We start from the raw sequence: 115343 nt of genomic DNA on the forward strand, positions 1-115343 counted from the left end.
TGTCGCGGCTGCCGTCCCGGCTGCCGCCGGCGGTGCGGGCGCTGTCACGACCGCCGCTGGTGGCGCCGGCGTCGCGTCCGCCGGCGGTGCGGGCGCTGTCACGACCGCCGCTGGTGGCGCCGGCGTCGCGTCCGCCGGTGGTGCGGGTGCTGTCGCGTCCTCCGCTGCGGCCGCTGTCGCGACCGCCGGTGCTCTGTCCCGTGCGGGGAGCGTTCTTCTTGCCGGTCTCGCCCAGGTCCTCCAGGACCTCGGCGTCGACGCCGGCCAGCACACGCTTGTCACGGGGCAGCCTGCCCTTGGTGCCCGCGGGGATGTCGAGTTCCTCGAAAAGGTGCGGCGAGGAGGAGTACGTTTCCACGGGCTCCGGAACGCTCAGGCCCAGGGCCTTGTTGATCAGGCCCCAGCGGGGCATGTCGTCCCAGTCCACGAAGGTCACGGCCGTGCCCTTGTTGCCCGCACGGCCGGTGCGGCCGACGCGGTGCAGGTAGATCTTTTCGTCTTCAACGCACTGGTAGTTGATGACGTGGGTGACGTCGTCGACGTCGATGCCGCGGGCGGCAACGTCGGTGGCGACGAGGACGTCCACCTTGTTGTTGCGGAAGGCGCGGAGGGCCTGCTCGCGGGCGCCCTGGCCGAGGTCGCCGTGGATGGCGGCGGCGGCGAAGCCGCGGTCCACGAGTTCCTCGGCAACCTTGGCGGCGGTGCGCTTGGTCTTGGTGAAGATGATGGTGCGGCCGCGGCCGCGGGCCTGCAGGATGCGGGCGACGACCTCGATCTTGTCCATGCTGTGGGCACGGTAGATCAGCTGGCGGATGTCGCGCTTGGTGAGGCCCTCGTCGTCAGGGTCGGCCGCGCGGATGTGGGTCGGCTTGGTCATGTAGCGGCGCGCCATGGCGACGACCGGGCCGGGCATGGTGGCCGAGAACAGCAGGGTCTGGCGGACCGGCGGGGTGCCGGCGATGAGGGTCTCGACGTCCGGGAGGAAGCCGAGGTCCAGCATTTCGTCGGCCTCGTCAAGGATGACCATCTTGACGTTCTTCAGCACGAGGTGCTTCTGCTTGTAGAGGTCGATGAGGCGTCCGGGGGTACCGACGACAACCTCGACGCCCTTCTGCAGGGCCTCGACCTGCGGCTCGTAGGCGCGGCCGCCGTAGATCGTGGTGATGCGGGCGTTGCGCTTGCGGGCGGCGTTCTGCAGGTCATTGGCAACCTGGACGGCGAGCTCTCGGGTCGGCACGATCACGAGAGCCTGCGGGGCGCCGGGCGCGGCCAGCGAGTCATAGCCGGCGTCGTCCGGCCCGACGACGCGCTGCAGCGCCGGGATGCCGAAGCCGAGGGTCTTGCCGGTGCCGGTCTTGGCCTGGCCGATGATGTCGTGGCCGCTGAGGGCGACCGGCAGGGTCATGGCCTGGATCGGGAAGGGGTGCGTGATGCCGGCGTCGGCCAGCGACTCCACGATGTCGGCGCGGACGTTGTAGTCGGCGAAGGTTTTCTCGGCGATCTCGTGCGGCTTCTCGTCCGAGATGATGGTCTCTTCCGGTTCGAGCGTTTCCGTTCCGGATTCGTCGGTCAGAAGCTGGTGCGTGTGCAATTCACTCACTAGGGGAGTTTCCTTATTCATTTTGGGCTGCGCTGCTTGCTCAACGGGGCCGGCCGGGTGGCCGTTCCGGAGCACGCTCAGGCACGCAAGCAAATCCAGTGGAAGCCGATCGCGGGCTATCAATGCTGGCACTGGGGACCAGCGGGTCTGTCTCAAGATCGCGTAGGGGCGGGCTTGTTGAATTCTAAAATCAAGGAAATCAACGACCGGGCATCCATATCTACCCTTCCAGTCTAGCTGTACGCGGCCCGGATCATCGACTGGCACCGCAGGCGGCGCGCGGGAACACCACCGATTCCTTAACCCACCAGCTCCAGCCGGACCTCGCGGGTGGCAATGTCGGAGGACACAATCCGCACCCGGACCTGGGTGCCCGGTTCCAGTTCGCCGGGGCAGCGGGCGGTGACGGCCGGCACGGCGATCTGCACGATCCCGGAGGGTCCGTTGCCGTTCCCCGGCTTGGTGCCGCCGTTGCCGTTTCTGCCGTTCGCATTTTTCCCGTTCGTCGCTTTCCCGTTCCGGGCTATCTTGGAACCGGAGATCACGACAGCGTCGAACTCCTGGCCGATGTGGTTCACCAGGAGCGCGGCCTCGACGGTGTCGAGTGAGAGCCGCTCCAGTCTGGCAGCCAGCTGGTCCGAGGCCGCCATGATCGCCGGCAGGGAGGGAAGGGCCTCGCGGGCCCAGTCCGGGACAGCCGCGCCGTTACTGAGCGCCTCGCAGATCACCAGGACGAAGCGGTCGACCAGCCGGCGCAGCGGGGCGGTGGAGTGGGCGTAGGCAGCGCCGATGGCAGCCTGGGTGGCGGACCCGGGCACGGTTCCATCGAAGGGGGTGTAGCCGGCGCCGCGGAACAGCATGCCGGCCGAGTGCACGATCGCCAGCTGGCGCGGGTCTGTGGGATCCAGGGTGCGCAGGTATTCGCCGTAGCTCATTTCGCCGTCCCAGGGCCTGCCAAGGGCGTGGGTCTGGCGGTGGAAATGCGCCAGCGAGGCTTCATCCGGTGCCGGCATGGTGCGCAGGATGCCGACCCTGCCCGCCAGCATGATCTCCGCAGCGGCCATCCCCGTCATGAGGGAGATCTGGGCGTTCCAGTCCTCCACGGGCAGCGGCGGCGCAGCGGCAATCCGGTAGCCGCCGTCGGAGAGCTGTTCGATTTCCTGTTCCGGCATGTTCAGGCTGGCGCCGCCGCGGAGCCGTTCCAGCTCGACCCGCTTCATCCCGACTTCCTTGAGCAGCTGCAGCACGGGCGCGGCGGTGCCGGCGTCAAGCTCGGCCTGCACCCCCCGGTAGCTGAGCTTTGCCCGGCTGCGGACCGTCGCGCGGCGGACCAGTACCGTGGACACCTCGGCCGCCGCGTCCAGCTCGAATTCCCACACAAAGGCAGCGCAACGCTGGCCGGCGAGCAGGCTGCCGGCTTCTTCGCTGATGATTTCCGGATGCAGCGGAATCCGGCCGTCCGGGGTGTAGTAGGTCTGGCCGCGGCGGCGGGTTTCGGCGTCGAGCGCCCCGCCGGGGACAACAAAGGAGGGGACGTCGGCGATCGCGTAGAAGACCTTGTAGCCCTGACCGGAACGGTCGATGAAGAGGGCCTGGTCCAGGTCGGTGGAGGACGCCGGATCGATGGTCACAAAATCGATATGCGTGAAATCCAGCTCCGGCAGTTCGTGCCCGGCGACCGCCTCCTTGGCTTCCCGGAGCGCGTCCTCGGGGAAAGCGCCCGGCAGCTCCAGCGTCGTGCGCAGCGCGTTGAGCGCCTCGGCAAGACGGTTTCTCTGCTGGTGGACATTCGGGGTCAAGCGATGATGGGACACGAAAATCAGATTAGCTTCATTTGCGCCATTAGTCTTGGATCATGAGCACATCCCCGGCTGATCCTGCCCGTTACAACAGCTTCCTGATGGATCTGCTCGGCGTCATGGCCTACGGCGAGCTTTCCGCGTTCGAACGGCTCTCTTCCGACGCCCGGTATTCACCCACCCTGCACGACCGCGCGGTGCTGGGCCGGCTCGCCGTGACCGAGTTCCAGCACTACGAGCTCGTAAGCGCCAAACTCGACGCCATGGGCCTGGACGCGGAGGCCGCCATGCTGCCGTTCCAGCCGTCCGTGGACCACTTCCACGAACGCACCCGCCCGGCGGACTGGTACGAATCCCTGATGAAGGCGTACGTGATCGACACCGTCTCAGCCGACTTCTACCGGGCCATTTCACGCTACGTCGACGCCGGAACCCGGGCCCTGGTGGAGCAGATCCAGGCCGATGGGGGAGCCACGGAGGTGCTGCGGGAGCTGCTCAAGACAGCCCTCGCCGACGACCCCCGGCTGGCCTCGCGGCTGGCACTGTGGGCCAGGCGCCTGCTCGGGGAAGCACTGACCCAGGCGCAGCGGGTGAGTTTCGAGCACTCGTTCGTCGGGGGCCTGATCGGCGCGGACGAGGACCGGTCCAAGGAACTCGTCCGCGGGCTGATGGATGAACTGGCGGCGAACCACTCACGCCGGGTGACGCAGCTCGGCCTGGCCGGCTGAGCGGACGGCCTCGACGGCCCGGACCGGGATCGGGTCCCCGCGCGCTCGGTTCCCCACAGCTGCTCCTAGGCGTTAATGATCCGTGACCACGCACCCAAGTGGGTGGTGGTCACGGATGTGCAGGGAAACCGGCTGTGCCTGTGCCCTGAAGCAGGTCATGGAACCGGTATGCCGGAGGCCTGAGCCCCGGCAGCCGGCCCGCTCGCTGCCCAACAGGAGGGGAGCGGGCGCGCGGCTAGTAGCGCAGGATGGCAGTGAGCCGCGCGGTGTCACGGCTGGTGCGGGTCTTGCCCAGGTACAGCACAGTAGCCACGGAGGCGGCGGCGCCCAGGACCATGGGCAGCACCCACGGAATCCAGGTCAGCCCCGGCTGGTAGCCAAGCCCGGCGGCCATAAAGGCGATCCAGCTCAGCATCCCGACGGTCAGCGACACGCCGGCCGGTACGGCGATGCCGTACTTGGCGTGGCGTTTGTCGTTGGCCCACACCACAAAGCCCGCGGCCACGGTCACCAGGGCAACCACAATCAGGGAAAGCATGTTGGGACTCCTTGCGGATCGGGGTACCGGGCGGCAGCGGTGCTGCCGGAGCCCAGGTGTGTCGGGTGGCTAGAGCGCGCCGAAACCGACGCGGCGGACTTCCTCGGCACCGATTTCAACGTAGCCCAGGACGTTCGCGGGAATGATGATCTGGCGGCCCTTTTCGTCGGTCAGGCGCAGCTCCGTGCCCTTTGCGATGGCCTCGCCGACCACCTTCGCCACGGCGTCGGCCTCCTGCGACGATTCCAGGACAATTTCGCGGCCGATGTTCTGTATGCCGATCTTTACTTCCACAGCAAGGCCTCCCAGCCAATCAACGTTCTTTAAGGTGTTATCTCTATTTGTAGTCTAGGTTTCCTTGGGGAAGCGGGAGATTCCGCGCCAAGCTAAACGGTAGATCAGATCGCTGGCCACATCGAGGTCAAGATTGCCGTCCGTTTCCAGCCAGTACCGGGCGCTGACCTGCGCCATTCCGGCGAGCCCCCGGCCCAGCAGCTGGGACTCCAGTTCGGGCAGCTTGGTGTCCTCGGCGATGACCCGGGCGACGGCGTCGGCGAAGGTCTTGTTGAACGCTTCCAGCTTGGCGCTGACATCGGCGTCGTTGACGAGGTCGGATTCGAAGACGAGGCGGTGGGCCTGGTCGTCGCTGGCGATGAAACGGAAGTAGGCCCGCATGACCGCCTTGACGCGTTCATCGTTGTCCGTGGTTGAGTTCAGCGCGCCTAGCAGCAGCCGAATCAGTTTGCTCAGCTGGCTGTCCAGCAGGGCCAGGTACAGCTCGCGTTTGGAGGGGAAGTGCTGGTACAGCACGGGCTTGCTGACGTGGGCGGCCTCGGCGATTTCGTCCATCGCGGCCCCGTGGAAGCCGTTGGCAACAAACACTTCCTGGGCCGCCGCGAGCAACTGTGCCCGGCGCTCATCGCGGGGCAGCCGCGCCGATTTCTGTCCGCTGCGTGCCGGGACCTCCGGTGACTTTCCGGCATGACCCCGCTCAACCGGTGCCTTATGTACCACTGTCGGCCTTCTTTCGCTTGCTGTTACGTCCACTTTACGTGCCAGTAATATGACCTGGCGGCATCTTCGGGCATAGATTGAAGTATGGCTTCCAAGTTCACCCCCAGCCCAGCCCCCGCACCCCCGGAAACAGCGTCCGTGGCGACCGGGCCGCTGGTGGAACCGGCCGGCGGCCTGAGCCCGGAGGAAGTGGAACGCTACTCCCGGCACCTGATCATTCCGGAGATCGGATCCATCGGGCAGCGCCGCCTGAAAAACGCCAAGGTCCTCGTAATCGGCGCCGGCGGCCTGGGCTCTCCCGCGCTGCTGTACCTGGCCGCCGCAGGCGTGGGAACCCTGGGAATCGTCGACGACGACACCGTGGACCTGAGCAACCTCCAGCGCCAGGTGATCCACGGCGTGGCAGATGTGGGCCGGCCCAAGATCGAGTCGGCGCGCGACGCTATTGCCGCCCTGAACCCGCTCGTGGCGGTCAGGCTCCACAATGTCCGGCTGGACGCCTCCAACGCCCTGGAACTGTTTGCCGGCTACGACCTCATTCTTGACGGCGCCGACAACTTCGCCACCCGCTACCTCGTGAACGACGCCGCGGCGATCCTCGGCAAGCCCTACGTCTGGGGTTCGATCTTCCGCTTCGACGGGCAGGTCAGCGTCTTCTGGGAACAGTTCGGCCCCACCTACCGGGACCTGTACCCGGAGGCGCCCCCCGCCGGCTCCGTGCCATCCTGCGGGGAAGGCGGCGTGTTCGGGATGCTCTGCGCCGCCGTCGGTTCACTCATGGTGACGGAGGCCGTCAAGCTGATCACCGGCGTCGGGCGCTCCCTGCTGGGCCGGGTGGCGCTCTACGACGCCCTCGGCGGGACCTGGCGCGAAATCAAGGTCTCCCGGGATCCCGAGGCGGAGCGGATCACGGAACTGACCGATTACGAGGCTTTCTGCGGTATTCCCCCGGCTGCGGAGGCGGGCATCGAGCACACTGTGACCGCTGCGCAGCTGGCCACGATGCTGGCCGCCCGCACGGCCGGACTCAAGGAGTTCCATCTGGTCGATGTTCGCGAAACAGGGGAGTACGACATCGTCCGGATCGACGGGGCCGTGCTGATCCCGCAGGGCCGGATTCTGGCTGGCGAGGCATGGCACGAGCTGCCGCAGGACATGGACATCGTGTTCCACTGCAAGGCCGGGACACGCTCCGCGGCCGTCCTCGCGGCCGCCCGGGCTGCCGGCTATGAGCGCGTCAGCCACCTCGACGGCGGAATCCTGGCCTGGGTGCGGGACGTGGAGCCGGACAGGCCGGTCTACTGACCGTGTGACTGTCGGTGACCCGGCGGGGACCGGCAGTCGAGGTCCTTTCCGCTTCTCTGCGGTTGCTGAGGGAGTCGGTGACGCGTTCTCGCGTGATCTCGTGTTCCATTTGCGCGAGTGCGGCCATGATCGTGAACAGCATCGAGCCCAGGGGTGCGGCGGTGTCGACGTCGCCGCCGAGGTTGTGACGTGCAGGCCCGCGCCCTGACCCCCTTTGGTCACCGACGGCGAGCATGTATGGATATAGCGATGTGACTGTTAATAGCGTGGTGACTGTTAATTCAGAATGGCGGTTTTTCCACAGCTCGGTTTGGCGGTTCAGATGCCCTCAGGCGGAACCGACGGCGACTGGAAGGCCCACGCCCGCCAGGTAATTGGTGATGACGCTGTTGAACACTTCTTCTGGTCTCTCGGGGTCGTGTTGCCCGGTGAGTGCGCCCGCCAGCAACGGGTAATTCCCGGACTGGACTACATCGGAGAGGTACTGCAGGCGCGCGTTCGCCCCGTCGAGGCCTGAGTCACCTGGTCAGCCCCGCCGCGCCAGGGAAGAAGGCCACGGGCGCGGATCTGCGCAGGTACGTGCGCGAACTCGGTGACTACATGGACCTGGCCGCGACCGGCACCCTTGCCGCGGCCGAGGCCGGCACCGACGTGATCCTGGCCAATGCGATCGCCCCCTATGCCTACGATGTTGCTGAGGCCCTCGGTGTCCCCGTCATCGGTGCCCACCTGCAGCCGACCGAACCCAGCACTGCCTGTCCGCCCGTGGTTCTGGGGACCGCCCGCAGTCTGGGGCCGGTCGGAAACAAGCTGCTCGGTGCACTGATATCAGCGGGAAAAGCACCCTACGACGCCCCGAGCGCCCGCATCCGCCAGATGCTCGGCCTACCCAAAAAGGCCCGGTCCGCGTCCGACCGTACCCGAAGGAAAACCAGCGGTCCCGTTCTCCACGGCATCAGTCACACCGTGTTCCCGCGCCCGGCGGACTGGCGATCCGGGCTCACCATGACCGGCTACTGGTGGCCGGAAGTTGAGCCGGGCTGGCAGCCACCTGCGGAGCTGGTCGAATTCCTCGCGGACGGACCGCCCCCGGTGTTCATCGGCTTTGGTAGCAGTGCGGCCCTGGACGCAGAATTCATGCTCGACGCCGCGCACCGTGCGGGGGTTCGCGCGGTACTGCAGGGCGTGCAGGGTGCCTCCAGACCCGATACCATCAGCATCGGTGCTGTTCCGCACGAATGGCTGTTCCCGCAGATGGCCGCGGTCGTCCACCATGCCGGAGCGGGGACCACCGCGGCGGGGCTGCGCGCCGGTGTGCCGACGGTCAGCGTGCCGATATATCCGGACCAACCGTTCTGGGCCGCACGGATCACGTCCCTCGGCGCGGGCCCGCAACAGGTCCCCGACAAGGAGGAACTCACCACCGAACGGCTGGCCGACGCCATTACGCAGGCCACCACGACGCCGGCCTACGCCGCACGAGCACGCCAACTTGCAGCAATGCTCGCCAGGGAAGACGGAACCGCGCCCGTCGCGACAGCGCTGCGAACCGCTGCTAAGTAGATGTAGCGCGTTCCAAGAACGACCGTTTCCGCTACAAACCACCAGGCGCGTTCAAAAGATTCGGTGCACTTGTCAGTTTCCGAAATCGTCTGCATGGAAAGTCCACACTCGTCTGCACGACCCACTACGTGTCCGTATGGGGAACCCTCTACAGGACACATTCGCCGGATTTATGCCCACGGCTAGGATCAGGGCACGACGGGTTGCAGCCGGTCCAAAATTGGGGGAGATATGAGGATGGTCATTCTTGCTATAACCGCGTGGGTCCTGACTGGCTTGATCGCATTGCTGGGAGTGAGCGCCGGCTCCACCATATGGTTCTACATGGAGCCAGTAGTCGATACAGTGCCCGATCCGGCAAGCTACTATGTCGCCGCCGCAGCCGGATTCCTGGCCCTGTTCCTGAGCTTGGTAGTAAGCGTCGGCGTGACTGTCCACGCAGCCCGCTGCGACGCCAGCGGAAAAGCCTGATCCATCTGACTACCATCACAGCTGAGCCGTTCCAATCGGGAAACGTTGAGCGGGAGGTTCGCGCGACACTAAGCCAAATCCGGCCGTAAACACTAGGGCAGGTGATTGGCTGGGCTGCATGGAACAGAAGTTTGTGCGCTATGAGGCAAGCATGCCCAACGGCCGCGGACTCCACCCAGGCATCTTCGCTCTCGCCAACGGCGTGGCCAAGGACGGGAGACTCAGCGCCGAGGACTGGGCATCCTGGCGTAGCGCGAACGATCACTACGACGCCGCATACGCAGACCCCTCGACGGCGGACAGATCCGTCTACGACCGTGCAATCAACCCGGCAGCCCAGTCCTGGTTCAAGCGCACGGCTGCGCATCTAGTGACTGGGGTGGAGTTCTACACGGATCTTCTACACCGCTATGGCGTCGGCTGGCGGGTGCTTTATTCGAATGATCCAGGAAAGGTTCTCTACGAAGACGACGTCCAGATCGTTGTCGCACCTCATTAGGGTGTGACGACCCACTGGGCTGCTGGCAGCGCGACAGACTGGCACCATTCAGGGGTCACGTTGAGGGAAACCCTCTGCGGCACGGTCCACTAGGGGATCCTGCCCTGGGACGGCCCTGTGACCGGAGCTCGACCTCACGATCGGCCTAGTCAGCTGCGCCACGATTGGGGGCATGAGGCGGGCGGCACGGTCTTGCGCGTGAGCTGACCCGGCCCGGCTCGTCAGCTCACGCGGATGCCACTATCAGCGAGAAACTCGCGGGCACGGCCCATCTGGCGGTCGGCGGAGGGGCCCTGCGGGACGGCGGTCTTCCCGACGACCCTCGGGTCGGTCCATTGGCCCCCCTTAGATTGGCTGCCCGAGGTGCATAGGTGGCAACTACCGCGGCTCACCCAAAGAGGGCGGAACGATACGCCTGACTAGCGGTCGCCCACCGGTCTGCGGGTCTCCCGACCCGAGCGTGCCCGATTTCGCGCATTGTCGTGTCCGGATGAGGCGACCAACTTGCCCGACGAGGTACCTTATCTGCGCCATCGTAGGTGCCTCGAGTCCGAGGTGTGGGTCTCGTGCATCCGGTAGCCGGGGTATGGATGGAATGTTTGGCAGATGCAATCCGGCAGCACGGCGTCAATGCGAACGGCGAAAGGTCGCGAAGACGAAAAGCAGGCCGCCGACGAGTGCGGTCGAGATGCCTAGGGCCAGGATCTCCTCGGGTGAGGGCTTGGAAATGAGGCGCTCCAAATATCGGACGGCCAGGACCAGGACCAGGGTGCCCGCTATCCGCCCCTTTAGATGATCAAAGGAGGTGGTGGTCAGCGACGGCGGAAGATCGAGGTCATGCACGAACAGCTCCCAGACTCCAAAGCCGACGATGAGCAACACGGTCGCGATCAAGATGGAATCGATGCTCTCGAACAGTTTCACCAGGGCCGGATCAGAGGACAGGCCTTCTACGGCCAGGATGTGGACGAAAATCACTGCCTTGCCCAGAGCCCAAAGGTAGGTTACGGCCGAAAGGAACAGCGCAGTGGCTGCGCCGATGACGGCGACGTACCGGATGTGTTCGATAGCCAGGCGTCGGCGCCGGCGGCGGGATGTCGGGTCGTTTTCCGGTTGCGGCACTGAACCGTCCGTTCGGGGCTGCATCGTGTCCTCTCGGCTGAACCTTATGGCTTCCGTGCATTACTTGCGCGGACTGCGGCGTCCTGCCTGTCGCAGTAATCTGATCGTAACGGCCGCGGGCGGAACCCGCTCATCTTTTCGACAAAGGCGTCATCGTCCGCCTGGGGGTGCGGAGTCAACGCAAGTTTCCTTGATTCCTTGTTCCCAGATCAAGAGTGGCGGTCTTGCGCGGTGCGGTCCATTTTTGGGGAGGCATTTGGGAGCAGGTCTGGGACAAAGCACCACGTCCACGCGAGCACTGCTCCGACATCGTGACTTCCGGGTCAGGTGCGGGTCATAAGGAGCCAGATGAGATACCCGAGGTACAGGACGACGAAGAGCCCGCCTTCAAAACGGTGGACCCTCCGCCCGCTGAGGAATACGGGGATGCACAGCAGCACCGCCGCGGTCATCAGGGGCAGGTCCACCTGGACGAGCTGCTCGGAGACGGTGATTCCGCCCGGGGCGGTCAGCGTGGTCACCCCGAGGATGAACGCAATGTTGTAGACACTGGAGCCGATAAGGTTTCCGACCGCAACGTCACGGTCGTTTCGCACGGTGGCGACGAGAGTCGTCACCAGCTCCGGGGCAGAAGTGCCGATGGAGACGATAGTCAGCCCGATCAGGGCGTCGGATACACCCAGCTGCTGGGCGAGGTCCACGGAGCCGCCCACCAACCCGTGTGCACCCAGGACAACCACGGCGATCCCGGCCACGAGCAGAACAATATCCACGAACTTGCCCTTCGGGGAGGGCGGCGGGGCGTATTCGGCTTCATACTCCGCGCGGACGGACGCCAACTCCCGCCGGCTAACACGCAGGATCACGGCCGTGTAGATCAGTGCGATGGCCACCAGCAGCACGCCGTCGGTCCGGGAGAGCGTCCGATCCAGCGTCATCAGCAGCAAACTGATGGCTGCCAGCGCCATCATGGGTAGGTCGAAGCGGAGGATCTGACCGTGCAGTGTCAAGGGGCGCAGCAGAGCGCTGAGCCCCAGGATGAGGAGCAGGTTGACGAGATTGGTGCCGGCGATGTTGCCGACCGCCAGGTCCCCGGCACCGACCCACACTGCGTCGACGCCGACGGCCAGCTCCGGGGCGCTGGTGCCGATGGAGACCACGGTCAGCCCGATGACGAGGGGAGACACGCCCAGTCGGGCTGCCAATCGGGTGCCTGCACGGAGCACGAGCTCGGCTCCGGCGATCAAGGCGGCCAACCCAACCACGACCAGCATCCAGCTCCCCATGAGACCCTGAACCTCCCAAATCCGATGGATTCCGAAAATCGTCGCAAGACCTGATCATCTCAGGAGCTCCAATGGACCCCCAGGGTCTGAGAATCCCCGTGACGTGCGCGCACGTGGAGACAGTTCCGATTCTCCTGCGAAACGCCGCGCCATTGCTGCGGACCTGACGCCCCTGCACAGTCTGCTTGCCCCTTCCTCGAGCAACATCAACAACTCTCACGGCAGGCAACGCTACGGGCGAATTCCCCGCAGAACGAGCGGAGCCCTGACACACCACCCGAGCACAGCAAGCCTGGCGGAACAACGACCTCAGAGACACATGCGAACCTTGTTTCGCGAGTTATTCTGCCTTAGTCTGGCTGTATCAGTTTAGCCCCGCCAACGGCAGTGGCAAGAGGAGAGGAGTTCCTTTGTCGAACCTGATCCCGTGGTTTGCTCTGGCCCTGTGGTCCGCCGCCATCGCCCTACGGTTGCATCCGCGAACTCGCTGCTGGGCCCCGCGCGGCATCGTGGGCAGCGCGCGAACAAGGACCAACGGCCCTGTCCATATCCGTCGCCCAGGCGGGCCGGTACCTCGATGACCCGCCACGAGTGGCCGCAAGTTCGGATGAGTACCTCATGCCAGCTGATTGTCCACCGCATTCGTCTACCTCAAGGTCGGCCGTGCCCTGGTATTGATCCGGATGGCAAACAAGACGATGCTCAAGATGGACTCGAGTACACCCCCATCACCCTCTCTGACCGGATACCACACCAGACACCACGAGGAATGAACAGTAATGGCAATCAAGGACGACCAGTCATCCCAATTCCTCCCGGCGATTGGCGCGAAGGAAGCGCCTCTGCGGGATCCGCACCTGCAGATCGCGACCGCCGTGGCGGAGTCGCTGGGGGTCAATTCCGCGCAAGGACTCGGTGAGGCAGAGGTTGCCCGACGCCGGGAGCTGATCGGTGAGAACCGTTTGGTCGAGCGGCCGCGGCGGCCAGGTTGGCTGCGATTTCTCGATCAGTTCCGTAGCCTGCTGATCCTCATCCTGCTCGGTGCCGCGGTTCTCGCTGGCGTCGTCGGGGACCTCAAGGACACGATCGTCATCCTGATCGTGCTCCTGATCAATGCCGTGATCGGCTTCGTTCAGGAGAACAGGGCGGAGCGCAGCCTCGAGGCGCTGCGCGACATGCTGGTGCCCACCGCACGGGTCCGCAGGGACGGGTCGGTGCGGGTGATCGGAGCGGTCGAGCTTGTGCCGGGTGACCTGGTCCTGCTCGAGGCCGGAGACCGGGTGCCGGCCGACGGACGGTTGCTTGTGGCGGAGTCGGTGGAGATCGACGAGTCCGCACTGACCGGGGAGTCTCAGCCGGTAGCCAAGGACACCTTGCCGGTGGGCGCCGCTCCCGGTGAGAAAGTGCCGCTGGCCGACCGCACCGGCATGGGCTACATGAACACCGCGCTTACCCGCGGCCGGGCCGAACTCGTGGTCACGGCCACTGGCGCGCAGACCGAGGTCGGCGCCATCGCGGAACTGCTTGCGAGCGGTGAGGAGCCCAAGAGCCCGCTGCAGGTGCAGTTGGATTCACTGGGCAAGCGGATCGCCCTGATCGGCGGCATCGCCATCGCCATCTACGTGACCATCGCCCTCATGCGCGGCGAGCCTTTGGGCGAGCTGGCGCTCACGGCGGTGGCCCTCGCCGTGGCCACGGTGCCCGAAGGTTTACCGGCCGTCCTGGCCCTCACCCTCGCCCTCGGCGTCGGTCGAATGGCCCGGCGGGGAGCTATCGTCAAGCGGCTCGCGTCGGTGGAGACCCTGGGCTCGGCTACCGTCATCTGCAGCGACAAGACCGGAACGCTCACGCTGAACCAGATGACGGCCCGTGCGCTGGTCTTCGCAGGCCAGCGGATGCGCATCGACGGCGAGGGGTATTCCCCGACAGGGTCGATCATTGCCGAGACAGCCGGGCAGCGGACCGAGGATGCCGGGCGTCTGCTGGAACCATTCGTTCTGTGCAGCGACGCTGTGCTGGCTGCCCCGGGGGCGGGTGGCCGGGCTGGCATCGTCGGCGACCCCACCGAGGGCGCGCTGGTCGTTGCGGCCGTGAAGGCCGGGATCGACGCCCCGACGCTGCGTGCGGCGCACCCGCGGGTGGCCGAGTTGCCCTTCGATAGCGCCCGCAAGTTCATGGTGACCGCACACGAGGAGGACGGCCGCATCCGCGTCTACCTCAAGGGCGCTCCCGACGTACTCCTCGCGCGCAGCACGGCGTTACTCACTGCCGAGGGAGTTAGTGACCTAGACGCCGCCGGCCGGGACCAGCTGGTAAGCGAGGTCACAGCCCTCGCGTCGAGAGGTCTGCGGGTGCTGGCCGCCGCGACGACGCTGATGGACGACCTGCCCGCCGCCGGTGATCCGTCGAACGCCGACGCGCTCGAGCACCGGCTGACCGGCCTGACGCTGCTCGGCCTGGTCGGCATCGCTGACCCGCCCCGCCCGCAGGCCAAGGACGCCATCGCACTCGCCCACCGGGCCGGGGTCTCGGTCAAGATGATCACCGGCGACCACCGGGACACCGCGGCCGCCATCGCCCGGGAGCTCGGCATCCGCGGCGGAGTCGTCACCGGCACCGAGCTGGACCGGATGACCCCGGAGGAGCTGTCGGAACGCGTGGAGAGCATCGGGGTATTCGCCCGGGTCGCCCCGGAGCACAAAGTCGCCATCGTCGGGGCGCTGACGGCCCTGGGGCACGTGACGGCAATGACCGGCGACGGCGTCAACGACGCGGCAGCCCTGCGCGCGGCGCACATGGGCGTGGCGATGGGGATCACCGGCACCGAGGTGACCAAGGAAGCCGGCGACATGATTCTCACCGACGACGACTTCGCCACCATCGTCGCCTCGGTCCACGAGGGCCGATCGATCTATGACAACGTGGTGAAGTTCGTCCGCTTCCAACTGTCGACCAACATCGGCGCCATCCTGTCCTTCCTCGGCGCGACCGTGGCCGGGCTCCCGGCACCGCTAACCGCGATCCAGGTGTTGTGGGTCAACATCATCATGGACGGCCCCCCGGCGATGGCCCTGGGCGTTGACCCCGCCCGACCAGGGCTGATGGACGAACCGCCGCGCAGGGCCGATGATCGGATCCTGGACCGGACCCGGCTACTACGGATGTTGCGGGCCGGCGCAGTCATGGCGGCCGGTACCCTGTCGGTGCTCACCCTGGCCGAGGGGGCCTACGGCGCCGCCGTGGCGTCCACCATGGCATTCACCACGTTCGTCCTCTTCCAGTTCTTCAACGCGCTCAACGCTCGGTCCGAGCGGCAGACGGTGTTCACGCGGCATCTGTTTACCAACCGCTGGTTGTGGATCTCCTTCGCCGCGGTCCTGGTCCTGCAGGTCCTCGCCGTACAACTGGCCCCGCTCCAGGGCATCTTCGACACCACGTCGCTCTCCGCCACCCAGTGGCTGATCTGCCTTGCGGTGGCGTCCTGCGTCCTCGTGGTCGAGGAAACGATCAAGCTCGCACGTCGGGCGGGGAGGAAGCGCTGAAACGATTGCTGGCCGGGGGTGCTGCTGCGGCGAGGGCCAGGAAATCCCCCACCCGCACGTGCTCCTCCAGCGGGTGCCGAAAGCGGTTCTGCTGCACCACGGTGTACCTGTTCCGACGACCCACCCGCTCGCGGACGACATACCCGGCTTCCTCCAGGTCGCGAACGATCATTTGGACGGCACGTTCGGTGATGCCGACTTTGGCGGCCACATCCCGCATCCGCGACTGAGAATCACCCGCCAACGCGACGAGCACGTGCCCGTGGTTGGATAGGAAAGTCCAGGATGAAGAAGTCTGCATGCGAAACATGATACGTGTTTTTAGTTACGTATATCTATGGGAGTTGCCGCCCTTGGACATATCGGACCGGAGCGGTCCCGCGCGCTGCCCCTGCTCCGCAACGTCGTTCCCATGGCCGACCCCCGCAACGCCCGGCAGTTTTCGGATCAGAAGTTCTGGCCGGCTTCCGGTCAACCCGCTGACGCCGGTGCGGGTCGGGGCAGCCGACGTCGTGCTCGCGGTACTCGGTCCCAAAGCGATGTACTTCCTGCTGGCCGCGCTGGTAGACCGCCTCGCCCCCTCCACACCGGCCTATCCAGCAGCTCCCTTCCGCGGCCCCGTCCTCAGGACCTGGTCCCCCTCCCACAGCACGGACAAAGCACCCCCTTGGAACTTGAACCGAAAGGGAACGATGATGGACACACCCGCCCGCCCAACACCCCGCCCCCTTGCCGCGGTTATCACCGATGGTCGAGGCGACGGCAGTGTCCCGCCGTGCTGCGGCCCTCGCCTGCGCGCAACGACGGCCGGTCGTTCTGCTGGTGCCCCTCGTGCAACCGGCCTTCACCACCGACGCCGCCATCGCAGCCCGCCTGCACCGGGAAGCGCTACGGGAGGCCGAAACAGTCGCCGCACGGGTGCACCCCGCCCTGGACGCCACCGGTGTGTTGTTCCATTTGCAGTTGGTGCGATACCGCGCTTGCCCCTTCCGCCGCGCACCTCAGGCCCAAGCCATAGCCCTGGCCTTGGCCCGCGCCGCCCGCCGGGCAGGGGCGGCCGTGATCATCACCCCATCGGCGTTGCCGGTGCCCTCTCTGAAGCACGGGGCCGAGGTCCTGTTTGCATGAAAGTGCGCCGTCCGGACCGCTCGGAGATCGCCTCAGCGACCCTGCGCACAGCGGGGAGCTGCCCAGGAACCCGCCACCCGATCCCGCCCCGCCTTCTGCCTAGCCACAACCATGGGCCATGTGCCATGCGCCGCCCACGGCCATCGCGGGTCTGTTGACGCGGTGCCGTGCCACCACCTAGATCCCGAATCGCCGAGGCGGAGATACGCGGGAGGTGGCCACCACCATGAGCCGACCCACCCCCCCGCCTCTGGTCGGGTCGTGAGCCCTCTACTTCCGAAAGGACAAACCACGAAGTGCCTTCCACCTTCCTTCCCGGCGACGGGACTCCTCTGCTAGCGACGCACCATGCAGACAGTTCCGGGCCGCGGCCCCGGGATCAGTCCCAGCGGCGACAATGGACACTGCTCACCAAACACGCCCATGTACTGCTGGTCGTGGCCGGTTCCCCTGACGCACTGGTCAGCGAGATCGCCGGCAGTGTTGGGATCACCGGGCGTGCGACCCTGAGCATCCTTAAGGACCTCGAGACCGTCGGCTACCTCACCCGCCACAGGGTGGGACGACGCAGCCACTACACCGTGGATCCCCACCGGCGCTTCCACCACCCGGCAACCGCGACACACGAGATCGGCGAGTTGCTTGCCATCTTCGCTCCCGCTCCGTCCAACCCGGCACAGCGCAAGCTGCGAGACATGTAGGGAGCTGGATGCCCAACGTCCTTAAGCCATGGTGGGCGCCAACACTCCCTACCACCACGGCCCAGTGCCCCTGCCCTCTGAACGCCAGCCAAGTTCCCGGCCAACCCACAACTTGACCCACCGGCAATCGCAATCCCCGGCGGTAGGTGGGTGGGCTGTCGGAGCCAGCCTTCACTCACCTGCACGGATTGTTCAAAGTCGTCTGCACGGCGGCCGTGCCCACAAGGGGAACCCTCTGCGGGACAATGTCAAGCGCAATGTCAGTACTCGTGCGACGACTAGCCTGAATGGATGAAGGAGCTGGCTGTCGTCACGGGTGCCAATCGAGGACTGGGGCGTTCCTTGGTGCAAGAGTTCTCGGAGTCCGGTTGGAACGTCATTGCCATCACGCGCTCGCCCGAGGTCCTGAAAGCCAGGGCCGGGTCTACGGGCGTCGTAACGGTCCAGCAGGATGTGCGGTTCGAACCCGGCCCTGAGCTGGCTGAAGCTCTGAACGGCCGCCCAGTGGACTTGCTCATAAATAATGCCGCACAGGGAGCGCCCCATGCGGAGCTGGGAACTATCCGAGCTGACGGGGTCCTCAACGCCGTCGATGTAAACGTCGCTGGTCCGCTGCGCCTCGTGCAGTTCCTGCTGCCGAACCTGCTTGACCCACCTGATCCGATCATTATCAACGTGTCGTCGCGACTAGGATCTCTTGCTGCCCAGGCAAACCATGACTTCTCCGGTCTCTCGACGAGTTACGCCTACAAAATTTCGAAAGCCGCTCAGAACATGCTGACCGTCTCCCTAGCCCAGGACCTTCATGGGCGGATCCGCTGCTGGGCAGTCCACCCCGGCAAACTGGACACAGCTATGGGTTAAACTGACGCGTCCAAGGATCCGCGAACGGCTGCTCGCCAGATGCGCGAACTCGTTGACTCAGGTGATCGGACGTCCCCGCGCTTCTGTTCCCTCGGGGAGCAGGATCTCCACTGGTAGCAACGTAAGGAAGCGGTCCCTGATCAGCGTCCGCAGGAGGGGACTACCGGGTCATCGACATCTCCGGCCTCGGCGAGCTCGTCCGCCGCTGGAACCGCCCGCACTGGGAAGTCATGCCGAAGAAGCTGAGTGACCATACCGCCCTGACCGACCTCCGTGAAGGAGCCAAGGAGCTCCGCTATTACCGCGCCGGCCTGCACGTCATGAACGGGCTCTGACCGCACCACCGCCGCCGGCTCGCTCAGGCGGAATCCCGACGGCTGATAGCGCTGTCATGTGTGGGCAAAGCAAAGGGCCGGATTCTAGAACTCCTCGCACCGCTGACATGCCAGCTCCAGAGCGCCGCGTTTGGTCGCGGAGATGAGGTTCAAATCCTCTCAGCCGACACAGCACCAGTTATGTGAACGCGCCGTCGACATGAACAGGGTCGCACCGGTACGTTGGACGCAACGACACTAGATGAACATGCGAGCAGGTGCCCGATGAAACTTGAAACTGCGCTGCGCCCAGTTGACTGGCTGAGCGGGCTCGACCGCTCCGCGAAGGTCGAGGGCATCGTGCCAACTGGCTTTGAGTCATACCTGCGCATCCTTCACAAGGGACACCCCGCCGAGATAGATGGCCCCAACCACATCTCCTCCCCAGAGGTGAGCTGGGAAGTCGTAGCGTCGGCGCTCGGCCACCGGCTCTCGCCTGAAACCATATGGGCCGAACTCTCCGGGGCATATGGGGACCCGGCGTCCGTACCGGTTGTGGGCACCGTATACCCGCCTGAGGAAGGCCGCCTCGATGCCGCAGGGTTCCGTGCTCTAGCCCGCGTGCTGGTCAAGGCGACCGACGGCCCGTTCTTCGCAGCATTCTGGGCCGGGTGGGAGCCAGTCTTAGAGTACAGTGCGTCGGCGAGGGCAATCCGCCACGGTGACACCGTCTCCATTCAGGGCGAGCACTACGTGCTCTATAGCCTTGAAAGCCGTGAACTGGCCGACGCCAGCTGGATGCAGGCGCCGGCGTTCGGATGGGCCGAGGGGAACGGGCTCACGCCCAACTACCTGTGGCCCGCGGACGGCAGCTGGTGTCTTGGCACGAACATCGATCTTGACTCCAGCATCCTGGGCGGGCCAGCCTTTGTCCTGTCCGAAGTGGAGGCGCTCCCGGAGCTCGAAGCTCTTCACGTCACACCCTCCACCGACCTGACTTCGTCGATAACGAGGGCCCGCTGACACAACTGAGGGCGCCGCGTTTTCGACGCGGCGCCCTCAGTTCATTACCTGGGTGGGACTACTTGCCACAACCCAGGGGGGACTTCACCGTCGAGACTGACGAATAGTACGTCCGCCCGGCCTGCACACTGGTTCCGTTCGTCGTCTGCACGTACGTCGAGTTGTTCCTGTTCTTGCAGAACCATTCGAGCGAGGTCAGCGTCAAGCTGCGCGTGGAGTAGCCGGTCTGGCCTCTGCTCGCCATGGGAACCCAGGAAAGGCCTCCCCATTCCACCATGTACAGCACGCTGCTGTGGGTGATCTGGCTGGGCGTTGCTACCAGACATTTTGTATAGGGCTTGGCCCCGACGGAGCCGTAGCCGGACGATGACCGCAGGTGGACGACCGAGGGATAGAGGGTGCACACGTACGGGTCGAAGGCTTGAGTGGTGATCATCCCGCTCGTGGTTCCGCCTGAGACCTGCTGGTAGACGACCGGCTGGCCCGCGATCTTCTGCAGCTTCTGCAGCTCAGCGACTTCTTTTGGCGTCGCTTTGCGTTCAGCCGCCTTGCCGGTTCCATCCTTCGGTGCGGCGCTGGCGGCCGGCGCCGAAGTCAGGACGAGACCGGTGATCGCCAAGACGGCGAGCAGTCCGGAGAGCTTTCTGTGCATGTTTCCCCCTATTGTTTGCGGCTACCAGTGGCAGAACGTAGCCAGGTTTGTGTTCGCCAGCACGAGTGATTCCTCCTGGACGTCATTGGCGGCATCCGCGGCCCCTTGCGGGTCGTTGGCCACGAGATATGGGGCGTAGAAGTCGAACCCGCTCGTCCACGCGTCGAGGGTCGTTCGCAGGTCACCGTCAGTGCGGCCGGCCACTTCTTCAAAGCCTTCGAGAAGTAGGCTTGCTCTCTCCCGGGTCACCGGATTATTGGCTACCGGCCACGACAAGGGTGTCCTCAGCACGCCTCCGCTGCTCCGCATTCATGTTGCGATTCTTCCATGCGCGAAGTACGTGTCTGGTTGAGGAACCCTGAACGGACCGGTGGGCGTTCAGTAACCTCTTCTACAGATAGAGCCTCCCGCTCCCGTGTGTGGTTCATAATCGAGGCATGAGAGTGACTGGAATTCTCCCCGAGGACGCCCCCGACCCTCGTGTCGAGCAGGCTGAGGGCCTGAAACTCATGCCCATCCCCGTGATGGGACTCGTGTCCCAGCCCTCGCTGGAGGACACGGATACTGTCGGTCTGGCCTACGGTCAGGACGATCGTGGATACAGTGAAATGACAGTGAGCGTCACCTATACACTTTGGCGAAACCCGATTGACCGCCCAGACCCGATAAACCTCGCGGACCTCGACGAGCAGGCCCGGAGGGCGCTGGAGGCTGTTCCGCCATGGCCGCGCCCCGCGTGGCTGGTCGAGCAGGTGGAGCGAATGCGATACCCGCAGCTGTGGGAGGCCGTGCGAACTACCTGGAACCGTGACGCATCCGAGCGTTCGTCGGTCCGGAGCGTGCTGGTCGACCACGTCAACTACATCCTCATGAACCAGTACCGGCAGGAGCTCGGACTAAGCGACAATCCCTGGGACCAGCCTGCCCCGTAGTGACCGACCGGATGGTCAATGACCGGGTCAGTGTCCTTGTCAATGGAGTCGAAGTAGCCGGCGCGGAGCTCGATACGGACCCGTTCGTGTACGGCATCGGCGCAGAACTAGCAGGCGGTGGCGTCGTGACCGCCGTGCTTCCGCGCGTCGAGCTCAATCGCATCCAGGTCCAGTTCACGACCCGGAGCTAACGACCGCACCCGCGTCCGTAAGCCGGTCCGTTAGTGGAACCCTGAGCGGGCGGAAATTGGCTCTCTCCAGCGTGTGAGGACCGAGATCGGCGAGGAAAAGTGGGTCGTCAGGGGAATGCAGCCCTTACCGGGTCGAAAACTGTCTGAGTCAACGAACTCTCTGGATCCGGTTAGGTGCCTTGTCCGGACGATGTATTGACCTGCCCGTCCGTGCGATTGTTTTCCCTGAATCGGCGAGCCGCCACGCCGACTCCTTCACCTGCTCGCCGCGCAGCCAATCTAGGCGTTCCACCGGCCGCTGAAGTTGGCGTTGCAGCCAGCCGGCAGCGAGTGTTCCGTACGTCTCCGGTGCCTCTTCCAGGCCGAAGACTGTGAGGCCGTCTCCGTCGTAGACATGGTTGTCAAGGAGATGGCTATCGCCCCATTCACCTTCCAAGGCTCGGCCGTGGTGGCCGTCGTTCCAGTAGCCGATCTGGAGCGTGCAGGTGCCTTGTGGGACGTCGATTCCGGGAACGTTGAGAGTCACGACTATGGGTTTCATCCGGGCGACCACCGTGAACGAGCCGAGTTGGACATCAGGAAGGGACCACACGGATATTCTGCGGGTGATCCCGCTAAGGAAGTTCGCCTCTTCGGGCGTGCGGGGTAGATCTCCATCAAGCTGACCTTGGGCCATCATGTTGAGAGCCTAATCCAGTTGGATGGTCGAATATCTATGGGCCGTGAGAAGAAACGAGCCAGTGGCCGTACGAAGGACGAACCCTTTTCGGGACGGAAATGTGGCGTTCGCCCGCGTCGGAGCGAAAACGATGCGGCATGGGCGGCCCCAAGGAAGCGACCTTTAATGGGCGCCGGCGATCACGATCGACACGTTCGGCGGAATCGAAGGTAACGAAGAATAGTCTGCACCTCGATTTTCGGCCGTACGATCCAGCGGACGAGGTCGAGCGAATGGTCGCTCTAGGTGCCCGCAGGGTCGGTGTTGTCATTCTGGGAGCCCGAAAGAACGGCCAGTTCCGATAGTTGGGCGTTCGGACAGGCCACAGGAAGCGCCCGTCAGCGCATGGCCTCCCTCTACAGTCCGGAACTTTGGTACACCCCACCTACCCGAAGCATGACAATTAGGCTTGCCCAATGGGGTTCAGCCGAAGTGTCGCAATTCATCCCGCACAGCGGCGCTTTCGTCGAGCATCCGCCTTCTGTGGCTTGTCCGCGATCCTGCTCATCGCGTTGGGCTGGAGCGGGCTAATCCTTGTGGTCGGTGGATTGATCATTCCCCCATGGATCGTCGGCAGCGTTTTGTGCGGTATTTCGGTCGTGCTTGCGGCCATCAACCGGAGGATCCGCATTGGTCTAAAGGATCAGGAATTGCCCCAGGCACGCCGGTCGACGGGCTTCTTTTCGCGGGCGCTCATAACTCTGGGCATTGCCGGGTCAGTGATCGCCTTCTTGGGAGATGCCGCATACAGCACGACGTACACGCTTCTGAGGCCGGCTGGACCCGATGGGTGTCAGGCCGTGGCGCGAGAAGCCTCATTCTTTGTGGCAGGTCAAGGGCAGGTCTACGCAGTACTTCCCTGGGGCGTTGGCTGGCGCGCTGGTTCCTGGACGGCAGACGACGGCATTCGTCCGATCGAGGAAGGTCGATACAAGTTGTCCTGGAGCGTCCGCGGTGGATCGCTGATTGTGCAAGGTGACATCGGGAATCCTGTCTGGCCCGGCCTGCACGATGTCAGCTGTTTCTAAGCCCGATTTTCACTCTCCTTCACGCCCGATAAAAGGTTCGATGTCCTGTCCGCAAGGCGGTCCGGAAGCGGAACCCTGACGGGGCTGAAACTGGCTGACCGTCCCTCCTAGTCGGCACAAAGTAGCCAGTGGCACGAGGCGGCTATCATCGGTGACATGTATGAACCCTGGAGCAAGGGAACCGTGAAGACCTGGCACTGCGAAGAGGGGTGGGGATCCATCCAAGTTGAAGGTGTGGCCGCAGAATGTTTCGCCCATTTTTCTTGCATCGTCCAGAGGGCGAGTGAGTTTCTTGAGCTTGTCCCAGGCGAAGACGTAAGGCTCACCTGGCACGAGGCGCAGCAGGATGAATTCTCCATCGTTGCCGACCGTGTGGAGCGTTCGTAGCCGAAGCTTCGTCGGCACGGTCCGCTAGGGGATCCTTTAGCGGGGCGCGTATTGGCTCCGCCAGGGCGATGGTTTGACCAGCTTGCTGGCACGCAGTAGCGTTCTTCGGATGAATGAGGAAGCTGAAGAACTTGTAGGCGGAAACGCCTCAGAGAGTGTCGTTCGTGTTGGCGATACGGTCCGCAAACCGTGGCTGGAAAACTCTGCCACTGTCCAGAAGTATCTGAAAGCTCTCCAGATAGCCGGGAGTTGCGTCGGGGCAACTGACAAGCGTACCTGCCTGTCCGGGACAGCCTGAGGCTACTGGACAGGTTCCGCCTGCTTGACCTCTCTTTTCACTTCAGTTGGCCTAAGTATGGAGTCTGAATTGAGCGCAAGCACCCCCGAAAGCAGGGCTGCCAGGAGGATGGAGCCAAAGGCCATGAATGACGAGACGCCCATAAGAAACGTGGCAACTGCAAGGCTGAGGGGACTGGATACAGTTTCAAGAAACTGGACTGCCGTCATGGTCTTGCCCAGGTCAGTCGAGGGAATCTGTTGATGGATGAGGGATGTGCGTCCCACCGTCCATGCAATGCCACCCGTACAGACGACGAACAGGGCACCTGCCACAGCAATCCACGACGGGATGAAGAAGAGCAAAGCCCCTGCTGCCATAAGCCATGAGGACCGTTGCATCAGAATGTTTGGGCGCCAACCGGCGAGCAAGCCTGACAGAATCGAACCGCAGAAGAGGCCCGCAGCTGCCGCTGCGCCGACGATTCCTACTTCCGTGGTGGAACCCTTGAGGCCAACGGAGGTCTGGAAAATCGCCAATGTGGACAATGGGGCTGACAGGAAGCCGACGAGGACAACGGTCCCGGCAAAACGCCACCACCCATCGATTTGGGTAAGTCTCCGGTAACCGGCAGAAAGTTCCTTGAAGAAACCTGGCCGGTCCGGCAGGCTGCTCGGGCGCTCCGGCCACGGCAGGAAGTTCATGATCAAGGCAATAACCGTAAACGACACTGCGTCAACAGCCAACAACCACCACGGACCCCAGACAGCGCTCAGAGCTCCACCAATTGCCGGACCCGCGATGGAAGCTGAGGTCCATGCGGTGGAAACTGCGGCGTTGAACTTCGCTGTGCCGTCACCATACATTTTCGGGATGGCCACGAAGGTGGCTGTCCTGGCGAACATGTCGAGGCTGCCGCGCAGGAAGGCGCCAAGTACGAGGACCCAAAAGGGCGTGTGCCAAGGGCCTATCAGCAGCGCCATTGCAGCAACAACCAGTGCTTGACCCCAATAGCCGATGTGGGTCATGGCGCGGGGAGACATACGATCTGCGAGTCCGCCGATGAGCACTCCGGGGAAAGCCTTCGGAAGTTGTGATGCCACGGCGACAATGGACATCTGGGCAAGGCTGCCGCTTGTCTGCAGAACTATGAGCGGAAGTGCGATGTTGTACGCACCACCACCCAACGAATTCACCCACATTCCCGTGAGGTGGAGACGCCTCTGCCATGGCTTAGCTAATGACACTTCAGATACCTTTGGCTGTATGGAGAATGGTGACAAGGTCGGGCTGCTTTTCCACTGATGTCAGAAGCCATTGCATTACGGGAGCCTGCCAAAAGCTGATATTCCACGTGCGGGCAATGACCATGTGAAAGATGGTGGTGCAGCAGGGAACTACAATCCGCCACTTGCCGGGAAGAATGAGCGCAAGGGGGAGCGCGACTAATTCAAGAAAGGGAATTGCGCGGGTCAGGGCCCGAACAGGCAGACTATATCGTTCCTGGGCAAACGGGTAAGCATCCGAGGCCAACAGGTGCGAGTGATAAATATGGTTGGCATCGCCGCGCCTGACCCAAGCGTCATAGCCGTGAAGGAGTTTGGACAAGCCGGCCTGGGTGTAGGGCAGGTATAGCGCAACCCGTGAGACCGAAAGCGGCAGGCTCGGTGACTGGCCGCCGCTCGGCTTGGACATCTGACTGATGACGAGTACCGCTTCAATGAACGTGTCGTACGGCCAGCGGCCCGGTAGGGATCGGGCATCCAAAGCCCGTGTTCCTAAAAACAATCCCAGCGCTGCCCGCCGAATCCAAGAAGAGGGCTTTGCCCCGGGGTCTCCACAAACCTCGCTGGCCGCCGCGGCCGCCATCAGTAGTCCAGCTGCCGTGCGTCGGCTCTTCCAGGCCGTCCCGTCATCACGCCTGCGGTCCGCCGCTGACTCCTGTGAAGCAACTGCAGCTCGATAGTCCCGGACAGCAGACGGGCCGGGGCGGAGCGTCAGCGCCAGGGCGGCAACGACCCACACTGCCGCGTTGCGTACATGACGGAGCTGGACTGGTTTACTGCGAAGTTGTTGGAACATAGGTGTACACAATTTCCTTTTCCTCAGGCATTCCCCGAACAGTAGTTGCCACCAGGATGTCCATCCTCAAGGGAAGGTCGGGCAGGTGAGCGGGGGCGCGAACCTCGTCAAACGGTCTCCACGTGTTGCTGCGAAGCCTCCGGACGATTCTCTGGCAGAGGACGTTCTTTGGTTGCTCTTCCTCAGCCATGAAGATGCTGGCGAACACTGCTCCGGCCCGGAAGAACTGAGTTGGAAGGCAGTTTGCTGGACCGCAAGCAACGGTTGTTCCATCAGGCAGGTGGAATTCAACTGCGAATCTTGAGACGCGGTCCTTGAACTTGGCATTGAACATATTGTTTGACGCGATTGGCCAGAAATTTCTGTTGGCTACCGTTGCGGCGACCGAGGCGACTACGTAGGCCCCCGCCAAAGCAACGAGCGCCATGCCCTTGTTGCAGTCAGGCGCACGCAGCACAGTGGCCATTCCTGGCGAAATCCTCGAACTCCGACGCCAACTCCAGAGAGTCAAACACCAGTCTCCTACCGTCAAGGTTGGTGGATCCGGTAAGCAGGTAGCGGAACACTTCCATGGCGGCAATGGATGCCACGATGGAGTTCAGTGGCCCAAAGCTTGGAGCCTGGTACGAGCTATTGAGATTTGTGGTGGAGAGCGACGCCTTTGATTTGGTCCTGTCGTCGTTATCTGTTGCTGCGCATTGCAGGCAGGGGGTGATGCCTGGCCGTACTACCGGGCCTACCACTCCACGCGTATCCTGATACCCGGCGCAAGTGAAAGGTGTGCCGGTGGCGATGGACGCCTGGTTAGACCACTCGAGCACTTCCTGGGGCGTGTCGGCGGAGACCACAACGAAGTCTGAGTCCTGAAAAATAGGCAAGAGATCTTCCACTCCGGTGATCATGGAGGCGACTTCCACCGTGTTAAGGTCGGGGGCCCTCAGGTGAAGGTTTCTTGCAGCGGCTTGGATTTTGGGGGAACCGATATCTTGCGCAGTGAAGAGGTACTGCCGGGTCAGGTTGCTTTCTTCTACTGTGTCTCCGTCGACCAAGACAATGGAACCCACTCCGGCTGTGGCGAGTTGCATGGCAACGTTTGTTCCGATTCCTCCCACGCCGATCAGCGTGACCTTTCGGTTGCGCAGCCGATGGCTGGCTCCGGGGCCGGTGCCGTGTGCAAGTTCAAAGTACAGGTCATGACGGCTGTACCGGCCGGAGAGGTCGAACCTGTACGGCACCAGAATCTCGGCGTCGATAAGTTCCTCGACAATCGCTCCGGAGCCTTCACCCATCAGGAGTTCGGCCTTGCCGCCCAAATCGTCGAGTGTCCGTGGCTGTGAAGCGAAGCTGAGTAGTTCAGCCAGCCCGTCTGGAGCGTCCTCGATTTCGATTGCGTTGGGCGGTGCCAATCCGATCTGCACGGCCGTTTCCGTGGTGATGACCGGTAGCGACTGCTTGAGGGAGTAGGTTACGGCTGCCAATTCTTGCCTCCAATGATGAGTGGGGACCACGCGGTGCGTGGCCCCCACTATTTATTCTTGGTTTAGTTGAACACGAAGTTCAGCTTGGAACGGCGCTTGGCCAGTCGCTTGAGCTTAAGCACTTGAATCACCCCTTTGTGTTTATAGACTTATTTGACTGGATGAATCTATGACACTTGTCATGGATATGACAAGCGTGTCGATTACTTGTTCGCGTGTCACTTCGGCGCGTCCCCGTTAGGGCGTTTGCGGTATAGAGTCGAGGGCATGTTTGAACTCGTCCCGCCGAATGTTGCCTTCCACCAGTCATTCCTTGAGTCTCACCGTGAGTGGGCTGGCGTCCATCAGGACGGTGCCGCCGTCTTCATGGCGGACGACGTCACCAGCTCCGAGGGCTTCGCAGATTGGGTTGGCAAGTTGTTGGACGCTGAAAGCGCGCCCGAGAAGGATGGCATTGTTCCGTGCACGTACCTCTGGATCACGGAGGGCTCACGCTACGTAGGGGCGATTGCATACCGGCACCATCTGACGTCGGCTCTCCTGAATTCGGGCGGGCACATCGGCTATGGGATTCGCCCCTCGGATCGCAGGAGGGGGGCGGCAACCTGGGCTTTGCGGGAATTGCTGGTCCGTTTGGCCGCTCGGAGAGAGCCGGATTGTGTTCTGCTGACCTGTGATGACGACAATTCGGCGTCGATTAGAACCATCGAACGTTGCGACGGGCGGCTCGAAGATGTGCGGACGGGTGAAGATGGGCGGCTTTTCCGCCGGTACTGGATTGACCTGGGAACACCTGCAGCAAATTTTTGAACGATACCCGACGCGTCTACGAGCACAATCCTTGTGGATCCTGCCATGCATCGGGCAACGAAGACTACTCAGCCGCAACAATGCTCGTCAACGGTAACCAAACGGGCGCCAAGCCAGTGTGCCCGTAAGCCAGTGAGGATGCGGAACGTTGACCGGGACACGTCAGACGGGTTTGGACGCTCCGCTACCCGTCCCCGCCAATAGGTTCGATTATCTTCCGACCACCGCATGCATTCTCAAGAGGACCGTGTGCCGCGCTGCTAGCGTTTGGTGCGTGGTTACATCTACATGGCACGTCCCCGCTCCAGCAAACGGAGACAAGACTTGGACTCGACTTGCCACACTTGTCGCAACGAACGATTTCGTGCTGCACGGTTCACAGACGCCAGGTCTGTCGATGCTTGAGCCCAGGGCACCCATCGACTTCAGCCTTGACCAGTTCTCAAAAAGGACGGCTATCTACGCGACTGAAGACCCCACCTGGGCTATTGCATACGCGATCCGGTCATCGTCATGCCGGCGTTTTTTGAATGCCTGCTTCTATCCCGGCGCAGTTGCTGGGGAGTGGTCGGAACGGCGCATCTTTCTTTCATTCGCTTCGACCGAAGATGGCCAGGCTCCTACCAAGGCAGGGGCGGTGTACGTTCTTCCGAGCAGGAGTTTCACAAGGATGCCCAGCTATACGGACCCTGTTCTCGGCTTGATTACTGAGTGCCAGTTCATCAGCATGGAGCCTGTTCCTGTCTTGGCTGAGATCTCAGTGGAGCCCGAAAACTTGCCAATCACGCCGGTGTTCCACGACTTCGAAACCGTTTCTACTCGCGCGTCTGTCAACCCCTTGGGTTTTCCATGGTTCGACTGAATAGTTGTCCATCTTCAACGTGTCCGTAAGCCGAACCTTCTACGGGACAGTCGGGGGCTCGTAGGTCCGCAAGCGGGAGTGCACTGACTGACAAGGGCTTTGTATGAATCGTGTTGGCCCCATTGCAAGTTCGCGTCGCGCTTCGAATTATGATGCTGCTATGGGGGAAAACTTGAGCAGGAAAGACTCTGCTTCACGCAGGCCGATCTACGTTGAGGTCGGTATTCGGGCCCCCATAGAACGGGTATGGAAGCTAAGCCAGGACCCAGCCCTGCATCCCCGCTGGGATCTACGGTTCTCACGAATCATCCCCACCGAGCGAAACGATCAGAGACTCCTTCATTTCCGCTACGAATTCCGCCTTCCTTTCTACGTCATCCAAGGGACCGGAACATCCCTGGGGCACCGGTATCGATCCGATGGGCAAGCCACGTCGGTACTGAAATTCGACACCGCTGACCCGGTGTCGCCCATAGGGCAAGGATCCGGATACTGGCGCTACATCCCAACAGAGGATGGCCTTCGGTTCATCACGGGGTATAACTATCAGCCGGGAATGGGCTCTCTCGGAAAGGCCCTGGATTCCTGGGTGTTCCGCCCAGCTCTGGGGTGGGCGACTTCAATAAGCTTTGATCGCTTACGGTTGTGGGCGGAGTCGGACCTTGATCCTAAGGACTCCCGCAATCGGTGGTTTATTGACGCCACGGCCAGGGCAGGCGGCCTCCTGACCGCCTGCATCCTGCTCCGCCGAGCCGCGACAGGGCGAACCCCCGGCCCCGCCGCGCTGGGCCTCACAGCCGCTGTGGGCTCTTGGATTATCCCCGTCCACTGGACAGTACCCAGGGCAGGACGATGTCTGCGGCGGCCGCCGGACTCACGCTCCGGGAGTGCCCCATCCACTCTTGCCGGCCTGGGCGAATCTGCCTCACCGGTTTCTCAGCCGTCAACGCAGGGGCAGGAGTAATAGTGGCTTCGATTTTTGAAGTAGCGCTGGGGAGCGATTTCCAACGGCTCCACCCAATGCTGCAGAAGCGCTTCGGTGTGGACACTGCTGCAGGCTATGCGTGTGTCGGTCGGGGGATCTTTTCCGAAGTCCGTCGCGGGGCCTGGTGGACAGTCCCATTTCTGCAGTTGGGGGGTTACCGCAATATCCTCTTCCCAGACCAAGGAAAGGACATCCCATTCACGGTCGAGAACTACCCCTACATTGATGGGTTCGGCCGCCCTACAGTCACCTTCGTCAGGACCCTTGAACTACCCGGATCAAAGCGACGGCGCTTCGACGCCACCATGGTCCACAGCAAACAACATGGTGGAATCGTCGATTATCTCGGCACCCACCAGCACCTGGCTACTGACCTCGCCCTGGAGGTTCTGGCCGATGGATCGCTGCATCTTCAATCAGGGCCTCAACGTTTCTACGAAGGCTTCGCTGCATTCGAGTTTCCCTCGATCTTGACAGGCACGGCAGACCTATACGAGAACTTCGATGATGCCCGTGGCGTGTTCACCATCCAGATGCAGGTCCGGAACCCCATCCTCGGATTTCTTTTCGGATACCGGGGCGAGTTCACCTGCACGTTTCCGGCCCTGCACGACGAAGCAATCCCGGAGCATCTCAAACCCCTGAGGGAAGAAAGCCGCGAATAGAAGCCGCTGTTCACCGAAACCTAGCCAAACGGGCAACCCATGTGGCGGTCTAGCAGCACGTGGGCTGACCGCGTGTTCCGTTTGGGGATCGTTCAGTGGGCCTGCTTTTGGCCGGTGGAATGGTATCGGCGGATGAGCCGTCGAGTATGAAAGGCTGCCAGCAACCCGGAGACTGTGGCGAAGCCGGCTCCGAATCCTGCCAGCGCCAACCCGGTTGCTCCCAGTAAGCGGAAGGCGATGACGGTGTAAACGATCGTCACCGCGGCTGCTCCCAATCCAGCGGTGAGCGGGCGTGGCAGCACGACTGATAAGGAGTTACTGGCGTCAATCCAAAGCGCCGCTACCGAACCGGCACCCTCTGCCAGTCCGGCAACGGCTCCGACAACGAGCCCAAGTATGGCCATGAAGAATATCTGGCCGCCATTCATGCCCCAGAGCCCAAACTGCTCCGGATACAAGGCTGCCTGAACGGTCGAAGACACTGAGATGCCCCCGCTGATACACGCCCCCAGCAGGGCGCCGGTGAAAACAGCCCGGACCAGGAGAGGCAACGCTACTGTCTTTACATTTCGCACGGCTACCGGAAGCATATTCGACACCCTAGTGGACGGCATAGGCGAAGTAGCTCCACCTGCGCTGGCAACCGGCGTTGTTCCCGTTCTTTGGGTATGGACGCTGGCTGCGACTGCATCCGCTATACCGTCCTTCTCTCACCGGTTCGGTCTCGGACGGAATTTCTTGAGGACCTCGATGGTCACTCACAAGACACCTCCGAATCAGTAGCGCCGGTCCCGGCACGTAGTTCCGAAGCCCCAGCTCTAGTTGCGGTTCAAAGCCCCACCGGCCGGGACCGTCCCGAAAGGGGCATCCCGTATAGAGCTTTTGGACCATCCCGCAAGCCGGTCCCCTACAAGGAACTCACCACCGAACGGCTGGCCGACGCCATCACGCAGGCCACCACGACGCCGGCCTACGCCGCACGAGCACGCCAACTGGCAGCAATGCTCGCAACGGAAGACGGAACCGCGCCCGTCGCGACAGCGCTGCGGACCGCCGCGAAGCAGATGTAGCGCGTTCCAAAAACGACCGTTTCCGCTACAAACAACCAGGCGCGTTCAATAGTGTCGTTTTCAGAAGTCGTCTGCACCACTTCATGCGGAAGTATGGCCCCGGTGCACAGGACTGTTGACATCCGTTTGTCAGAAGTAATCGGCACTGCCGGCATTTCCATCAGAAGCCGCCTGCACTAGCCTGAATCATGGTCAAGAGTCGTCTGCACCGTCCGCGCTCGTCATGACATCGAATGACCCGCAGATCCTGGAGCGGGGTCTGTTGGGCATGTCGGATGAGGCTTGGGAGCGCCTGCGCCAGCAGGACGAGGTCATCGCCCCTTTGGCGGCGATGGCCACGGTCACCCACGGGGCGGCGGACAGCGCGGCCGAAGAATTGGGATTGTCGCGACGGCAGGTCTACACCCTCATCGGACGGCGTCGAAAGGGCGCCGGCCTGCTGACGGACCTGGCCCCGGGCCGCTCCGCCGGTGGCCGGGGAGGCAGGCGCCTGCCGGAGCCTGTGGAAGCCGTGATCCGGGAAGTCATCCGGAAGGCTTACCTGACGAAGCAAAAGCCGTCCCTCGCGGTCGTGCACCGCCAAATTGTGCGCGAATGCAAGACGCAGGGGTTGACCGCGCCGGCAAGGAATACTGTCGCCCTCCGGATCGAGGCGCTGCATCCCGTGGAAGTCAGGCGCAGGCGTGAGGGCAGCGACGCCGCCCGGTCCTTGCAGTCGGCCGGCGGGAAGGTGCCGGAGACCGTGGCCCCGTTGGACCAGGTCCAGATCGATCACACCGTGATTGACCTGATTGTCGTCGATGACAGGGACCGGCAGCCCATCGGCCGGCCCTACCTGACGGTTGCTATCGATGACTACAGCCGGTGCATTCTGGGAATGGTCGTGACCCTGGAGGCGCCGTCTGCGGTGTCGGTGGGCTTGTGCATCGCGCATATGACCTGCGACAAGCGGCCCTGGCTGGAATGCCTGGGCGTGGACGCGGCCTGGCCAATGAGCGGTAAGCCCAAGGCGTTGTTCCTGGACAACGCTTCGGAATTCAAGAGCGAGGCGTTGCGCCGCGGTTGCGAACAGCACGGCATCAAACTCAGTTACCGGCCACTCGGGCGACCGCACTACGGCGGCATCGTGGAGCGCATCATCGGCACGGTGATGCAGCGGGTCCATGAACTGCCCGGGACGACTTTCTCGAACCCGGGACAGCGGGGCGGTTACGATGCGGACAAAAGGTCCGCCCTGACCTTGACGGAGCTGGAACGCTGGCTGGCCTTAGCGGTCGCCGGCTACCACGGCAGCATCCACGGATCCCTGAACCAGACACCCGCCGGGCGCTGGGACGAGGGCGTGAGAGAGTTCGGTGCGCAGCCTGTCGTTGCACACCCCGCCGCGTTTCTCGTGGATTTCCTGCCGGTCATCCGGCGCCGAATCACCCGCACCGGTTTCGTCATCGACCACGTCCACTACTTCGCGAACGTGCTCAAACCCTGGATCGCACGGCGGGACCGGGAGGAAAAATTCATCATCCGGCGGGACCCGCGGGACATCAGCAGGGTTTGGGTGCTGGAACCGGAAGGAACGGCCTATGTGGAAGTCCCATACCGTACTGTTTCCCACCCCGCGGTCACCTTGTGGGAACACCGGCAGGCACTGGCGCGGCTCCGCCAGCAGGGACACGACCAGGTCAACGAGGAAGCACTGTTCCGCATGATCGATCAGATGCGCGAGATCACCGCCACGGCCCAACGGACAACCCGCAGATCACGCCGGGACCTGCAACGGAGGCGCCACCTCCAGGCCTCCGGAGCCGTGAAGAACCCGACGGCTCCACCTGATGAAATGCTCCCGCCCACGAATGACGAGGCGGCAGCCCGTCCTTTTGACGAGGTCGAGCAGTGGTGAACATCGATGACTACCCGCCGCCGGATCTGTCCCACCTCCAGCCCTGGGCCCAGGCCATGGCCCGCCTGCCGGCGGAGGAACGGATCCGGCGCATCCGGGCGGACCGCTGGATCGGCTACCCCCGGGCCGTCCAGACCCTCACCCGGCTCGAAACACTCTATGACTGGCCCGGCAAACAACGCATGCCCAACCTCCTGCTGATCGGACCGACCAACAACGGCAAGTCCATGATCATCGAACGGTTCCACCGCCAGCACCCGGCACACTCCACCGCAGATCAGGAACACATTCCGGTCCTGTGCGTCCAGATGCCCTCCGAACCGTCCATCCCGCGGTTCTATACGGCCGTCCTCGCAGCGCTCGGTGCGCCCACGGGACCGCGTCGGCGCGTAGCTGACCTGGAACAGCTCACCCTCGCCGTGCTGCGACGCGTCGGTGTGCGGATTCTGGTGATTGACGAACTGCACAATGTGCTGGCCGGCCGGGCCGATGTCCGGCGTGAATTCCTGAACCTGCTGCGCTTCCTGGGAAACGAGCTGCGGATCCCTCTGGTGGGGGTCGGGACCCGTGAGGCCTATCTCGCGATCCGTTCCGATGACCAGCTCGAAAACCGGTTTGAGCCCATGACGCTGCCCTTGTGGGAGGCCGATGCAGACCTGTTGTCCCTGCTGGCCAGCTTCGCATCCTCGTTCCCGCTGCGCACGCGCTCGAATCTGGCGGCCGATGACATGGCCCGCTACCTCCTCACCCGCAGCGAGGGCACCATCGGGGAGCTTACGTCGCTCCTGACCGAAGCCGCAGTAGCCGCCGTGGACAGCGGCGAAGAATCCATCAACCACCGGACGCTGACGCTGGCCGAATACGACGGTCCCAGCGTCCGGCGCCGGAAGTTCGAACGCGAACTCAGATGAGACCGCCGGAACGCTGGCCCCTGCACCCGGCACCTGTAGAAATGGAATCGTTGTCCTCCTGGCTGCGTCGGATCGCCGCCAGCTACGGCATGTATTCTTACGCGCTGCTCGAACACGGACTGGGCCAAAGGGAACTCAGCGACCCCGAGCTGGATCTGAACCCGCCGACGCACCTGCTCGAAGAGCTTGCCAAGCGCACCGGCCTTGACCAACAACGCGTGAACGCCATGACCATGGCCGGATGGGTACCGTGGCTCTTCGACAGCCTCGACCCCGCCCCCGGCACTTACGAAACCTATGTGCACCAGCTCTCGGTGCTCCTGCCACCGAATCGGCGCAATATCTATACTCCGCGGAAGTGGCTGCCATGGCTGCCGGAAACCGGGGCGCGGCGGGGATGCCCGGACTGCCTGGAATCCAGCCCGGCGCTCCTGCTCTTCTGGCAATTGCCCCTCATGGCCAGCTGCCTGGTGCACGGGCGCCGGCTCGAAACCTACGAAGGACACCCTCCGGATTACATCCTGTGGGCAACTCCCGCCCATGACCAGCGGCCGCTGCCGGAGTCGGTGTCCCTCATGGACCGGCGCACCTGGCAGGCAATAGCGACCGGTTCCGTGGACCTTCCCCGGCATCCGGTTCACGCCGGCATCTGGTTCCGGTTGCTGCGGACCCTCCTGGACGAACTCACCACCGCGCAGGGACGATATGGCCGGCAACTGGACGACGTTCGTCGTGTCTGGGAACACTGCGGTCACCCGTTTCGGGCTGGCCTGTATTCGTGGCAGCCGTTCGAGACCCTTCATTGGACTGCCCAGCAGCAGCTGCTCGAAGCAGCCGCCGCCGCGATGGAACTGATCGAAGCGGGCTCACTGACTGCTCTGGGTACCTCCGCGCACCTCCTGCGTCCCGAACCGAACCCCCGGATCAGCGACGGAACCCCGCGTGGAGCACTGACAGCAACCGTTCAGGAGAAGCCGACTCTCGATGAGCTCTGGAAGCAGACAACGGACGCACTGGAAGTCTGCATCGCAGCAGCCAAAGTAGACCCGCTCGTCGCGCAGCAGCTCTACGACTTCGCACGGTACGGATGCCGAAGTGAAGAATCCGTGGGCAGTCTCCGGCAAACCTTCGCCGAGCTTCACATACCCCTGGACTTTTTGTCACAAACAGAGAATCAATGACCCTTTGCCTGACTTAGAATACATAACGGGTTGAGTGACATATTTCGATTCCGGGCCGATCTGGAATCGGGCTGTCACTTAAACGAACGTATAAATGACGAAGGAGAACTGCCGTGCTGGTCGGATACATGCGGGTCTCCAAGGCGGACGGCTCCCAGACCACGGACCTGCAGCGGGACGCGCTCCTGGCCGCCGGCATCGGCGCGGAATCCCTCTATGAAGACCGTGCCTCCGGGAAAAAGGACGACCGGCCCCAGCTGGCTGCCTGCCTCAAAGCTCTACGGCGCGGCGACACCCTCATGGTCTGGAAGCTCGACCGGCTCGGCCGGGATCTGCGGCACCTGGTCAACATCGTCCACGACCTCACCGAACGCGGAATCGGGCTGAAAGTCCTCACCGGGCAGGGCGCCGCCATCGACACCACCACTGCCTCCGGAAAGCTCGTTTTCGGAATCTTCGCTGCCCTCGCCGAGTTCGAGCGCGAACTCATCTCCGAACGCACGACAGCAGGGCTCGCCGCCGCCCGCGCCCGCGGCCGCAACGGAGGACGCCCCTACAAGATGACCCCGGCGAAACTCCGGCTCGCTATGGCGTCCATGGGCAAGCCCGGAACCAAAATCGGCGACCTCTGCACCGAACTCGGCGTCACCCGCCAAACCCTCTACCGGCACGTCTCGCCGTCCGGGGAACTTCGTCCCGACGGCCAAAAGCTGCTGTCGCGCTAGCCCAAGAAGAATTACTGTGGACTGCCGATTCCTGACGGGCCGGTGCTGAGAGGCCTTACCGATTGCGATTCCGCGCGCAGCCCGGCTGGGGCGACCAGAATGGCAGGGGTTTTGGCCGGTCGGATAACACCGCCGAAGCGCACCGCCTCGGCCAGTATGGAAGTCAGTGGGCTAGAACCGCACGTGGATCTGGAGCTGCCCGTCGCGGTGGCTTGATGACCCGATGCACGTCTTTCGCAACGTCAAGAGGTTTATGGGCCCGCAACGTTCCGAGGTCACGCCAATCTCGGCTGCAAGTGCTTGTGCAGATTGTGGCGGTTTGGTTTCGATAGTCATGACCCTTGAGCAACCGCCTGAACCACATCGCGTGGAGATTTCCTGTATTTCATTGGGAGGCGGAACAGACGGGAAAGCAGAGTCAGATGGAACCGCCCCTTCATCTATCGCATTCCACGCGACCACCCCGATGATCCAAACCATATAGACCACCCCGAGTGCAATCATGGAACGGATAACTATGCGCTTGGGACTCATTTTGTAAGTTCTCATGGTTCTTCAATCTGTCTTTTTCTCTCACTGTCCGCGACGGCTCCGGCGCAGCCAGTACGCACCCAACAACAGCCCGTCGTCACTGGGGGCTCACGGCGCGGTGCCTGAGACAGAGGTTTCCACTGTCGTCCAGGTAGTCGCCGTTCCCGCCGGCATGGACCCCAGTGGTTCTGTGAGTACTTGGCGTTCTCCGATGGGCAGCCCGTTGTTGGGGTCAATGATGATGTCTTGACGGAAGTGCGAGGAGTCTTCGACCCGGCCGATGGCTATGCCTTTGCGGCCATCGAGGTTGGCTTGTTCATCGGTCACGGTCACTCCCGGTATCAGGGCCGCGGCCTTATACAGTGCTGCCCGGAGTTCGCCCGGAACGAGCCCCGTACGCAGGAGATCGGCGATGAAGGCCAACGCCTCGCCGTCAACCGACTGCCCCTGTCCGACGGTCTTTTGATAGATGTCGTCCAGGAGTAGGCGGGGGTCCCGCGGCAGGGCGTCCAGATAACTGGGCGAAGGGAATGAGGACTCTGTCCCGGGTCCGTAGAAGGCCCCGTTCTTCCCGCGCAACAGCTCGCCCGTGAAACCCGTGTGGGTGCGCTGGGCGTATTCTCTGGATGCTTCGTCAAAGAATGTCGTCGGGGTTCGCCCTGATCGCTGCCATACCCATTCGTCGTCGCGGTTGGCCGGAATGTACATTGTCATCTTTTCCGTATCCAGCCACTGATACTGACTGCCATCTTGTTCTGTCGAGAACGATCCCCAGAGGTTCGTGCTGTCAATCTTCAGGTACTGGCCAGGCTTTACAACTGGGTCAGCTGTCTGGATGGTCGTCTGGGCGGCGTCGTTGAGCACCTGGGCGGCCGTTGCCGCCGCCGGCCCTGGGCCCGGCCCTCCGGCCGGGGCCAAGATGTCCCCGGCAATAAGGGCACCCACGATGGCCACGGTTGCCGCCGATGCCAGAGTCAGCCTCATCGCCGTCCGACGCCGCGGCTTGGGCTGAGCCCTCACCAATGCCAGGTCGATGCGTTGCAACAGTTTCATCCGGCCTGCCTCGACCGCGGCGTCGCTGGCAACGGGGGTCTTAGCGCGCATTGCGTGCAGGAGCGATAACTCGTCCATGATCCATCTCCTTGTCATCCACGTGAAGTAGGCCGGCAGCATCACGAAGGATCCGCCGCGCCCTGTTGAGCCGAGACCGGACAGTACCTACAGGCACACCCGTTGCCATCGCTATCCCCTCATACGTCAGGTCCGCCCAGGCATAGAGCAGCAGACATTCCCTGTCGGCGGCCGAGAGTTTCCGCATCGCGGCGGAAAGGTTTGCCGTCGCCGCTGCGGCGTCCAGCCGTTCAGCAACCCGGTCCGCCCCGTCGTCATAACCGCCCCGGCCGGCAGCCTTAGCGAACGCCTTGAGTCTTCTGGCCTCGGTGCGATGGTGACGGCGAAGTAAATTCGTTGCTATGCCGAACAGCCAGGGCCTGGCGTCTTCCCACCGGTGGTCGAAAGACTCCCGGCTTTCAAAGGCAGCCAGGAAGGTCTGGGACATCACGTCATCGGCAATCGATTCACCCGCCCTGGTGGCCGCGTATCGGTGCACCGCACGGGAATATCTGTCATACAGCACAGCGAAGGCCTGAGGGTCCTCGCTCGAACTGCGAATTAACTCGCTATCGGTAGTCACAAGCTGTATTGCCCCTTCACCGGAAAAGAGTTCACGGCAGTCTAGGTTGTGAACGGCAAACTTTCTTAGTTCCAAGGAACCGGGACGCTTCGAGGGCAGTCATTCAGCGTGGAAGTGGGAGGCCGAGGGAGCACAGACGACTTCGGAAACCATCGATGCAATTCAAGAGGCCTGCCCGGGGCCCTGGTCCGTACAGGCAAATGGACTTGACCGCGTCTGGTTCTGGCGCATCGGCGGACGGAGACCGACACGGCACCCGCTTCCGATGCATCTAGGGTGGAGCCATGGGGGAAACAACGAGCCAGCGAATTTCCTATTGGACACCGGGCAGCCGCAGGAGGAATGTCCTCGCATGGGCGGCCGCGGCAGTGATCCTGGTCCTTGGTTGGGGGGCCTACGCCGGCACGCTTCTATCGATCGCCGGACTCGACGGCTGGGCCGGGATTGCTTGCGATGGCGAATACCGGTCGGCGTCCTGCGCCTCGACGTCGGGGTGGCAGCAGTTTGAAATGACTATCACCCTCGCCCAACTTGTCGCCCTGCCCATCCTGGTCTTCAACGGAGTCAGATTGGCTTCGGGGACCTGGTTCGACCGCGGCTGGATGCTTTGGCTCTCCGCGGTCCTGCTGGTCCTTATCGCAGTGGCACCTCTGAACAACCTACAGCTCAGCTACCTCCCGTAGCCTCCGCCGATTCCGCTCGGCTCCGTCGGCCTGGCGGGTACAGCCTCGTTATTCGGGCGATATTGACGGGTCGTCTGACCCGGACAGAGTCGCACGGGGGACGGCCGACCTGAAACCACTTAACCTGGGACCCTTTATGAGGTCCCTTCTCCACGGAGAGGCGGAACCGGAACGCTATCTGCTCCACAAGTGAGCAGGAGATCCGAGGTCCTGACTGCCAGCGTGCAGCTATCCGGATCAAAGACGTCCAATGCGGTGCTCCACCCACCACTCCTCTCATAGAGGAAGAACGATTCCTGCCCGTACACGTTGTAGTCTCTGCGGTCGAATCCCGAATGTTCGACGATGACGCTTTCACCGCTTTCAGCCGTGACCCTGATGTATGTTGCGGAAGCAGCATTCAGACCGATACCCACGAAGTACAGCAGCCACGGCACAGATGCGGCGGCCACTGCGATACCCACCAGGACACCAATCAACCGACGCAACCAGGTTCGGGATATTCCCTTGGTGAACGGCGGCACCAACGAGGCCAGCCCCACTACCGCAGCGGCACCGCTGATGAGATGCGCACAGAAGATGAGCGCCCAAGTCGGCAAGACGAAATAGACCAAACGGGCAGGACCAGCTTCAAGACTCCAGGCAGCGGACGCCAGAACGGTAACTCCCAAGAGCCCGGCCAAAAACGATGAAACGAGGCCACACGCGAAGCGCCGCCGGCCCATGGAAACCCTCCACGACGTCTGCGTGCTCATTGCCCTCCTCCTTGTCAGTGACGCTGGCTAATATGCCCCATCGGGGCTCAAGACTATCCATCTCCGTATTCCACGGCGGGCTTAGGATTGCGTGTTTGTCGGCTCCGCTCCGTCTCGGCGCGAAGGTGCAGTGATGCTCTGGTGGCCCTACGATGATCCGCCAAGCCCCCGGGTGATGGGGTCTGCCTTGGTGCAGACGGCTATGGACATTTCGTGCAGACGACTTCGAAAACTGACACCGGGACGCCCAAAGCGTTGGATCAGAACTCAGGGATCACCGACGTCGTGCACGCTCAGTTGTGCCATTCGATGCCATAGCAAAAGACGCAATCTGAGGTTGAGTTTGAGACGTACTTCTTCGTAGCGGCCGAGTGCAGACGTCTTCTGACATTCGGTGCAGACGACTTCTGAAAATGACACCGGTGTCGAGGCGTTCAACGTGGCCAACAGCAACTCGGGCAGCCGACCGGCCGCTCCGTTCCAGGCAATCTTCGTGTGGGCGGTGTGGTTCTTCCCGCTCACGGCCGTCGGGACATTCCTCACGCTGCTCGCTTACCTGCTCGTGCTCCCGATCTTCGCCCTCATCACCGTCCTTCTGATTCTCCAATGGCTGCCACACCTCTAGCACTAGTCGTGCTGGATCGTGTGGTGCGTGCGGGGCTGGGAACGTTCGTCTTGCGGGAAGCCTTGAGACCTTAGGCGCGCAGCTAGCTGCACCCTGCGGCCCGATTCACGTGAGATGCCTCGTAACCTCCCTGTGTCAAAACACATTCGTTGCAAGACAACTCAAAGCTCCGTTGAGCGACACCAGGCAATTACAGAACGCCGCCATGAATAGCTGAAGTCCACACCTCAGGGGGCGTTGGTCGGTGCCGGCATCGCACCGTCACGGCCAGTTCCATCAGGACTGTCGTAGCCTCCCGATATTCTGCGGGTATGGAAAGCACGGCCTGGAGTGTGGAGAGCAGGGAGGCCCTGGCGGCTGTCGCGGCGTCCGCTGCTGAGTTGGCGGCCTTCACCGGTGCTGACCACGCTGATTCACCCGGCGCCGATCCGTTGCGGGACGCCGAAACTGATCCGCCGTGGGCTGATCCGTTGCGGGATTTGGCGGGTGCTTGCCTGGATGGTCTCGCCGGGGTGGCGCGGCTGGAGGCCCGGACCGCGGCGCTGAAGGTGCGGCTCGCCGCCGAGTACGTGCAGGCAACCACGGCACTGGCGCCGCCGGCAGTCTCCGCGCAGGACCACACGGTCCAGGAGCTCGCCGTGACCGCGGAGGTCGCCTGTGTCCTGACCGTCAGCGAACGCACCGCCAGCGCCCTGCTGTGCGAGTGCCAGGCACTGACGACGTCGCTGCCGCTGACCCTGGCGGCCCTGCAGGCCGGGACGATCTCCTGGGCCCATGCCCGGATCATCGTGGACGAAACCGCCGGCCTGGATCCGGCCGGGGCGGCCGGACTCGAAGCGCACTTCCTGGACCCCGGCGCGCCCGACCCGGCCCGCGGGTGCCCGGCCGGGGACCTCGTCCCGGGACGGTTCCGCACCAAGGCACGTGTGTGGCGGGAGCGTCACCATCCGGTCAGAATCGAAACCCGCCACATCAAGGGCGCTGCGGACCGGCGGGTGGAGTTCGTTCCGGACCGGGACGGCATGGCCTGGCTCAACACCTACCTCCCGGCCGGCACCGCCGCGGGGATCTGGGAACGGAGCACCGCCGCCGCCCGTGCCCTTCAGGGCCCGGACGAGGCCAGGACCCTGTCCCAGCTCCGCGCGGATGTGGCCGCCACCTGGCTCCTCACCGGTGGGACCGGTACCGATGCAGATGGCGGCGGCGCGGCAGGGGGTGTGCCGTCGCCGCGGGCGCAGGTCCTGATCACCGTCCCGGTCCTGACCCTGCTGGGCGCCGGGGAGGAACCGGCGGTCCTGGACGGGCACGGGCCGATCCCGCCGTCCATGGCCCGGGCCCTGGTCGCCGGCGGCGCCGGGTCCTTTTACCGGGTCCTGACCGACCCCCGCGACGGGGCGCCGCTGGAAATCGGCCGGACCAGCTACCGCCTCACCACGGCCCAGCGACGCTGGCTGCACCTGCGCGACGGCCGATGTCCCTTCCCCGGGTGTAGCAACCACTCGTTGGACAACGACGCAGACCACCTCCTGGCCTGGGCCAACGGAGGCACCACCGGCATCTCCAACCTGGGCCAGCCGTGCCCGAAACACCACCGGCTCAAACACGGCTCGGCCTGGACACCGGCCGGGGCCAGCAAACACAAACCGCCGGGGTGGACCTCCCCGTCCGGGCGGCACTATCCCAGCGAACAGCAGGACTGGGAACCACCCGACGGGCTAGCCGACATCCCGGCCAGGGACACACTCCCGGACCCAGGCCTGTCCGCGGACGAAAAGCCGGGCCACGGCCTGCCCGCGGACGCGCCGCTCACCGGGTATCCCGGCCAGAACGCGGACTGGGATCCCGACCAGGGCCTGCCTCCGGACCCCGGCCGGGACCCCTACACCGACCTGCCGCCCGATCCATTCACGGACTGGCACCTATTCACCCCCGGGCATCCATGGCCCGCCGCAGACACCGACCGCCAAGGCTGGCCAGCGCCTCCCGACGACCCAAACCCGGAGTACTTCCTGTCCCACTCTGCCTGAATGACCAGTTGTACGCCGATAAAGCGCGATCACCAACCAAATCGCTGGCACTTAGGGCACCAGGGCCGGTCTCCTGATTAGTTCCTGACGGGTTGGCATGGTGAACGATGGCGCGGACTGGCGACGTCGCGGATGCCCAAGGGGAGCGGATCGAATCGTTGATGCCAAAGTCCGACGTGAAACCGTGGCCGCAGGGCCGCTTTCAGCGCCATCCAGCCGGCTGGCGCCGTCGGGCGGTTAAGTCCGGCGGTAAGCGCAGCTTAGGCGGTCTCCCGAACGCCGCCCGAGGCGGGACGGTCCTGGTGTTCCACCGGGCATTCGGCGGCGTTTTTGGCTACGGGCTGTTCGACCGCGATGCCGTACAGCGCCTCAAGGGCGGCCACGTAGTCTTCCTGCTGGCCGTTGGCGGCGAGCTCGCGGGCCCGGACCGTGGGGACGTGCAGCAGCTGCTTGACCATCCGGCGGAGGGCGAACTCAACTTCCTCAGCCGCGGCGGTGCAGCCGTGGCGGGCCCGGACCTTTTCCATTTCCGTGTCCAGCACGTTCATGGTGTGCCGGCGCAGGGCGACGATGGCCGAGTCCACCGAGCGGGCCTCGCGTTCCTGTTCGAACGCGCTGGCCGCGCCGGCCACGATGCTGCGGGCCTGGGCCAGCGATTCGGCCTGTTCCTGCGGGGCGGCCAGGCGGACCGATTCCAGCGTGAGCAGTTCGACGCCGTCGAGTCCGCCGACGGCGGGATCAAAATCGTGGGTGAGGGCCAGATCGATGGCGATCAGCGGCTGGGACGAGGACGCCCGGACCCTGGCCAGTTCCGGTGCTTCAACGCGGGCGTCGGCGCCGCTGCAGCCGATCATAACGTCGGCGGCGGCGACGGCGGCCGGAAGGCTGTCGCCGTCGAGCGCGGTCCCGCCGCGGGTGGCGACGAAACCGGCGGCACGGCCGGAGGAGGAGTACACGGACACGTCCGTGCAGCCGCGTTCACGCAGCAGGGACATGGTGGCGCCGGCGTAGGCGCCGGTGCCGAACACCACGACCTTTTTGGTGGACCAGTCGGGGACTTCGGACAGCTCGGTAGCGAGGTCCAGGGCCACGGAGACCACCGAGAGGCCGCGGGCGCCCAGGGCGGTCTGGGCTCCGACGTCCTTGGCAGTCTTCGACGCCGCCTGGAAGAGCCGGACCAGGCCGGCGCTGGCCGTGCCTTCGTGCTGGGCCGTAATCAGGGCGCGGCGGACCTGGCCGGCGATTTCACGTTCGCCGACGACGGCGGAGTCCAGCCCGGAGCTGACGGAGAACAGGTGCCGGGTGACGTCCGCGCCCGTGCGGGTGCTGAAGGAACGCGCCACGAGCTGTTCGTCCAGTCCGGTGGAGCCGCTGAGCTGGGCGATGAGGGCCAGGCGGGCGTCTTCGACGTCGTCCTGCCGGGGCGCCTCACCGTAGATTTCGAAGCGGTTGCAGGTGGCAAGCACAATGGCACCCGCCACGGCCGGCGATCCGGCGAGGGCGGATGTGGCGAGCTCGGAAGCGCCGGTGCTCAGTTGAGCAACGGTCTCGAGGTCGATGTCGGCGTGGGTCGCCACCAGAGAAAAAAGAACCACAACGTGACAATCATAGCTTTTTCGTTCCCGTGTAGAACAACAGCCCGGCGTGCCACTGCACACGCGGGGTTGTGATTAACGCCACGGCCGGGCCGCAGCCCGGGTCGCTGCCCATGTCGGTGACAGTCTGTCGTTATCTTTTGGGGCTGATTTTCGGCACAATCGAAGTCATGACTTCTCGCGCTGCGGCAACTCCCGAACTCTCCGGCCTTGACGCCGGGCACCCTCTGATGGACGGCCGCACCGCGGATTCCCCGCTGATCACCGCCTACCGCGGCGGCAAGCCCTCCCGCCGCCCGGTGTGGTTCATGCGCCAGGCCGGCCGCTCGCTGCCCGAATACCTCAAGCTGCGCGAGGGGGTCGCGATGCTGGACTCCTGCCTGCGCCCGGAGCTGGCCTCCGAGATCACCCTGCAGCCGGTCCGCCGCCACGACGTCGACGCCGCCATCTTCTTCTCTGACATCGTCATTCCGCTCAAGCTGGCCGGAGTCGGCGTGGACATCGTGCCCGGCGTCGGTCCCGTGCTGGAGAAGCCGGTCCGCACCGCGGCCGACGTCGCCGCCCTGCCCCAGCTGACCTGGGAAGCCCTCGAGCCCATCCGCGAGGCCGTCCGGCTCACCGTGGCCCAGCTGGGAAAGACCCCGCTGATCGGTTTCGCCGGCGCGCCGTTCACGCTCGCGGCCTACATGGTCGAAGGCAAGCCCTCCCGCGACCACCTCGGCCCGCGCACCATGATGCACGCAGACCCGGAGACCTGGACCGCGCTGGCCAACTGGGCCGCGGACGCCTCCGGCATGTTCCTGCGCGCCCAGCTGGAAGCCGGCGCTTCCGCCGGCCAGCTCTTCGACTCCTGGGCAGGATCCCTCGGCCTGGCCGACTACAAACGCTTCGTCGCCCCGGCCTCCTCCCGCGCCCTGGACCACGTGCGTGACCTCGGCGCCCCGCTGATCCACTTCGGCACCGGCACCTCGGAACTGCTCGTCGCCATGCGCGACGTCGGCGTCGACGTCGTCGGGGTGGACTACCGGCTGCCCCTGGACGAAGCCAACCGCCGGCTGGGCGGCACGGTGCCGCTGCAGGGCAACATCGACCCCGCCCTGCTGTCCGCGCCCTGGGAGGTCCTGGAAGCCCACGTCCGCGAGGTCATCGCCGCCGGCGCCGCAGCCCCCGGCCACGTGCTGAACCTCGGCCACGGCGTGCCGCCGGACACCGATCCCGACGTGCTCACGCGCGTCGTCACACTCATCCACTCGATCTCCCCGGAGTAGGCGCGTGGAGGCAGCCCGCGGCCCCGCCGGGGACACCGCAGCGACCGCCGTGGTGGTGGGCGGGGGGATCTCCGGCCTGCTGGCTGCGCGCGAACTGGCCCGCGCTGGCGTCCGCACCACGGTCCTGGAGGCCTCCGGTGCGTGGGGCGGCTGTGTCGGCAGCCATGTCGTGGCCGGCCTGACCCTGGACAGCGGCGCCGAGTCCTTCGCCACCCGCTCCTCCGCCGTCGCGGATCTCGCCGCCGAACTGGAGCTGGCCGGGAAGATCGTCGCCCCGCAGCGGGGCGGGGCCTGGGTCCAGTTGCCCGACGGCCCGCGCGAACTTCCCCGCACCGGCGTCCTTGGCATCCCGGCCAACCCCTGGGACCCGGAAGTCCGCCGGTCCCTCGGCCTCCTCGGGTCGCTCCGGGCCTCGCTGGACAAGCTGCTGCCCGCCTCGCTGGGGACCAGGGACGAGGCCACGAGCGTCTCGGCCCTGGTCCGCGCACGGATGGGGCGGCGCGTGCTCGAACGGCTCGTGGCGCCCGTCGTCGGCGGGGTCCACTCCGCTGACCCGGACGTCCTGGACATCGACATGGTGGCCCCCGGCCTGCGCGCCGGGATCCGGGAGCACGGCTCCCTCGCTGCCGCCGTCGGGGCACAACGCCGTGGAGCCCCAACGGGGGCAGGGCCTGTCCCCGGGACTCCGGCACCAGGGCTGCAGAAGGCGGGATCGGCCGTCGCAGGACTGCGCGGCGGCATGCACACCCTGATCCTGGCCCAGCTGGCCGAGCTGCGCCGCCAGGGCGTGACGCTGCTCGGCAGCACCCGGGCCGACTCCGTGGAGCGCACTGCCGCCGGCTGGCGGGTTTCCGCGGGAGGCACCGCCTACGACGCCGGGCTCCTGGTCGTCGCCGTGGAAGGACCGGCCGCCATCGAGCTGCTCGCCGGCGTCCTGCCTGAGCTGGCCGGCCACCGCCCCGAGCCCGGACCCGACGTCAGCCTGGTCACCCTCGTGGTGGACCTGCCCCAGCTCGATGCCCGTCCGCGCGGCACCGGAGTCCTGGTCGCGCCGCAGAGCCCCGGAATCCAGGCCAAGGCCCTCACTCACGCCACCGCCAAATGGGAGTGGCTGGCCGAACAAGCCGGCCCGGGCACCCACGTTGTCCGGCTGTCCTACGGCCGCGGTGACGCCCGGCACGGGGCAGCAGTCCGGCCAGAGCCCGGCACAGACACGGAGCTGTTTGCGGCAGCCTTGAAGGACGCCTCAGCACTGCTCTCCGTTCCGGTCACCGCCGGCGACGTCGTGGACTGGGACGTTGTGCGCTGGGGCGGTGCACTGCCGTTCGCCTCGCTCGGACACAAGCGCCGCGTCGCGGAGGTGCGCAGCATCTGCGCGGCGGACGGCACCCTGGCGGTGGTGGGCGGCTGGCTGTCCGGCAACGGCCTGGCCGCGATCGTAGCCGACACCCCGGGCCAGGTCCGGCAGCTGCTGCCCTGACCCGGGAACCTGCCGGAGCCGGCGCCGGAATCCCCTGTGATGTGAAATAAAGCACTTCTACGCGCTGTAGAAGTGCTTCATTTCGACTTCACTGAGGGGAAGGGGCAGACTGGTATCCATGAGCCACACTTCTGCCGAAACTGTCACTAAAACTGAATCAGCCAGCGAAGAATCAGCCGAGCAGTTCTTCACCCTCTGGACGGTTTTCAAGCGCTCCGCCGACGTGCTCCGCAGCGGCGATGCTGCCGGGGAATACGAGGCCCTCACCGCACGGCTGGCCGAGGCCGGCGTGGTCCACCGCGGCAGCTACGACGTTTCCGCGATGCGCGCAGATGCCGACATCATGGTCTGGCTGCACGGCCCCCAGCCGGAAGCCCTTCAGCGCGCGGTCCGCGACATCCGCCGCAGCAAGCTGTTCACCGGCACTGAGATCGCCTGGTCCGCCATGGGAGTGCACCGGGTGGCCGAGTTCGCCAAGAACCACACCCCCGCCTTCTCGCGCGGGGTGGAACCGGCAGAGTGGCTCTGCGTCTACCCCTTCGTCCGCTCCTACGAGTGGTACCTGCTGCCCGACGCCGAACGCGGCGCGATGCTCCGCGACCACGGCCTGCTGGGCCGGGACTTCCCCCAGGTCATCTCCAACACGGTGTCCTCCTTCGCCCTCGGCGACTGGGAATGGATCCTGGGTCTGGAAGCCCCCGAGCTGGTGGACCTCGTGGACCTGATGCGCCACCTGCGCGCCACCGAAGCCCGCCACCATGTCCGCGAAGAAATCCCCTTCTACACCGGCCGCCGGGTCAGCGCCGCCGAGATTGCCGAGGTCCTATCATGAGCCCGCTGGATCCCCAGAACGCCGTCACAGCCGACACCACCATCAACGAGGTGACCGAAGCCGGCAGAATGGCCCCGAAGGCCTATGACGCCGTGCTGCTCGCCTCCTTCGGCGGCCCGGAAGGCCAGGATGACGTCCTTCCGTTCCTGCGCAACGTCACCCGCGGCCGCGGCATCCCGGACGAGCGCCTCGAAGAGGTCTCGCACCACTACCGCGCCAACGGCGGCATCAGCCCCATCAACTCCCAGAACCGCGAACTCAAGGCCGGCATCGAGGCCGAACTCGCCACCCGCGGCATCGACCTGCCCGTCTTCTGGGGCAACCGGAACTGGGCCCCCTACATCCCGCAGACCCTCCAGGAGATCTACGACGCCGGGCACCGCAAGGTCCTGATGGTCACCACCAGCGCCTACTCCTGCTACTCCAGCTGCCGCCAGTACCGCGAAGACATCGGCATCGCGCTGACCGAAACCGGCCTCGCCGGACGGCTCGAAGTCGATAAGGTCCGCCAGTACTTCGACCACCCCGGTTTCGTCGAGCCGTTCGTTGAAGGCACCGCCGCCGGCCTCGCCGACGTCCGCGCCCAGCTGGCCGCGGCCGGCACCCCGGACGCGCCCGTCCACATCCTGTTCGCCACGCACTCCATCCCCACCCGCGACGCCGAAGCATCGGGCCGCTCCGACGCGGAACCGCGCCACTTCGAGGAAGACTCCGCCTACGTCGCGCAGCACCTTGCCTCCGGCACCGAGGTCATCCGCCGCGTTGAGGCCGCCACCGGCGACACCGCCCCCTGGTCCCTCGTGTACCAGTCCCGTTCCGGTGCCCCGCACGTGCCGTGGCTGGAACCGGATATCAACGACGCCATCGAGGAACTAGCCGGCCAGGGCGTCAAGGGCATCGTGATCGTGCCGCTCGGCTTCGTCAGCGACCACATGGAAGTCGTCTGGGACCTCGATACCGAGGCCCTGGAAACCTGCGCCAAGCTGGACCTCGCCGCAACGCGGGTCCCCACGCCCGGAACACACCGCAAGTTCGTTGGCGGACTCGTGGACCTGGTCTGCGAGCGGACCGCGGCCAACAACATCGCCGACCGCCCGCACCTGACCAAGCTCGGCCCCTGGTACGACGTCTGCCGTCCGGGCTGCTGCGCCAACTTCCGCGGCGAAAAGCCGACCATCGCGGGCGCCGACACCACCATCGGCACCGGCCACGACCCCTACCCGGCCGCCGCTGCCGAAGCCACACCCGCTCCGGCGGCGGATCAGGCCGCACAGTGACCGTCCGGATCGGAACCCGCGCCAGCAAGCTGGCCCTCACCCAGACGCAGCAGACCGCGGACCAGCTGGCCGCCGTCGGAGGTTTCCCGATCGAGCTGATCCACATCCGCACCGACGGCGACGTCCTCACCGGCTCGCTGTCCCAGATGGGCGGCACCGGCGTCTTCGTCGCTGCCCTGCGTGATGCCCTGCTGCAGGACCGCTGCGACGTCGCGGTCCACTCGCTCAAGGACCTCCCCACCGGGGCAGCCCTCGGGCTGACACTCGCGGCGACGCCGAAACGCGCCGACGTCCGCGATGTGCTCTGCGCCCGCGACGGGCTCAAACTCGCCGACCTGCCCACCGGCGCCACCGTTGGCACCGGCTCGCCGCGGCGCGCAGCCCAGCTGCGGGCCGCCCGCCCGGACCTGGACATCCGCGACATCCGCGGCAACGTGGACACCCGGCTGGGCCGCGTCCCCGGGCTGCCGGGCAACAGCACCGATGCCGTGGTGGAGGGCAAAAGCTGCGATCTCGACGCCGTCGTGCTCGCCGCCGCCGGACTGCACCGGATCGGCCGGCTCGACGCCGTCAGCGAGCACCTCGAGACCGAGGTGATGCTGCCCGCCGCAGGGCAGGGCTCCCTCGCGATCGAATGCCGTTCCGCTGATGCGCCGCGCAAGGCGGGATCCACCGAAGGCTCGCAGGGCGTGCTCGCGCAGGCCCTCGCCGCCCTCGACGACCCCGACACGCGCCTTGCCGTCACCGCCGAACGTGCGCTCCTGGCCCGCCTCGAAGCCGGCTGCGCCGCGCCGGTGGGCGCCCACGCCTTCCGCAAGGGCAGCATGCTGCACCTGGAGGCCGTGGTCTGCGCCGTCGACGGAACAGCCGCTGTCCGGGACAAAAGAGCCACCGACGGACTGACCGAGGTCGGGGCCACCCTGCTCGGGATTGAGCTCGCCGAAGTCCTGCTGGCCCGCGGCGCAGCTGACATCGCGGACCTGGCTGCCTCCTGAACGGCGGAAACCATCAGGTCATGGGACGGCACAGCGGCCGCGACGACACGGACGGGCACGCCGTGATGAGGGTGCCCGAGGGCGCCCGGGTACTCGTCGCGCGCAGCCCGGACCGCGCCGGGGACCTGGTCGCGGCCCTGCGCAAGGTGGGCGCCGATCCGCTGCTGCTGCCGCTCATTGATTTTGAGCTCGCCCGTGACCAGCACTCCCTGGACGTCGCCTTCGACGCCCTCGGCGCCGGTGCCTACGCGTGGCTCGTGGTCAGCAGCGTGACCACGGTCCAGGCGCTTGAGGTTAAGGCCGCCGAACGGGGAACGGCCCTCAGCAGCTGGCTGCCGGGCAGCCTCCTCGTGGCCACGATCGGGCCCGCGACACGCCGTTTCCTCGAATCCCGGGGAATTCCGGTCGATCTGGCGCCCACCGGGCAGCAGTCCGGGGCCGGGCTGATCGATATCTGGCCTGAGCACCAGGGCAGCGTGCTCCTGCCGCAGGCCGACATCGCCGACCCCCGGCTCCGCCGCGGACTGGAGGCCCGCGGTGCCTTTGTGCAGGCCGTGACCGCGTACCGCACCGTGGACTACCCGGCCGACCCGGGCCGGAGCCTCGCCGCGTGCCAGCCCGCCACTCCGCAGGGGCACAATGCAGCCGCCGTGCTCACCCCGGAGCAGGCGAAAACCGAGATCGGCGCAGGCCGGCTCGCCGCCGTCGTCGCCGCCTCCCCGAGCGCGGCCCGGCGCATCCACGAGGACCTCGCCCCGCTGGGCACCTGCCGCTTCGTCGCGATCGGACAGTCCACCGCCGCCGAGGCGGAGTTCCTCGGCCTCACCGTCGCCGCCGTTGCCGAGGAACCCACCGCCTCCGGCCTGGTCGCCGCCGTCGTGCGGTCCCTGGCCGGCCGGCCGTCCCCACCACCTCAGCCAGCAGCAGAGCCCACAACTAAGGACACCGTATGAGCTTCCCGACCCACCGCCCCCGCCGGCTCCGCACCACCCCGGCCATGCGCCGGCTGAGCGCCGAACACCGCCTCTCGGCCGCGGAGCTCATCCTGCCCGCCTTCATCCGCGAAGGCCTGAGCCAGCCGAACCCCATCGCCTCGATGCCCGGCGTGCAGCAGCACACGACGGACTCACTGAAGCGCGCCGCCAGTGAGGCCGTGGCGCTCGGCGTCGGGGGCATCATGCTCTTCGGCATCCCCGCCGTCCGCGACGCGGCCGGCACCGCCTCACTGGACCCCGACGGCGTGCTGAACAAGGCTATCCGGGACGTCCGCGCCGAGGTCGGGGACGACCTCGTCATCATGAGCGACGTTTGCCTGGACGAATTCACCGACCACGGGCACTGCGGTGTCCTGGACGCCCACGGCTACGTGGACAACGACGCCACGCTCGAAATTTACGGCCGGATGGCCGTGGCCCAGGCGGAGGCCGGCGCCCACGTGCTCGGGCCCTCCGGGATGATGGACGGCCAGATCGGTGTGATCCGGCAGGCCCTGGAGGATGCCGGCCACGTCAATACCGCGGTCGTCGCCTACGCCGCGAAATACGCCTCGGCGTTCTACGGACCGTTCCGCGAAGCCGTCGATTCCCAGCTCAAAGGCGACCGCCGCACTTACCAGATGGACGCCGCGAACCGCCGCGAGGCGATCCTCGAAGTGGAGCTGGACCTCGCAGAGGGCGCCGACATGGTCATGGTGAAGCCCGCCATGAGCTACCTCGATATCCTCGCCGACGTCGCCGCCATGAGTTCCGTGCCGGTTGCCGCCTACCAGATCTCCGGTGAGTACTCGATGATCGAGGCCGCCGCCGCCAACGGCTGGATCGACCGCCGGGCCGCGATCACCGAATCGGTGCTGGGCATCAAACGCGCCGGGGCCAACATGGTCCTGACGTACTGGGCGAGCGAACTTGCCGGCTGGCTGAAAGAGTCCTGATGAGCACGTCGACCGGCCCTGCCTCCGGGTCCAACCCCACGGCGCCGGTGGGACCGGGGCGCATCCTGCTGGGTTTGAACACGTTCGGCGACGTCGGGGTGTTCCCCGACGGGCACCCGGTCCCGCATGCCCAGGTGCTGCGCCAGCTGCTGGAACAGGCCGAACTCGCGGACGAAGTGGGACTTCATGCCTTCGGGGTGGGGGAGCACCACCGCCGGGACTTCGCCGTGTCCGCCCCAGAGGTGTTCCTCGCGGCGGCGGCCGCCCGGACCAAGAGAATCCGGCTCGGCTCGGCCGTCACCGTTTTGAGCTCCGATGATCCCATCCGCGTCTTCCAGCGCTTCTCCACCGTGGACGCCATCTCCAACGGCCGGGCCGAGGTCATGCTGGGCCGCGGCTCCTTCGTCGAGTCCTTCCCGCTCTTCGGCCTCGATCTGGCCGACTACGAGGTCCTGTTCGAGGAGAAGCTCGAGCTCTTCGACAAGGCCCGCGCCCAAAAGCCCATCCACTGGGAGGGCCGCACCCGCCCGGCCATCAACGGGCTCAGCGCCTACCCGCCGCTGGAACACCACTCGCTGCCCGCCTGGATCGGAGTCGGCGGGACGCCCGAATCGGTACTCCGCTGCGCCGAATACGGCTACCCGATCATCTTCGCGATCATCGGCGGAGCGCCGCGGTCCTTCGCCCCGCTGGCGAACCTCTACCGCGAAGCGATGGCGAAATACGGCCACCCGATGCAGCAGCTGGCCACGCATTCCCCCGGCCACGTTGCCGAGACCGACGAGGATGCGCGGGAGGCGTTCTTCCCGCACTGGCTCGGCCAGCGCAACCTGATCGGCGCCGAGCGCGGCTGGGGCCCGGGCAACCGGGCCGAGTTCGACGCCCTGTGCAGCCCCGAGGGCGCCCTCTACGTCGGCTCCCCGGACACCGTTGCCGCGAAGATCGTGCTGCTCAAGGAGAACCTGGCCGTGGACCGCTTCGACCTCAAGTACAGCAACGGCACCCTGCCGCACAAGGCCATGATGCGCTCGATCGAGCTGTTCGGCACCGAGGTGGCGCCCCGGGTGGCCACCCGGCTGGCCGCGGCCTCCCCGCAGAACTGAACTGAAAGAATAGGAACCATGACTTCCAGCCACCCTCGCAACGAGGAACTCTTCGACCGCGCCCGCCAACTGATGCCCGGCGGCGTCAACTCGCCCGTCCGCGCGTTCGGCTCGGTCGGCGGCACGCCACGTTTTATGGTCTCCGCCAAGGGCCCGTACCTGACCGACGCCGACGGCGACGAATACGTCGACCTGGTCTGCTCCTGGGGCCCGGCCCTGCTGGGACATGCCCACCCGGCGGTCCTCGCCGCTGTGCACGCCGCGGTGGACCGCGGGCTGTCGTTCGGGGCATCCACCCCGGACGAGGCCAACCTCGCGGCGATCGTCCAGGAACGCGTCCCCGCCGCCGAACGGGTCCGGATGGTCTCCACCGGCACCGAGGCGACCATGACCGCTGTCCGGCTGGCCCGCGGTTTCACCGGCCGTGAGCTCATCATCAAGTTTGCCGGCTGCTACCACGGCCACCTCGACGGGCTGCTCGCCGCGGCCGGCTCCGGCCTCGCCACCCTGGCGCTGCCGGGCTCCGCCGGGGTCACTGCCGCCACTGCCGCCGAGACCCTCGTGCTGCCCTACAACGACCTCGCCGCCGTCGAGGCCGCCTTCGCCAGGCACGGCGAGAACATCGCCGCCGTCATCACCGAGGCGGCCCCCGCCAACATGGGTGTTGTCACCCCGGGGGAGGGCTTCAACGCGGGACTGTCCCGCATCACCCGCGAACACGGCGCCCTGCTGATCCTCGACGAGGTCCTCACCGGCTTCCGTACCGGGTACTCCGGCTACTGGGGTCTCACCGGCGGCGCGGCCGGCGCTGCGCAGCCGTGGACCCCGGACCTGCTCACCTTCGGCAAGGTCATCGGCGGCGGAATGCCGGCGGCAGCCCTCGCCGGCCGCGCGGACGTCATGGACTACCTCGCTCCGCTCGGCCCGGTCTACCAGGCGGGCACGCTGTCCGGGAACCCGGTGGCGATGGCCGCCGGCGTCGCGACCCTGACGCACGCCACCCCGGAGGTCTACTCCTTCGTGGACGCCCGCTCACTGGAGCTCTCCGCGGCACTGTCTGCGGCCCTGGACACGGCAGGGGTGGACCACTCGATCCAGCGCGCCGGCAACCTGTTCTCGGTGGCCTTCGGCACCTCCGCCCGGGGAGTGCACAACTACGACGACGCCCAGGGCCAGGAAGTGTTCCGCTACGCCCCGTTCTTCCACTCCATGCTGGACTCCGGGGTGTACCTGCCGCCGTCGGTCTTCGAAGCCTGGTTCCTGTCCGCAGCGCACGACGACGCCGCCATGAACCGGATCTTCGACGCCCTGCCGGCCGCTGCCAAGGCCGCGGCCGCCGCGAGGGCCTGACGCCGACGGCTGCACAGCCACGGCCGCCAGAACCCGCCCGCCGGTTCCGGCGGCGTTGTTAAACACTTGGGGCACCCGCCGCGGCGGGTGCCCCAAGTGTTTAAGCTGCCGTTCTGCGCGCTAGAGGACGTCCGAAAGGAAGCCCCGGAGCCGTTCCGTCTGCGGGTTCGTGAAGAGCTGTTCCGGCGGACCGGACTCCACGACGACCCCGGCGTCCATGAAGGTGACGGTGTCCGAGACGTTGCGGCAGAAGCCCATCTCGTGCGTCACAACAACCATGGTCATGCCGCCCTTGGCGAGATCGGCCATCAGTGCCAGCACACCCTTGACGAGCTCCGGGTCGAGGGCCGAGGTGGCCTCGTCGAAGAACATCACTTCCGGCTTCATGGCCAGCGCCCGCGCGATCGCCACGCGCTGCTGCTGCCCGCCGGAGAGGTTTGCCGGGCGGGCATCCGCCTTGTGCTTGAGCCCGACGAGGTCGAGCTGCTCAAGGGCCTCGGCCCGTGCCTGCTCGGCCGGGAGCTTGCGGAGCTTGCGCAGCGCCAGGGAGACATTGTCCACGACGGTCTTGTGCGGGAACAGGTTGAACTGCTGGAACACCATGCCGATGCGCTGGCGCAGTTCATCCGGATTGTCCTTGAGCACCGACCGCCCGTCCAGCAGGATGTCGCCCCGGTCAGGTTCGATCAGGCGGTTCATCACCCGCAGGAGCGTGGATTTGCCGGAACCGGACGGGCCGATCACGGACGCGGTCGTGCCTTTTTCGACCTGGAGGTCGATGCCGCGGAGAACGTGATTGGATCCGAAAGACAGGTGCAGGTTCTTGCCGGTCAGCGAGCCGGAGGCGAAGTCGCTCATGGCTGTGCTCCCTTCCCAATCAGGGCCGCGGCGTCATCCGGCTGGGGCTTCTCCGGCCGGCCCGTGCGCAGGCGTTTGTCGATGTAATTGACCAGGTGTGTGAGGGGGACCGTCAGCACGAGGTACATCGCAGCGGCAGCGATCAGCGGGGAGAGGTTTCCCGTGTTGGCGGCAGCGTCGTTGCCGATGCGGAAGATTTCCCGCTGGCTCGCGAGCAGGCCGAGCAGGTAGATCAGGGACGAGTCCTTGATCAGCGAGATGAACTGGTTCACCAGGGCCGGAAGCACGCGGCGGACGCCCTGCGGGATCACCACAAGCTGCATCGAGGAGTTGTAACTGAACCCCAGAGCCCTGGACGCCTCGAGCTGGCCCTTTTCCACGCTCTGGATGCCTGAGCGGAAGATCTCACCGATGTAGGCCGAGGCCATCAGCGTCAGGGCCAGGATGCCGAGCGGGAACGGGTTCGTGGAACCGGTCAGTTCCCGGATCAAGGGTCCGAGCCCGATCCCGATGAGCAGGATGACCACGATCGCGGGCACGCCGCGGAAGATATCCGTGTAGATCCTGGACAGCAACCGGAGCGCGGTGTTGCGGGACGTGCCCATGATGGCCAGGACCATGCCCAGGATGCACCCGAGCACGCCCGAGGAAACCGCCAGGATCAGGGTGTTGGGCAGGCCGACCGTGAGCATGTTCGGTACAACAGCTGCCATCGCCTCCCAATCAAAGAAGGTCTTTGCGAGTTGATCGAGTGCATCCATGGACTAGGACTTCGGGACGGTGACAGCCTTGGAACCCGGGGACCACGTGGCCGGGGTTTCACGGTCCGGGTACCATTCCTTGGTCAGCGTGGACCAGGTGCCGTCGGCAATCACGGCGTCGAGACCGGAGTTGAGTGCATCAATGAGGGCCTGGTTGTCCGAGTTCACGGCGTAGGAGGTGAAGTTCTGGGTGTTCACCACGGACTCGGCGATGACCGTGCCGTCGCCTTCCTTGACCTGTCCGGTGGCCTGCTGGGACGGAGCGACCCAGGCGTCCACCTGGCCGTTCTTCAGGTTGGCGTAGGCGGTGTTGTAGTCCTCGAAGCGGACCGGCTCGATCTGCAGGGTGTTGGTGACGTAGTCATCCTGCACGGTGCCCTGGACGACCGCGATGCGGGTGTCCTTGGTCAGGTCCTTGAAGCCCTTGATCTTGTCGTCTTCCTTGGCGACAACGGCCATGTAGCCGAAGTCGTAGCCGTTGGTGAATCCGACGGTCTTTCGCCGGGCGTCCGTGGTGGAGATCGAGGAGGATCCGAGATCGAACTGCTTGTTCTGGACCTGGGAGAGCAGGGACGCGAAGCCGGTCGCCTTGAACTCGACCTCGAGGCCAAGCTTTGCGGCGACGGCGCGCAGCAGCTCGTTGTCGTAGCCGGTGAACTTGCCGGACTCGTCGATGAAGATGTTCGGCGGGGCGTCAGAGAGGGTTCCGACGGTGAGGGTTCCCTCGCTCAGCAGGCCGAGCTGGGACTTGTCGATCTGGTCCAGGGCAGTGACGTCCGCGGTCGTGTACTTGTCCAGGGAAGTCTGGTCGCTGCCGGCGAGGGCATCGGTGGGGGTTCCGCTCGGGGCGGCTGCTCCGCCGCCGCACGCGGCCAGCGAGACGGCAACGGCGATCGCTACAGGAACCGTTGTCAGCCACTTCATGGCTTTGTTTTTCATCACGCAATCACTTTCATCGGACGTTAAATGGGGATCGGGGCCGCGCAGCGACCCCGGCCCCGGCGCTTCGGCGCAGGCAGGGGCAGGCAGGCCTGCGAAATATAAGTGTTTCACCCGACACGGAGGCTGGTTCAATCCGAATTAGTGCGCGGTGGCTGCCCGCTGCGCCGAATCCACTTCACGCGTGAGTGCTATCACCAGCGATCTGGGCGACGCGGAACGGGCGGGGCGGAATGATTGCCGGTGGCAGCCCGGGCCGCCGGAAGGGCACGGTTGTGTGAGTTCCGTCGCAAATGCTGGATTTGCGGGCCACGGACGCCTATTTGCGGGGCCACCGTGCCCAAAGGTTTCCCTTTAAGAAGCCGCGGCCCCTAGAAGTCCCCGCGGCTGGCGTCCTCGGGCGGCAGCACCGGCCAGTCGCCTTCGATCACGGCAGCGGGCTTGGTCTTGCGCAGGTAGCTCTGGAAATCGGAGGCCTGGGCGGAGGCCCACTCGATCTGGAGCTGGTGCAGGTGGCTGGCCGGCATCTGAAGCTTGGGGAATTTCCCGGCCATGGCGTCGAGCATGCGCAGGGTGGCCAGGGCATCGGCTGCCGAGGTGTGGGCGTTGTCCAGGTTCACCCCGTACTCCTCGCAGAGCGCCGTGAGGGTGCGCTTGCCCTTGCGGTAGCGGTCAACCTGCTTGTTCATGATGTACGGATCCAGGACCGGGAAGCGGGTCAGCTGCGGCACACCGTAACGGGCCGACTCGGCGGCGAGCACGGTGAAGTCGTAGCTGGCGTTGAAGGCGATGACCGGCACGCCGGCGTCGAAGAGTTCCTGGAGCACCGCGGCGACCTCCCGCGTTACATCCGCGGCAGGGCGGCCCTCACTGCGGGCCCGCTCTGTCGTGACGCCATGGATGTCGCTGGCCTCCGTCGGAATGTCAACCCCGGGATCGGCGAGCCATTCGTGTTCCTTGATGATCCCGCCGCCGGCATCCACCACGGTGATGGACGCCGTGACGATCCGCGCGGAACGGGAGTTCCGCCCTGTGGTTTCAAGGTCGAAGGCTGCGCGGGGGAGGGTGTGCCAAGTGCTCATGCTTCAACGCTACCTGCTGCCACCGACAGAAATACGCCACCACCCCGCGCCCCGGTCCGCGTCACGGCGCCCCCACCACGGAATGCCCGCAGGCCGGTGGTGGTCCGCTCCGGCCGCCCGTTCCAGCGCCCCGGCCGTTAGGCTTGTTTTATGCGGATGGAGTATATGGAGGCGGTGCTGGACGTGGTGGCGCTGATCCCGGCAGGCGCCGTGGTGGCGTACGGTGACGTCGCCGAGCTCCTAGGATCCGGCGGCGCCCGGCAGATCGGCTCCGTCATGAGCCATCACGGCAGTTCCGTGCCCTGGTGGCGGGTCCTGAAGGCCAGCGGCGACGCGCCCCCGGGGCACGAACGTGAGGCCCTCGCCCTGTACACCCTGGAAGGAACCCCGCTGCTGGGACATTATGCGGAGTACCTCCGCACCGGCGAGGGACGCTGGCGCGTGGACCTGATGGCCGCCCGCTGGGCACCGGGCGACGGTGAGTTCGACCGGATCGACGCCGTGGCCGAGCGGCTGGAACGGTCCTTGCGCAAACTGTCGGTCCCGGATGATGAAATGACTGTGTGAGCATCCCCAGCAAGAGCCCCCAGCCCCCCCAGCCCACATCACCACAGCCCGCATCAACACAGCCCGCCACCAGCGGGCCCCCCAAGGCCCGCCAGCGTCCCGCCGGGCCGCGCGCCTCCGGCTCCGCACTTCGCCTGCTGCCGCCGCGCAAGCTGCACAACGCCGCCCCTGTGCTGACGGCGGACCAGCTCGCCGCCGTCGAGGTCCCGCACGGCTCCGGCCCGGTCCTGATCCCCGGAGCGCCGGGGACCGGCAAATCGACCGTGCTCGTCGAAGCAGCCGTCCGGCGCGCGCAAAGGGACGGCATCGATCCCGAACGGATGCTCATCCTCGCCCCCGGGCGCCTCGCCGCCGACACACTCCGGGACCGCTTCACCGCGCGGCTGGACCGCAGTTTGAGCACGACGCCGGCCCGCACCTGGGCGTCGTACGCCTTCGACCTGATCCGGCGCGCCAAGGCCGAAGGGATCCTGCCGTTGCCGCGCCCGCCGAAACTCCTGTCCGGCCCGGAACAGGACCTGATCATCAAGGAGCTCCTCGAAGGCCACGCGCAGCCCGGACTCGAGCTGCCCTGGCCGGCGGACCTGGGAGCTGCCCTGCAGACCCGCGGGTTCCGGCAGGAGGTCCGCCAACTCTTTGACCGGATCATCGAATCCGGGCGGACCGCCGAGGACCTGGTGGTCCTCGCCCGGCGCTGCCACCGGCCGGACTGGGTGGCCGCGGCCGCGCTGTACGCGGAGTACCGCGACGTGCTGGACCTGCGTATGCCCGAATCCTTCGACCCGGCCGGCATCATCACCGCAGCCCGGCAGATCTTCCAGGACGAACCGGACTTCCTCGCCGCCGAACGCGACCGGCTCCAGCTGGTGCTGGTGGACGACATGCAGGAAGCCAACCCTGCCGTGTTCGAACTGCTCGCGGATATCGCCGCGGGCAAGGAGGCCCTCATCACGTCATCGCCGGACACTGTGGTCCAGGGGTTCCGCGGCGCCCGCCCGGACCTGGTGGCCGAGCTTCCCCGGCTGCTCGCCCCGGCCGGCGGCACCGTCCTCGAACGGCCGCTCTGGACCGCGCACCGCCACGCCCCGGCGGTGGCGGACGCCTGGCTGTCCGTCGCCGGACGGATCTCCCTCCGCGCCGGCGGGCAGTCCGCGCGCCGGCTCGACCAGCCCCGGAATCCCGGCTCCGCCGGCGGCTCCGTCGAAGCGCACCTGCTGCCCTCGCCCGTGCATGAACTGCGCTATGTGGCGCAGCGGATCCTTCAGGCCCAGCTCACCGACGGCCGCGACCTCGGTGACATTGCCGTGATCGTTCGCAACGGCGGCCAGCTCAGCCAGCTGCAACGCTACCTCGCAGGCCAGGGCATCCCGGTGCGGATCCCGGTGGCCGAATCCGCCGTCCGCGACGAGGTCGCCGTCCGGCCGCTGCTGGATGCCTATGCCGTGGCGCTGGACCCGGCCGTGCTGACCCCCGAGTCGGCCGTGGCGCTGCTGACCTCACGGATCGGCGGATCCACCGCGATCGAGCTGCGGCGCCTGCGCCAGTCCCTGCGCCGGGAGGAACTCCTGGGCGGCGGCGGCCGCACCAGCGACGTGCTCCTCGTCGAGGCGCTGGACGAACCGGGCGCGCTGGCGACCCTGGGCATCGAGGGGCACTCCGCGCGCCGGATCGCCCGGATGATCCAGGCCGGCCGGGACGCTGCCCAGGCGCCCGGCGGCAACGCTGAAACGGTGCTCTGGGCGCTCTGGAACTCCACCGGCCTCGCCGCGCGCTGGACCGAGGCGGCGCTGGCCGGCGGATCGGCCGGTGCCCGGGCTGACCGGGACCTCGATGCCATGATGGCCCTCTTCCACACCGCCGAACGCTTTGTGGACCAGCTCCCCGGGTCCGGACCGGAGCAGTTCCTCGAGTACCTGCTCAGCCAGGAGCTCCCGATGGACACCCTCGCCGCGAGGGCCCAGCTGGAGGATGCGGTGGAACTGATGACCCCGGCCAGCGCCGCCGGCCGGGAATGGCCCGTGGTCATCGTCCCCGGCCTGCAGGAGGGCGTGTGGCCCAACACCAGGCTCCGCGGCGAACTGCTCGGCAGCACGCTGTTCGCGGACGCCGTCGAGCACGGCGTGGACTACGCCCTGCAGCTGGATCCGCTCAGCCGGCTGCGCGAAATCCGCTATGACGAACTGCGCAGCTTCTCCACCGCGGTGTCGCGGGCACAGCAGGTGCTGATCTGCACCGCCGTGTCCTCGGAGGACGAACAGCCGTCCTCGTTTTTGGACTACGTGGCGCCGCTGGACCCGGACCAGGACCGGCGCGGCTTCACCCCGGTGGAACGTCCGCTCACCCTGCGCGCCCTGGTCGCCGAATTGCGCCAGTACGCCCAGCTCGACGCCGGGACCCCCGAAGCCCAGGAGGCCAGCACCGTTCTCGGCGCCCTGGCCGCGGCCGAGCCGGCCGTACCCGGCGCGCACCCCGCCAGCTGGTGGGGCCTTGCGCCACTGTCCACCGAGGAGCCCGTCGTTCCGCCGGGCGGCACCGTCTACGTCTCGCCGTCGAAAGTGGAAACCGTGCAGAAATCGCCGCTGGACTGGTTTGTCCAGGCCGCCGGCGGGGAGGCCGCCACCGACTTCGCGCGCAGCCTGGGCACCCTGGTCCACGCGATCGCGCAGGATCTGCCGGATGCCTCCGGGACCGAATACGTGGCCGAACTTGTCCGCCGCTGGCCGGCGCTGGGGATGAAGGACAACTGGGAGGGCAAGCTGGACTTCCAGCGCGCCGAAACCATGGTCCGGAAGCTCGCCCAGTACGTGCTGGTGATGCGCAGCGAAGGCCGCTCCCTGGTCGGCGTCGAGCTGGACTTCGAAGTCAAACTCCCCGACATTGTGGACCCGGCCGGACGCACCGGCGCTGATGCCGGCGCTGGCGCGGATCGCGACGCCTGGCCGGCCCGCCCGGCCGTGCTGCGCGGCCAGGTCGACCGGCTGGAGATCGACGCCGAGGGCAGGCTCGTCGTCGTGGACCTCAAGACCGGCAAACGGCAGCCCGGCAAGGCCGACCTCGAGCGGCACCCGCAGCTGGGCGCCTACCAGGCCGCGGTGCTGGCCGGCGGCTTTGCCGGTCCTGACGACGGCCCGCCCCCCTTGCCCGGCGGGGCCGTCCTGGCCCAGCTCGGCACATCCACCAAGAGCCCGGGCATCCAGGCCCAGGCCCCGCTGGACCCGGCGGAGAACTGGGCCCTGGACATGGCCGGCGAGGCCGCCCGGGTGATGTCCGGGACCACCTTCGAGGCCCGCCACGATCCGTCCAAGGCCGGCCACGGCGGCCACGGCTGCCGCCTTCCCGAAGTCTGCCCGCTGTGCCTGCGGGGAAAGCAGGTTACCGAATGAGCCCCGAGACAACAACTGCTGCTGCCGCCGCGCCCGCAGCCCTTCCCGCAGCCCCTCCAACCGCCCTTCCAACCTCTCTTCCACTCGCTCCTCCACCCCCTCCTCCAACCCCGAGATTCACCCCCGAGGAGCTCTCCGCCCTGCTGGGCGAGAAGAACAGCCCCACGGCCGAGCAGTCGCACATCATTTCCTCCCCGCTCTCACCCCGGCTCGTCATCGCCGGTGCCGGCTCGGGCAAGACCGCCACCATGGCCGACCGCGTGGTGTGGCTCGTCGCCAACGGGTGGGTCCGGCCGGAGGAAGTGCTTGGCGTGACCTTCACCCGGAAGGCCGCCGGGGAGCTGGCCACCCGCATCCGCGCGAAGCTGGCCGCGCTGCAGCGCATCGCCGCGGAAGACACGCAGAACCGGGTGTTCCCCGCCGGGCTTCTCAGCACCGACGCGCTCGAACCCAAGGTCTCCACCTACCACTCGTACGCCAGCGGGATCGTGTCCGACTACGGGCTCCGGCTCGGCGTCGAGCGTGACGTCGTTCTCCTCGGCGGTGCCCAGTCCTTCCAGCTCGCCAGCGAGGTCGTGGAAGCCTTCGACGGCGAGTACGAGCACTTCCGCTCCGCCAAATCCACCCTGGTCAAAGCAGTCATCCAGCTCGCCGGCGAGTGCTCTGAGCACCTCCAGGACCCGGCCGGAGTCCGCAGCTGGCTGCTGGACCGGGTGTCCGAGTTCGAGGCGCTGCCCTACCTCGCCACTGCCAAAAAGAACCCCAGCCAGGCCGTGGGCGAACTCAGCGGGCTGCTGCGCACCCGGGCCAGCGTCGCGGAGATGGTGGGACGCTACACGGACGCCAAGCGCGCCCGCGGCGCCCTCGACTTCGGCGACCTGGTGGCCCTCGCCGCCCGCGTCGCCAACGAGATCCCGGTCGCCGCCCAAACCGAACGCCAGCGCTACAAGGTGGTGCTGCTGGACGAGTTCCAGGACACCTCACACGCCCAGCTCGTGCTCTTTTCCCGGTTGTTCGGCGACGGCCACGCCGTCACCGCGGTGGGGGATCCCAACCAGTCCATCTACGGCTTCCGCGGCGCCTCCGCCGGCCAGCTCTTCCACTTCGTCCGCGAATTCCCGGTGCGGCTTCCCTCCGAGGACTCCGGCGACGCCGCTGCGGGCACTGTCGGCGCCGACAACACTGCCGGCACTGCCGGCACCGACAACACTCCGGGCACTGGGGGCAGTGCCGCCACCGCGGGTCCGGCTCGCTTTGCCGTCGCCCCGACGTCGTACCTCACCACGGCGTGGCGCAACGGCCGGACCATCCTCTCCGCCGCCAACGTCATTTCGGCACCGCTCAGCAAAGCCGCAGCCCGGACCGGCCCGGCCGGCGAACGGGAAACCGCCGGGGGTGTCGAGGTTCCGCCGCTGCAGCCCAGCCCGGCCGCGGTCCAGGGCCGCGTGGTGATGGGCCGTTTTGGCACCGACGAGGACGAGGCCGCGGCCATCGCGGGCGACGTGCTGAAGTTCCGGGTGACCGACTTTGACGGGTCGGCAGCGGAGCCCGAGCCTCCCGCCATGGCGGTGCTGTGCCGCCGGCGCGCCCAGATGGAGTGCATCCGCCGGGAATTCGAGGTGCGCGGGATCCCGTACGAGATCGTCGGCCTCGGCGGTCTCCTGGACACGCCCGAGATCGTCGACCTCGTCGCGACCCTGCGGGTGCTGGCCGATCCGGGCCGGTCCGATTCGCTGATGCGCCTGCTCGCCGGGGCCCGCTGGCGGATCGGACCCGCGGACCTGATGGCCCTGCGGGACTGGTCCAGTTTCCTCGCCCGGCGCCGCGGACGCCCCGGTGCCCCAGGCGACGACGCCGACGCCAATGACGGCGCGGAGGCCGCAGCGATCGAGGGCGACCTCACGGACGCCGCCAGCCTGGTCGAGGCCCTCGACTGGCTGCCGCGCGAAGGCTGGACCTCCGCGCACGGCCGCCAGCTCAGCGCCGAGGGGATGGAGCGGCTGCAGCGGCTCTCGGCGGAACTCCGGCAACTGCGCGGCTACATGGGCGATGACCTCACCACCCTGCTCGGCGAGGTGGAGCGGGCCATGCTGCTGGACATCGAGGTATCCGCGCGGCCCGCGATCAGCATTCATCAGGCCCGCCGCAACCTGGATGCCTTCCAGGACGCCGCCGCCGGGTTCCTGCACACCTCCCACCGGGTCGACGTGCTCGCCTTCCTGGCCTGGCTGGAGGCCGCGGCCGTGGAAGAGAACGGCCTGGACGCCGCCGCGCCGGACGTGAACCACGAAGCGGTGCAACTGCTGACCGTGCACGCCTCCAAGGGCCTGGAATGGGATGTGGTGTTCGTGCCCGGGCTCAACGCCGGAGCCTTCCCCAGCAGCCGGGACTCACGCTGGAGCAGCGGCAGCGCCGCACTGCCGTGGCCGCTGCGCGGGGACCGCGCGGACCTGCCGCAGTGGGACCTTGACCACCCGGACCAAAAAGGCTGGCTCGACGCCGAGAAGGAGTTCAAGTCCGCCGTGCAGGTTCACGGCGCGGCCGAAGAGCGGCGGCTGGCCTACGTGGCCTACACCCGGGCGAAACACGTGCTGTGGGTATCCAGCGCCGCCTGGGTGGGCTCGCGTGCCGGGATGGCCGATATGTCGGACTTCCTGACCGAACTGGAGGTGCTGGTTGCCGACGGCGCCGCCGCGGTCCACCCGCAGTCCGTCAGTGAGGATTTCCTGCCGGAGGTGAGCCCGCTGACCTCGGAGCTGGAGGTCGCCGGCTGGCCATATGATCCGCTTGAGGGGCCCATCGATCCGCGCACCGGGTCCCGGCTGCGCCTGGTTCCCGGCCGCCGGGCGGCCATGGAGTCCGCGGCGGCCCGGGTGTTGGCGTCCCTGGACTCCGGCGTGCTGCAGGGTGCCGCCGCCGGGCCGTGCGCGCCCGGCCCGGACAAGCGCCGGCCGCTGCGCGGCCCCGCCGGCGGCTGGGCATCCGAGGCCGCGACCCTGCTGGAACGCCGGTCCCGCCGGACTGCCGTCCACGACGTTCACCTGCCGGGGCACATCTCCGCGTCCACCCTGGTGGATCTGGACGGCGACGCCGGCTCGGTCGTCGCCCGGCTCCGCCGCCCGGTCCCGCGGGAACCGGGGATGTCCGCCCGCAAGGGCACCGCCTTCCACGCCTGGGTGGAGGAGTACTTCGGCGCCGCCGGCATGCTTGACCTTGGCGAGGCGGCCGGCTCCGACGACCACATCGACGCAGCATACGGTCTGGACAGCATGGTGGAAACATTCCGCCAGTCCGAGTGGGCCAACCGCGCGCCCGCCCACGTTGAGGTGCCGGTGGAGACCCGGATCGGTGACGTCGTGGTCCGCGGCCGGATCGATGCCGTCTTCCGCGATGCCGACGGCGGCTGGGACCTCGTGGACTGGAAGACCGGCCGCCGGCCGTCCGCCGCGCAACTGAAGACCAAAGCGGTCCAGCTGGCCGTGTACCGGCTGGCCTGGGCCCGGCTCAAGGGCGTCCCGTTGGAGCAGGTCAGGGCGGCGTTCTACTACGTGGCGGACGACCAGGTGGTCCGGCCGCACGATCTCGGCTCAGCGGAACGGCTCGAACGGATCGTGGCCACGGCGCTGGGGACCGGCTAGCGGGACTTCGGCGGTACCACCGTGAGCGCGGTGGTCGAGGTGTCGTCCGCCGGGGCCTCGCGCGGACCCACGGTGCCGGCGCGGGCCTGCGCCTCGTCCCGGGCTTGCGCATCGTCCCGGGCTTGCGCATCGTCCTGGGCCGGCGCATCGGCCTGGACGATGGCGATCAACTGGGTTGAGGTGTCTTCCGCGGAGGCCTCTTCGGCGGCCTGCCCGTCGTCGGGAATCGCAGTGACGGAGACACCGGACGCCTTGTGGGGCGCCGGCTTCGAGCCCTCGGCGGCAGTGCCGTCGTCAGCTGCGCGGGCATCCCCGGTGCCGTCAGCCTCAACCGCGCTGTCAGCCTCAACCGCTGCGCCTTCTGCGCTCGCTGCGGCGGGGATGGGCGTGACCTGCACGGCAGGCCTCACGGCGCTGGAGGGAACGGCGGCAAGGCCGGAGACCGGGTCCGGGGCCGGCAGGGCCGCCTTGGTCACGGCAGGCACCGGCGCGTTGCCTGCAGCTGCCGTCTGTGGCGCCCGGTCAGGAGCAGGAGCAGGAGCAGGAGCCGGAGCAGGAGTGGGCTGGGGGAGTGGTTCCACGCTGATCGGCTGCCCGCCGTGTTCCGCAACGTCCTCGGCGAGCGCTGTGAGCATGGACTCGGCCTCGTCGATCATGTCCTGGTTCCCGGCCGCAATGCCCTTGACGAGGTACTGCGCCAGGGCGAATTCGGCGGAGAGCGCGGCACGCCGCAGCAGATGGGCGTCCGGCACGTCGCGCCGGGACGAGGTGTAGTGCGCCAGGACGGCGTCCACGAAGTCCTGGTCGTTGGAGGCGACCAGCCAGGCCATGTCATCGGCCGGGTCCCCGATCCTCAGATCGGTCCACCCCGTCACAGCCGTGACACGGTCGCCGTCGACCAGCAGGTGGTCCTCGTGAAGGTCCCCATGGACCACACACGGGTTGAAACGCCAGAGGGAGACGTCCTCGAGGGCGTGTTCCCAGCGGCGAAGCAGCAAGGACGGAATCTTGCCCGTAGTGGCGGCCTGGTCCAGTTCGTTGAGGCGGCGCTGGCGGAATTCGTTGGGGGTGTAGCTCGGCAGATCGGCATTGCTGACCAGCGAGTGGGGCAAATCATGGATGGCGGCGAGCGCTGCGCCGATTTCACTGGCCACCGCAGGGGATGCGGCGCCAAGTTCCTCGACCGACCGGGTCGAGCCGGCCAGGTGCGAGTAGACGAACGTGGTCAGCGGGCCCTGCCGCACGGTGCCGGCCACGGTGGGCATCAGGAAGGGAAGTTCGGCCCGGATGCCAGGGAGGAACGCACGCAGCACCAGGAACTCAATTTCCAGACGTGCGCTGGCCTCGGCATGGCGCGGCGAGCGCACGCGCCAGCGCTTGCCTTCCGAATCCAGGAGCAGTGCCGAGTCGAAGTCCGCCGGATCGTCGGGCGCAGAGCTGACGGCGGTCGGGGTCAGTCCGGGGACTGCCGCGGTTGCCACAGCTGCCAGTTCGATTGGTTTTCTTCTCACGCTTCCACGGTAGATTGAGCGGCGCCGAAGACGGCGATGCACCACGGCGAGTCTGAAAGATCAGGAATAAATTGCACACCGGGGACCGTTCCTGCGCCGTGCCCTGCTGCCACCGGCGGGGCACGTGCGGATGCCCACATACGCCCGCGGGAAATGTCATTTGTCCGCGGGAGTCAGTACGGTGGGTACATGAGTCTTGCGGAGTCACCGGCGTCCAATCACCAAGCCCAGGCAGGCACGTCAATCTCCCCGCATACCGGCCTGGCCGCCAACCATCTCCTGGACACCGTCCTTCCCGTGCGCCCGGCGCTGATTGACCGGGGCTCCGCGGCGCGGGTTAAGCCCGGGATGGTCGAGGAGCTCCTGGACTCCGGCGCCGCACGGGCCATGGTGCTGTCGGGCCGGCAGGCCCTCATCAATGGCGGCAGCCTGGTGCTGCTGGACGCAGCCGAACTCGCCCGGCACCTGCAGGACACGGCCTACGCCCCGGAACAGCTGATCTACCTGGGCTCCGCCCTGCCCGGCCCGGACCTTGCCGCGGGAACCGAACTGATCCTCTTCCTCCTGCCGCAGCAGTTCGAGGTCCAGGCCGAGGAATTCGAAGACCACATTGCCGGCATCCCCGAGGGCGCGCAGTGGGCGGGTTTCCGTGATGTCGCGGCCACGCTGAACCCCACCGACACCGCGATCTTCATCGAGGCCAGCGCCATCGCCAACTGGCACGCCACACACACCCACTGCCCGCGCTGCGGCACCGCCACGGCGCCGGAAGCCGGAGGCTGGGTCCGCCGTTGCCCCGCGGACGGCTCCGAGCACTACCCGCGAACCGATCCGGCCATCATCGTCACCGTGGTGGGCCCGGACGGCCGGCTGCTGCTCGGCGGCGGCGGCCCCCTTGATGCCCGGAACTATTCCACCCTCGCCGGGTTCGTTGAACCGGGGGAGTCGCTGGAACAAGCAGTGGTCCGGGAGATCGGCGAGGAAGTCGGCGTGCGGGTCACCGCCTGCCAGTACCTCGGTTCCCAGCCATGGCCCTTCCCGGCCTCCCTGATGCTCGGCTTCACAGCCTCGACCGCGGACACCGACGCCACGCCCGACGGCGTCGAGGTCACGCGGGCGCGCTGGTTCAGCCGGAGCGAACTGCAGGAGGCAGTACTCAGCGGCGAAATCGTCATCTCCAGCAGGCTCTCCATCGCCCGGGCCCTGATCGAGCACTGGTACGGCGGGGCCATCCGGGACCGCGCGGACCACCCGTGAGGCGCCCGTGAGAACACCCAGCGGCACCCCCGCGCCGCGGCTCGACCACCGCGGCGCATCCACCGCACACCCTCGAACGACTGAGCAGCAGAAGTGAACACAGATATCTTCCAGTCCGGCGCACTCCCGTCCGGCCCGTCCGGCCCATCCGACGAGGCTGCGCCGGACGCCGAAGCCCCGGCGCCGGACAACCGCTCCCTGGAGGAGCGCATTTTTGGCGGCCTTGACGCCGAACAGCGCGAAGTTGCCAGCACCCTGCAGGGACCCATGTGCGTGCTTGCCGGTGCCGGCACCGGCAAGACCCGCGCCATCACGCACCGGATCGCCTACGGGGTGCACTCCGGCGTGTACAACCCGCAGCGCCTCCTGGCCGTCACGTTCACGTCGAGGGCAGCGGCTGAAATGCGCAGCCGCCTCCGCGACCTCGGCGTCGGCAACGTCCAGGCCCGCACCTTCCACGCCGCAGCCCTGCGACAGCTCCAGTTCTTCTGGCCCCAGGCGGTCGGCGGCGTCCTGCCCAACCTGCTGGACCACAAGGCCCAGATGATTGCTGAGGCGGCCCGGCGGCTGCGCCTGAGCACTGACCGGGCCTCGATCCGCGATCTGGCCTCTGAAATCGAGTGGGCCAAGGTGTCGATGCTCACTCCGGCCAACTATCTGGAAAAAGCCCAGGGCCGCGGCGCCCCGGGCGGCTTTGACCTGACCGCCGTCGCCCGCGTCTTCCAGTCCTATGAGGACGTCAAGACGGACCGGAACGTGATCGACTTCGAGGACGTGCTGCTGATCACCGTGGGCATCCTGCAGGAGGACCCGAAGGTCGCCGCCACCGTCCGCGAGCAGTACCGCCACTTCGTCGTCGACGAGTACCAGGACGTCTCGCCGCTGCAGCAGCGGCTGCTGGAACTGTGGCTCGGCGGCCGCGACGAGCTCTGCGTTGTCGGCGACGCCAGCCAGACCATCTACTCCTTCACAGGCGCCTCGCCGAAGCACCTGCTCGGTTTCAAAGCCCAGTACCCCGAGGCCACCGTCGTCAAGCTGATCCGCGACTACCGCTCCACCCCGCAGGTGGTGAGGCTGGCCAACGACCTGCTGGCCGGCCGCCGCAGCGGCGGTCCCGTCGCCGACGCCGCCTGGGCGACGCCGCTGCAGCTTGTGGCGCAGCGCCCGCCCGGTCCGGTGCCGCAGTTCACCGAATGCTCCGATGACGAGGCCGAGGCCGCCACCGTGGCGGTCAAGGTGCGTGAGCTCCTCGATGCCGGCACGCCGGCCAGCCAGGTCGCTGTGCTGTTCCGCACCAACGGCCAGTCAGAGGCCTACGAGCAGGCCCTGGCCTCGGCGGGGATCGGCTACCAGCTGCGCGGCGGGGAACGGTTCTTTGCCCGCAAGGAAGTCCGGGACGCCATCCTGCAGCTGCGGGCCGCCACCCGGGCCGTCGCCGAAACCGCCAGCCCCGAGCCGCTGGGCCAGCTGGTCCGTGACATCGTCGCGTCGCTGGGCTACACGGACGCCGCCCCGCACAGCGGCGGCGCGCTCCGGGAACGCTGGGAATCCCTCGCAGCGCTTGTCGCGCTGGCCGACGAGCTCGTGATCAGCCGCGGCGCGCATTTCACCCTCGCGGACTTCGTCAACGAACTCCAGGAACGCTCCCTGGCCCAGCACGCCCCGACCGTCCAGGGCGTCACCCTGGCGTCGCTGCACGCCGCCAAGGGCCTCGAATGGGACGCCGTGTTCCTCGTCGGGCTCAGCGAGGGGCTGATGCCGATCTCCTTCGCCGACAGCCCCGAGTCCGTGGACGAGGAACGCCGCCTGCTGTACGTGGGGATCACCCGGGCCAGGGAACACCTGTTCCTGTCCTGGTCCACCGCACGGACCCCGGGCGGGCGGGCCAACCGGAAGCCCTCGCGCTTCCTGGACGGGCTGCGCCCCGACTCCGTGGCCAGCTCCTCCGTCCGCGGCAAGGGGGCGGCGCCGCGCCGCAAAGCCGCAGTGCCGGCCACCTGCAGGGTCTGCGGGACCATGCTCTCGTCCGGGGCCGAACGCAAGGTGGGCCGCTGCAACCAGTGCCCGCCCAGCTACGAGGAGCAGACCTTCGACGCGCTCCGGCAGTGGCGCAAGGACATTGCGCTCGAGGCCGACGTCCCCGCCTTCGTGGTCTTCACGGACGCCACACTGACCGCTATTGCCGAAGCCCGGCCCGAATCCCTCGAACAGCTTGCCAAACTACCCGGGGTGGGCCCGTCCAAACTGGAGAAATACGGCGAAGCAGTGCTGGCAGTGCTGGTCGAAAGCACCACCCTCTGATGGCCGGCAGCCAGGCGGCTCCGGCGGCAACGCCGCTGACCACTGCCGACGGCGCCCCGGTGGAAGTCCGGCGTTCCGCCCGGCGCCGCCGCACCGTGGCGGCGTTCTGGGAGAACGGCACCGCCGTCGTCGCCATTCCTGCCTCCTTCAGCCGCGCCCAGGAACACGAATGGGTGCACCGGATGCTCGAGAAGCTGCGGCGCCAGGGGGAACGCGGGACCCGCGGCGCCGGCCGGCGGCGCCCGCGCAGCGATGCCGCCCTCGCGGCGCACGCCGCCGGGCTGTCCGCGAAGTATTTCGGCGGCCGGGCCGTGCCGTCCTCAGTGCGCTGGGTGGGCAACCAGAACTCCCGCTGGGGGTCCGCGACGCCGTCGGAGGGGACCATCCGGCTCTCGGACAAGCTGCAGCCCATGCCGCAGTGGGTCATCGACTACGTGCTGCTGCATGAACTGGCGCACCTGCTGGTGGCCGGCCACGACGCCGCGTTTTGGCGTCTGCTCGAGGCCTACCCGGACACCGCCCGGGCGAAGGCCTTCCTTGAGGGCGTTTCCTTCGCCACCTCCCGCGGCCTTCCGCCGGGCGACGGCGACGGCGACGGCGTGAGCGACGGCGATGACGTGGACGGCGCCGGAGCGGACACCCTGGGCATCTGAGGATCCCTGCTCCGGGTTGGCGCTGTCCCGCTCGCGCAGCCGCAAGTCCCTGCGCCCCTGAACGCCGGCACGGAAAAGCCCCGGCCGGAACCGAAGTTCCAGCCGGGGCCAGCCGATCAGCTAGGGCTTGGGGTTCCCGCCGGTGCCGGGAGCGTCGTCCGTCCCGGTCCCGCCGGTATTGTCGCCGGGCTCCTCCCCGGATTCGCCGGGCTCCTGCCCGGATTCGGCGGATTCTTCCCCGGCCGCCGGGGTGTCCTCCTGCTCGTCGAAGCCGCCGCTGAGCAGCTTCTGCAGGGCGTCGTCAACCTCGGAATCGGTTGCCTCGGCCAGCTTCCGGCGTTCGCTGAACCCTTTGGGGTCTTCCAGGTCTTCGGCAGTGGGCAACAGATCGGGGTGCTGCCAGATCGCATCGCGACCGTCGGGACCGCGTTCGTCCTTCAGTGAGGCCCAGAGGGCGGCGGCCTCCCGGAGCCGGCGCGGGCGCAGTTCGAGCCCCACGAGGGAGGAGAAAGCGTGTTCGGCCGGTCCACCGGTGGCGCGGCGGCGCCGCACCGTCTCACGCAGCGCCGCGGCGGAGGGCAGCAGCTTCTCCGTGGCCGCCCAGCTCAGTTCATCGACCCAGCCCTCCACGAGAGCGAGCGCAGTCTCAAGTTTCTCCAGCGCCTGATCCTGCGCGGGGGTGCGCTGCGGCATAAAGACGCCCTGGGACAGGGCCTCCTGGATGCCCTCGGGGTTGCCCGGATCGAGTTCGCGGGCGAGTTCCTCGATCTTCGAGGTGTCGATGTGGATGCCGCGGGCGTACGCTTCAATGGCGCCGAGGAGGTGCCCCCGCAACCAGGGGACCTGCACGAACAGCCGGGCGTGGGCTGCTTCGCGGACGGCCAGGAACAGGCGGATGTCGTTCTCCGGCAGGCTCAGGCCTTCGCCGAACTTTGCCACGTTGGAGGGCAGCAGTGCCATTTCGAGGTCGGCAAGCGGGACGCCGATGTCGGTGGAACTGACCACCTCAGCCGACAGGGCGCCAATGGCCTGGCCCAGTTGCATGCCGAAGATCGCCCCGCCCATGTTCTGCAGCATTGAGGACGCGCCGCCCATCATGGACTTCATTTCCTCCGGCATCTGCTCGGTCATGGCAGCGGAGAGTGCATTCGCGATGCTGTTGGCAACCGGCTCGGTCAGGCGTTTCCAGGTGCCAAGCGTTTCCTCGACCCATTCGGCCCGTGACCAGGCGCGGCCGATCAGCCCCGTGGCCGGCAGGCCGGTGACCTGATCAAGCCACAGTTCGGCGAGCCGCAGGGCTTCATCGACCTCGCGGGACTGCTGCGCGGTGACGGACGGGTCGGAGCCGCTGGCGGCCACACGCCGGGCGTTTTCGTGCGCTAGCTCCCAGTTCACGGGTCCTTCCGAGGAGGCGCTCATCATGGCCTGCACCTGGGAGAACATCTGGGCGAGGAGGTTCGGGTCGTCCGGAAGGCCCGCAGCCTTCGCCAGTTCCGCGGGGTCGATGTTACCCATGCCCTGGCCACCCATCAGGTTCTTCAGCATTTCTGCCAGCGGATCCTTGGGTTCCTCGTCGCCATTGGACGGATTAAGTGGGTTGGAGCTCATGATCCCGCCGATCGTCGGTGTGGCTGCTTCTCACGTTCACGGTACCCCGCAGCCAGCGGGCTGTCTGCTGAAACCCCGCCACGTTCGCTGTAGGCAAAGAGACCAGCCGGCAGCCGAGCGCGTAGTGTTGGAAACTGGAATATTGGCAGGCAGCAGCCGCGGCTTAGAGCGCGGGCGCGGTGCGCTGATCAGGGGTCCGCACGGTCCCCGGGCGCCGGCACGGAGAGGTCCTTCATTGACGATTACGCAGGGCGGGCCGCCCGCCAGGGAGCCGGCGGCCGGCCAGACCCGGGGCCGCAGGGCCCTGGTGCCCGGATCAAGTTCCGGCCGGAAACGGGACAAACGCTCATCAGCCATGCTCGTCTCGGGACTGCTCGCACTGGCGCTGGGCGTTACCGCCCTGAGCCTGCCTGTCCCGTACGTCGTGGAATCACCCGGCCCCACCTTCAACACCCTGGGCAATGACAACGGCCAACCGGTCATCAGCGTCACAGGCCGCGAGACCTTTCCTGCCAAGGGCAACCTGGACCTGACCACGGTCTACGTCGACGGCGGACCCAACGGGCCGGTGACGGTCTTCGAGGCGTTCTCGGCCTGGCTCAACGGCGCCAAAGGCGTCTATCCGGAGGAACTCGTCTTCCCCACCGGCGTGACCAAGGAACAGTCCCAGCAGGAAAGCGCCGTCGCGATGACCACCTCGCAGGAGAACGCTGTGGCCTCAGCCCTGAAGGAACTGGGGATCGCGTTTGAGCAGAAAATGCAGATCGCTGGCATCCCGGAGGGTTCCGCCTCTGCCGGCAAGCTTCAGGAAAACGACGTGGTGCTGTCCGTCAACGGCAAGACGGCGACCGCGCTAAGCGTCGTCCAGGCTGAGCTGGCTGCCGGTAACGGTGCCCCGGTGGAGGTTGTCGTCGACCGCAACGGCAGCAATGTGGCCACCAGCATCACGCCATCCCGGACCGAGGCAGGGCGGTTCATCCTCGGGGTCCTGCTGCAGTACCAGTTCAAGTTCCCCTTCGACGTCAAGATCTCCCTGGAGAAGGTCGGTGGTCCCAGTGCCGGGATGATGTTCGCCCTGGGCATCGTGGACACGGTCACCCCCGGCGACCTGACCGGCGGCAAGCACGTCGCGGGCACGGGAACCATCACCCCCGACGGTATTGTCGGTCCGATTGGCGGCATCAGCCAGAAGATGCACGGCGCGCGATCCGGAGGCGCCACCCTGTTCCTGGCACCGGCCGCAAACTGCGGCGACGTCGTTGGTCATATTCCGGACGGTCTGCAGGTGGTTCGGGTCGAGAATCTGGCCGACGCACGGAAAGCGGTCGAACTGGCCGCATCCGGTGCCGACACATCCGGGCTTCCTGTTTGCTCCAGCCACTAGACTGGCGGCGGAACTAAGATCCACCGCCAATCGTGGCACTTACGACGGCTTCGCCGCCCTGTTGGGGCGGTGCCGGCGGTCGCTACAATGCAGAAACCTCACGTTCCCGCATCAAGGCACCGCACAGATAACTAAAAACCACTAACTGACGACCAGCTATGAGGTACCGAGTTTGTCCCGTCCAGCCAGCACTGTCCCGCCCGGAAGACCCCAGCAACGACGAAGCGCACTGACACCGACGTTGATTGTTGTGGCCTTGATTGTTGTGGGCTTCATCTTCTTCGCCAATGTCTGGACAGACGTCCTCTGGTACCAGCAGCTGGGCTTCTTCGAAGTCTTCCTGACCGAGAACCTGGCACGCATCGCCATCTTCCTGGCCGGCTTCGCCCTGATGTTCTCCGCCGTCTTTTTCGCGATCCGGATCGCCTACAACTCCCGCCCCGTGTACGCACCGGACTCGGACATCCGGGACAACCTGAACCGCTACCAGGTCCAGCTTGAACCCATCCGCCGCGTCGTGATGATCGGCCTGCCCGTCCTCTTCGGCCTGTTCGCCGGCAGCGCAGCGGCCAGCCAGTGGCAGAGGGTGCTTCTGTTCCTGAACCAGGAACCCTTTGGCCAGAACGATCCGCTGTTCGAGCTCGACATCAGCTTCTACCTGATGACCCTGCCGTTTCTGGGCTTCGTCACCGGCTTCCTGATCAGCGTCACCATCGTCGCCGGCGTCGCGGGCATCCTGACGCATTACCTGTACGGCAGCATCCGGATTATGGAACGCGGCATCTTCACCAGCCGCGCGGCGCAGATCCACCTCGCAGTCTCCGGCGCAGCCTTCCTGCTCCTGCTCGGCGCCAATTTCTGGCTGGACCGCTACGCCGCCGTGCAGAACAGTGGCGGCCGCTGGGCCGGCGCGCTGTATACGGACGTCAACGCCGTCATCCCCACCAAAGCCATCCTGGCCGTGGCCGCGGTCCTCGTCGCCGTGTTGTTCATCGTCGCTGCCGTGATCGGCAAATGGCGGCTGCCCGTCATCGGAACCGCGATGCTCGTTATCACCTCGATCCTGGCCGGCGGTGTCTACCCGTGGGTGATCCAGCAGTTCCAGGTCCGGCCCTCGGAGCAGACGTTGGAGAAGGAGTTCATCGAACGCAACATCAACCTGACCCGTTCGGCGTACGGCCTCGACAAGATCCAGGAAACCCGGTACAACGCCACCACCAACCCCACCACGGGCGCCCTGGCCCCCGACGCGCAGACCACGGCCAACATCCGGCTGCTGGACCCCAACCTGATCTCGGACGCGTTCTCCCAGCTCGAGCAGTACCGGCCCTACTACCAGTTCCCGAGCGCCCTGAACGTGGACCGCTATGAGATTGACGGGAAGATCCAGGACACCGTCATCGCCGTCCGCGAACTGAACCCGGACGGTCTGAGCGCCAACCAGCAGTCCTGGCTGAACCGTCACGTCGTCTACACCCACGGCTACGGCGTCGTCGCTGCCAAGGGCAACAAGTTCACCGTCGACGGCAAACCGGAATTCCTGCAGTCCGGAATCCCGTCCACCGGCGTGCTCGGCGATGACTCGACCTACCAGCCGCGGATCTACTTCGGCGAGAACTCGGCAGACTACTCGATCGTCGGCGCCCCCGAAGGCGCCCCGAACCGCGAGCAGGACCGGCCCGCCGCCAAGGAAGGCGACCGCGAAACCCAGTACACCTTCACCGGCGAAGGCGGCCCGAACGTGGGCAGCTTCTTCAACAAGGTCCTCTACGCGATCAAGTTCCAGTCCTCGGACCTGCTGCTCTCTGACGGTGTGAACGCCGAATCCCAGATCCTCTACGACCGCAGCCCCCGGGAACGTGTCCAAAAGGTTGCCCCGTACCTCACTGTGGACGGCAACGCCTACCCGGCCGTCGTCGACGGACGGGTGAAGTGGATCGTGGACGGCTACACCACGAGCCAGTACTACCCGTACTCCCAGCAGGAGCAGCTCTCGGAGGCCACCGCCGACTCGCAAACCACTGCGGGGCGGACGGCCTCCCTGCCGAACACCACCGTCAACTACATCCGCAACTCGGTCAAAGCCACAGTGGACGCCTACGACGGCAAGGTGACGCTCTACGCCTGGGACGACCAGGACCCGGTGCTGAAGTCCTGGCAGAACATCTTCCCGTCCTCGCTGAAGCCGTTCTCGGAAATGTCCGGGGAACTGATGAGCCACGTCCGCTACCCGGAGGACCTGTTCAAGGTCCAGCGTGAACTCCTTGGCCGCTACCACGTCACCCAGCCGGACAGCTTCTACACCAACAACGATGCCTGGAGCGTCCCGAACGATCCGACCGTCCAGGGCGACGTCAAGCAGCCGCCGTATTACATGTCCCTGAAAATGCCTGACCAGGACAACCCGGCCTTCCAGCTGACCTCCTCGTTCATCCCGCAGGTGGTCAACGGAAACGCCCGCAACGTGCTTTACGGCTTCCTGGCCGCCGACTCCGACGCCGGCAATGAGAAAGGCGTGAAGGCCGAAAGCTACGGCCAGCTCAGGCTCCTGCAAATCCCGCCGGAGTCCAACATCCCAGGCCCGGGCCAGGCGCAGAACAAGTTCAACTCGGACCCCACCGTCTCGCAGGCCCTGAACCTGCTGCGGCAGGGTGCGTCGGCGGTGCTCAACGGCAACCTGCTGACCCTGCCGGTTGGCGGCGGCATGGCCTACGTCCAGCCCGTCTATCTGCGGTCCACGGGTGAGACCTCCTACCCCACGCTCCAGCGCGTCCTCGTGGCGTTTGGTGACAAGATCGGTTTCGCGCCGACCCTGGATGAGGCCCTGAACCAGTTGTTCGGCGGTGAGTCGGGAGCCAGCGCCGGCGACTCGGCCAACAACGGGCAGGCGCCCGGAACGCCGGGCGAGACCCCGTCAGCTCCGGGCAGCACGGATGCGAAGGCAGAGCTGAAGGCGGCCCTGGAGGCGGCGAACGCCGCCATCAAGGCCGGCCAGGAGGCCCTAGCGAAGGGCGACTTCGCAGCCTATGGCGAGGAGCAGAGGAAACTCACCGCGGCCCTGCAGCGTGCCATCGACGCCGAAGCCAAGATCGCGGCGGAAACCCCGGTTCCTGCACCGGCGGCCAGCCCGGCGCCGGATGCCACCACGCCGGCGGCCACCCCGGCCCCGACGCCGAGCAGCTGACGCAGGCACTGATGCACAGCAACTGAGTCGCGGCTGAAGGCCGGGTTCCCGCTCCCGCCGGAGCGGGAACCCGGCCTTTCCGTTTCCCTCCAGGCGCGGGCGACCCCAGGCCCGGGGCCGGGAGACGCACATCACGACGCCTCGATTTGGCCTCAAGTTCACCGGCAGGTAGAGTTGATCTTGCGACGCGGGGTGGAGCAGTTCGGTAGCTCGCTGGGCTCATAACCCAGAGGTCACAGGTTCAAATCCTGTCCCCGCAACTGAAGAGAAGGTCCGGAACACTGGAAACAGTGTTCTGGACCTTCTGCTTTAAGCCGGCACCGCGTATAGCAGGGGCCCCGGCAAAAGCGGGCCCGGGCGGCGGCCCGGGAGCGGTAGGGGCAGTGGTCGGGGCGGCGTCAAAAGTAGGGTACTGTTGATCAAGCGACGCGGGGTGGAGCAGTTCGGTAGCTCGCTGGGCTCATAACCCAGAGGTCACAGGTTCAAATCCTGTCCCCGCAACTGAAGAAGAAAAGGAAGGCCCGGATCTGTTGATCCGGGCCTTTCTTGTTGCCCAAGAATCGGCAGCCCCAGTACCTGGCAGCCCCAGTACCTGGCAGCCCCAGTTGCCTGCCGGGTCCCTGCGGCCAGGCAGGCAACTGGGCCGGCGCTAGCCGTCCTTGAGCCGCTGGTAGGTCTCCAACGCCCGGGCACGGGACTCCGGCAGCCCGACGATCGGATCCGGGTAGCCCGCCGCCGAACCATTGGCCTTCCACGGTTCGTGGATCGCCTTCTCGTCCAGGCCGGAGAGCTCCGGGAGGTACGCGCGCAGGTAGCGGGCGCCGGCGTCGAACTTTTTGCTCTGGGTGACCGGGTTGAAGATCCGGAAGTACGGCGCGGCGTCGGCGCCGGATCCGGCCACCCACTGCCAGTTCGCCGGGTTGCTCGCGGCGTCGGCGTCGACCAGGGTGTCCCAGAACCAGGCCTCGCCGAGTCTCCAGTCGGCCAGCAGGTTCTTGACGAGGAAACTCGCGGCGGCCATCCTGACGCGGTTGTGCATCCAGCCGGTCTGCCATAGCTGGCGCATCCCGGCGTCGACCAGGGGGTACCCGGTACGGCCCTGCTGCCAGGCCTCGAGTTCGGCGTCGGAGGGTGTCTGCCAGGCGAAGCGGTCAAACTCGGGCCGGTAGTTCCGGGTTGCCAGCTGCGGGTTCTCGTAGAGCAACTGCCAGCAGAACTCCCGCCACCCGAGCTCGGAGCGGAAGATCCCGACGTCGGCCGGCGCCGCGGGTCCAAAGTGTTCGCGCAGCGCATGCCAGATGCGGAAAGGGCTGATCTCGCCGAACCGCAGATGCGCGGAGAGCCGGCTGGTTCCCTCGGTGCCGGGGATGTTCCGGCCGGTGCCGTACCCTTCTGCCGGACCGTCGAGGAAGTCCTCAAGCCGCTGGTGGGCCCCGGCTTCCCCGGGCTGCCAGGTACTGGCGAGGCCGGCACTCCAGTCCGGCCGGTGCGGAAGCAGCCCCCAGCTCTCAATCGGGTCGCCGGCCGGGACCCTGCCCTCGGCGTCCACAGCCGGGGCGGGGAGGCGCTCCGGGGCCTCCAGGGGGAGCCGGGGCTCCTCGCCGTCGAGGCAGGCCCGCCAGAAGGGCGTGAAGACCTTGTACGGCCCGTCGGCCCCGGTCCGCACCGTCCACGGCTCAAACATGAGGTTCGCCTGGAAGCTGGCAGCGGTGAGGCCCTGTTCCGCGGCCCAGGCTTTGACGCGGGCATCCACCTCGCGTTCGGGGCCGCCGTAACGGCGGTTCCAGAGCAGCGTCGAGGCGCCGGTCTCCCGGGCGAGGTCCCGGATGATGTCCGCGGCCGCGCCGCGGCGCAGCAGCAGGCGTGATCCCGTGGCCTCAAGTCCAGCGGCGAGATCGGCCAGCGAATGGTGCAGCCACCATTTCGTGGCGCCGCCGAGGGGACGCACCCCGGGGGAGGCCTCGTCGAGGACATAGACCACAGTCAGCGGCTGTCCCAGCGAAACCGCTTCGCTCAGGGCCGGGTTGTCGTCCAGCCGGAGGTCGTCGCGGAGCCAGACAAGGGTCGAAGACAGGGTTCCCGAAGACATGGCTCAACGGTACACGCGCAGCCGCGGCCGCGCCGCTCCTGCGCCGCACGGCTCACCACAGCCGCACCACCGCCGCACCACCGCCGCACCACCGCCGCACCACCGGACATCGGGCGGGACAGCGAAGGCCGGGCCCGGACCGTCGGTGAACGGTCCGGGCCCGGCCTCTGCAAAACCGGTGGCAGAACTTCCGGCGGCAACGCGCCGGGGATGTGCCTACAGCTTGTCGAAGTCCGCCTCTTCGACGGAGGAACCGGCGGCGCGGTGTTCACCGGCGCCAATGGCCGCGGGGGAGCCGCCGGACTTCAGCGCCGCAAGCCGCGCCTCAATCTCGGTCTGCTCGCCGAGGTCCTCCAGCGAGTTGAACTGTGCGTCCAGGCTGGAGGCGGCGAGTTCCTGCTGGCCCCGCACCTTGGCTTCCTCGCGGCGGATCTTCTCTTCGAAGCGGCCCACCTCGGACGTGGGATCCATAAAGTCGATGCTCTTCATGGCATCGTGCACCTGGGTCTGGGCGGCGGCGGTCTTGGAGCGGGCAACCAGCTCGTTGCGCTTGGCGGTGAGCTCGTTGAGCTTGCCCTTCATCTGCCCCAGGCCGTGCTTGAGCTTGTCCACGACCTCGGTCTGGGATGCGATGCTCGGCTCGGCGGACTTCGCCTCGTTTTCCGCGGACATCTGGCGCTGCAGGGCCACTTTGGCGAGGTTGTCGAACTTCTCGGCGTCAATGGTGTCGCCGTTGGCCCGGTACTCGTCCGCCTTGCGGGACGCCGCGAGGGCCTTTTTGCCCCAGTCCTGGGCGTTCTTGATGTCCTCGTTGTAATCATCCTGGAGCATACGCAGGTTGCCGATGGTCTGGGCAACGGCCGACTCCGCCTCGGCGATGTTGTTGGTGTAGTCCCGGACCATCTGGTCCAGCATCTTCTGCGGGTCCTCGGCCTGGTCCAGCAGGGAGTTGATGTTGGCCTTCGCCAGCTGCGCCATGCGGCCGAAAATGGACTGCTTCATGGTGTTACCTTTCGTCCTGCTCAGTGGTTCCCACTGAATTTCGGTGAACAGTGAAATGTACCGCTTCTATTCGCAGGCGGGAGCGTGCCCGCCGGCGCCTAGTCTGTGTGGGCCGGGCGTGTTGGCCGTGTTGGCCGGGCGCACCTGCCTAGAAGTCGCCGCCGCCGCCGAAGTCGCCGCCCCAGCCTCCGCCGGAGTCACCGCCGCCGCCCCAGCCCCCGCCTCCGCCGGAATCGCCGCCGCCGCCCCAGCCTCCGCCTCCACCGCCGCCGTGCAGGATGGAGTTGATCAGGATGCCGCCGAGGATGGCGCCGCCCAGGCCACCGCCTCCGCCGCCGCCGAACATCCCGCCGCGGCCGTAACCCTGGTCGGCGTAGCCGCCGAAGTGGTCGACGTCGGACTGCGCCAGCTGCGCCGCCTGCGCCGCCAGCGAGTGGGCCTGCTGGGCGTACTGCAAGGCAGTGACGGGGTCGGTGCGCGAGATGGACAAGGCGTAGTCGAGGTTCCGCTGGGCTTCCGCCAGGCGGGTTCTGGCCTCGGTGCCCACGCCGCCGCGCCGGGCGGTGATGTAGTCCGAGGTCGCGCTGATCTGCGCCTGCGCGGACATAATGCTCTGCTGCAGCGAGGCCTGTGCGCGGCGGGTTTGCTCCTGCTGGTCGCGGATGCCCGAGAGTGCCCCGTCCAGCGACTGGTGCGCCGTCTCGACCCGCACCAGGGTGGCGATCGGATCGATCTTGCCGCCCTGGATTTCGGCCTTGACCTGCGCCAGGGCGGTTTCCACCGCGGCGACCGGTCCGGCGAGTTCGGGGTGCGCCCCGGACTGGATCAGGGCCCTGGCCTGGGCCAGGTCCTGGGAAATGTCCACGACGGCGGACTCAAGGCCGCTGCGGGCCTCGTCGAGGCTTCCGGCGACCTTCGCGATGGCGCCGATCAGCACGTTTGTCTGATGCAGGCTTTCTTCCGCCGCGCGGACGGCGACGGCGGCCAGGCTCCCCTCGCCGGCACTGAGCTTCTCCTGGGCCGTGACGGAAGCGTTCTGCACGAAGGCGAGGCGTTCCTTGGCCTGGTTGATGTTGTCGCCAACCTGTACCAGGGCACTCTCGGCGTACTTGGCGCGCAGCTCGGCGAGGGAACGCTCGGCGCTGGCGATTTTGGCTTCCGCCTCACTCGCCCCGGCGCTGACCGCAGCCAGCGCCTGCGGGGCATTCTTTTCAAGCTCCCGCAGTGAATCGAAGTCGGCCTTCTGCTCCTGCAGGGAGGCCAGAGCGGCCTCGGAACGGCGGATGATCTCGCCGAGCCAGGTCCGCTGCTGCTCTTCGGTATCGGGGATGTGGTCATCGAGCTGCTGCTGCAGTTTGAAGGATTCCGACATGTGGCCCTTGGCGTCCTGCAACGCCTTCGTGAAGTTCCCGACGGCCGCGTCGCCGTATTGTGCCTGCGCGAAGCCAAGCTCCTGCTCGCTGGACTTGATGGCGTCGTCGGCCTCAATCAGGAGTGAGCCGCTCTTGCGGCGCAATTCCTCGACGGTGAGCCCGGCCAGCGGATCCAGCTCGGCGCCCTGCGGGCCGTAGCCTGTTTGCGCGCTGGCGGCAGCTTTCTTCCGGCGGTTGCGGAGGAGGAGGTAGGCGCCCGCACCGCCCGCGGCGACGACGCCCACGCCCACGAGCACGGCACTGCCGGCGCCGCCACCCTCGGACGGGACGGTGCCCTTGCCTCCGCTGGCGGCATCGCCGATGGCCGCGGCGCTGTCGATGGCGGCCTGGGCGTAGTTGCCGTCGCGCAGGTTGGGGTCGACCGCGCTGGTCACGATGGTGTCCCGCTGGGCGTCCGTGATCTTGCTGTTGGACGGCTTGCTCAACAGGTACTGGCGGGTGTCCGTGGCAACCGTCAGCAGCATGGCGTTGGCACCCAGGCTGGCCGTGTCCGCCACCTCCTTGGCCCAGGCATACCGGTCGGTGGGGTTCTCAAACTTCTTTACGTAGACGACATGGTAGGTCATGGCGTGGTCGGCGCCGAGCTGCTTGATGGCCTGTTCTACGTCGCCCCTCCGGTCGCCCAGGACACCGGCGGAGTCAACGACCTTAGTGACAGGGTCGAGGGTCACCGGATCTTCGGCGAAGGCCGTAGCGGCGGGAAGCGCCAGCAGTCCGACGACGCCGAGAACGGCGAGGAAACGTTTATAGGTAGACCGCATGCGCAACCCTTCAGCACTTCTGCGACCGGTTCGGGCCGAACCGGTCGTCACAGAATGCAGCAGCGCCCCCACGCAGATGTAAAGCCGCAGGTCGCTGTGGCAATTCCATTTGATTCTATGGTGCACCCATGAGGCCGTCCACAGGCGGGAATATGCCACCAGCGAAAAGCGCTGAACCGGTCACCGCCCGCTGGACGCCGTACCTCCCGGTGTCCAGCAATCTCCCAGCAAACGTGCGCTCTAGTATCAGTGAGATCGTCCATAGTTAATAGAGACGAGGATGAAAGGAAGTCTTATGACTGAGAACCCAGCGCAGGGCGCGTCACCAGAGAACCGGGAGCCGGCCACGCCGGATGAGGGCGCTCCGGGGCACCCGCAGGCTGCCCCCGCGCCGGACTCAGCACAGGAGAATCCGACGCTCCGGCTGGACCGGGCCGCGGACAACCCCCCGCAGCCGGTCTACCCGCAGCACCAGCCGTCCTACGGGCGTCCCCCCGCACAGGACACGCAGCAGTTTGGCGCCCCCCAGGAACACCTGCACCAGGGCCACACCCCGGGGCAGTCCACCCCGCAGCCCGCCCCGGTGTACGGCCAGCCGGCCGGCAACTCCGCCTTGGGCCAGCCCCAGCAACCGCGTGACCAGCACGGCTACCCGCAGTACGCCCAGGGGCCCTACGGACAGCCCCCGCAGGGCGGCTATGGAGGCAACCAGCCCGGGTCGCCGTATGCGTCCAACCCGGCCCACGCCCCGAAGCGCAAGGCTGCCTTCGGCGTCCCCACCCTCGTGGCCAGCATCCTCGCCGCAGGCCTGGTCGGCGGCGGTGTGGTCGCAGGGACCACGCAGATGCTGGGGGACCGGGCCAGCACGTCCACAGGACCCGGCTTCAGCAGCCAGGCCGGACCTGTGATCGTGAACAACCGGGAAGACGTGAACGCCATCACCGCCGCTGCCGTGAAGGCCACCCCCAGTGTCGTGACCATCAAGGCCTCGAGTGGCAGTGAGGGCGGCACGGGCTCCGGCATCATCCTGGACGGCGAAGGCCATGTTCTCACGAACACGCACGTCGTCACCCTCGACGGCACGGCGGCCGACGCCGCGGTCGAAGTCCGGATGAGTGACGGCAGAGTCTACAGTGCCAAAATCGTCGGCACGGATCCGCTGTCCGACCTCGCGGTGGTGAAGATCCAGAACGGCTCCGGGCTGGTCCCGGCAGTCCTGGGCGACTCCGGCAAGCTGAACGTCGGCGATACCGCCGTCGCGATCGGATCGCCCCTCGGCCTCACGGGAACCGTCACCGACGGTATCGTGTCGACCCTGAACCGCACCATCAGTGTTGCCTCCTCGGCCGCGCCCAAGGAAGGCGCGGACGACCCGCAGGGCGGCGACCAGGGCTTCCAGTTCGCCCCGCCGGACGGCGGGCAGGGCCAAAGCACCGCCAGCCAGGGCAGCATCTCGATCAACGTGATCCAGACCGATGCCGCCATCAACCCGGGCAACTCCGGCGGTGCCCTGGTCAACACCAAGGGTGAGATCATCGGCGTGAACGTCGCGATCGCCTCCGCCGGCGGCGACTCCGCCACCAGCGGCAACATCGGCGTTGGCTTCAGCATCCCGATCAACCACGCCAAGCGCGTCGCCCAGGAGATCATCAGCACGGGCAAGGCCACCCACGGCCAGTTCGGCGTGAGCGTGAAGCAGAAGACCGCGAACTCCTCGGCCTCCGGTTTCTCCATCGGGGCGGAGGTCGCCACGGTGGAGCCCGGCTCCGCTGCGGACAAGGCCGGCATCAGGGTCGGCGACGTCGTGACGAAGTTCCAGGACCTCGCGATCAGCGACCCGAACCAGTTGACGGCAGCCGTGCGCGAGCAGCCCGCCGGGGCTGCGGTCAAGGTCACTGTCCTCCGTGACGGCGGGGAACGGCAACTGGACGTGACCCTCGGCGCGGCCGCCGAGCAATAGGAGCAACACGCAGCGTTCCCATCCGAAGGCCGGGCAGCCCCGTCAGGGGCCGTCCGGCCTTCGCCGTGCCGTCCCCCTGACACAGGCCTTCACCCAGCCGTGCCCGCGCTCCCCGATGTGGTTAGCTAGAAGCAACCCGTCACGCCGGGCGCTCCGTGGCCACGACCCCACCCGGCTGGCTGTCCACCCGTATGGAAGGCTGCTGCAAACACAGTGGAAGAGACATTGAAGATCATCGTGCTGGTCAAGTACGTCCCTGACGCCCAGTTCGACCGGCACCTCAACGGCGAGGGACACACGACGGACCGCTCCGAGAGCATCCTGTCCGAACTGGATGAGTACGCCCTCGAAGCCGCACTCCAGCTGATCGAGGCCCGCGGCGGGGAAGCGGCCGGCAACAGGGTCATTGCCCTGAGCATGGGTCCGGCCGCTGCGGTCAACGCGGTGAAGAAGTCCCTGCAGATTGGCGCCACCGAAGGCGTCCTCCTCAGCGACGAGGCGCTGGCAGGGTCCGACGCCGCCGCCACCTCGCTGGCACTGGCCGCCGCCATCCGCCACCTCGGCGCTGATGCCCCCGCGGACCTCGTCATCACCGGCATGGCCTCCACCGACGGCGAAACGTCCCTGGTCCCGGCCCAGCTCGCGGAGCGCCTCGGCCTCCCGCAGGTCTCCTTCGCGTCCTCGCTGGAGCTCGACGGCGGCACACTCACCGCCCGCCGCGACGGTGACTCGCACACGGACACGGTCGAGGCCACCCTGCCCGCCCTCGTCTCGGTCACGGACCAGGCCAATGACCCCCGCTACCCAAACTTCAAGGGCATCATGGCGGCGAAAAAGAAGTCGATCACCACGTTGAGCCTTGCGGACATCGGCGTCGACGCCGCGCACGTCGGACGGTCCGGATCCTGGACCGACGTCGCATCAGCCGAGGCACGCCCGGCGCGCACCGCCGGCACCATCATCACCGACGAGGGCGACGCCGGCATCAAGCTGGTTGAGTTCCTGGCCACCCAGAAGCTGCTCTAAGGGATTCCCAGACATGGCAAAAGTGCTTGTATTCATTGACAACCCCGGCCAGGCCCTGAAGAAGGCCAGCCTTGAGCTGCTCACCATTGCCCGGTCCCTGGGCGAGCCGGCGGTCGCCCTCAATGGAGAGCTGCACGAGGACGTCGCGGCGACGCTGGCGGCCTACGGCGCCCAGACGCTGTACCGGCCCTCCGCAGCGGACCTCGACGACTACCTCGTCGGCCCCAAGGCCTCCTACCTGGCCGCCGCGGTGCAGACCGCCGGTGCCACCGTGGTGCTGACCGAGAACTCTGCGGAAGCCAGGGAAATCGCGGCGAGACTCGGCATCAAGCTCGGTGCCGGCGTCATCACCGACGTCGTCGCCGTGGACCCGGACGGAACCGCGCACAAGTCCGTGCTGGCCGGGTCCTACACCACCACCGCCAAGGCATCGACGCCGGTCGCGGTCCTGACCGTCAAATCCAACAGCATCACCCCCGAACCCGCCGTCACCGGCACGGCGCCGGGAACCGTCACCGTGGAGGTGCCGGAGACCGCCACCGCGGCGTCGGCCCGGATCACGGCCCGCAACGAGAAGGCCGCCAGCGGCCGCCCGGACCTCGCCGAGGCCCGGATCGTCGTGGCCGGGGGCCGCGGTGTCGACGGCAACTTCGGGCCCGTGGAAGACCTGGCCGATGCCCTCGGTGCCGCCATCGGCGCCTCCCGCGCCGCAACGGACGCCGGCTGGATCGGCCACGACGCGCAGATCGGCCAGACCGGCAAGACCGTCTCACCCCAGCTGTTCATCTCGGCGGGTATCTCCGGGGCAATCCAGCAGAAGGCCGGCATGCAGACCGCCAAGGTGATCGTGGCCGTGAACAAGGATGCCGAGTCGCCCGTCTTCGAGATCGCCGACTTCGGCATCGTCGGGGACCTCTTCCAGGTCCTGCCGCAGGCAACCGCAGAAATCAAGAAGCGCAAGGGCTGATTCCGTGGACACCTTCGCCACCCAGGCGCGCAGCCCGTTCGATCCGGAACACCACCGGATCCAGCGGGTGCTTTGTTTCACCGCGCACCCGGACGATATCGACTTCGGCGCTGCCGGAACGATCGCGGCCTGGACCGCAGCCGGGGTGCAGGTCAGCTACTGCATCATGACCGACGGGGACGCCGGCGGTTTTGAACCCGGCCCACGGGATGAGATAGTCCGGCTGCGGAACGAGGAACAACGCCGTGCCGCCGCCCTCGTCGGAGTGACCGACATCCACTACCTGCACGAGCGCGACGGCTACCTTGAGCCCTCGCACGCCGTGATCCGCGAAGTGGTGCGGCTGATCCGCCAGCTTCGCCCCGACGTCGTGCTGTCGATGCATCCGGAACGGAACTGGAACCGGATCCAGAAGAGCCACCCTGACCATCTGGCGGTGGGGGAGGCGGTGACCCGGGCGGTGTATCCGGCGCTGGAGAACCCGTTCGCTTATCCCGAGCTGGCCGAGGCGGGGCTGGAAGCCTACAAGCTGCCGTGGCTGTGGCTCCTCGCCGGGCCGGAGGAACGCGAAAACCACGTCGTCGACGTCACGGACCACGTCGAGGCCAAACTCGCCGCGATCCACATCCACGTCAGCCAGCACCCGGACGTCGAGGCCATGGACCGCACGGTCCGTGGGCTGATGCTCCGGACTGCGGAACGGGGCGGTCTCCCGGCCGGGCGCAGCGCGGAGGCGTTCCACGTTGTTCCAGTCAACGGAGCGGGAACCATCGCAGGGTTCTAGCCTTGCCCCGCACTGTCCTCTCCCATAAACCCGCCCCTGTTTAAAGCATATTTAACTGTGGAAGGCAGGCTGTGGTGGCGAGGACTGCGCAGCACCCCGTGCTCGTGATCATGGGTGTCTCGGGATCAGGAAAGTCAACCGTGGCCGGCCAGCTGGCCAGCCGGCTGGGCTGGGATTTCGCGGAAGGCGATGATCTTCACCCCGGATCGAACGTGGCGAAGATGCACGCCGGGCAGCCCCTGACCGACGCGGACCGCGGGCCCTGGCTGGAAAGCATCGCCGGGTGGATCCGGCAGCATACAGACTCCGGCATCCCCGGCGTCGTCACCTGCTCGGCGCTCAAGAAAAGCTACCGGGATGTCCTGCGCGGCGAAGGCGTGGTGTTCGTGTTCCTCGACGGGAGCAGGGACCGGATCACGGACCGGCTGGCGGCCCGGCACGGGCATTTCATGCCGCCGTCCCTGCTTGAGTCCCAGTTTGAGGCTCTCGAAGCCCCCACGGGAGATGAAAACTTCATCACCCTCAGCGTCAGTCCGGCGCCTGCGGACGAAGCACAGGAAATCATCGACCGGCTCGGCCTCGACGGCCCATCCGGCGCCGCGGGCAGGCCATAGCCGGACCAGCACCAAACCCGGACAGCACAAAGCCGGGCAGGCCGTGGACCCTCAGGGGGTCCGGGGCCTGCCCGGCCTCGTTCGTTCGTTTGTTGGTGCGTTGGTTGGGGCGGAGCCCCGACGCTAGGCTCCCAGCGGGGCGGCGGCCACTGTCGGGGTGGTCGGCGACGTCGAGCCACCGGTGGGTTCCACCGTGATGCCCAGGGATGCCGCACTGCTGATGCCCTTGACGACGGCCGGCTTGGACAACGCTTCCGCGTCCATCAGGCCCTGGGACACCGGGGCCGAGCCGTCCTTTGGAATCAGCCACATCTGGTACACCTTGCCGGCCGGCGGCGCCGGGACGTCGTTCATCTTCACGACGATCGCGTCCTTCGACGGCGAGACGGACACGGTCGCCGTGCCGCCGCCGGTGACGTTGACCGTCGCCTGCCGCACATCGCCGGCCTGCAGGACCTGGTTCAGCGGATCGTTCTGGTTCGCCAGGTAGGATCCGACGCCGACACCGCCCAGGGCGATGATGGCCGCGGCAGCGACGCCGACGAGCCAGTTGCGCATTCCCTGCGGCCGGCGCCGTTCCTCCCGGCGCTTGCGGGCGGCGCCGAGGTCGTCGGTGGCAGCGAGCTGGGAGGGCTCCCGGACGGGACGGGCGAGGACCGGCGGGACCGCCGGCTGCTCCTGGGACGTGTGGGCGCCCGGCGCTGCATCGCGTCCCTGGCCGGGCAGGGCCGCCAGAATCCGGTCCAGCAGTCCGGCGGGCGGTTCTTCCTCGGCGGCAAAGCTGGTCGCGAGGGTCTCCCGGGCCTGGCGGACGCGCTCGTCGAAGGCGGCGCGTTCGGCGTGCGGAGCCGAGAGGAGGTAACCCTCGATGGCGGCACGCTCGGCGTCGTCCACGGCGTCCAGAGCGTACACCTCGGCGAGGTCTGCCGCGCGTCCCGAGGCGAGGTCGGCGGCGATATCGGCTGCAAAGCCGCCGGGGACGCGGCCGTTGTTCCGTGCGTTAATATCGGTCATCTCAACTCACCCCCAGGCAGGTCTTCAGTCGGATCAGTCCGTCGCGGATGCGGGACTTGATGGTGGGCACCGCAGCGTTGAGCTTTTCTGCGACTTCCCGGTAGGTGAGGCCGCCGTAATAGGCCAGCCGCACGGACTCCTGTTGCGTCTCGGTCAGCGTCGCCAGGCAGCGGACCACAGCCTCGGCCTCAAGCCTGCTGCCGACCTCGTCAGAGACCGAATCGTGGTCGATGACCTGGCTGCTGGCGCCGTATTTGGCTTCCCGGTCGGTGGAGGACTGGGAGGAGCGGACCTTGTCCACGGCCCTGCGGTGCGAAATGGTCATGAGCCACGCGAGCGGGCTGCCGGCCTCGGGGTTGAACTTGGCGGCGTTCTGCCAGACCTGGAGGAAGACTTCCTGCGTGGCGTCCTCACTGAGTTCCGCATCGATCAGTACCCGCCGGGCCATGCCGAAGACGCGCCGTGACGTGAGTTCGTAGAACTTGGCGAAGGCTGTCTGGTCGCCGGCGGCAATCTGCTCCAGCAGTGCGCCGAGCCGGCGGTTCGTGTCGGCCGGCGTGCCAGGGGGAGCGGAAGCCTCGGGAATCGGGGCGTTGGGAGTGTCCATCACCGTCAAGCATAAGGTGCCCGCCGCCGATAGCGGGTCAGGACGGGCTGCTGCCGGGGCGTGGCCGCCGGCGGTACGCCGGGCCGGGCGCCTATCCACCTGCATGGTTCTCACCTGCCGCTCCTCGCTCCCTTCCCCGTTCCCTCCGCCCGTCGGTAGAACCGGACTTCAGCAGTGATTCGGGGCGGCCGGGCAAAAGGATTGCCCGGCCGCGGGAAAATTGCGGTGCCTACAGCCTGGCGCCGGCAAACCCGTTCTGGCGCCACGCCTCATAGACCGCGATCGAGGCTGCGTTCGCCAGGTTCAGTGAGCGCAGCGCGGGCAGCATCGGCAGCCGGACGCGGGACGTGACATGCGGGTCGTGTTTGAGTTCCTCGGGCAGGCCCACGGATTCCCGGCCGAACAGCAGCACGTCCCCGGGCCGGTAGCTGATGTCGGTGTAGGACGCCTCGCCGTCGGAGGTGAACGCAAAGACACGGTCCGGAGCGAGGGCGGCCCAGGCAGCGTCAATGTCCGGGTGGACGGTCACGACGGCGAGGTCGTGGTAGTCGAGGCCGGCCCGGCGCAGCTTCGCGTCGGAGAAATCGAAGCCCAGGGGCTCGACCAGGTGCAGCTCGGCTCCGGTAATGGCGGCCAGCCGGATGGCATTGCCGGTATTGCCGGGGATTTCAGGGGCGTGGAAGAGGATGCGGAACACGCATCCCATCCTAGCGAGGCTGCTAGTGCATCCCGCGCAGCAGCCGGGCCAGCACCGGAACGATGACGGTGTTGGGGGCCGGGCCGGAACCCAGGAACTGCTTGAGGCCCCGGGCCAGCCCGGCGGCGTTGACCACCTGCACGGTCTCGTGCGCCCCCGAACGGCGGTGCCGGTCGATCACCGGTTCGTGCAGGTTGCCGTCAGTGCTGTGGACCACGGTCCAGCCGGTGACGTTCAGTTCCGGGAAGATGTCCTGCATGCGGCGCACCACGTGGGCCAGCTGGGGCGGTGCAATGGACCGTCCGCCGTGGGTCAGGGCGGAGCCGTTCCAGGCATAGGCTCCCGGCGGCAGCAGCATCGAACCGATGATTGCCATGCGGTAGCCGGAGAGCACCACATGGTCGATGTGGCTGTTGTCCGCCGGGGACTGCAGCCCGTTAATGAGCCGTGCGGCCGGGATGGCGGGGAGGATCTGACGGCTGATGAGCTGCACCGTCCGCATCTCCCGCTGGATCCGGGCCTCGGCCCCGAAGATGCCGCGCTTCCGGGGCAGCCCGTGGACCTGTTGGCTGGCCAGGCTCTCCGGGATCAGCGGCACTTCGCCTGTCCCGGCATACTGCTCGAAGGGCGGGATGTAGACCGGGGCGTCGGAGGCCGTGTTCCGTGGCGTGTTCGGGCGCCGGACAGTGGCCGAGGCGCGGCTCCCGGCCGCCGGGGCATCGAAGTGGGCCCCTTCGTCGGGGGCCGGACCGGCGGAAGCGCCACGGCCGCCGCCGTAGGACCGGTCGTAGTCGGCCCGGCTCTTGGCATTGATCAGCGTCTCGTAGGCGAGCGTGACGCGCCGGAACGCGGCCGGGTCGCCACCGTGATCGGGGTGCGCGGTGCGGGCGGCCTTGCGGTAGGCCACCTTGATTTCCTTTTCCGTCGCCGTGACGGGGATCCGGAGGACCTGGTAATGCGAGCTGTTGCCCTGCGTCAAGCAAGAATCCTTTACATCGATGGTGCCAGCCCATCCTGGACGTCCGGCGTGGCCAGTTTAACCGGCAAGGGGAAGAACGAGCGTACCGGCGCGGAAGGTTCCCGGCCGCCGGCACCAGCCAGCGCCCGATGACCGCCGTCGCCGTCACCCGCGGGCCTCAGGCGGTGCTTTCGCGGCGAGAGTCTAGAATCGTGCGGGGGCCGGGCAGCAATGCGGAACCGGCATGGCGAATGGGGGCGGAGCGGGGCATGGGAAGCAAGCGGGAAACGTCCGGCACGGCACGGACTGGCATGAGCCCCGGTTCCCGTCGCGCCCTCCGCGCAAAGCGGGGGATCCGCGCGTTCCTGGCGCTCGCGGTCACGGCCGCGCTGGCCGGCTGCAGCGTCGGCGTTCCGGACCCCTCTGCACCCAAGGCGGCGCCGGCCACTCCGACGCTGGCCACGCCCACCATCACTCCCGGACACGACGCCGCTGCTGTCGCGGCGCAGGACATGCCCTTCGCTGCCGGCGGCACCCTGGCGGCCGGCGTGCCCGTCCGGCTTTCCGACGGGCTGCGTGAGCAGCCGGGGTGGAAGCCCGGCGCGGAAAACGTAGCCGGGACCAGCGAGTACGTCAGGTCGGACGGTTGTGTGGTCTCGGCAAAGGTACGGACCAACCAATCAGCCCTCGCCGTTTCCGGGGACGACAGGGCATCCACGGAAGCGCTCTTCCAGTACCTTGACGCCAGCATTCTTCCGGCCTACCTGAAATCGGAGACCCTGCGCTGGGGTGGAGAACCCGGCAAACCCGCTCCGCGCGTCGAGGTTCTTGTCTATGCGGGCGGGGGACGGGCCGGTGCCCGGGCCACGGCAATCTACGCGCGGCTGTTCGGCACCTCGGGATCGTCCGTGTACCTGTCCGCCTCGTGCCCGGACGCCGCGACTCTCGCCACTGCGCGGATCGAGGCCGAAGCGTGGATCGCCGTCGTTCCGCCGTCCGGCTGACCCGGCTGCCGGACCGGCAGTTTAAGGCCCCAGGAACCCAGGGCCTAGGCGGCCAGGCGTGACGTGGCTGCCGCCGCGGGTTTTGGCTGCCCGTTCCGGCCGGTCAGCAGCACGCCCGCCATCACCAGGATGCCGCCCACAATCTGGACGACGGTGAGCGGCGTCCCCAGTGCCACGGTGATGACCGCCGTAAACACAACGATCAGGTTAAGGTAGTTCCCGGCTGTCCCGGGCGGGGTGGTCTTCAGCGCGATGTTCCAGAACAGGTAGGCGCCCAGGGACGGGAAGACGACGATGTACGCCAGCGACCAGGCTTCGGACGGCGTCTGAGGAAGCCGCACATTCAGGGCGAGGGCGAAGGGGGCCAGTGTGAGAGTCGCGATCGCCACCTGCACGGCCGTGGCCGCAATGGGGGGGACCCCCAGCCTGCGGGCGATGATCGTGTAGAGGGCCCAGATGATGATCGCGCCGATCATCATGACTTCACCGCTATTGAGGGAAAAACCCAGTGCGCGCTGCGGCTCGCCCCGGGTCAGCACCAGCAGCACGCCGAGCAGGCCGAGGCAGATGCCGAGCCAGCCCAGGCGCGTGGTCCGCTCGCCGAGCAGAACGACGGCCATCACAACGATCAGGGCCGGGTTGGCCGCCGTGATCAGGGCAGCGTTCACGGCGGAGGTGTGGCCGAGTGCCCCGTACAGCAGGAGCGTGTAACCGCTCATCCCGAGCACGCTCAGGAGCAGCAGCGCCGGCCAGCGGCGCAGGACCGCCCGCCAATCGGGTTTCTCCACGAAGTGGGCCAGGAGAAGCAGCGGCACGGCGGCCAGCGCCCAGCGCCAGAACGTCAGGTCCAGGGCGGTCATCGAGGCGACGGCGGCCTGGCCGACGACGTAGTTGCCGGACCAGAACAGGGTGGCCAGGACCAGGTACAGGGACGCTTTCACCGCTCGAATCTACACCAGTACCGGAATCCGGCCGCAGGTAGAATTGCCCTGTGCCCGTCTACCTTGATCATGCTGCCACCACCACCCTCGCTCCGGAGGCCCTGGCTGCGCTGACCCGCGAACTGTCCCGGACCGGCAACCCGTCTTCTCTGCACGGATCCGGCCGCCGCGCCCGGCGCGCCGTCGAGGACGCCCGCGAGGTGCTGGCGGCCGCGGCCGGGTCGCACCCCTCAGAGGTCATCTTCACCTCGGGCGGGACCGAAGCCGACAACCTCGCCGTGAAGGGTCTGTACTGGGCCCGGCGCGCCGAAGATCCGGCCCGCACGCGGATCCTGTGCTCCGCCGTCGAGCACCACGCCGTGCTGGACACCGTCGAATGGCTCGCGCGGCACGAGGGTGCCGAGGTCTGCTGGCTGACGGTGGATGCGGACGGCGTCGTCGACCTGGCCGTGCTGGAGGCGGAGCTCGCCCGGGACCCGGCGTCGATCGCCCTGGTCACGGTGATGTGGGCCAACAACGAAGTCGGCACCATCCAGCCCATCCCGGAGATCGTCGACGTGGCGCACCGGGCCGGCGTCCCCGTTCACTCCGATGCGGTCCAGGCGTTCGGTTCGGTGCCCGTGGATTTCCGTACCAGCGGACTCGACGCCATGTCCATCTCCGGGCACAAGATCGGCGGCCCGGTCGGCGTCGGGGCGCTCCTGCTGGGCCGCGCCGTGAAACTGACTCCGGTCCAGCACGGCGGGGGACAGGAACGCGACGTCCGCTCCGGAACACTCGACACCGCCTCGATCGCAGCGTTCGCCGCGGCGGCCGAAGCCGTCACGGCCAACCTGCCGCAGGAAGCGGCGCGCATCGCCGCGCTCCGGGACCGGCTGGTCGACGGCGTCCGGGCAGCCGTTCCCGACGCCGTGCTGCGCGGGGCTCCCGGCGCGGGACGGCTTCCGGGCAACGCCCACTTCACCTTCCCCGGCTGCGAAGGCGACTCGCTGCTTTTCCTGCTGGATCTGGCCGGGGTCGAATCCTCCACCGGATCGGCCTGCACCGCGGGGGTTCCCCGGCCCTCCCATGTGCTGCTGGCGATGGGACTGGACGAGGACACCGCCCGGGGCGCCCAGCGCTTCAGCCTGGGGCATTCCTCCACCGGGGCCGACGTCGACGCGTTGCTGGCTGCCCTGCCCGGCGCCTTCGCCCGCGCGCGCCAGGCCGGCATGGCCGGGCACGAGTCCAGCATCCAGACCGCCGGAACCGTTGCCCGCCACGCCGCAGGCGGCACAAACTGACGACAGGCGGGGCGCCGTAAGGATCTAGGCGTCCGGCAGAAGCCGGTCCAGCGCGACGCCGGGGTCGGCGAGGGCATCAGGACCCACAGGGATTTTCGCTGAAATGAGCTGCTTGATGATCTTTTGGGGCCTGGCGGACCGGGGCCAGTTCACGTTCATGCCCGCGACCACCCGGCCGCCGCGCTGCCAGAAGGCGAGGAACTCCTTCTGCTCCAGCGAACCGCGGATGGTGGGCCGGCCGGTAACGAGTGTCGGGAAGCCGGAGTACTCCATGCTGACGTCGAACTGGTCGGTGTAAAAGTAGGGGACCGTGTCCAGCGCGGCGGCCAGGCCGAGCATTGCCCTGGCCGCCACCTTGCCGCCGTTGAGGGCATTCGACCAGTGCTCGCTGCGGTGGTGCTCGCCGGTGAAGGGATGCAGGGCGTTGGCGACGTCGCCGGCCGCAAAGATACCGGGCGCGGAGGTCTGAAGCGAGGCGTCCGTGAGGATGCCGTTGCGCACCGCGAGGCCCGCCGCCTCGGCCAGCGACACTGCGGGAACCACACCCACGGCGATGATCACCAGATCAGCGGGCAGGATCTCCCCTGCATCCGTGACCACGCCGGTGACCCGCCCCGACTCTCCGGTGATCCGGGCGGCCGAGGCAGGGAGCCGGAACCGGACGCCGTTCGCCTCGTGCAGCGAGCGGAAGAAGCCGCCCAGCTCGGGCCCGATCGCCGCGCCCAGCGGCACGTCCTCCAGCCCCAGCAGCGTGACGGAGTTTCCGTAGGCGCTCGCCGCCGCGGCCAGTTCCATGCCGATCCAGCCCGAACCGATCAGCACCACGTTCCGGCCGCCACCGGCCAGGCCGGCGCGCAGTTGAAGGCTGTCATCCACGGTACGGAACGTCCCGACTCCCGCCAGGCCGCTGCCGGGCAGCTGGAGGCGCCGCGGACGTGCCCCGGTGGCCAGCAGCAGCGAGGTGTAGTCCAGCGTCCGGCCGTCCCCGCACGCCACTGTGCGGGCGGCCGGATTGATCCCCGTGACGGGGACGCCCAGCCGCAGGTCGACCCCGTGCTCCGCGAACCAGCCGGCCGGAGCCACGGGCAGCGCCTCGTCGGCGGCCCTGCCCAGCAGGTATTCCTTGGACAATGGCGGGCGCAGGTACGGCTGGTGCCGCTCCTCTGCCAGCAGGATCACCCGCCCGTCATGCCCTTCGGCGCGGAGGGTCCTGGCGGCGGTGGCACCGGCGAGCCCTCCGCCCACGATCACGATGTTTTCGGTGGCCATTCTGCACCCGGCTCCCGGGGCCGCCGGCACAACCGGGGCGCCCCGTATCCTGGAAGTGAACCCAAAACCATTATTTTGACTTTAAAAGTGGCATGCCCGGGCCGTCAACGCCTTTTGGGTGGGAATTCGGCGTGGCGATAGACTGGTGTGGCGGGCACTGTGTTACTTCTGCGTCCAGCAGCAGCCGGTGCCGGCACCTACCCCCGAACCCCAAAGAAAGTCAGTATGCGAGTTCTTGCAGCCATGAGCGGCGGCGTCGATTCCGCCGTTGCCGCAGCCCGCGCCGTCGAGGCGGGTCACGACGTCGTCGGAGTCCACCTCGCGCTGTCCCGGATGCCGGGTACGCTGCGCACCGGCAGCCGAGGCTGCTGCACCATCGAGGACTCCCGCGACGCCTGGCGGGCCTGCGACGTGCTCGGGATTCCCTACTACGTCTGGGACTTCTCGGAGCGCTTCAAGGAGGATGTGGTCCAGGACTTCATCGACGAGTACGCCGCGGGACGCACCCCCAACCCCTGCATGCGCTGCAACGAACGGATCAAGTTCGCCGCGCTGCTGGAGAAGGCGATCGCCCTGGGGTTCGATGCCGTCTGCACGGGCCACTACGCGAAGGTGATCAACGACGCCGAGGGCAATCCTGAACTGCACCGGGCCGCGGACTGGGCCAAGGACCAGAGCTACGTTCTCGGCGTGCTCACGCACGAGCAGCTCAAGCACTCCATGTTCCCGCTTGCGGACACGCCGTCCAAGGCCGAGGTCCGCGCCGAAGCGGAACGCCGCGGGCTTTCGGTGGCCAACAAGCCGGACAGCCACGACATCTGCTTCATCCCGGACGGCGACACCGCCGGCTGGCTGGCCGAGAAGATCGACATGACCACCGGCGACATCGTGGACGAATCCGGTGCGAAGGTCGGAGAGCACCCCGGCGCCAACGCGTTCACGGTCGGCCAGCGCCGCGGGCTGAAGCTGGGCACCCCGGCCGCCGACGGCAAGCCCCGCTTCGTCCTGGAAATCCGGCCGAAGGAGAACAAGGTTGTCGTGGGCCCGGAGGCACTCCTGGCCATCGACGAGATCCGCGGCATCAAGGTCTCCTGGGCCGGCCTGCCGATCGCCGAAGCGGCCACCGGCGAAGAATTCGACTGCTATGCCCAGGTCCGCGCCCACGGCGACCCCGTGCCTGCCACGGCGCGGATGGAACGCCTGCCTGCCGGTGGCAGCGCCGGCGGACACGGCAACCTTGTGGTCACCCTGACGGAGCCGCTGCGCGGTGTGGCCCCGGGCCAGACCGTGGTGCTGTACCAGGGCAGCCGTGTCCTGGGCCAGGCCACCATCGACGCCGCGCGGTCGCTGCAGCGGGCCGCACTCTAGACCGCCCTGCATCAGGGACGACCCGGGACGGCGGCCGTCCCGGCGCCGCCGGAAAGCCGCACACCGCCGGTGTGCGGCTTTTTGCATCGGTATCCCGGCCCCTGCGCGCCGGGCACCCTGCACCCTGTACCCTGCCGAAGTTCAGCCGGGATTCCTGCAGATAATGATGAGTTCTGCGCGATCGTGTAAATTTTGTGTCTCATCTCACAGGATGTAACGATTCACCTGATGATCGTCTGGTTGAATCAGTCCATCAGGACAGTGTTCTGCCCCGGGTCATGACCAACATCTCTTCCGGGCAGCGCACTAGTACTCATCGAACAGAAAGTTCACAGATGGCAATGAACAAAAAGGCCCTGCAGAGCGCCATCGCGCTCGCCGGGGTATCAGCCTTCGCACTGACCGCCTGCACCGGCCCCTCCGGCGGCGGAACGGCGACCGGCAGCGCGGCCGGCGGAGGCACCATTACGTACGGCACGACCGACAAGGTCGTCACCCTCGACCCGGCCGGCTCCTACGACGCCGGCTCCTTCATGGTGATGAACCAGATCTACCCGTTCCTGCTCAACTCGAAGCCGGGCACCGCCGCCTCCACACCCGACATCGCCGAGTCTGCCTCCTTCACCAGCCCCACCGAATACACCGTCAAGCTCAAGCCCGGCCTGAAGTTCGCGAACGGCAACGCGCTGACGTCCTCCGACGTGAAGTTCTCCATCGACCGGGTCGTCAGCATCGCCGATGACAACGGCCCCGCGTCGCTCCTTGGCAACCTCGAATCGGTCACCGTCAAGGACGACACCACCGTGGTCTTCACGCTCAAGGCCGGCAACGACCAGGTCTTCCCGGGCGTCCTCGCCGCCAACGCGGGTCCGGTCATCGACGAAGAGGTCTTCCCGGCGGACAAGCTGATGACCGACGACGAAATCGTCAAGGGCAAGCCGTTCGCCGGTCCCTACACGATTGAGAGCTACAAGAAGAACGAACTTGTCAGCCTCAAGGCCAACCCGGACTACCAGGGCCTGCTCGGCAAGCCGGCCAACAGCGGCGCCACGATCAAGTACTACGCCGATTCGAACAACCTCAAGCTGGATGTCCAGCAGGGCAACATCGACGTCGCCGGCCGCAGCCTGACGGCGACCGACGCCGCTGACCTGGAAAAGGATTCCAAGGTCAAGGTCTACAAGGGCCCGGGTGGCGAGCTGCGCTACATCGTTTTCAACTTCGACACCATGCCGTTCGGCGCCAAGGCGGCCGACGCCGATCCCGCGAAGGCGCTTGCCGTCCGCCAGGCCGTGGCCAACGTCGTCGACCGCGACGCAATAGCCAGCCAGGTCTACAAGGACACCTACCTGCCGGTCTACTCGGTCGTTCCCGACGGCTTCGTCGGCGCCAGCCAGCCGCTGAAGGACATGTACGGCGACGGCAGCGGCAAGCCGAGCCTCGACAAGGCCAAGAAGGCCTTCGAAGACGCCGGCGTCACCGCTCCGGTCACCCTCAAGCTCCAGTACAACCCGGACCACTACGGCAAGTCCTCGGGTGACGAATACGCCATGATCAAGGAACAGCTCGAGAAGTCCGGCCTGTTCACGGTTGAACTGCAGTCCACCGAGTGGGTCACCTACTCCAAGGACCGCACGGCGGACGCCTACCCGGTCTACCAGCTCGGCTGGTTCCCGGACTACTCCGACGCCGACAACTACCTCACGCCGTTCTTCGTCCCCGGCAACTTCCTGAAGAACCACTACGAAAACCCCGCCGTCACGGAGCTCATCAACAAGCAGCTGACCACCGTTGACAAGGCGGAGCGCGAAAAGATCCTTGGCGAGGCCCAGACTGCCGTCGCCGAGGACCTGTCGACGCTGCCGCTGCTGCAGGGCGCCCAGCTGATGGTCGCCGGCAAGGACATCAAGGGTGTTGACCAGACCCTGGATGCTTCCTTCAAGACCCGCCTTGGTGTTATCTCCAAGTAGGTCGCATTCCCCATCCGGTTCTGACCAGCCAACGAGGCGGGGTGCCCACACGGCGCCCCGCCTTTGGTGCTGAGACAGGACAACCGCTTCCGCAGCCCACGAGGCTCCCGGAACACACATTTAGGTACCAATGACAACACTTATCGAGGCACCGCCGACCGACGGCGAAGGCCTTCTGCCGATAAAGAAGAAAACGTCCGGTGGGGGACTGGGCCGCTACATCCTGATCAGGTTCTTCCTGATCTTCCCGACCATCCTGATCCTGGTCACCATGGTGTTCTTCCTGATGCGGACCACCGGTGACCCCATTACCGCCGCCCTGGGAGGCCGGCTTCCGCCGGAACAGCTCCAGGAGCGGATCACCGCCGCCGGCTACGACCGGCCCATCTTTGTGCAGTACTTCGAGTACCTGGCCCAGCTCCTGACCGGCAACTTCGGCACCACCCTGTCCGACAACCGCCCGGTCGCGGAGATGCTCGCCACCTACGGCGCAGCCACCCTGGAACTGACCATCAACGCCCTGCTGGTAGCCCTGGTCGTGGGCATTCCGCTGGGCCTCGTCGCCGCGCACCGGCGCGACAAGGGCCCGGACGCCGGGCTGCGCGTCTTCGCGATCCTGTGCTACGCCACGCCGGTCTTCTTCTCCGGGCTGCTCTTCAAGCTGACGTTCTCCGTCTGGCTGGGCTGGCTCCCGGTCGCCGGACGGGCAAGACCCGCCAACGAGCTTGCCCTGACCGCGCTTGAGTCGCCGACCGGCATTTACTGGCTGGACGCCATCCGCAGCGGCAACATGGCCGCACTGGCTGACGTGATGGCACACGCCGTCCTGCCCGCCCTGGCCCTTGGCCTGCTGACCGCCGGGATCTTCCTGCGCCTGGTCCGGACCAACGTGATCGGCACCCTCGGCAAGGACTACGTCGAGGCCGGCCGCTCACGCGGTGTCAGCGAATACCGCCTCGTCACCAAGCACGCCTACAAGCCGGCCCTCATTCCCATCATCACCGTCATGGGTCTGCAGATCGCCGTGCTGCTGGGCGGCGCGGTCCTGACCGAAACCACTTTCGAATGGAAGGGCCTGGGCTTCCAGCTCGCGACCTACCTGACAGCCCGCGACTTCGTGGCTGTCCAGGGCATCGTGGTCCTCCTCGCAGTGATCGTGGCCGTGACCAACTTCTTCGTGGACATTCTCGCCGCGCTGATCGACCCCCGCGTGAGGTACTGATATGAGCACCACAGCCGTTATCGAACCCATCAAAGACCCGCGGGGACCGTGGTTCCGGCGCCTGCCGGTCATATCGCACTTCAACAAGAGCGTCGGCCTGCAGCGGGGCATGCTCGTGGCGGGACTCGTCCTCACCGCAGCCTTCCTGCTGACCGCGATTTTCGCGCCCCTGATCGCACCCTTCGGCTTCTCCCAGATTTCCGACGCCGACGGCGGCTTCCCGGCGCAGGAAGCGCCCGGCGGAAAGCACCTGATGGGAACCACTGTCGGCGGCTACGATGTCTTCTCCCGCGTCGTCTGGGGGGCGCGGACCGCCGTCCTGGTGATTATTGTGGCCGTGATCATGTCGATCTTCATCGGCGTGATCCTGGGCCTGGTCAGCGGTTACATCGGCGGCTGGCTGGACCGGACCCTCGTGGTGATTGCCGACGCGATCTACGCCTTCCCGCCGCTGCTCGTGGCCATCGTCATGGCGATCGCCATCAGCGGCGGCAGGTCCAGCCTCTGGGGCGGCATCCTCGCGGCGGCGATTTCCATCACTGTCGTCTTCATCCCGCAGTACTTCCGCGTTATCCGGGCCGAGACCATCCGGCTCAAGGCGGAACCGTTCGTGGAATCGGCCAAGGTCGTGGGCGCCTCCAACATCCGGATCATGCGCCTCCACGTTTTCAAGAACGCCACCCGCACCCTGCCCCTGATCTTCACGCTCAACGCCTCCGAGGCCATCCTGACCCTCGCCGGCCTGGGCTTCCTGGGCTTCGGCATTGAGCCGACGTCGGCTGCGGAGTGGGGCTTCGACCTCAACAAGGCCCTGGCGGACACCACGTCCGGCATCTGGTGGACAGGCGTGTACCCGGGCCTGGCGATCGTCCTCACCGTCCTGGGCCTGACGCTCGTCGGCGAGAGCATCAACGACCTCAACGACCCCCGCCTGCGGGGCCGCAAGAAAGCGGTCTCCGGCAAGGGCGGCCCGGATTCCACCACCGGCGGCCAGGCTGCACCCGAAGCAGAAGTGAGAAGTTCATGACCACCAACATCGACCAGCACGGCACGGGCGCCGGCCCGGTCCTCGACATCGACCACCTCAAGGTCACTTTCGCCACCGACGCCGGCGACGTGTACGCCGTCAAGGATGTCAGCCTCCAGGTCAACCCCGGCGAGGTCGTGGCCATCGTGGGCGAATCGGGCTCCGGCAAGACCGTCACCGCGAAGACCATCCTTGGCCTGCTGCCGGAGACCGCGATCAGCTCCGGGGCGGTGCTGATCAACGGCAACAACGTCATCAGCGTCAGCCCGGCGAAGCTGCGGGAGATCCGGGGCCGCGACGTGGCCATGGTCTTCCAGGAACCGTCCACGGCCCTTAACCCTGTTTTCACGGTCGGCTGGCAGATTGCCGAGGGCATCCGCTCCCATGCCGGCCACGGGGGAGGTGCACGGGTCAGCGCCAAGGAAGCCAAAACCCGAGCCATTGAGGCGCTCCGCAAGGTGGGTATCCCGGACCCGGAAACACGGGTCAACTTCTACCCGCACCAGTTCTCCGGCGGTCAGAAACAGCGTGTGGTCATCGCCGCCGCGCTGGCCCTGAACCCGGGGCTCATCGTCGCCGACGAGCCCACCACCGCGCTGGATGTCACCGTGCAGGCGGAAATCCTTGAGCTCCTCCGGGATCTCCGGGACCAGTACGGCACCTCGATCGTGCTCATCACCCACAACATGGGGGTGGTGGCGGACCTCGCCGACCGCGTCGTCGTGATGTACCAGGGCGACGTCGTGGAGGAGGCGCCCTCGCGGGTGCTCTTTGCGGAGCCGAAACAGGACTACACCAAGAAACTCCTGGCCGCGGTCCCGCACCTGGGCAGGAACTCCGCCTCCGAAGGAATGACCCAGCGGGCGCACCAGGGCGGCAAGGTGCTCGTCGAGGCCAAGAACCTGACCATCGAGTACCCCGGCCGGCTGGGAACCCCCGCCTTCAAGGCGGTGGACGGGGTCAGCTTCACCCTGTCCGAGGGCGAGGTCTTCGGCCTCGTGGGGGAGTCCGGGTCGGGCAAGACCACGATCGGGCGGGCCATCGCGGGCCTGAACCGCACCACCGGCGGCAGCCTGAAGGTGCTGGACTACGAAATGCTCAACCTGAAGGAGCGCACCTTCAAACCGCTGCGCAAGGAGATCGGGTTCGTGTTCCAGGACCCGGCCGCGTCCTTCAATCCGCAGCTGACCATCGGGGACTGCATCGCCGAACCCCTGATCATCCACACCAAACCGACCCGGGCCCAGGCCAGGCAACGGACCCGGGAGCTGCTGGAAGCCGTGCAGCTGCCGGCCGCCTACGCCGACCGGTTCCCGCATGAGCTCTCCGGCGGCCAGCGGCAGCGGGCCTCCCTGGCGCGGGCGCTGATCCTGAACCCGAAGCTGCTGATCGCAGACGAGCCCACATCGGCCCTGGACGTGTCGGTGCAGGCCGTGGTGCTGGACCTGTTCAAGGACCTCCAGGCCGAGTTCGGCTTTGCCGCCCTGTTCATCAGCCACGACCTCGCCGTGGTGGACATCCTCTCCCACTGGGTGGGCGTACTCTACAAGGGCAAGATGGTGGAGCAGGGGTTCGGGAACCAGGTCATGGGCAATCCGCAGCACGCCTACACGAAGAAGCTCATCGCCTCCTTGCCGGTTCCGGACCCGGATGAGCAGGCCCGGCGCCGGGAGGAATTCCGCGCCGTGCTTCAAGGCTAAGCCGCACCGGCAGCAGCACCCGGGGACATGCCCTCCGCCCGCCGTGCGCGGTGGGCATGTCCCTTTGTGTACCCACGGACGAGGCCTTCGACGGCGCACAGCAAGCTTAGGGAGCGGTCCGTGCCGCCGGCGCTTAACAGCAGAAGTGATTAGCGCCGGTGCCCCTAGACTGGGTCAATGACCGAGCAGAACCAGACCCATCCCGACGCCGATTCCTATGACCCCGGGGCCAGCTCGCTGGCCGGTCAGGTGGATCCCGGCGTAATGGCGGAGCTGTTGTCGATCCGCTCCAGCATCGACAACATCGATGCAACCCTCGTCTACCTTCTCGCCGAGCGTTTTAAGGCCACACAGAAGGTCGGATTCCTCAAGGCAACCCACAAGCTTCCCGCCGGAGACCCCGGCCGGGAGATGGCGCAGATCGCGCGGCTGCGGCGCCTCGCTGCGGAGGCCCGCCTGGATCCGGCGTTCGCCGAGAAATTCCTCAACTTCATCATCGGCGAGGTCATCCGGCACCACGAGGCCATTGCCGAGAACCACGAGGCCTCGCTGGCCGCCGACACCCGGGACGCGGAAGCCGGGCGCTCCGGGTCCGCCGGCCACGTCCCCGGGGCGGCCGGCGCGGCCGTCTCCGCCACCGCCTAGCCGTGGCCGCACCATTGGCCGCGGAGCCGGAACAGGTCACCGCCACCGCCCTGGGCCCGTGGCCCGGCGAAGACCCGGTCGAAGCCGCGCGGATCATCCGCGGCGAGCTTGGCAGCCCGCATTTGCCCTTCCTGGCCGAGCTTCCCGACCGGGGCGTCGGTTCCGACGCTCTCGGCCGGACAGCCTCCCTGCTGGTGGACCTGTCCGTGGACGTCCAGCCCTACGGCTGGCGGATCGTGGACCGGCCCGGCAAGGACTTCAGGCGGGCGCGTTCTGCCCTGTCCACCGACATCAACATCCTCGCCGACGTGATCGGCGCGGAGGACACCCCGGCGCAGGACATCAAGGTCCAGCTCCGCGGTCCGCTCAGCCTCGCCGCGGGACTGCACCTGCACAACGGGGAACGTGCCCTGATCGACCACGGCGCCCGTCGGGATCTTGCGGCCTCACTGGCGGCCGGTGCCGGCAGCTACCTCAGCCGGGTGGCCGCGGCGGCCCCCGGAGCACGGATCGTCGTGCAGATCGACGAGCCGGAGATCGCGTCGGTGCTGGCCGGCACCATTCCCACGTCCAGCGGCTACCGGACACTGCGCTCCGTGCCGGGCAGGGAAGCCACCGACGCCTGGCAGCTGGTCATCGATGCCCTGCGGGCGGCCGGCGCCGTCGAGGTCGTCGTCTGCGTCCCGGAAGTCGAGGCGCCCTTCGACCGGATCCTGGCCGCCGGGGCCGACGGGATTGCCGTGCCGCTGCGGGCCCTGACGTCCCGCCAGTGGGAGCAGCTCGCCGGCGCGGTGGAGGCGGGCAAACGGCTGTGGGCCGGTGCCCTGGACGTCTCCAACCCCGCCGCAGCGCTGCCCCGCGTGGCCGACGTCGTGGAGACCGTCTGGCGGCCGTGGCGCCAGCTGGGACTGCCGGCGTCGACCCTGGGTGCCTTGCGGGTAACACCCTCGGACGGGCAGGCCCGGTATTCGCCGTCGGCCGCGACGGCTGTGCTGACCCGGCTGACCCAGGTGGCCGACGGCCTCAACCAGCTCGCGCTCGGCTAGCACCGGGACGCGGCGCCGCACGCAGCACCGTCAGCTTCGGCCTTCCCAACGGTCCGGCCTGGCGTGGTCCGGAAGGTAGCCCGGGGCCGTCACGCCGCCGGGGTACGGTTCCAGCCGGTAGTCGAAATGCCCGGCGTAGACCAGGACCAGCCCGAGCTGCGGCTGGATCACCTTCACCTGGATCCGGTGCTTCCCGGCCGTGCCCTCCTCCGGCGCCCACCACTGTTCGGCGTAGGCCTTGGCATCGAGGGCGGCGGGCAGGGGAATCCGCAGTGGCCCGAGGAACAGCCGTGATGCCTCCGAAACCCCGCGCAGCCGTCCCCCGGCGGTGACGCTGGGGAAAAGGTCCGTGACGAGCCGCCGGTACCGCCCCACGTAATCCACCAGCCCGCCCCGGCTGCCCGAATCATCGAAGCTCGTGGTGTCGTGGAACACGCGGGTGGTGCCCGGGAAAAAGATCTCGCGCCGGGCCGTGAGGCTGGAACGGCCGAACGGGTCCAGATGGGCGTGGTTCTCGATCCGGAACCGGATGCCCTCCCCGTATTCCGGGAAAAAGGACTCCTCCCCGCTGGCGAGGCGCAGCAGGGGACGGAGCCACTTCTGCCGGCAGCCGACCACCTCAAACACACCGTCGCCGACGCCGTAGTGGCCGGAACCGGGTGCGAGCGAGAAGTACTCCTGCAGCTCCGGCTGCAGCCGGGCATAGTCAGCGCCGAGGGCGCGCTGGTAGATCGGGGTGCTCACAGAATCCTCCTGGGGTTCCTGGCCGGTTAATGTGTTCCTGTCCACAGCATGCGGGACGGACCGGCTTTTGTCACAGTCTGCAGGCCGCCGTGCTGCAGCGCGGATCTGCGGCCCGGCTGAGATCGGCGCCATGCCGGGGCACCGCTGAATACGACAAAGCCATTTCAATAGGGGAATATATACATATGAAGGCACGCATTCTGGTAGTGGACGATGACGAGGCGCTGGCCGAGATGATCGGTATTGTGCTGCGCAATGACGGGTTTGAACCCGTCTTCTGCGCTGACGGCGGGCAGGCGCTGGAGATTTTCCGCTCCGCCAAGCCGGACCTCGTGCTGCTCGACCTCATGCTCCCGGGCATTGACGGCATTGAAGTCTGCCGCCAGATCCGGGCCGAGTCCGACGTGCCGATCGTGATGCTGACCGCCAAGGCGGACACCTCGGACGTGGTCCGCGGACTTGAGTCCGGGGCCGACGACTACGTTCCCAAGCCCTTCAAACCGGCCGAACTCGTCGCCCGCGTCCGGGCCCGGCTCCGGCCCGGCGACCAGAAGGCGCCGGAGACGCTGCGCATCGCCGACGTCACGATCGACGTGGCCGGACACCTCGTCAGCCGCGGCACCGAGCGCATCTCGCTGACGCCCCTGGAATTCGACCTGCTGGTCGCGCTGGCACGCAAACCCTGGCAGGTCTTCACCCGGGAACTGCTCCTGGAGCAGGTCTGGGGATACCGGCACGCCGCCGACACGCGGCTGGTCAACGTCCACGTCCAGCGGCTGAGGTCCAAGATCGAACGCGACCCGGAAGCCCCCGAAGTTGTATTGACGGTCCGTGGTGTCGGCTACAAAGCAGGTTCCTGAACCGTCGGACGGCCGCCCCGGAGCCGGTCCGTTGACCGCCGCCCCGGACACCGGCAGCGCCCCGGCGGGCCCGTCCGAGCCGGCCGGCGCCGGACCCGGCACCGCCGGACCCGTCACGCCGCCCGCCGCCCCCCACCCCGCCGGCTGGCAGGCCTTGTGCTTCCGCACCAGGATCTGGGCTAAACGCGCGCGGATCGTCAGCGTCCGGGTGGCGCGGCTGGTCAGCACCGGGGCTTCGCGCCTGCTTCCGGGCATCCGCTACCTGCTGCGGTCCCTGCACCTCAAGTGGCGGCGGTCCCTGCAGTTCCGGACCGTGCTGACGACCCTGATGCTTGCGATCGCGTCCTTCGCCGTCGTCGGCGCGTACCTGTCCAACCAGATCGCCAACAACCTCTTCCAGGAACGGCTCGTCCAGGCCGAGTCGGAGACGCGTTACAACGTCAAACAGGTCCAGGACACGTTCGACGGCGCCCAGGTCACCGACCAGTCCAGCGTCATCACGCTCGTTTATGACACCCTGAACGCCGTCGAGGGCCGCGGCTCCGTGATCCAGCGGCGGTACGTCTTTGAGGCGATGCCCGAGCAAACCAGGCCCCGCAACCGCTGGGTCGAGTCGCGGGCGTCGGACCAGCTGACCATCAGTGTCATTCCGCCCCAGCTGCGCAAGGCCGTGCAGGAGTCCGGCAAGGAGCAGTTCTGGGCCTCCACGGAGTTCCCGGTGGGCACCGAGGACCGCCCCGGAATTGCCGTCGGCAACAAGGTCACCTTCAACGGCACGGTCTATGAGCTGTACCTGATCTACGATCTCAACACGGCGCAAAAGACCCTCGACGAGATCCAGAACGTGCTCCTGGCCGGCGGCGCGGTGCTGGCGCTCCTGATTGGCGCCGTGGCCTGGTACGTGACCCGCAACGTCGTCAGCCCCGTCAGCCATGCCGCGCTCGTCTCCGAGAAGCTCGCCGCGGGACAGCTGCAGGAGCGCATGGTCGTCAAGGGCGAAGACGAGGTGGCCCGGCTCGGAGCCTCCTTCAACCACATGGCGGCCAGCCTCCAGGAGCAGATCACCCAGCTCGCCACCCTGTCCCAGATGCAGCAGCGGTTCGTCTCCGACGTCTCGCACGAACTGCGCACCCCGCTCACCACCGTGCGGATGGCCGCCGAAGTGCTCTACGACGCGCGCGAGGACTTCGACCCCATCAACAAGCGCTCGGCAGAGCTGCTGTACCACCAGGTGGAGCGTTTCCAGTCCCTGCTGGCCGACCTGCTGGAGATCTCCCGCTTCGACGCGGGCGTGGCCACGCTCGACGCCGAACCGGGAGACATCGTCCAGCTCGTGTCCCATGTGATGGAAGGCGTGGCCCTGGTGGCCGCCGAGTACGGCTCCGCGGTCACCCTCAACGCACCCGCGGGCAGCATCGTCGTGGACATGGATGACCGACGGATCGACCGGATCCTGCGCAACCTCGTCCTGAACGCCCTGGAACACGGCGAGGGACGCCCGGTGAACATTTCCGTGGCCGCCAACGACAACGCCGTCGCCGTGGCCGTCCGCGACCACGGCATCGGCATGACCCCCGCGGAAGCGGCCCGCGTGTTCGACCGGTTCTGGCGTGCCGATCCGGCAAGGGCGCGCACCACGGGAGGCAGCGGCCTTGGCCTGTCCATCGCCGCCGAGGACACGAAACTTCACAACGGCTGGCTCCAGGCCTGGGGGAGGAAGGGCGCCGGCGCCAACTTCCGCCTCACCCTCGCGCTGCGCCAGGGCGAGGCCATCACAAAGTCCCCCCTCCAGCTGGAGCCGGTCGACGTCGGACTTCAGGAGCCGGGCAGCGACCGGACCATGCTGCTGCTGGACCACTCCCCGGCGCCGCGCGCCGACAACGAGGCCGCCGGGAGCGGGTCCGACGCCGGGAGAGGGTCCAACGCCGGGACGCGTGATGCCCGCGCAGCCGCTACAGGAGCCACAGTCCCCGGAACAGTGGGAACCGGAACAGCGGAAACCGGAACAGCGGAAACCGGAATGAAGGACAGGTCATGAACGATTCCACCCGGACGGCCACCCGCGCGGCGGCCGCGCTGCTGGCGGTCCTGCTGTTCCTGCTGACGTCGTGCGCCCAGATCCCCCGATCGGGTCCGGTGGGAAAAAGCACTGATGAGAGCGCCGGGAACCCCAAGAATGCCCCCGTATTCTTCCCGTCCGCGCCCCGCAAGGGCGCCGCGCCGGAAGCCGTGATCGAGGACTTCTACCTCGCCGGCAGCGGCTACGAGGACGACTACGCGGTGGCACGCCAGTACCTGACCCAGGCGTCGTCGGTCACCTGGAAGCCTGACCAGCGGGTGCTCGTCTTCCGTGCCGCGCGAGTGGTGCCGACCGGCGTCGAAAACGTCTTCAACTATGAACTGGATGTGTCCTACTCCGTCGACGCGGACGGTGTGGCGACCCGGCTGCCGGAGGGCACAAAGGAGAACATCCCCGCTACCGTGACCCAGGTGGACGGGGAATGGCGGATTGCGCAGCTGCCGGACGGCACGGCGATCCCGGAAGAGACGTTCAAGGTCATCTACGGCGCCTATCCGATCTATTTCTATGACCCGACGTTCACCTACGCGGTCCCCGATGTCCGGTGGTTCATCAAGAAGAAGACCGTCAAGGCCATGACCAGCGCCCTCCTCGGCGGCCCGGCCCCGTACCTCAAGGGTGCCGTCGTCAGCGCCTTCCCCTCCGGCATCAAGCTGGCCCGCGAGTCTGTCCCGGTTGTCTCCGGTGCCGCGCAGGTGGACCTCACGGCGAAGGACCTCGTGGAGGCGTCCAACGAGGACCGGCTGCGGATGCAGACCCAGCTTGCCCTGACTTTCCGCAGCCAGCCCGATGTCATCAACGTTGAGCTCCGGGCCGACAAGGATCTGGTGCGCGTGGAGGACAACGGGTCGGTTCTCCCGCCGATCCGGGACAAGAACGTCCCGGCCCATCAGATCGCCGTCAGCGACAACGGCCTGGTCCGGTATGAGAACAACCGGATCTCGCCGCTTCCGGACATCCAGCCTGTCTCGGCCCTGGCGCCCCGGGCCCCGGCGGAGTCTCCCGTCTCACAGTCCGCGGCCTTCCTCAACGCCGGCCGCGGCACGCTGTACTCCGTGGTGCCCGGGCAGCCCGCCAGGGCGCTGACCACCCGCTCCACGCTGACCGGCCCGTCCTTCGACCGGTACGACTGGGTCTGGACGGCGGGGCCAGGGGCCGACGGCGGCACGGAGATCATCGCGCACCGGCCCATCGGCGTGGCGGAAAGCTCAGGCGTCCCCGCGGTCACCCTGTCCCCGGCCTGGCTCGCCGGACGGTCCGTCAAGGAGCTCCGGGTCTCACGCGAGGGCACCCGCGCCCTCGTCCTCACGGAGCAGAACGGCAAGACGAAAGTCCAGATCGCTGGCATTGTCCGTGCCGCGGACGGCACGCCCAAAGACCTCACCGTGCCAATGACCCTGCTGGCGATGAAAGATCCGGACCAGGGCGTGTGGGTGGATGACTCCACAATCGCCGTGATGAAGGGATCGCCGAGTGAATCCGTCACACCTGAACTGCTGTCCCTCACCTCGTCCCAGCCGCAGCAGCTTGCGCCGTGGCCGGGACTCACCACGCTCAGCGCCGGCAACGGCGGGGAGGAGATCTACGCCCAGTCCACGGAAGGGATCTTCCAGTGGCTCGGCAACGGCTGGTCGCCGCAGCTCAAGGGGCCGATTGACCCGTCCTATCCGGGGTAGGGATCAAAGACCTCCGGGATCCGGGGGCGACTTTTCCACATGGTGTGCCACGGCCCTGCCGCGACATGCCGGGCGGGCGGAACCTTGTTGCTGTGGGGACCTCCAGAGAACTCCGTGACCGCGACCGCCACTCCAGTGCCTTCACCGACACCGCGTCCGGCCCGGACGAGCGCCCCGATGCAAACCACGCCGACGGGGTCGGGCGAACCCGCGCCGGAACCCGCGCGGCTCGCCGGACCCGGACGGCGGTGGACCCTGATCTGGCTCCGGCGGCTACGGCCGCGGCGAGACACCGCGGGGACTACCGCCGGCCACTGGCGCGGCTGGCGGACGGGGCGGCGGATGCCGCGGCCGAAGTGCTGGCGCTCGCGGCGCCGGTGGACTGCGTCTGCTGCGGTGCCGAGGATCTGGCGCTGTGCGGCGGCTGCGAACGGCAAGTCCGGCTGTTGATGCGCCGGCCGTTCCGGGCAGAGGCCCAGGCGCCCGCCCTGATGGACGTGGACGGCTCCGTCCTCCTCCCGGTCGTGGCCGCCGGCGCGTACCGCGCGGAGTTGGCGCAGGCCGTCCTGTCCTTCAAGAGCCATGGCCAGGGACAGCTCGCGGAGGTGTTGTCGACAGGCCTGTCCCGGGCCATTCGGGCCGCAGCAGGGGAGCACCAGGGGCTGCTGCTCGTCCCCGTGCCAACCAGCAGCAGTGCCTACCGGAAACGCGGCTTCAGCCCGGTGCATGTGCTGCTGGGCAGGATACGGCCGAGCCGGGTCCCGGGATGCAGCCCGTCCTCCGGGTTCACCGCCGTCCATGCCCTCCGGAAGATCGGTCTGCGGGCCGCTGCCACGAAGACCGGACGGGGAGCAGGAGAGCTGGTGCCCGGGGCCCCTTACCAGCTCCCGGGAATCCGGGGAACATCCGGCGGACAGAAGGGGCTGGGCCGCGGGGACCGCGCCCAGCGGGTGCGCGGATCCATGCGCGTCCGCCGCGGGCTGTTCGCACCGGAGCTGAACGGCCGGCCGTGCATCATCGTTGACGACGTGCTCACAACCGGGGCCACCGTGGCCGAGGCTGCCCGGGCGTTGCGTGCGGCCGGCGCCGTGGTGAGGGGCGCCGTCGTCGTCGCTGCGACACGCCCGCCCGTTCCGCCCGACTACGGCGCCGCGGACCGCACGGTGGCAGGGGAACTGCCCGTTAAGGAAAAAAATAAACCAAAAAAGGATGAATAAGAGGGGGCTATGAACTAACGTCGAAGATGGGTACCAAGAACAGATGTACCTGTCGATAGCGGCTCGGAAAGGGGCTCGACTGTCAGTCAGATCAGCCTCAGGAAGTGCCGCTGTCGTGTCACCGAAGTCATTTGGAGGGCACCATGGAGTTCATGATCAGCGGACGCAATTTGACGGTCTCCGACCGGTTCCGCGAGTACGCCGACGAGAAGATCTCGAAGATCGAGTCGCTGGGGGACAAGGTCCAGAGAGTGGACGCGAAGGTTTCCAAGGAGACCAAGGCCCGGCAGACCGACGAGATGCTCACGGTTGAGCTGACCGTCCTGGGACGGGGTCCCGTGATTCGTGCCGAAGCCAGCGCAGCGGACAAGTTCGCCGCGTTCGACCTCGCCTACAACAAGCTTCTTGAACGCCTGCGCCGGGCGAAGGACCGCAGAAAGGTCCACCACGGCAGGCACACCCCCAAGTCCGTCACCGAGGCGACGGCCACCCTCGAGCCAGCGAGCACCAGCGAGCCCATCTACGTCGAGGCGAACCACTGGGGGGAGCCCAAAGAGACTCCCGCCGAGAAGTCGCCGTACGAGGTCGAGAACGATATCCCGGCCGGAGACTCGCCCGTGCTCATCCGCCGGAAGGTCTTCCCCGCAGCATCCCTGACACTCGACGACGCAGTCGACAACATGGAACTCGTCGGTCACGACTTCTACCTCTTCGTCGACAAGGAGACCAAAGCACCGTCGGTCGTCTACCGCCGCGAGGGGTGGACGTACGGAGTTATTTCCCTCGACCAGACCTGCGAGCCGGTTGCGGCTCCGCTGGACGAGAAGATCCTCGCCTACCGTTCCGAGGATGAGCCTGCCAGCGCCTAAGCTGGTGCTGGCCATCCAACGACGTGACTGACGTGCCGGAATCGCTGAGCCTTCAGCAGGCACGGCGGATCGCACTGGCAGCCCAGGGATTGGACAAGGTACGGCCCGCCGGACCCGTGACGTCACGGGCGGTGGGCCGTACGTTTGCCAGGCTCCAACTGGTCCAGATCGACGCCGTCAATGTGTTGTCCCGGAGCCACTACCTGCCGTTCTTTTCCCGCCTGGGGAACTATGACCGCACCATCGTGGACCGGATGGCGGAGCGCCACCCGCGCCGCATGATGGAGTACTGGGCACATGAAGCCAGCTTCATCCGTCCCGACCATTTCCAGGACCTGCGCCTGTGGCAGAGCCGCACATGGGTGGGGGCCCACTCCATGGATCCCGAGCTGCGGAGCGGTGTCGCCGCCCGGGTGCTTGAAACGCTCGCCGCCGGCCGGCCAATGACCGCTGCCGAACTCACCGCCCGGCTGGGCCATGTGGAGGACCGCCAGCAGGACAACTGGGGCTGGAACTGGAACGCCGTGAAGCGGGTGCTGGAGCACCTCTTCGAAGCAGGACTCATCTCGGCCGCCTCCCGCACGGACTCCTTTGAACGGCGCTACACGCCCACCGCCAAGGTCCTGCCCGGCCGGCCGGATGTGAATCCCGACGCCGCAGCCTCCCCGGACACTGTGCCGGACCAGGCGGCCGCGCTGGTCCGGCTGATCGATGCCGCCGCCCGGGCCCACGGTATCCGCACGCTGCGGTGCTTTGCTGATTACTTCCGGACGCCCCTGCGTGCCTCCGCCATCGCCGTCGAACACCTCACCGAAACCGGCAGGCTGCTGCCCGTCACAGTGTCCGGCTGGAACAAACCCGTCTACCGGCACATCGAGGCGGGACTCCCGCGCGCGGCCACCGGCCGGGCGCTGCTGAGCCCCTTCGACTCGCTGGTCTTTGAGCGGCGGCGCCTTGAGGCCCTGTTCGGTTTCCATTACCGCCTCGAGATCTACACCCCGGAGCCGAAGCGCCGCTTTGGCTATTACGTGCTGCCGTTCCTGCTGCGCGAGCGGATCGTGGCCCGCGTCGACCTGAAAGCCGACCGCACCAGCGGCCTCCTGCTGGCCAGGGCTGCCCACGCGGAGCCCGGAGCTTCCGCCGACACCGCCGTCGAACTCGCTGCGGAACTGCAGCTCATGGCAGAGTGGTTGGAACTGGACCGGGTTATTGTCTCCCCCAGAGGGGACCTGGCGCCGGCGCTCGCGGACGCTGTGTCCGGGGCAGGAAGCGGCGTATCCGCTCAGAGGGAACAGGCGTAACCGCCTGCGTCTCTCCCGTAGACTAATCACGCCAGAATTCGGCAGCTTGAGACTGGGAGCAACTTCACGTGGCATCACTTATCGAAAAACTTCTCCGCACGGGTGACAAGAAGACCCTGCGGCAACTGCGGAACTATGCCGATTCCATTAATGCCCTGGAAAGCTCCTTCCAGACCTTCACTGACGCCGAACTGCGCGAGGAGACCGACCGTCTCCGCGCACGCCACGTGGACGGCGAGAAGCTCGATGACCTCCTGCCCGAGGCGTTCGCCGCCGTCCGCGAAGCCTCCTCCCGCACCCTTGGGATGCGGCACTTCGACGTCCAGCTGATGGGCGGCGCCGCCCTGCACCTTGGCAATATCGCCGAAATGAAGACCGGTGAAGGAAAGACCCTCGTGGCGACCGCTCCGGCGTACCTCAACGCCCTGGCCGGCGGGGGTGTGCACGTGATCACCGTGAACGACTACCTGGCCGAATACCAGTCGGACCTCATGGGCCGTGTGTACCGGTTCCTCGGCCTGAGCAGCGGCTGCATCCTGTCGAACCAGGACCCCGCCTTCCGCCGCGAGCAGTATGCCGCGGATATCACCTATGGCACCAACAACGAATTCGGCTTCGACTACCTGCGCGACAACATGGCGTGGGACAAGTCCGAACTCGTTCAGCGCGGCCACCACTTCGCCATTGTCGATGAGGTGGACTCCATCCTCATCGACGAGGCACGGACCCCGCTCATCATCTCCGGCCCCGCCCAGGGCGACACAAACCGCTGGTACAGCGAGTTCGCCAAGGTCGTCACCCGGCTCAAGCCCGAGGACGACTACGAGGTCGACGAAAAGAAGCGTACCGTCGGTGTGCTGGAAGGCGGCATCGAAAAGGTCGAGGACTACCTCGGCATCCACAATCTCTACGAGTCCGCCAACACCCCCCTGATCGGCTTCCTCAACAACGCCATCAAGGCCAAGGAACTCTTCAAGCGGGACAAGGACTACGTCATCCTCGACGGCGAGGTGCTGATCGTTGACGAGCACACCGGCCGTATCCTCGCGGGCCGGCGCTACAACGAAGGCATGCACCAGGCGATTGAGGCGAAGGAGGGCGTCGAGATCAAGGCCGAGAACCAGACGCTCGCCACCGTCACGCTGCAGAACTACTTCCGCATGTACGACAAGCTCGCTGGCATGACCGGTACCGCGGAGACCGAAGCCGCCGAATTCATGAGCACCTACAAGCTCGGCGTCGTTGCCATCCCCACCAACCGCGATATGACGCGGATCGACCAGGCCGACCTCGTCTACAAGAACGAGGCCGTCAAGTTCGACGCCGTCGTCCAGGACATCGCCGAACGGCACGCCAAGGGCCAGCCGATCCTGGTCGGCACCACCAGCGTCGAAAAGAGTGAATACCTCTCCGGGCTGCTGGGCAAGGAAGGCGTCCGGCACGAGGTCCTGAATGCCAAGAACCACGCCCGTGAGGCCGCGATCGTGGCTCAGGCTGGCCGCAAGAGTGCCGTGACGGTGGCGACCAACATGGCGGGCCGCGGTACCGACATCATGCTCGGCGGCAACGCCGAGTTCACCGCCGTCGCCGA

Annotated in this window: 99 protein-coding genes, 2 tRNA genes and 1 pseudogene (1 of these 102 running past the window's edge); 65 read left to right on the forward strand and 37 right to left on the reverse strand. The window is 66.9% G+C overall.

What is annotated here, in order from left to right; all coding sequences use genetic code 11:
• Positions 1–1600: DEAD/DEAH box helicase (locus ACZYX4_RS12145; protein WP_463876179.1), on the reverse strand; the 1600-nt coding region annotated here is incomplete at its 3' end.
• Between the two features lie 299 nt (positions 1601–1899).
• Positions 1900–3414: an RNB domain-containing ribonuclease gene (locus ACZYX4_RS12150; protein WP_463876181.1), complete on the reverse strand. Its 1515-nt coding sequence runs from the start codon at positions 3412–3414 to the stop codon at positions 1900–1902.
• A gap of 41 nt (positions 3415–3455) precedes the next feature.
• Between ACZYX4_RS12150 and ACZYX4_RS12155 the strand changes: the two genes are divergently transcribed.
• Positions 3456–4127, forward strand: coding sequence for a ferritin-like fold-containing protein (locus ACZYX4_RS12155; RefSeq protein WP_463876183.1), 672 nt, complete (start codon positions 3456–3458; stop codon positions 4125–4127).
• Positions 4128–4362: 235 nt separating this feature from the next.
• Here the strand turns inward: ACZYX4_RS12155 and ACZYX4_RS12160 are convergent, their stop codons facing one another.
• The 3 genes from ACZYX4_RS12160 to ACZYX4_RS12170 form a co-directional block, all read right to left on the reverse strand.
• Complete coding sequence (locus ACZYX4_RS12160; RefSeq protein WP_463876185.1) at positions 4363–4665, reverse strand: hypothetical protein; 303 nt, start codon at positions 4663–4665, stop codon at positions 4363–4365.
• Positions 4666–4734: 69 nt separating this feature from the next.
• Positions 4735–4959, reverse strand: a complete 225-nt coding sequence (locus ACZYX4_RS12165) for a DUF3107 domain-containing protein (protein WP_024367741.1) — start codon at positions 4957–4959, stop codon at positions 4735–4737.
• Between the two features lie 54 nt (positions 4960–5013).
• Positions 5014–5679 carry a TetR/AcrR family transcriptional regulator gene (locus ACZYX4_RS12170; RefSeq protein ID WP_463876187.1) on the reverse strand — a complete coding sequence of 222 codons (666 nt, stop codon included), beginning with the start codon at positions 5677–5679 and terminating at the stop codon, positions 5014–5016.
• 84 nt (positions 5680–5763) lie between these two features.
• Between ACZYX4_RS12170 and moeB the strand changes: the two genes are divergently transcribed.
• Positions 5764–6984 carry a molybdopterin-synthase adenylyltransferase MoeB gene (gene moeB / locus ACZYX4_RS12175; RefSeq protein WP_463876189.1) on the forward strand — a complete coding sequence of 407 codons (1221 nt, stop codon included), beginning with the start codon at positions 5764–5766 and terminating at the stop codon, positions 6982–6984.
• Here the strand turns inward: moeB and ACZYX4_RS12180 are convergent.
• The gene (locus tag ACZYX4_RS12180) at positions 6917–7219 is read right to left on the reverse strand and encodes a recombinase family protein (protein ID WP_463876190.1); all 303 of its coding nucleotides are present in this window, start codon (positions 7217–7219) and stop codon (positions 6917–6919) included. The two genes, moeB and ACZYX4_RS12180, sit on opposite strands and share 68 nt — an antisense overlap.
• Positions 7220–7563: 344 nt before the next feature.
• On the opposite strand from ACZYX4_RS12180, the gene ACZYX4_RS12185 reads away from it, so the two are divergent.
• The 3 genes from ACZYX4_RS12185 to ACZYX4_RS12195 all read left to right on the forward strand — a co-directional run bounded on the left by ACZYX4_RS12185 (position 7564) and on the right by ACZYX4_RS12195 (position 9517).
• Positions 7564–8547: a glycosyltransferase gene (locus ACZYX4_RS12185; protein ID WP_463876192.1), complete on the forward strand. Its 984-nt coding sequence runs from the start codon at positions 7564–7566 to the stop codon at positions 8545–8547.
• A gap of 276 nt (positions 8548–8823) precedes the next feature.
• Positions 8824–9018 (forward strand): hypothetical protein, encoded by a 195-nt coding sequence (locus ACZYX4_RS12190; protein WP_463876194.1) that lies wholly within the window; start codon positions 8824–8826, stop codon positions 9016–9018.
• A gap of 118 nt (positions 9019–9136) precedes the next feature.
• Entirely contained in the window at positions 9137–9517 is a 381-nt protein-coding gene (locus tag ACZYX4_RS12195) for a hypothetical protein (RefSeq protein ID WP_463876196.1), read from the forward strand.
• A 627-nt stretch (positions 9518–10144) separates the two neighbouring features.
• On the opposite strand, the gene ACZYX4_RS12200 is transcribed toward ACZYX4_RS12195, so the two are convergent.
• Positions 10145–10639 carry a YqhA family protein gene (locus tag ACZYX4_RS12200; protein ID WP_463876198.1) on the reverse strand — a complete coding sequence of 165 codons (495 nt, stop codon included), beginning with the start codon at positions 10637–10639 and terminating at the stop codon, positions 10145–10147.
• Positions 10640–10962: 323 nt separating this feature from the next.
• Complete coding sequence (locus tag ACZYX4_RS12205) at positions 10963–11913, reverse strand: calcium/sodium antiporter (RefSeq protein ID WP_463876200.1); 951 nt, start codon at positions 11911–11913, stop codon at positions 10963–10965.
• Positions 11914–12704: 791 nt separating this feature from the next.
• On the opposite strand from ACZYX4_RS12205, the gene ACZYX4_RS12210 reads away from it, so the two are divergent.
• Positions 12705–15467 carry a cation-translocating P-type ATPase gene (locus ACZYX4_RS12210; protein ID WP_463876202.1) on the forward strand — a complete coding sequence of 921 codons (2763 nt, stop codon included), beginning with the start codon at positions 12705–12707 and terminating at the stop codon, positions 15465–15467.
• Here ACZYX4_RS12210 and ACZYX4_RS12215 read toward each other — a convergent pair.
• The gene (locus ACZYX4_RS12215) at positions 15433–15768 is read right to left on the reverse strand and encodes a helix-turn-helix transcriptional regulator (protein ID WP_463876204.1); all 336 of its coding nucleotides are present in this window, start codon (positions 15766–15768) and stop codon (positions 15433–15435) included. The two genes, ACZYX4_RS12210 and ACZYX4_RS12215, sit on opposite strands and share 35 nt — an antisense overlap.
• A gap of 464 nt (positions 15769–16232) precedes the next feature.
• Between ACZYX4_RS12215 and ACZYX4_RS12220 the strand changes: the two genes are divergently transcribed.
• The 4 genes from ACZYX4_RS12220 to ACZYX4_RS12235 all read left to right on the forward strand — a co-directional run bounded on the left by ACZYX4_RS12220 (position 16233) and on the right by ACZYX4_RS12235 (position 19497).
• A complete protein-coding gene (locus ACZYX4_RS12220; protein ID WP_463876206.1) occupies positions 16233–16595 on the forward strand; it encodes a hypothetical protein in 363 nt (120 codons plus the stop codon).
• 296 nt (positions 16596–16891) lie between these two features.
• Complete coding sequence (locus ACZYX4_RS12225; RefSeq protein ID WP_463876208.1) at positions 16892–17296, forward strand: helix-turn-helix transcriptional regulator; 405 nt, start codon at positions 16892–16894, stop codon at positions 17294–17296.
• Positions 17297–17587: 291 nt separating this feature from the next.
• Positions 17588–18160, forward strand: a complete 573-nt coding sequence (locus ACZYX4_RS12230) for an SDR family NAD(P)-dependent oxidoreductase (protein WP_463876210.1) — start codon at positions 17588–17590, stop codon at positions 18158–18160.
• A 599-nt stretch (positions 18161–18759) separates the two neighbouring features.
• Positions 18760–19497, forward strand: a complete 738-nt coding sequence (locus tag ACZYX4_RS12235) for a hypothetical protein (protein ID WP_463876213.1) — start codon at positions 18760–18762, stop codon at positions 19495–19497.
• Positions 19498–19555: 58 nt separating this feature from the next.
• Here ACZYX4_RS12235 and ACZYX4_RS12240 read toward each other — a convergent pair whose 3' ends face one another.
• Positions 19556–20149 (reverse strand): hypothetical protein, encoded by a 594-nt coding sequence (locus ACZYX4_RS12240; RefSeq protein ID WP_463876215.1) that lies wholly within the window; start codon positions 20147–20149, stop codon positions 19556–19558.
• 21 nt (positions 20150–20170) lie between these two features.
• A complete protein-coding gene (locus tag ACZYX4_RS12245; RefSeq protein WP_463876217.1) occupies positions 20171–20398 on the reverse strand; it encodes a hypothetical protein in 228 nt (75 codons plus the stop codon).
• A 188-nt stretch (positions 20399–20586) separates the two neighbouring features.
• On the opposite strand from ACZYX4_RS12245, the gene ACZYX4_RS12250 reads away from it, so the two are divergent.
• Positions 20587–21081 (forward strand): hypothetical protein, encoded by a 495-nt coding sequence (locus ACZYX4_RS12250; RefSeq protein ID WP_463876219.1) that lies wholly within the window; start codon positions 20587–20589, stop codon positions 21079–21081.
• Complete coding sequence (locus ACZYX4_RS12255; RefSeq protein WP_463876221.1) at positions 21081–21272, forward strand: hypothetical protein; 192 nt, start codon at positions 21081–21083, stop codon at positions 21270–21272. The genes ACZYX4_RS12250 and ACZYX4_RS12255 overlap by 1 nt, the downstream gene beginning before the upstream one ends.
• A gap of 148 nt (positions 21273–21420) precedes the next feature.
• Here ACZYX4_RS12255 and ACZYX4_RS12260 read toward each other — a convergent pair whose 3' ends face one another.
• Positions 21421–21951, reverse strand: coding sequence for a hypothetical protein (locus ACZYX4_RS12260; RefSeq protein WP_463876223.1), 531 nt, complete (start codon positions 21949–21951; stop codon positions 21421–21423).
• Positions 21952–22088: 137 nt separating this feature from the next.
• On the opposite strand from ACZYX4_RS12260, the gene ACZYX4_RS12265 reads away from it, so the two are divergent.
• From ACZYX4_RS12265 to ACZYX4_RS12275, 3 genes are all read left to right on the forward strand, one after another.
• Positions 22089–22295: a VOC family protein gene (locus ACZYX4_RS12265; RefSeq protein WP_463876225.1), complete on the forward strand. Its 207-nt coding sequence runs from the start codon at positions 22089–22091 to the stop codon at positions 22293–22295.
• 111 nt (positions 22296–22406) lie between these two features.
• Entirely contained in the window at positions 22407–23018 is a 612-nt protein-coding gene (locus ACZYX4_RS12270) for a hypothetical protein (protein WP_463876227.1), read from the forward strand.
• A gap of 156 nt (positions 23019–23174) precedes the next feature.
• The gene (locus ACZYX4_RS12275; protein WP_463876229.1) at positions 23175–23405 is read left to right on the forward strand and encodes a cold-shock protein; all 231 of its coding nucleotides are present in this window, start codon (positions 23175–23177) and stop codon (positions 23403–23405) included.
• A 300-nt stretch (positions 23406–23705) separates the two neighbouring features.
• On the opposite strand, the gene ACZYX4_RS12280 is transcribed toward ACZYX4_RS12275, so the two are convergent.
• The 4 genes from ACZYX4_RS12280 to ACZYX4_RS12295 all read right to left on the reverse strand — a co-directional run bounded on the left by ACZYX4_RS12280 (position 23706) and on the right by ACZYX4_RS12295 (position 27242).
• Positions 23706–24884 (reverse strand): MFS transporter, encoded by a 1179-nt coding sequence (locus ACZYX4_RS12280; RefSeq protein WP_463876411.1) that lies wholly within the window; start codon positions 24882–24884, stop codon positions 23706–23708.
• 46 nt (positions 24885–24930) lie between these two features.
• Positions 24931–25551 (reverse strand): hypothetical protein, encoded by a 621-nt coding sequence (locus ACZYX4_RS12285; protein WP_463876231.1) that lies wholly within the window; start codon positions 25549–25551, stop codon positions 24931–24933.
• Positions 25552–25741: 190 nt separating this feature from the next.
• Positions 25742–26230 (reverse strand): hypothetical protein, encoded by a 489-nt coding sequence (locus ACZYX4_RS12290; protein ID WP_463876233.1) that lies wholly within the window; start codon positions 26228–26230, stop codon positions 25742–25744.
• Positions 26205–27242 carry a TOMM precursor leader peptide-binding protein gene (locus tag ACZYX4_RS12295; protein ID WP_463876235.1) on the reverse strand — a complete coding sequence of 346 codons (1038 nt, stop codon included), beginning with the start codon at positions 27240–27242 and terminating at the stop codon, positions 26205–26207. Before ACZYX4_RS12295 ends, ACZYX4_RS12290 begins: the two co-directional genes overlap by 26 nt.
• Positions 27243–27509: 267 nt before the next feature.
• On the opposite strand from ACZYX4_RS12295, the gene ACZYX4_RS12300 reads away from it, so the two are divergent.
• The 3 genes from ACZYX4_RS12300 (at position 27510) to ACZYX4_RS12310 (ending at position 30564) form a co-directional block, all read left to right on the forward strand.
• Complete coding sequence (locus tag ACZYX4_RS12300; RefSeq protein ID WP_463876237.1) at positions 27510–28052, forward strand: GNAT family N-acetyltransferase; 543 nt, start codon at positions 27510–27512, stop codon at positions 28050–28052.
• Positions 28053–28416: 364 nt separating this feature from the next.
• On the forward strand, positions 28417–28914 hold the full coding sequence (locus ACZYX4_RS12305; protein ID WP_463876239.1) for a hypothetical protein: 498 nt from the start codon (positions 28417–28419) through the stop codon (positions 28912–28914).
• 966 nt (positions 28915–29880) lie between these two features.
• Positions 29881–30564 (forward strand): DUF4166 domain-containing protein, encoded by a 684-nt coding sequence (locus ACZYX4_RS12310; RefSeq protein ID WP_463876241.1) that lies wholly within the window; start codon positions 29881–29883, stop codon positions 30562–30564.
• Between the two features lie 92 nt (positions 30565–30656).
• Here ACZYX4_RS12310 and ACZYX4_RS12315 read toward each other — a convergent pair whose 3' ends face one another.
• Positions 30657–31046, reverse strand: coding sequence for a hypothetical protein (locus tag ACZYX4_RS12315; protein ID WP_463876243.1), 390 nt, complete (start codon positions 31044–31046; stop codon positions 30657–30659).
• Positions 31047–31857: 811 nt separating this feature from the next.
• Between ACZYX4_RS12315 and ACZYX4_RS12320 the strand changes: the two genes are divergently transcribed.
• The 4 genes from ACZYX4_RS12320 (at position 31858) to ACZYX4_RS12335 (ending at position 36348) form a co-directional block, all read left to right on the forward strand.
• Positions 31858–33531, forward strand: coding sequence for a Mu transposase C-terminal domain-containing protein (locus ACZYX4_RS12320; protein ID WP_463876245.1), 1674 nt, complete (start codon positions 31858–31860; stop codon positions 33529–33531).
• Positions 33525–34442 (forward strand): TniB family NTP-binding protein, encoded by a 918-nt coding sequence (locus tag ACZYX4_RS12325; RefSeq protein ID WP_463876247.1) that lies wholly within the window; start codon positions 33525–33527, stop codon positions 34440–34442. Before ACZYX4_RS12320 ends, ACZYX4_RS12325 begins: the two co-directional genes overlap by 7 nt.
• Positions 34439–35623: a TniQ family protein gene (locus tag ACZYX4_RS12330; RefSeq protein WP_463876249.1), complete on the forward strand. Its 1185-nt coding sequence runs from the start codon at positions 34439–34441 to the stop codon at positions 35621–35623. The genes ACZYX4_RS12325 and ACZYX4_RS12330 overlap by 4 nt, the downstream gene beginning before the upstream one ends.
• Before the next feature lie 113 nt (positions 35624–35736).
• A complete protein-coding gene (locus ACZYX4_RS12335; protein ID WP_463876251.1) occupies positions 35737–36348 on the forward strand; it encodes a recombinase family protein in 612 nt (203 codons plus the stop codon).
• 639 nt (positions 36349–36987) lie between these two features.
• On the opposite strand, the gene ACZYX4_RS12340 is transcribed toward ACZYX4_RS12335, so the two are convergent.
• A complete protein-coding gene (locus ACZYX4_RS12340) occupies positions 36988–38010 on the reverse strand; it encodes a CU044_5270 family protein (RefSeq protein WP_463876253.1) in 1023 nt (340 codons plus the stop codon).
• Positions 37973–38572 (reverse strand): RNA polymerase sigma factor, encoded by a 600-nt coding sequence (locus ACZYX4_RS12345; RefSeq protein WP_463876255.1) that lies wholly within the window; start codon positions 38570–38572, stop codon positions 37973–37975. Before ACZYX4_RS12345 ends, ACZYX4_RS12340 begins: the two co-directional genes overlap by 38 nt.
• 284 nt (positions 38573–38856) lie before the next feature.
• Here ACZYX4_RS12345 and ACZYX4_RS12350 point away from each other — a divergent pair, with 284 nt between their 5' ends.
• Positions 38857–39255: a hypothetical protein gene (locus ACZYX4_RS12350; RefSeq protein ID WP_463876257.1), complete on the forward strand. Its 399-nt coding sequence runs from the start codon at positions 38857–38859 to the stop codon at positions 39253–39255.
• Between the two features lie 134 nt (positions 39256–39389).
• Here the strand turns inward: ACZYX4_RS12350 and ACZYX4_RS12355 are convergent, their stop codons facing one another.
• Positions 39390–40010, reverse strand: coding sequence for a hypothetical protein (locus tag ACZYX4_RS12355; protein WP_463876259.1), 621 nt, complete (start codon positions 40008–40010; stop codon positions 39390–39392).
• 394 nt (positions 40011–40404) lie between these two features.
• On the opposite strand from ACZYX4_RS12355, the gene ACZYX4_RS12360 reads away from it, so the two are divergent.
• Both ACZYX4_RS12360 and ACZYX4_RS12365 read left to right on the forward strand, forming a co-directional pair.
• A complete protein-coding gene (locus ACZYX4_RS12360) occupies positions 40405–40635 on the forward strand; it encodes a hypothetical protein (protein WP_463876261.1) in 231 nt (76 codons plus the stop codon).
• Between the two features lie 311 nt (positions 40636–40946).
• Positions 40947–42662 (forward strand): HNH endonuclease signature motif containing protein, encoded by a 1716-nt coding sequence (locus ACZYX4_RS12365; protein WP_463876264.1) that lies wholly within the window; start codon positions 40947–40949, stop codon positions 42660–42662.
• A gap of 260 nt (positions 42663–42922) precedes the next feature.
• Here ACZYX4_RS12365 and ACZYX4_RS12370 read toward each other — a convergent pair whose 3' ends face one another.
• Positions 42923–44257 carry a glutamyl-tRNA reductase gene (locus ACZYX4_RS12370; RefSeq protein WP_463876267.1) on the reverse strand — a complete coding sequence of 445 codons (1335 nt, stop codon included), beginning with the start codon at positions 44255–44257 and terminating at the stop codon, positions 42923–42925.
• A 170-nt stretch (positions 44258–44427) separates the two neighbouring features.
• Here ACZYX4_RS12370 and hemE point away from each other — a divergent pair, with 170 nt between their 5' ends.
• The 9 genes from hemE to hemL all read left to right on the forward strand — a co-directional run bounded on the left by hemE (position 44428) and on the right by hemL (position 54492).
• Positions 44428–45525: a uroporphyrinogen decarboxylase gene (hemE, locus tag ACZYX4_RS12375; protein ID WP_463876269.1), complete on the forward strand. Its 1098-nt coding sequence runs from the start codon at positions 44428–44430 to the stop codon at positions 45523–45525.
• Positions 45526–45529: 4 nt separating this feature from the next.
• The gene (gene hemG, locus ACZYX4_RS12380) at positions 45530–47005 is read left to right on the forward strand and encodes a protoporphyrinogen oxidase (protein ID WP_463876272.1); all 1476 of its coding nucleotides are present in this window, start codon (positions 45530–45532) and stop codon (positions 47003–47005) included.
• 118 nt (positions 47006–47123) lie between these two features.
• Entirely contained in the window at positions 47124–47837 is a 714-nt protein-coding gene (hemQ, locus tag ACZYX4_RS12385) for a hydrogen peroxide-dependent heme synthase (protein WP_463876275.1), read from the forward strand.
• Positions 47834–49114 (forward strand): ferrochelatase, encoded by a 1281-nt coding sequence (locus ACZYX4_RS12390; RefSeq protein WP_463876277.1) that lies wholly within the window; start codon positions 47834–47836, stop codon positions 49112–49114. Before hemQ ends, ACZYX4_RS12390 begins: the two co-directional genes overlap by 4 nt.
• Positions 49111–50109 (forward strand): hydroxymethylbilane synthase, encoded by a 999-nt coding sequence (gene hemC, locus ACZYX4_RS12395; RefSeq protein WP_463876279.1) that lies wholly within the window; start codon positions 49111–49113, stop codon positions 50107–50109. The genes ACZYX4_RS12390 and hemC overlap by 4 nt, the downstream gene beginning before the upstream one ends.
• 20 nt (positions 50110–50129) lie before the next feature.
• Entirely contained in the window at positions 50130–51062 is a 933-nt protein-coding gene (locus tag ACZYX4_RS12400; protein WP_463876281.1) for a uroporphyrinogen-III synthase, read from the forward strand.
• Complete coding sequence (hemB, locus tag ACZYX4_RS12405; RefSeq protein WP_463876283.1) at positions 51059–52039, forward strand: porphobilinogen synthase; 981 nt, start codon at positions 51059–51061, stop codon at positions 52037–52039. The genes ACZYX4_RS12400 and hemB overlap by 4 nt, the downstream gene beginning before the upstream one ends.
• Positions 52039–53142 (forward strand): LLM class flavin-dependent oxidoreductase, encoded by a 1104-nt coding sequence (locus ACZYX4_RS12410; RefSeq protein ID WP_463876285.1) that lies wholly within the window; start codon positions 52039–52041, stop codon positions 53140–53142. The genes hemB and ACZYX4_RS12410 overlap by 1 nt, the downstream gene beginning before the upstream one ends.
• Positions 53143–53160: 18 nt before the next feature.
• Positions 53161–54492, forward strand: a complete 1332-nt coding sequence (hemL, locus tag ACZYX4_RS12415; protein ID WP_463876287.1) for a glutamate-1-semialdehyde 2,1-aminomutase — start codon at positions 53161–53163, stop codon at positions 54490–54492.
• 120 nt (positions 54493–54612) lie between these two features.
• Here the strand turns inward: hemL and ACZYX4_RS12420 are convergent, their stop codons facing one another.
• From ACZYX4_RS12420 to ACZYX4_RS12435, 4 genes are all read right to left on the reverse strand, one after another.
• On the reverse strand, positions 54613–55350 hold the full coding sequence (locus ACZYX4_RS12420) for an amino acid ABC transporter ATP-binding protein (protein ID WP_463876289.1): 738 nt from the start codon (positions 55348–55350) through the stop codon (positions 54613–54615).
• Positions 55347–56111, reverse strand: a complete 765-nt coding sequence (locus ACZYX4_RS12425; protein ID WP_463876291.1) for an amino acid ABC transporter permease — start codon at positions 56109–56111, stop codon at positions 55347–55349. The genes ACZYX4_RS12420 and ACZYX4_RS12425 overlap by 4 nt, the downstream gene beginning before the upstream one ends.
• A 3-nt stretch (positions 56112–56114) precedes the next feature.
• Positions 56115–57050 (reverse strand): substrate-binding periplasmic protein, encoded by a 936-nt coding sequence (locus ACZYX4_RS12430; RefSeq protein WP_463876413.1) that lies wholly within the window; start codon positions 57048–57050, stop codon positions 56115–56117.
• A 371-nt stretch (positions 57051–57421) separates the two neighbouring features.
• The gene (locus ACZYX4_RS12435; RefSeq protein ID WP_463876292.1) at positions 57422–58132 is read right to left on the reverse strand and encodes an exonuclease domain-containing protein; all 711 of its coding nucleotides are present in this window, start codon (positions 58130–58132) and stop codon (positions 57422–57424) included.
• A gap of 150 nt (positions 58133–58282) precedes the next feature.
• Here ACZYX4_RS12435 and ACZYX4_RS12440 point away from each other — a divergent pair, with 150 nt between their 5' ends.
• From ACZYX4_RS12440 to ACZYX4_RS12450, 3 genes are all read left to right on the forward strand, one after another.
• Entirely contained in the window at positions 58283–58699 is a 417-nt protein-coding gene (locus ACZYX4_RS12440) for an MGMT family protein (RefSeq protein ID WP_463876293.1), read from the forward strand.
• Between the two features lie 134 nt (positions 58700–58833).
• Positions 58834–62082 (forward strand): ATP-dependent helicase, encoded by a 3249-nt coding sequence (locus ACZYX4_RS12445; RefSeq protein WP_463876415.1) that lies wholly within the window; start codon positions 58834–58836, stop codon positions 62080–62082.
• Complete coding sequence (locus tag ACZYX4_RS12450) at positions 62079–65720, forward strand: ATP-dependent helicase (RefSeq protein ID WP_463876294.1); 3642 nt, start codon at positions 62079–62081, stop codon at positions 65718–65720. The genes ACZYX4_RS12445 and ACZYX4_RS12450 overlap by 4 nt, the downstream gene beginning before the upstream one ends.
• A 296-nt stretch (positions 65721–66016) precedes the next feature.
• Here ACZYX4_RS12450 and ACZYX4_RS12455 read toward each other — a convergent pair.
• Positions 66017–67231 (reverse strand): annotated as a pseudogene (locus ACZYX4_RS12455) (macrolide 2'-phosphotransferase); the annotation flags it as partial.
• 189 nt (positions 67232–67420) lie between these two features.
• On the opposite strand from ACZYX4_RS12455, the gene nudC reads away from it, so the two are divergent.
• The 3 genes from nudC to ACZYX4_RS12470 all read left to right on the forward strand — a co-directional run bounded on the left by nudC (position 67421) and on the right by ACZYX4_RS12470 (position 71442).
• Positions 67421–68488, forward strand: a complete 1068-nt coding sequence (nudC, locus tag ACZYX4_RS12460) for an NAD(+) diphosphatase (RefSeq protein WP_463876295.1) — start codon at positions 67421–67423, stop codon at positions 68486–68488.
• A gap of 198 nt (positions 68489–68686) precedes the next feature.
• Complete coding sequence (locus ACZYX4_RS12465) at positions 68687–70789, forward strand: ATP-dependent DNA helicase UvrD2 (protein ID WP_463876417.1); 2103 nt, start codon at positions 68687–68689, stop codon at positions 70787–70789.
• Entirely contained in the window at positions 70789–71442 is a 654-nt protein-coding gene (locus tag ACZYX4_RS12470; protein ID WP_463876297.1) for a M48 metallopeptidase family protein, read from the forward strand. The genes ACZYX4_RS12465 and ACZYX4_RS12470 overlap by 1 nt, the downstream gene beginning before the upstream one ends.
• A 120-nt stretch (positions 71443–71562) precedes the next feature.
• On the opposite strand, the gene ACZYX4_RS12475 is transcribed toward ACZYX4_RS12470, so the two are convergent.
• Entirely contained in the window at positions 71563–73050 is a 1488-nt protein-coding gene (locus ACZYX4_RS12475; RefSeq protein WP_463876299.1) for a zinc-dependent metalloprotease, read from the reverse strand.
• A 235-nt stretch (positions 73051–73285) separates the two neighbouring features.
• On the opposite strand from ACZYX4_RS12475, the gene ACZYX4_RS12480 reads away from it, so the two are divergent.
• The 4 genes from ACZYX4_RS12480 (at position 73286) to ACZYX4_RS12495 (ending at position 78119) form a co-directional block, all read left to right on the forward strand.
• On the forward strand, positions 73286–74434 hold the full coding sequence (locus ACZYX4_RS12480; protein WP_463876301.1) for a YlbL family protein: 1149 nt from the start codon (positions 73286–73288) through the stop codon (positions 74432–74434).
• A gap of 172 nt (positions 74435–74606) precedes the next feature.
• The gene (locus ACZYX4_RS12485; RefSeq protein ID WP_463876303.1) at positions 74607–77618 is read left to right on the forward strand and encodes a UPF0182 family membrane protein; all 3012 of its coding nucleotides are present in this window, start codon (positions 74607–74609) and stop codon (positions 77616–77618) included.
• A 186-nt stretch (positions 77619–77804) separates the two neighbouring features.
• A tRNA-Met gene (locus ACZYX4_RS12490) sits at positions 77805–77878 on the forward strand.
• A 167-nt stretch (positions 77879–78045) separates the two neighbouring features.
• Positions 78046–78119: transfer RNA gene (locus ACZYX4_RS12495), tRNA-Met, on the forward strand.
• 148 nt (positions 78120–78267) lie between these two features.
• Here ACZYX4_RS12495 and ACZYX4_RS12500 read toward each other — a convergent pair.
• The 3 genes from ACZYX4_RS12500 to ACZYX4_RS12510 all read right to left on the reverse strand — a co-directional run bounded on the left by ACZYX4_RS12500 (position 78268) and on the right by ACZYX4_RS12510 (position 82903).
• Positions 78268–79707, reverse strand: a complete 1440-nt coding sequence (locus ACZYX4_RS12500; protein ID WP_463876305.1) for a cryptochrome/photolyase family protein — start codon at positions 79705–79707, stop codon at positions 78268–78270.
• A gap of 216 nt (positions 79708–79923) precedes the next feature.
• On the reverse strand, positions 79924–80709 hold the full coding sequence (locus ACZYX4_RS12505) for a PspA/IM30 family protein (protein ID WP_463876307.1): 786 nt from the start codon (positions 80707–80709) through the stop codon (positions 79924–79926).
• Positions 80710–80857: 148 nt separating this feature from the next.
• Positions 80858–82903 carry a TPM domain-containing protein gene (locus tag ACZYX4_RS12510; protein ID WP_463876308.1) on the reverse strand — a complete coding sequence of 682 codons (2046 nt, stop codon included), beginning with the start codon at positions 82901–82903 and terminating at the stop codon, positions 80858–80860.
• A gap of 295 nt (positions 82904–83198) precedes the next feature.
• Here ACZYX4_RS12510 and ACZYX4_RS12515 point away from each other — a divergent pair, with 295 nt between their 5' ends.
• The 5 genes from ACZYX4_RS12515 to ACZYX4_RS12535 all read left to right on the forward strand — a co-directional run bounded on the left by ACZYX4_RS12515 (position 83199) and on the right by ACZYX4_RS12535 (position 88254).
• On the forward strand, positions 83199–84863 hold the full coding sequence (locus tag ACZYX4_RS12515) for a S1C family serine protease (protein ID WP_463876310.1): 1665 nt from the start codon (positions 83199–83201) through the stop codon (positions 84861–84863).
• Between the two features lie 225 nt (positions 84864–85088).
• Positions 85089–85889 (forward strand): electron transfer flavoprotein subunit beta/FixA family protein, encoded by an 801-nt coding sequence (locus tag ACZYX4_RS12520; protein WP_463876419.1) that lies wholly within the window; start codon positions 85089–85091, stop codon positions 85887–85889.
• Positions 85890–85902: 13 nt separating this feature from the next.
• Positions 85903–86856 carry an electron transfer flavoprotein subunit alpha/FixB family protein gene (locus ACZYX4_RS12525; RefSeq protein ID WP_463876312.1) on the forward strand — a complete coding sequence of 318 codons (954 nt, stop codon included), beginning with the start codon at positions 85903–85905 and terminating at the stop codon, positions 86854–86856.
• A 4-nt stretch (positions 86857–86860) separates the two neighbouring features.
• Entirely contained in the window at positions 86861–87640 is a 780-nt protein-coding gene (locus ACZYX4_RS12530) for a PIG-L deacetylase family protein (protein WP_463876314.1), read from the forward strand.
• Positions 87641–87714: 74 nt separating this feature from the next.
• A complete protein-coding gene (locus ACZYX4_RS12535; protein ID WP_463876316.1) occupies positions 87715–88254 on the forward strand; it encodes a gluconokinase in 540 nt (179 codons plus the stop codon).
• A 123-nt stretch (positions 88255–88377) separates the two neighbouring features.
• Here the strand turns inward: ACZYX4_RS12535 and ACZYX4_RS12540 are convergent, their stop codons facing one another.
• The 4 genes from ACZYX4_RS12540 to ACZYX4_RS12555 form a co-directional block, all read right to left on the reverse strand.
• On the reverse strand, positions 88378–89268 hold the full coding sequence (locus ACZYX4_RS12540) for an anti-sigma factor (RefSeq protein ID WP_463876318.1): 891 nt from the start codon (positions 89266–89268) through the stop codon (positions 88378–88380).
• 1 nt (position 89269) lies between these two features.
• Positions 89270–89875: an ECF RNA polymerase sigma factor SigK gene (sigK, locus tag ACZYX4_RS12545; protein ID WP_463876320.1), complete on the reverse strand. Its 606-nt coding sequence runs from the start codon at positions 89873–89875 to the stop codon at positions 89270–89272.
• A 229-nt stretch (positions 89876–90104) separates the two neighbouring features.
• The gene (locus ACZYX4_RS12550; RefSeq protein ID WP_463876322.1) at positions 90105–90572 is read right to left on the reverse strand and encodes a tRNA (cytidine(34)-2'-O)-methyltransferase; all 468 of its coding nucleotides are present in this window, start codon (positions 90570–90572) and stop codon (positions 90105–90107) included.
• Positions 90573–90594: 22 nt separating this feature from the next.
• Positions 90595–91551, reverse strand: a complete 957-nt coding sequence (locus tag ACZYX4_RS12555; protein ID WP_463876324.1) for a J domain-containing protein — start codon at positions 91549–91551, stop codon at positions 90595–90597.
• Positions 91552–91841: 290 nt separating this feature from the next.
• Here ACZYX4_RS12555 and ACZYX4_RS12560 point away from each other — a divergent pair, with 290 nt between their 5' ends.
• The gene (locus tag ACZYX4_RS12560; RefSeq protein ID WP_463876326.1) at positions 91842–92534 is read left to right on the forward strand and encodes a hypothetical protein; all 693 of its coding nucleotides are present in this window, start codon (positions 91842–91844) and stop codon (positions 92532–92534) included.
• Positions 92535–92578: 44 nt separating this feature from the next.
• On the opposite strand, the gene ACZYX4_RS12565 is transcribed toward ACZYX4_RS12560, so the two are convergent.
• On the reverse strand, positions 92579–93475 hold the full coding sequence (locus tag ACZYX4_RS12565) for a DMT family transporter (protein ID WP_463876328.1): 897 nt from the start codon (positions 93473–93475) through the stop codon (positions 92579–92581).
• Between the two features lie 50 nt (positions 93476–93525).
• Here ACZYX4_RS12565 and ACZYX4_RS12570 point away from each other — a divergent pair, with 50 nt between their 5' ends.
• Positions 93526–94758, forward strand: a complete 1233-nt coding sequence (locus ACZYX4_RS12570; RefSeq protein ID WP_463876330.1) for a cysteine desulfurase family protein — start codon at positions 93526–93528, stop codon at positions 94756–94758.
• 24 nt (positions 94759–94782) lie between these two features.
• Here ACZYX4_RS12570 and ACZYX4_RS12575 read toward each other — a convergent pair whose 3' ends face one another.
• Positions 94783–96027, reverse strand: coding sequence for an NAD(P)/FAD-dependent oxidoreductase (locus tag ACZYX4_RS12575; protein WP_463876332.1), 1245 nt, complete (start codon positions 96025–96027; stop codon positions 94783–94785).
• A gap of 225 nt (positions 96028–96252) precedes the next feature.
• Between ACZYX4_RS12575 and mnmA the strand changes: the two genes are divergently transcribed.
• From mnmA to ACZYX4_RS12610, 7 genes are all read left to right on the forward strand, one after another.
• Positions 96253–97395, forward strand: a complete 1143-nt coding sequence (gene mnmA, locus ACZYX4_RS12580) for a tRNA 2-thiouridine(34) synthase MnmA (protein WP_463876334.1) — start codon at positions 96253–96255, stop codon at positions 97393–97395.
• 335 nt (positions 97396–97730) lie between these two features.
• A complete protein-coding gene (locus ACZYX4_RS12585) occupies positions 97731–99365 on the forward strand; it encodes an ABC transporter substrate-binding protein (RefSeq protein WP_463876336.1) in 1635 nt (544 codons plus the stop codon).
• A 130-nt stretch (positions 99366–99495) separates the two neighbouring features.
• The gene (locus tag ACZYX4_RS12590) at positions 99496–100587 is read left to right on the forward strand and encodes an ABC transporter permease (RefSeq protein WP_463876338.1); all 1092 of its coding nucleotides are present in this window, start codon (positions 99496–99498) and stop codon (positions 100585–100587) included.
• Between the two features lies 1 nt (position 100588).
• Positions 100589–101614 carry an ABC transporter permease gene (locus ACZYX4_RS12595; protein WP_463876340.1) on the forward strand — a complete coding sequence of 342 codons (1026 nt, stop codon included), beginning with the start codon at positions 100589–100591 and terminating at the stop codon, positions 101612–101614.
• Positions 101611–103314 (forward strand): ABC transporter ATP-binding protein, encoded by a 1704-nt coding sequence (locus tag ACZYX4_RS12600; protein WP_463876342.1) that lies wholly within the window; start codon positions 101611–101613, stop codon positions 103312–103314. The genes ACZYX4_RS12595 and ACZYX4_RS12600 overlap by 4 nt, the downstream gene beginning before the upstream one ends.
• Before the next feature lie 177 nt (positions 103315–103491).
• Positions 103492–103959 (forward strand): chorismate mutase, encoded by a 468-nt coding sequence (locus ACZYX4_RS12605; RefSeq protein WP_463876344.1) that lies wholly within the window; start codon positions 103492–103494, stop codon positions 103957–103959.
• 2 nt (positions 103960–103961) lie between these two features.
• Positions 103962–105005, forward strand: a complete 1044-nt coding sequence (locus tag ACZYX4_RS12610; protein ID WP_463876346.1) for a uroporphyrinogen decarboxylase/cobalamine-independent methonine synthase family protein — start codon at positions 103962–103964, stop codon at positions 105003–105005.
• A 30-nt stretch (positions 105006–105035) separates the two neighbouring features.
• On the opposite strand, the gene ACZYX4_RS12615 is transcribed toward ACZYX4_RS12610, so the two are convergent.
• Entirely contained in the window at positions 105036–105749 is a 714-nt protein-coding gene (locus ACZYX4_RS12615; protein WP_463876347.1) for a DUF4166 domain-containing protein, read from the reverse strand.
• Between the two features lie 185 nt (positions 105750–105934).
• Between ACZYX4_RS12615 and mtrA the strand changes: the two genes are divergently transcribed.
• From mtrA to secA, 7 genes are all read left to right on the forward strand, one after another.
• Positions 105935–106609, forward strand: a complete 675-nt coding sequence (gene mtrA, locus ACZYX4_RS12620; RefSeq protein WP_463876349.1) for an MtrAB system response regulator MtrA — start codon at positions 105935–105937, stop codon at positions 106607–106609.
• Complete coding sequence (gene mtrB, locus ACZYX4_RS12625) at positions 106581–108647, forward strand: MtrAB system histidine kinase MtrB (RefSeq protein WP_463876351.1); 2067 nt, start codon at positions 106581–106583, stop codon at positions 108645–108647. The genes mtrA and mtrB overlap by 29 nt, the downstream gene beginning before the upstream one ends.
• Positions 108644–110365, forward strand: coding sequence for an LpqB family beta-propeller domain-containing protein (locus tag ACZYX4_RS12630; protein WP_463876353.1), 1722 nt, complete (start codon positions 108644–108646; stop codon positions 110363–110365). Before mtrB ends, ACZYX4_RS12630 begins: the two co-directional genes overlap by 4 nt.
• A 92-nt stretch (positions 110366–110457) precedes the next feature.
• Entirely contained in the window at positions 110458–111582 is a 1125-nt protein-coding gene (locus tag ACZYX4_RS12635; protein WP_463876355.1) for a ComF family protein, read from the forward strand.
• A 143-nt stretch (positions 111583–111725) separates the two neighbouring features.
• The gene (hpf, locus tag ACZYX4_RS12640; protein WP_463876357.1) at positions 111726–112451 is read left to right on the forward strand and encodes a ribosome hibernation-promoting factor, HPF/YfiA family; all 726 of its coding nucleotides are present in this window, start codon (positions 111726–111728) and stop codon (positions 112449–112451) included.
• 32 nt (positions 112452–112483) lie between these two features.
• On the forward strand, positions 112484–113752 hold the full coding sequence (locus ACZYX4_RS12645) for a winged helix-turn-helix domain-containing protein (RefSeq protein ID WP_463876421.1): 1269 nt from the start codon (positions 112484–112486) through the stop codon (positions 113750–113752).
• A 68-nt stretch (positions 113753–113820) separates the two neighbouring features.
• Positions 113821–115343 carry the 5' portion of a preprotein translocase subunit SecA gene (gene secA, locus ACZYX4_RS12650; protein WP_463876359.1) on the forward strand. It continues 1216 nt past the right edge of the window, so the window shows 1523 of its 2739 coding nt (coding positions 1–1523); its start codon is at positions 113821–113823; its stop codon lies beyond the right edge, outside the window.

The organism is Pseudarthrobacter leeuwenhoeki (assembly GCF_055412885.1).

Excerpts from the sequence above, each read along its gene's own strand:
- ACZYX4_RS12340 (WP_463876253.1), bottom strand. The coding sequence starts at position 38,010 with ATGGACGAGTTATCGCTCCTGCACGCAATGCGCGCTAAGACCCCCGTT.
- ACZYX4_RS12275 (WP_463876229.1), top strand. The coding sequence starts at position 23,175 with ATGTATGAACCCTGGAGCAAGGGAACCGTGAAGACCTGGCACTGCGAA.
- ACZYX4_RS12215 (WP_463876204.1), bottom strand. The coding sequence starts at position 15,768 with ATGCAGACTTCTTCATCCTGGACTTTCCTATCCAACCACGGGCACGTG.
- ACZYX4_RS12560 (WP_463876326.1), top strand. The coding sequence starts at position 91,842 with ATGAGCCCCGGTTCCCGTCGCGCCCTCCGCGCAAAGCGGGGGATCCGC.
- ACZYX4_RS12505 (WP_463876307.1), bottom strand. The coding sequence starts at position 80,709 with ATGAAGCAGTCCATTTTCGGCCGCATGGCGCAGCTGGCGAAGGCCAAC.
- ACZYX4_RS12250 (WP_463876219.1), top strand. The coding sequence starts at position 20,587 with ATGAGAGTGACTGGAATTCTCCCCGAGGACGCCCCCGACCCTCGTGTC.
- ACZYX4_RS12600 (WP_463876342.1), top strand. The coding sequence starts at position 101,611 with ATGACCACCAACATCGACCAGCACGGCACGGGCGCCGGCCCGGTCCTC.
- ACZYX4_RS12195 (WP_463876196.1), top strand. The coding sequence starts at position 9,137 with ATGGAACAGAAGTTTGTGCGCTATGAGGCAAGCATGCCCAACGGCCGC.
- ACZYX4_RS12425 (WP_463876291.1), bottom strand. The coding sequence starts at position 56,111 with ATGGATGCACTCGATCAACTCGCAAAGACCTTCTTTGATTGGGAGGCG.
- ACZYX4_RS12410 (WP_463876285.1), top strand. The coding sequence starts at position 52,039 with ATGAGCACGTCGACCGGCCCTGCCTCCGGGTCCAACCCCACGGCGCCG.
- ACZYX4_RS12365 (WP_463876264.1), top strand. The coding sequence starts at position 40,947 with ATGGAAAGCACGGCCTGGAGTGTGGAGAGCAGGGAGGCCCTGGCGGCT.
- hemE (WP_463876269.1), top strand. The coding sequence starts at position 44,428 with ATGACTTCTCGCGCTGCGGCAACTCCCGAACTCTCCGGCCTTGACGCC.
- ACZYX4_RS12470 (WP_463876297.1), top strand. The coding sequence starts at position 70,789 with ATGGCCGGCAGCCAGGCGGCTCCGGCGGCAACGCCGCTGACCACTGCC.
- ACZYX4_RS12300 (WP_463876237.1), top strand. The coding sequence starts at position 27,510 with ATGTTTGAACTCGTCCCGCCGAATGTTGCCTTCCACCAGTCATTCCTT.
- ACZYX4_RS12260 (WP_463876223.1), bottom strand. The coding sequence starts at position 21,951 with ATGATGGCCCAAGGTCAGCTTGATGGAGATCTACCCCGCACGCCCGAA.
- nudC (WP_463876295.1), top strand. The coding sequence starts at position 67,421 with ATGAGTCTTGCGGAGTCACCGGCGTCCAATCACCAAGCCCAGGCAGGC.
- sigK (WP_463876320.1), bottom strand. The coding sequence starts at position 89,875 with ATGGACACTCCCAACGCCCCGATTCCCGAGGCTTCCGCTCCCCCTGGC.
- ACZYX4_RS12280 (WP_463876411.1), bottom strand. The coding sequence starts at position 24,884 with ATGTGGGTGAATTCGTTGGGTGGTGGTGCGTACAACATCGCACTTCCG.
- ACZYX4_RS12420 (WP_463876289.1), bottom strand. The coding sequence starts at position 55,350 with ATGAGCGACTTCGCCTCCGGCTCGCTGACCGGCAAGAACCTGCACCTG.
- ACZYX4_RS12475 (WP_463876299.1), bottom strand. The coding sequence starts at position 73,050 with ATGAGCTCCAACCCACTTAATCCGTCCAATGGCGACGAGGAACCCAAG.
- ACZYX4_RS12160 (WP_463876185.1), bottom strand. The coding sequence starts at position 4,665 with ATGCTTTCCCTGATTGTGGTTGCCCTGGTGACCGTGGCCGCGGGCTTT.
- ACZYX4_RS12590 (WP_463876338.1), top strand. The coding sequence starts at position 99,496 with ATGACAACACTTATCGAGGCACCGCCGACCGACGGCGAAGGCCTTCTG.
- ACZYX4_RS12585 (WP_463876336.1), top strand. The coding sequence starts at position 97,731 with ATGGCAATGAACAAAAAGGCCCTGCAGAGCGCCATCGCGCTCGCCGGG.
- ACZYX4_RS12435 (WP_463876292.1), bottom strand. The coding sequence starts at position 58,132 with ATGAGCACTTGGCACACCCTCCCCCGCGCAGCCTTCGACCTTGAAACC.
- ACZYX4_RS12230 (WP_463876210.1), top strand. The coding sequence starts at position 17,588 with ATGAAGGAGCTGGCTGTCGTCACGGGTGCCAATCGAGGACTGGGGCGT.
- hemL (WP_463876287.1), top strand. The coding sequence starts at position 53,161 with ATGACTTCCAGCCACCCTCGCAACGAGGAACTCTTCGACCGCGCCCGC.
- ACZYX4_RS12450 (WP_463876294.1), top strand. The coding sequence starts at position 62,079 with ATGAGCCCCGAGACAACAACTGCTGCTGCCGCCGCGCCCGCAGCCCTT.
- hemB (WP_463876283.1), top strand. The coding sequence starts at position 51,059 with ATGAGCTTCCCGACCCACCGCCCCCGCCGGCTCCGCACCACCCCGGCC.
- ACZYX4_RS12540 (WP_463876318.1), bottom strand. The coding sequence starts at position 89,268 with ATGACCGATATTAACGCACGGAACAACGGCCGCGTCCCCGGCGGCTTT.
- ACZYX4_RS12290 (WP_463876233.1), bottom strand. The coding sequence starts at position 26,230 with ATGGCCACTGTGCTGCGTGCGCCTGACTGCAACAAGGGCATGGCGCTC.
- ACZYX4_RS12355 (WP_463876259.1), bottom strand. The coding sequence starts at position 40,010 with ATGAGCACGCAGACGTCGTGGAGGGTTTCCATGGGCCGGCGGCGCTTC.
- ACZYX4_RS12400 (WP_463876281.1), top strand. The coding sequence starts at position 50,130 with ATGGGACGGCACAGCGGCCGCGACGACACGGACGGGCACGCCGTGATG.
- ACZYX4_RS12440 (WP_463876293.1), top strand. The coding sequence starts at position 58,283 with ATGCGGATGGAGTATATGGAGGCGGTGCTGGACGTGGTGGCGCTGATC.
- moeB (WP_463876189.1), top strand. The coding sequence starts at position 5,764 with ATGGCTTCCAAGTTCACCCCCAGCCCAGCCCCCGCACCCCCGGAAACA.
- hpf (WP_463876357.1), top strand. The coding sequence starts at position 111,726 with ATGGAGTTCATGATCAGCGGACGCAATTTGACGGTCTCCGACCGGTTC.
- ACZYX4_RS12390 (WP_463876277.1), top strand. The coding sequence starts at position 47,834 with ATGAGCCCGCTGGATCCCCAGAACGCCGTCACAGCCGACACCACCATC.
- ACZYX4_RS12430 (WP_463876413.1), bottom strand. The coding sequence starts at position 57,050 with ATGAAAAACAAAGCCATGAAGTGGCTGACAACGGTTCCTGTAGCGATC.
- ACZYX4_RS12350 (WP_463876257.1), top strand. The coding sequence starts at position 38,857 with ATGGGGGAAACAACGAGCCAGCGAATTTCCTATTGGACACCGGGCAGC.
- ACZYX4_RS12205 (WP_463876200.1), bottom strand. The coding sequence starts at position 11,913 with ATGCTGGTCGTGGTTGGGTTGGCCGCCTTGATCGCCGGAGCCGAGCTC.
- ACZYX4_RS12630 (WP_463876353.1), top strand. The coding sequence starts at position 108,644 with ATGAACGATTCCACCCGGACGGCCACCCGCGCGGCGGCCGCGCTGCTG.
- ACZYX4_RS12575 (WP_463876332.1), bottom strand. The coding sequence starts at position 96,027 with ATGGCCACCGAAAACATCGTGATCGTGGGCGGAGGGCTCGCCGGTGCC.
- ACZYX4_RS12605 (WP_463876344.1), top strand. The coding sequence starts at position 103,492 with ATGACCGAGCAGAACCAGACCCATCCCGACGCCGATTCCTATGACCCC.
- ACZYX4_RS12595 (WP_463876340.1), top strand. The coding sequence starts at position 100,589 with ATGAGCACCACAGCCGTTATCGAACCCATCAAAGACCCGCGGGGACCG.
- ACZYX4_RS12500 (WP_463876305.1), bottom strand. The coding sequence starts at position 79,707 with ATGTCTTCGGGAACCCTGTCTTCGACCCTTGTCTGGCTCCGCGACGAC.
- ACZYX4_RS12235 (WP_463876213.1), top strand. The coding sequence starts at position 18,760 with ATGAAACTTGAAACTGCGCTGCGCCCAGTTGACTGGCTGAGCGGGCTC.
- hemQ (WP_463876275.1), top strand. The coding sequence starts at position 47,124 with ATGAGCCACACTTCTGCCGAAACTGTCACTAAAACTGAATCAGCCAGC.
- ACZYX4_RS12525 (WP_463876312.1), top strand. The coding sequence starts at position 85,903 with ATGGCAAAAGTGCTTGTATTCATTGACAACCCCGGCCAGGCCCTGAAG.
- ACZYX4_RS12515 (WP_463876310.1), top strand. The coding sequence starts at position 83,199 with ATGACTGAGAACCCAGCGCAGGGCGCGTCACCAGAGAACCGGGAGCCG.
- mnmA (WP_463876334.1), top strand. The coding sequence starts at position 96,253 with ATGCGAGTTCTTGCAGCCATGAGCGGCGGCGTCGATTCCGCCGTTGCC.
- ACZYX4_RS12240 (WP_463876215.1), bottom strand. The coding sequence starts at position 20,149 with ATGCACAGAAAGCTCTCCGGACTGCTCGCCGTCTTGGCGATCACCGGT.
- ACZYX4_RS12330 (WP_463876249.1), top strand. The coding sequence starts at position 34,439 with ATGAGACCGCCGGAACGCTGGCCCCTGCACCCGGCACCTGTAGAAATG.
- ACZYX4_RS12210 (WP_463876202.1), top strand. The coding sequence starts at position 12,705 with ATGGCAATCAAGGACGACCAGTCATCCCAATTCCTCCCGGCGATTGGC.
- ACZYX4_RS12285 (WP_463876231.1), bottom strand. The coding sequence starts at position 25,551 with ATGGCGGCCGCGGCGGCCAGCGAGGTTTGTGGAGACCCCGGGGCAAAG.
- ACZYX4_RS12510 (WP_463876308.1), bottom strand. The coding sequence starts at position 82,903 with ATGCGGTCTACCTATAAACGTTTCCTCGCCGTTCTCGGCGTCGTCGGA.
- ACZYX4_RS12265 (WP_463876225.1), top strand. The coding sequence starts at position 22,089 with ATGGGCGGCCCCAAGGAAGCGACCTTTAATGGGCGCCGGCGATCACGA.
- mtrA (WP_463876349.1), top strand. The coding sequence starts at position 105,935 with ATGAAGGCACGCATTCTGGTAGTGGACGATGACGAGGCGCTGGCCGAG.
- ACZYX4_RS12180 (WP_463876190.1), bottom strand. The coding sequence starts at position 7,219 with ATGCTCGCCGTCGGTGACCAAAGGGGGTCAGGGCGCGGGCCTGCACGT.
- ACZYX4_RS12270 (WP_463876227.1), top strand. The coding sequence starts at position 22,407 with ATGGGGTTCAGCCGAAGTGTCGCAATTCATCCCGCACAGCGGCGCTTT.
- ACZYX4_RS12155 (WP_463876183.1), top strand. The coding sequence starts at position 3,456 with ATGAGCACATCCCCGGCTGATCCTGCCCGTTACAACAGCTTCCTGATG.
- ACZYX4_RS12320 (WP_463876245.1), top strand. The coding sequence starts at position 31,858 with ATGACATCGAATGACCCGCAGATCCTGGAGCGGGGTCTGTTGGGCATG.